We start from the raw sequence: 97,823 nt of genomic DNA, 5'->3' as shown, positions 1-97,823 counted from the left end.
CTCCCCGCCGACACCCGAGTCAACACCGGACACGGAGACCGAACACGCATCGGCGACGAAGCACCACACCTCGAGGAATGGATCGCCCGCGGCAGCTGAATTCCGACACTGCGGTAGTTCGCCTGCCGCATTCGAGGTGGTCGGAATGAGACAGTGGTGGGACGCCGGAGCGTGTGCTGCGGCGTCCCACCGACCCGAAGAGGACGTCTTGTGAGCCCCGCCGCACGCAGAACCCGCCTGTCCATCGCCGCGACCTCGGCAGCGATCGCAGCTCTTGTGCTGGTCGGTTGCAGCTCCACCGTCACTGGAACCCCCGAACCCAGCGCAGGCGGTACCACGTCGTCGTCCCAGTCCGGCGTCGATCTGAACGCTTTGCTGATCGACCCGTCGACGTTCCCGGCTCCGTACGACGCCCTGGTGTTGCCCGAGCAGGCAATCTCGCAGGCTGCTCCCGATCTCAGCGGAATACCGGCCGGAGCGGAGGTCAGCCCAGCTGGATGCAAGCCCGCCGATCAGGACTTCGGCCCCACCGGCACAGCCATGATCGTCGGCACCGACAACGACAGCCGGTCCACCATCTCCATCGAATTGACCGCAGTCGACGAGCCGCTCTCGGCGCGCAAGGAGCAGCTCGAACAATGCGGTGAGGTGACGGCCAGTAAGTCCGGCGCAACCTCGACGGTGACCTCCACGTTGACCCCCGCACCTCCGATCGATGCGGACGACACGTTGGCCGTCCGGCAGACGGTGGTCTCGGGAGCCGGCGGCGACGAAGTGACCCAGTCGATGTTGACGCTGATGGCACAGGTCGACGGAGTTCGAGTGTCCGCCACGTTCATGTCGTTCGGTTCCGAGACGCCCGACGCGATGACGCTGGACGAGCTGTTCACGTCGGCAGTGCAGAAGGTCGAACAAGGATGACGCGGCGCTAGCAGGAGGCCCCGACACGCATCGGTCGGCACGTGCTCGCGGGCCGCCGTTCGTCCACAGGACACGCGTTGTCCACAGGGCACTTCGAAACCCCAGGTCGTGCCGAGCCCGGTGAAGAATGTGCCCACCAGAATTCGGGTCATGTACTCACCGACGAATTCCCACGACGATTTCGACTCACGACATCGCGTACGCCTCGGCGACGCGAGCGAGCTGATGGCAGCGGTCCCGGCCATGCTCGGATTTCATCCACACCGTTCGATGGTCCTCATCGCGGTCAGGGACGGTGGTGCGAGTGTCGGCCCCACGATGCGTCACGACCTCGTGCTGGCCGGCGAGCACATAGACCGGCGCGCCGACAGCGGCACCAGGGCAACCCAGGAGATGCTCGACGTCATCGGCTACCTCGCCGGTTATTGCGCGTCGGAGAACATTCCCGCTGTGATGGCGGTGTTCGTCGACGATCGGCTCGACCGAACCGTCAGGAACCCGCTTCTGCTCGACGTCGAGGCGTTGGCGGGCGAGCTCGTCGCCACCCTGGGATCGTTCGGGGTGCAGCTCAGCGCTGCCCTTGCAGCGTCGGAGATCGCCGATTCCGCCACATGGTGGTCGGTGTGCGGACCGCAGCGGTACGGGCTGATGTCCGATCCGTCGGCGTCACCCCTGACGGTGGCTCGCGTGCTGGACGGCTACTCGGTTCGACGGTCCAGGCGCGAACTGGCCGACACCATCGCACCGGGCCCGGAGCGCACGGTGCGGGCGGTGGCCGCCGAGATCTCGCGACTCGGTCGTGAGAGCGCCCGGTCTCGTACCGACCAGTTGACGTCCGTGCTCTCGTACGTCGCGCGGGCCCCGTACGACTCTGTGCTGGACCCGGTCGACATCGCGCGGATCGCAGTCGCGATCCGCGTGGTTCAGGTTCGCGACGCGCTGCTCGCCTTGACCCTCGGCGACGACGCGGGGTTTGTCGAGGAGTTCTGGGCGATGATCTCCCGTGTTCTTCCGAAGCGAGAAAGGGCAATTGCTGCAACGCTTCTGGCATTCAGTGCGTATGTGCGCGGCGACGGACCGATGGCTCGTATCGCGATCGATGCTGCCCTGGAGGCGGACGAAAACTACAGCCTGGCGCGATTGCTGGACAGATCTCTCAGTGCTGGTGCCGGCCCCGAACTGGTCCGCGAAGTCGCTGAGAGTGGGTTCGGCTGTGCGCGTGCGTGCGGCGTTCGACTACCCGGCGATCCATTCGGTCGACGGTGACGGCACTGTCAGCGCATCAGTGTGCGGCGTGGGAACGATCGCCCAATTGCTGCAGGAACGCCCAGGCATCGGCCACGATCCGATCGAGATCGGTGAGCTCCGGCGACCACTTCAGCTCTTCCATTGCTCGTGCACTGGAGGCGATCAAGACGGCCGGATCGCCCGCGCGCCGGGCAGCGTGTTCCACGGCGATGGGCAGGCCGGTGACCTTCTCGCAGGACGAGATGACCTCGCGCACAGAGAAGCCGGTGCCGCTACCGAGGTTGTAGATGGTGTGCTCACCCGGTTGTGCCGCGTCGACCGCAAGAATATGCGCCTCGGCGAGGTCGGCGACATGGATGTAATCCCGGACGGCCGTGCCGTCGGGAGTGGGCCAGTCGGTGCCGAACACCGAGATCTTCTCGCGCTGCCCGAGCGCGACCTGCAATACGAGTGGAATCAGATGGGTCTCGACGACGCGATTCTCTCCGAATCCGTTGTACGCACCGGCGACGTTGAAGTAACGGAGGCTGGTGGCGGCGAGACCGTACGCCGACGCATAGGACGTGATCGCGTGATCGATCGCGAGTTTGGTGGCACCGTAGGGATTGGTCGGCCGGGTCGGGGCATCCTCGGTGATGGGCGTCTTCTCGGGTTCGCCGTACGTGGCGGCGGTGGACGAGAACACCAGTTTCGGGGTGCCCGATTCGCGGATGGCGTCGAGAAGGGCCAGCGTGGTGACCACGTTCCCGCTCCAGTACTTGTCGGGCGCGACCACCGACTCGCCGACGAGGGACTGGGCGGCGAAATGCAGCACGGCGGCGAACCCGCCGCCGGTCAACACGTCGGCAGCCACATCTTTGATGTCACCCTCGACGAACGTGGCACCTCCGGGCACGGCGTCCCGGTTTCCGGTGGACAGGTTGTCCACGACGACAACATCGTGACCACGCTCGACGAGCACGGCCGCACACACGCTGCCGACGTATCCCGCACCACCGGTAACCAGAAGCTTCACTGCTCGTTCTCCCTCACACGCGTCCGATGCCGTCGTCGATGCGAGGTCAGACCTTCTTCACCTGGACGGCATGCGCCATTTCGTCGGATATGTCGACACCGCTGTGCCCTGGCACCGTGATCGTGACCGATCCGGGCTTGACCTCGACTGTAACCCGAGCATCGGGCACCACGCCTGCCTCGCGAAGCTGAGCGATCACCTCGGGATCGGACTGCACGTGCTCGGCAAGACGTCGCACGACGACGGCGGTCGGCTGGCCGACCGGCACGTCGGTGAGCCGGATGAGAGCCTCGGGGGCAAGTGTCGACTGACCGAGACCGAGTTCTTCCAATCCGGGGATGGGGTTTCCGTACGGCGACGTTGTCGGGTTGTTCAGCACGGTGACCAGACGACGCTCGACTTCCTCGCTCATCACGTGCTCCCAACGGCACGCCTCGGCGTGTACGTCTTCCCAGCGCAGACCGATGATGTCGACCAGTAGCCGCTCGGCCAAGCGGTGCTTGCGCATGACGGCGACTGCCAGGCTGCGGCCCTTCTCGGTCAGCTCCAGGTGCCGGTCGCCGGCAACGGACAACAAGCCGTCGCGCTCCATCCGGGCAACGGTCTGGCTGACGGTCGGACCACTCTGCTCGAGCCGCTCGGCGATTCGCGCGCGGAGCGGAATCACTCCCTCTTCTTCCAAATCGTAGATCGTCCGGAGGTACATCTCCGTGGTGTCGACCAGATCCTTCACACTCAACCCCTTCGTCGGGTTCGATCCTACCGGCAGCGCCCCGAAATCGGCGCTGCACCCAGCCGCAACGGGCGCGGCGCACCACAACGGTGTCGGCAGTTTTCCATGGCTTCTCACAAGGGGACGCAGGGCACAACGCCGGAACCCGGCAACACCATCCCGTCCGGCAACGTAGTTTTGTCCGTATGTCTGACAAGGCGACACGCGCCGCCGCGTACATCCCCGACCGCCCCGAGGACATCGTCGTGTGGAGCGCGGACTACCTCGGCTACCGGTGGAGCGACGACCACCCGATGAACCCCACCCGACTCGATCTGACGATGGCCCTCGCCACCGACATCGGCGTGCTCGCGGGCGTCGAACTGGTCGAGCCCGCCGCCGCACCGGATTCCGAGCTGCTCCGGTTTCACACCAGCGCCTACATCGAGGCGGTCAAACAGGCACCGTCGCAGGGACCGGCTCTACGCGATCCCGACGACGTCGTCCACGGACTCGGTTCCGACGACAACCCGGTGTTCCCGCAGATGCACGAGGCGAGTGCCATGCTCGCCGGTGGGTCGTTGGCCGCCGCTCGCGAAATCGCGTCGGGTCGTGCTCGACGCGCGGTGAGCATCGGTGGCGGCATGCACCACGCCATGGCCGACTGGGCCTCGGGTTTCTGTGTCTACAACGACGCCGCGATCGCCATCTCGTGGTTGCTGGACAACGGGTTCGACCGAATCGCCTATATCGACGTCGATGCTCACCACGGGGACGGCGTCCAAGCGGCATTTCTCGGTGACCCGAGAGTGCTCACCGTCTCACTGCACCAACACCCAGCGACGCTGTGGCCGAACACCGGATGGTCCACCGAGGTGGGAACCGAACGCGGGGAGGGGACCTCGATCAACGTTCCGTTGCTGCCCGGCACCGCGGATCGGTTGTGGCTGCGCGCGTTCCACGCGATCGTGCCCGGCGCGATCGCGGCGTTCGGGCCCCAGATCATCGTCAGCCAATGCGGAGTCGACAGCCACCGCGAAGATCCCCTCGCAGACCTCGCCCTGACCGTCGACGGCCAGAACGCTGCATTCCTGGCCATGCGCGATCTGGCGGACGAACATTCCGAGGGTCGGTGGTTGGCCGTCGGCGGTGGAGGGTACGGCTTGGTGCGCGTTGTTCCGCGGTCCTGGACGTATCTGATCGCTGCCGCGCTCGGCCGAGAGATCGATCCTATGTCGGCGCTGCCGGACACCTGGCGCGAGCGAGTTCGCACCATGGCACCGAGTGTCGACCTGCCACAGACCATGGGTGACGGGGGAGACGTCGACTACCCGGCGTGGGACGGACCCGGTGGATCTCTCGCCGGAACCGAGGGCACCGACAGGGCTCTCGAACGCGTCGATTCGGCGATCATCGCTACCCGTCGAGCAGTGTTCCCACTGCTCGGACTCGATCCGGAGGACCCGCGTGACTGAACCGACCGACAGCTCCTCGGCCGCAGAGCCGGCCGCTGCGGCGTCGGAACCGACCGATAAGGACCTGGCGCGAGAGCGTGCGGAGACGTCGTTTCCGCGACATTGGGTTGCCGACGTCCTCACCTCCGACGGCGGCGTGGTTCACCTGCGTCCCATCGTCCCCTCCGATTCCGAGCGCATCGTCGCCTTCCACGGACGGCTGTCCGAGCGGACGAGGTACCTCCGATATTTCGGTCCGTACCCCACGATGCCTCAGCGTGACGTGCTCAACTTCACCACCGTCGATCACCACGATCGCGTTGCGTTCGTCGCAGTACTCGGCGACGACATCATCGCGGTCGGCCGGTACGAACGTCTGCCCGAGGGCGACGGCAACTCGGCCGAAGTGGCCTTCGTCGTTGCGGACGCGCACCAGGGACGCGGGCTCGGACCGATTCTGCTCGAGCATCTCGCGGGAGCGGCCGCCGAGAACGGCGTGAACATGTTCGTCGCCGAGGTGCTCGCCGAGAACCGGAACATGGTCACCGTCTTCCGCGAAGCGGGTTATCAGGTCAGCCGGTCCTTCGAGGGCGGAGTGCTGCGGCTCGAATTCGCGATCGATCCGAGTGAAGCGTTGCTCTCGGTGCGCAATTCGCGTGAGCGCGCCGCCGAGGCCCGCAGCGTGCGCAACGTGCTCAGCCCCCGATCGGTGGCCGTGATCGGAGCATCGACGGACAGCTCGAAGGTCGGCAACGCCGTTCTCGCGAATCTTCTGGCCGGCAATTTCACCGGTCCGGTCTATCCCGTCAACGCCGATCATCGTTCGGTCCGAGGAGTCCGCGCCTACGCCACGGTGCACGACATCCCCGACTCGGTCGATCTGGCGATCGCAGCGGTTCCCGCCGACGCCATCGACGCGGTACTCGACGACTGTCTCGACAAGGGCGTCAAAGCTTTGCTGGTGGTCTCGGGTGGGTTCGGTGAGACCGGACCGGCCGGGCAGGAGAGCGAGCGCAGGCTGGTGCTCGCGGCTCGTGCTCATGGAATGCGGTTGATCGGGCCCAACGCTCTCGGTGTCGCGAACACCGATCCCGAGTTCGGTCTGAACGCCACATTGGCCCCGCATCTGCCCACCCCGGGCAACGTCGGGTTCTTCTGTCAGTCCGGCGCGCTCGGCATCGCGATTCTGGACGAGGCCGCCAACCGCAGGCTCGGACTGTCGACGTTCGTCTCCGCGGGCAACCGAGCCGATGTATCCGGCAACGATCTACTGCAGTACTGGGACTCCGACCCGGCCACCGAGGTGATCCTGCTCTACCTGGAGAGCTTCGGTAACCCCAGGAAATTCACCAGGATCGCGCGCAGGGTCGCCCGCAGCAAGCCCATCATCGCGGTCAAGAGCGGACGCGGTGCCGTTCCGCCCGCACATGCCATCGGTGCCGACATCGACGACTCGATCGTGCGCGCACTCTTCGCGCAGGCCGGCGTCATCCAGGTCGACACCATCTCGGAATTGTTCGACTGCGCGGTGCTTTTCGGAAACCAGCCGCTGCCGGTCGGACCGAGGGTGGCCGTCGTGGGAAACTCGACGGCGTTGGGCGTACTGGCCGTCGACGCCGCCCGGGCCAAGGGTCTGCATGCGAGCAGCCCGATCGACGTCGGCCCGCAGGCCGGTCCCGAAGAGTTCGCCACGGCCGTGTCGTCGGCACTGGCAGCGTCGGACATCGACGCCGTGATCGTCGTTTTCGTGCCCCCGGTGGCGGTCGAGGTGGAGCCGTTCGCGACCGCATTGGGCAATGCCGTCCGAGGGTCCGACAAGCCCGTGCTGTCGACATTCCTTGCCACCGAAGGTATTCCCGACGTGCTGGCGGTCCGTGGACCGGGTGGGCATCCGGTTCGAGGCTCGGTGCCCTCGTACTCGAGCCCGGAGCGAGCGGTTGCGGCCCTGGCCGCGGCGTGGCGCTACTCGTCGTGGCGTGCGCGACCGGTGTCGAATCTGGTCCGGCCCAAGAGCATCGATTCCGAACGCGCCACCATGCTGGTCGAGGGATGGCGTTCGGCGAGCAGTCGTGGGCGCTGGCTGTCGGATTTCGAGACCGCTGAGCTGCTCGCCTGCTACGGCCTGGACGTCGTGGCGTTTCGCATCGTGACCGACGAGGACGAGGCCGTCGCCGCAGCAGACGAACTGGGGTACCCGGTAGCAGTCAAGGCGACGGGGGAGCGTTGGCGGCACCGGCCCGATCTCGGCGGAGTCCGCCTGGACATGGCCGACGCCTCGGCGGTGCGGGTGGCGTACCGAAACCTCGCTGCAGACTCGGGCGAGCCGTTACTGCACGTTCAACGCATGGCGGTCAAGGGCATCGGGTGCGTCGTGCGCGTGCAGGACGACCCGTCGTTCGGCTCGCTCATCTCGTTCGGTCTGGCCGGGGTGATCTCGGATCTGCTGGGCGACCGCGCGTATCGAGTACTTCCGCTGACCGAGGACGAAGCCGCACAGCTGATCGACGCGCCGAAGGCGGCTCCGCTGCTGTCCGGTTATCGACATGCGGTGCCCGTCGACAAGAAGGCTCTGATCGATCTGGTTCAGCGAATCTCCGCACTGGCAGAAGACATCTCGGATATCCGAGAGATCTCGTGTGAGCCGGTCCTGGCATCCGCCGACGGCGCGCAGATCACCGACGCGCGGGTGCGTATCGGTCCAGAGCCCACCAAAGCCGATCTGGGTCCGCGTCGACTGCGCTGAGCGGACGGGCCACGAAAAAGCGGCAGCCGAGTCGACGTCCCCGAGGGGGAGGAAACGTCGGCTCGGCTACCGCGTGAGGTGGCGCTAACAGGGATGGTCACCGCTGCTCCACCGGTCGGTGGTCGGGGTCAGCTGGCGTAGGAACGCAGCTTCTCGGCGCGGTCGCCCTGACGAAGCTTGACCATCACTTCGCGCTCGATCTGGCGGACGCGCTCACGGGAGAGACCGAAGAGCTTGCCGATCTGATCGAGGGTTCGGGGCTGCCCGTCGTCCAGACCGTAGCGAAGCCGAATGACCTGCTGCTCACGCTCGTCGAGGGTGCCGAGCACCACACGAACATCGCTGTGCAGCAAACCGGCGATGACGGCATTCTCGGCGGACGTCGCCTCGGAATCCTCGATGAAGTCGCCGAGAGGCGCTTCCTCGTCGCTGCCCACCGGCATGTCCAGGCTGACCGGGTCGCGACTGTGGTCGAGCAGATCCGCAATCTTCTCCACCGCGATACCCGATTCGCTCGACAGCTCCTCGTCCGTTGCCTCGCGGCCGAGCTGCTGGTGCAGCTCACGCTTGATCCTGGCCAGCTTGTTGACCTGCTCGACGAGGTGGACGGGCAGCCGGATCGTGCGGCTCTGATCGGCCATACCGCGGGTGATGGCCTGACGAATCCACCACGTCGCGTACGTCGAGAACTTGAAGCCCTTGGCGTAGTCGAACTTCTCCATCGCGCGAATCAGACCCAGATTGCCTTCCTGGATCAGGTCCAGCAGGGGCATACCGCGGCCGGTGTAGCGCTTGGCGAGAGACACGACCAGACGCAGGTTCGCCTCGAGCAGGTGGCTGCGTGCTGCGCTGCCGTCGCGAACGATGATGGCGAGGTTGCGCTTCTTGACTGCGCTCAGCCGCTTGGTGTTCTCGAGAACCTGCTTCGCGTACAGACCAGCCTCGATCCTCTTTGCGAGATCGACTTCTTCGGCAGCCGTCAGCAGTGCCGTCCGACCGATACCGTTGAGGTACACGCGAACGAGATCGGCTGCTGGGCTCTGGGCGTCCAGATCGGCATCGGTGGGCCGTGGACGAATCGTGGTGCTGGGGCTGGTCATGACTTGCCTCCTGGTCGGTGGTGTCTCACTGGGTTCAACGCTCGGGAGACTCCGATAAGTTCCCACGCCGATCCTGTGGACACCCGCGTGACCAGGGATTACGTCATGCTCGTCCTGAGAAGTTGCTGAGAAGTGAAGCCGCCGGGAACGGTCGCTCTCGTGGGGCGACGTCGGGGACTCATCGGGCCGGCAGAACCAAGCCGTGTCGGACCAGCCCCTGCATCATCGTCACTGCATGCACCGCCAGTTCCTCGGCGTCCTCGTCGTGCGCAGCAGCGAGCAACTCCACCAGTTCACCGACCGGCAGGCCATCGGGCCGAAGTCCGGCGAGCAGTGCAGCGCCCAGTTCGTCGATGTCGTGCTGCCACTGCGGCCCGTTGCCGCGATGGACCCGCACTGCCACCGGGTCCCAGCCCTCGTCGCCCGGAAGGTAGACGCGTTCGAGGGCGGTGTTCGGGTCGAGCATCAGCACCGAGTCGAGGATGTCGTGCTCCCGCAGCCAGTCCAGCCGCGCGAAGTACTCGATCGATTCGTTGCCCAGCGGGTCGGAGAAGCCGTGAGTGAGCTCCTCGGCGAGAAGATCGGTCGGCGTGTCGGTCCTGCGGAGATACACGAAGCCGAAACCGATTCCCTCCACGTCGGCGGCAGCGAAATGATCGAGCCAGGACTGTGCCACCGCGGCCGCGTCGGAATCGCGCGGGTCGAGTCCGCCGTCGCGCATCCAGGTACCGACGTAGAGCGCCGGATCGGCAACGTCACGCTCGACGACCCAGGCATCGACTCCGTGGGCCGGCAGCCACGACGCGACCCGCGCACGCCAGTCCTCGCCGCGGACGTGCACCCAGGACGCCAGAATGGCAGCCGTGCCACCCGGTTCCAGATGGTCCGGTGCCTGCCCGACCATCAGCGCGCTGGCACCGTCGAGGTCGAGACCGGAATCGCGGTACGTGTGCAGCACTTCGGCGCGGCCGACGACGAACGGTGGATTGGCCACGATGCGATCGAACCGACGCCCGGCAACCGGCTCGAACCACGAGCCGTGCAGCAATTCGACATCGAGGCCGTTCAGCGACATCGTCGCGGCCGCGAGTTCCATGGACCGTGGGCTGATGTCGGTTCCGGTCACCTGCGTGGCGTATCCGCACGCGTGAACGGCCTGGACACCGCAGCCGGTACCGACATCGAGGACGCTGGCGACCGGGGACGTGGGTGTTCCCCGCAGCAGGGACAGCGACGCCTGCCCGACCCCCAGTACGTGATCGGGTGCCGTCTCGGCGACGCGCATGCTGCCGTCCGGATCGGAGACGATCCACCGGGTGCCGTGGCCGGCATCGAGCGGTCGAATGTCGAGCAACGTGCGGACCGTCGACCCGGATCGGCTCAGGATGCCGGCAGCGACGGCGTCCGCGATGGTCAGCGGTGCGATGGCGTCGGCGACGTCGGGCTCGGGGCAGTCGTCGACGAGGAGGAAAAGTCGAACCAGCACTCCCAGTGGGCCCGATCCCTGGCTGGCGTTGCGGACCGGTACCGGCTCACTGCGCCCGAGTGCCGCGTGTGCGTCGGCACCGAGCAGTTCGAGCACGCCGTCGGCGTCGTACCCGATTCGCCCGAAAGCATCCCTGAGGTCGGAGCAGGCGGAGACGAGAAGGGACGTGGAGTCAGGTGCAGTCACGACGCAAGTGTCGCATCGGCTGTCTCGGTCGTGTCAGTCGTCGCCCGGTTCGATCACTCGGTGGTTACCCGATTCCAACTGCGGCGCGTCCACCGTTCGGTAGTCGTATCGGCTCATCTCGTCCTTCGTACGTGGCGGTCGATCGTTGGCGATCAACACCGCCATCCACGGTAGAGGGATGGACACTCCGACAATTGCCATGGAGATCCACGGATTCATCCACATTCCGTAGGCCAGGGCGGCCAACACCAACGCCGGGATGCGGAAAGACATGATGAACATGTACTTGCGTACACGCTTCTTGTGCTGCTCTTCGACCGACTGCTGTGCCTCGGTGATCAGGACAGGCCCATCCGGCGAGTCGCTGTACGCGCTGCCGTCGAACCCTGGGGTTCTCGTCATACCTCCACTGTGGCACTACCGCTCACAGAATGCATACGACGAGCTGTGGAACCGGTTACCCCTTGCCGAGGATTCACGGATTAATCTGTGTGCATGAGCACCCAGACGAAGGACCGTCCCGATATCGCACCGGACGAAACAACCGAGGACGACCGGCCGAAGTTCTTCCATTACGTCAAGAAGAACAAGATCGCCGAGAGTGCGGTGATGGGCACGCACGTCGTGGCCTTGTGCGGTGAGGTGTTTCCTGTCACCAAGTCCGCGAAGCCCGGATCTCCGGTCTGCCCCGACTGCAAGAAGATCTACGAGGGTCTGAAAAAGGGCGACTGACCCGTACCGTCGCCGCTGCTATTCGGCAGTCGGTGCCGGGCGATCCGGTCGACCTCGGTCGCCGGCGAGCTTGATCGGCCCCGTGGCCAGCCGTCGGGCCACCGCAGTCATCGGTCCCGACGGCTTCTCGTCGGTGGCTGCCTGTGCCGCGATCCACTCGCGCATCTGGTCCAGTCGAGTTGCCCGAGCGGGCCAGAACTCCTGGATCGTGGCGTTGAACTCGGCACCGAGAACGACGGCGAAACCGAGGAAGAACGTGAACAACAGAAACGCGATCGGCGTCGCGAGCGCGCCGTAGGTGTATCCGGTGCCCGTGACCCAGGTGAGGTACCGGCGCAGAACAGCGCTGGCGAGCATGAAGAACACGCCGGCCAACAGTGCTCCGCCGAGGAGCCGATGCCACGGCAGCGATCTGTGCAGGGCCAGCTTGTAGAGCGTCGTAAGGCCGATGATCAGCAGCAATCCGACGGCCGGGTAGTAGAAGAAGTCGATCAGCTCGCTGCCGACCTCGATCCAAGAATCCGGCAGCAACTGCTGCACGTACACCGGACCGAGGGCGACGAGCGGAAGCACGAATACCGCGACGACCAGGAATCCGACGTAGAGCAGCAGCGCGAAGAACCTCTGCCAGATGGGGTTTCGTGCGTCGGCCTGTCCGTGTGCTTCCACGATGGAGTCGACGAAGGTCGAGATCGCGGACGACCCGGCCCACAGCGACAGCAGGAAGCCGACGGACACGATCTCTCCGCTGCCCTGCGCGAGAACGTCCTTGACCGTCGGCGCGATGATCTGGTCGACGACACTGTTGCTGAACAGGGTGTTGCTGAACGTGATGATCTTGGATTCGATGATCTCGACGGTGTTGGGTCCGAACCATCCTCCGACGAATCCCAGACTGCCGAGCACACCGAGCAGAAGCGGCGGGAGCGACAGCGTCTGCCAGAACGCTGCGGTGGCGGCCTTGCTGAAGATCGAGTCGTCCCATGCTTTGCTCAGGGTGCGCAGAGTCACTTTCCACACCGCATGTATCGGCTTTCTCGCCGACAACCGTTCCGGTGTCGGAGTTGTGCCTGCAGACTCGCTCATGGTCCCTCCAGCATTCCTGACGAAAGCCGACTTCGCCTAACCACCGACGCGCCGTGTCGCATCCGACTCGCCCCAGCGATGCGGGATCGGTCGGTGTGGAGCGTTAGGCTCCTCGGCGGACACTGCAGGGCTACCGAGAGCGCGAGGAACTACATCGATGCCAGGAACCGGCGGCCAGTGAGCGCTGACATGTTCGATCCCACACCTTCTTCCGCAGAGCAGGCAGTTGCCCCCGCGAGCGGGGGAGCACCGCTGCGCGCGTGGCAGCGACGTGCGTTGACCAAGTATCTGGTTGCCTCGCCCAAGGACTTCCTGGCCGTTGCAACGCCCGGTGCAGGCAAGACCACCTTCGCTCTGCGAGTGGCTGCGGAGTTGCTGGCTCATCGGACCGTCGATCAGGTCACCGTCGTTGCGCCCACCGAGCACCTCAAGCACCAGTGGGCAGAATCGGCAGCCCGGGTCGGAATCGCCCTGGACTCCCGCTTCTCCAACTCCACCGGTCAGACGTCGAGCGACTATCACGGCGTGGTCGTGACGTACGCACAGATCGCCTCGCATCCGTTCAAGCACCGGGTGCGTACCGAAGCGCGCAAGACACTGGTGATCCTCGACGAGATTCACCACGGCGGCGATGCGAAGAGCTGGGGAGAAGGCATTCGCGAGGCTTTCGGCGACGCCACCCGACGTCTCGCATTGACCGGTACGCCGTTCCGTAGCGACGACAGTCCCATTCCGTTCGTCAACTACGAACCGGACCAGGACGGGTTGATGCGGTCCAAGGCGGACCACGCGTACGGGTACTCCGACGCGTTGGCCGACGGCGTCGTTCGACCGGTGGTGTTTCTCGCGTATTCCGGCGAGGCGCGTTGGCGAGACAGCGCGGGGGAGGAGTATACCGCCCGCCTCGGTGAGCCTCTCAGTGCCGAGCAGACGGCGAGAGCATGGCGCACAGCACTCGACCCGCAGGGCGACTGGATGCCCGCGGTGTTGTTGGCTGCCAACACCCGTCTGGCTCAGCTGCGTGCAGGCGGCATGCCCGACGCCGGTGGGCTCGTGATCGCCACCGATCAGACGGTGGCGCGGGCCTACGCGAAGCTCATCGAGGTGATCACGGGAGAGACGCCGGCCATCGTCCTCTCCGACGATCCCACGTCCTCGGCTCGGATCGCCGAGTTCGGCAAGAGTGACCAACGGTGGATGGTGGCTGTCCGCATGGTGTCCGAGGGCGTCGACGTTCCGCGTCTGGCCGTCGGCGTGTACGCGACCAGCGCGTCGACTCCGCTGTACTTCGCGCAGGCGATCGGTCGATTCGTGCGTTCGCGGCGTAAGGGGGAGACGGCGAGTGTCTTCCTGCCGTCGGTACCGGTGCTGTTGGATCTGGCATCTCAGCTCGAAGCGCAGCGCGACCACATTCTCGGCAAGCCGCACCGCGAGAAGGACGGATTCGACGACGAGCTCCTCGCCGATGCGAACAAGCAGAAGGACGAACTCGGCGAGGAGGAGAAGGCGTACACCTCCCTGGGCGCGGATGCCGAACTGGACCAGGTGATCTACGACGGTTCCTCGTTCGGCACCGCCACGTTCTCGGGCAGCGACGAGGAAGCGGACTATCTAGGCCTACCGGGTCTGCTCGACGCGACCCAGATGCGCGACCTGTTGCGTCAGCGTCAGCAGGAGCAGATCGACAAGCCTGCGGCCGGTCCGGCCGTTCCGGCTCCTCCCGTCGTCAACGACAGGGCCACCAGTGCGGGCCAGCTGGCCGGTCTCCGGCGTGAACTGAACAGTTTGGTTGCGGTGTACCACCACCGCACCGGTAAGCCGCACGGTGTGATTCACGGCGATCTGCGACGCATCTGCGGCGGACCGCCGACGGCTATGGCGTCGGCCGAGCAGTTGGGCGAGCGGATCGCTCAGTTGCGAAAAATGTAGAGCGCAGTTGCGAAAGATGTAGAGCGCAGTTGCGAAAGATGTAGAGCGCGCCCACGAAAAAACGGACGGTCCGAAGACCGTCCGTTTTTCGTGAGATTCGATCGTGGCGAACCTGTGTCCCCCGACGTCTCGGCGGATTACACCGTGGAGTCCGATTCGGTCATCACCGTTGCGTTCACTTCACGCAAACGGGCTTCGTGCTCGGCGGCGTGGTGACCGCAGAAGAGAAGTTCTCCACCGGTCGAGAGCACGACACGCGCGCGAGCCCCTGCACCGCACCGGTCGCACCGGTCCGCTGCTGTCAATTGTGGGCTGGTCAATGTTCCGGGCATGACTCCTCCGTACTGGCTTGCGGGTTGTCCCGTTCGCCTGGGGCCGGTCCGCCGCGTCGGTATGGCGCGGTTCGTTCACTCTGTCAGACGTATGGCGGTCACGCGTTGTTCCCGAGCGCGTTTCTTTGTGTTGTCACTAACACGAAACATGCCCCACGAGCAGGAACGTCCTCGACGCTGTTCGCTGAGAGCTGACTCGGGTGCACGCGAGTCGCGGCAGTAGGGTCGCCGATGTGGCTTCGACTTCCTCTTCGCTCTCCGGTGTCTCGAAGCTCGGTATTCCATCGCTGTTCGTCATCGGTGCCGTGTGCATGTACGTCGGTGCAGCGATCGGTGTCTTCCTTTTCGATACCGTCGATCCGGCCGCGGTCGCCTGGCTGCGTGGGTTCGGCGCGGCTCTGGTGCTGGTGCTGTGGCGGCGGCCGTGGCGGTCTCGAGCGGGAGTCGGCGGCAGTTGGACCGTGCGGCGAGTGAGCACGGCGGCCGCGTTCGGCGGCGCGACGATCGGCATGAACGCGATGTTCTACGAGGCGATCGCCAGGCTTCCGCTCGGCGCGGCGGTGGCCATCGAGTTTCTGGGGCCGATCGCCGTCGCTGCAGCCGGGTCGAGGAAGCCTGCGGATGTGTGTGCGCTGCTTCTGGTGATCGCCGGTGTCGGTGCCATCGCCTCTGCGCAGTTCGAGAGTGGCGAGGTAGGACTGGCGGGAATAGCGTTCGCGCTCGGCTCGGCAGCATTGTGGGCCGCGTACATCGTGCTGGGTAAGTCCGTTGCCGATGCCGGTCAAGGACTCGACGACATGGCGGCCGGATTCGGAATCGCGTCGGTGATTCTGGCGGTGCCGTTGTTCGGTCCGTTCGCAGTGGCGCATGTCGACGTGTTGGGAGACTGGCGAATCTGGGTTCTGGGGTTGGGGGTGGGTCTGCTGTCGAGTGTGGTTCCCTATGTTCTCGATCAGTACGTCCTGGTGCGGGTGGGTCGGGCTCGGTTCGCATTGCTGCTGGCACTTCTCCCGGCAACGGCCACCGTGGTCGGTGCCGTCGTGCTGACCCAGATTCCGACGATTCTCGAAGCGCTCGGGATCATTGCTGTCATCGCGGCAGTGGTGATCGGTGGGCTTCCGGCGCGCAGAGATCGCGGCGCGATGGACATTCCGCCTCCTTGACCCGCGCTTCACCCTGCAGAATGGAACGGTGACCAGTACGCCGGACGACCTAGTACACATCTGCACGGCAGGGGAGTGGCTGTCCATGCGCGGGCAGGCCTTGTACACCCCGGACTCGTACAACGACGTGGGTTTCGTTCACCTGTCGACACCGCAGCAAGTGCACCTTCCTGCGAACCGGTTGTTCTCGGGCCGTGAGGATTTGGTTCTGCTTCGCCTGGATCCGGCTCGTCTGAGTGCACCCGTCCGGTGGGAACCCGGCGTGCCGTCCGATCCGCGGTCCATGCTGTTCCCACATCTGTACGGACCGCTGCCGATCGCGGCCGTCACGGCGGTTCTCGACTACCGTCCCGGGCCGGACGGGACCTTCGGGACGCCACAGATCCAGTAGGCATGATTGCCGCCGACGACAACGACCGCCGATCTCGATGATCGGCGGTCGTTGTTCGCAGGGTCGGACGAATCAGTCCAGGTAGTCGCGCAGGACCTGCGAACGCGACGGGTGGCGCAGCTTCGACATGGTCTTGGACTCGATCTGGCGGATCCGCTCGCGGGTGACCCCGTAGACCTGACCGATCTCGTCGAGCGTGCGCGGCTGGCCGTCGGTGAGTCCGAAGCGCAGACGAACGACGCCTGCTTCGCGCTCGGACAGCGTCTCGAGAACCGACTGGAGCTGATCTTGGAGCAAGGTGAACGACACGGCGTCCACGGCGACGACCGCCTCGGAGTCCTCGATGAAGTCACCGAGCTGGCTGTCGCCTTCGTCACCGATGGTCTGGTCGAGCGAGATCGGCTCACGCGCGTACTGCTGGATCTCCAGCACCTTCTCCGGCGTGATGTCCATTTCCTTGGCGAGCTCTTCGGGAGTGGGTTCGCGACCCAGATCCTGGAGCAGCTCGCGCTGAATGCGGCCGAGCTTGTTGATGACCTCGACCATGTGCACCGGGATACGGATCGTGCGGGCCTGGTCGGCCATGGCCCGAGTGATGGCCTGACGGATCCACCAGGTGGCGTACGTCGAGAACTTGTACCCCTTGGTGTAGTCGAACTTCTCGACGGCGCGGATCAGACCGAGGTTGCCTTCCTGAATGAGGTCCAGGAAGGCCATTCCGCGACCGGTGTAGCGCTTGGCGAGCGACACCACGAGCCGAAGGTTCGCCTCGAGCAGGTGATTCTTGGCACGGTTGCCGTCACGGCAGATCCACGTCATGTCGCGACGCTGCGCAACGGGGAGCTTCTCGCCCTTTTCCGCGGACTCGCGCATCTTCTCCACCGCGAACAGGCCGGCCTCGATGCGCTTGGCCAGCTCGACCTCCTCCTCTGCGTTGAGGAGGGCAACCTTGCCGATCTGCTTGAGGTAGGCGCGGACGGAGTCTGCGGAGGCGGTGAGCTCGGCGTCCTTACGGGCCTGGCGAAGGGCCTCGGATTCCTCTTCGTCCCAGACGAAATCGCCCGACGCCTTGTCCTCGGCGGTCGGTTCGCTGGTTGCGTCCTCTTCGGTGTCGTCACCAGCGGCGACGACCTCGACGACATCGTTGGCGGCAGCCGCGAGGTCGCCCTCGGAGATGTCGATGTCCTCGATTCCGGGGGTGCTCTCGTCGGCGTCGTCTCCGGTCGCCGGAGTTGCTGTCTTCTTTGCTGCGGCCTTCTTCGCCGGTGCCCTCTTGGCCGCGGCGCGCTTGGCGGGTGCCTTCTTAGCCGGTGCCTTCGCGGCGGGTGCCTTGACAGCAGGTGCAGGTGTCGCAGACTCGGTTTCGGAATCTACGGTCTGACGGATATCGGTGGCTGCCACGTACGCCCTTTCGTGACGAAGTCGTGCGGCGTCACGCCAGAGTTGTTTCCGGCGGAGAGGTCTTCGGATTCGGCCGGCTGCGTACCGGCACACACCATTGTAACGACCTCTCAGGAGTTTGTTACCGACCCTCGCCCTACGCAGGTCGGAACGCCGCGTGTCAGTCGGCCGATCCTGCGGACGTGCCGGTCTCGGCGGACGGCACGGCGGTGTCCGCGGCAAGTGCGGCACCGACGATCCCGGCAGTGTTCAGCAGGGTTGCCGGAACGACCGGAGTGCGATTGGTCAAGTGCGGAATCCACTTCTCGCTCTTGCGGCTGATCCCACCACCGGCGATGAAAAGATCCGGCCACAGCAGAGCCTCGAACGTTTCGAGGACCTTCGAGACCTCCTTGGCCCATTCCTTGTAGGACAGCCCCTTGTTCTCCTTCACCGACGACGCCGCACGATGCTCGGCCTCCTTGCCGTCGATCTCCATGTGTCCGAATTCGGTGTTCGGCAGCAGAACTCCGTTGTGCAGCACGGCCGAACCGATTCCCGTGCCGAACGTCAGCAATACGACGACGCCGTCCTTGCCTTTGCCGCCGCCGTACTTGTCCTCTGCCACTCCGGCCGCATCCGCGTCGTTGAGCACGGTGATGTTCTCGGTGCCGATGGCCTTCGCGAACAACGCACGGGCGTCGGTGTCGATCCAGGCCTTGTCGATATTGGCTGCCGACCGAGCGACACCGTTGGTCACCACGGCAGGCAGTGTGACGCCCACCGGGCCGGTCCACTCGAAGTGCGCCACGATCTCCGCCACGGTTCGCGCGACGGCGTCGGGGGTGGACGGTTGGGGTGTCTCGATCTTGTAGCGGTCGCCGACGAGGTCCCCGGTGCTCAGGTCGACGATTCCGCCCTTGATGCCGCTGCCACCGACATCGACGCCGAATCCATGGCGCGCTGCCCCGGCGGTGGTGTTGTCCGAACCTGCCTGTGTCATGTGGATGCCGCTCCTGGCCCGATCGAATCCGTGTGTGGTGTGTTTCGCTCCGAACAATAGTGCCGTTTCGGTGTTCGCGGGACGGCGACGTCATCCCGACTCCTTGCGCCGGTCGTTGCAGTGGTGCTCGGCCGTCGGTATGTGTTGCGATGTACGCGTGCCGAAATCAGACGGATCGCAGAACGACACCGCCAGTACGCAATTGCCGGGCAAATCGGTGCCGACCGCAGGGTCGAGTACGGAATCGAACACGCGAGACGTGGACGTGCTGCACGAGGTCGCCGTTCGAGTCGCTACGCGAGCCGCCGAGCACGTACGCCTGCGGCGGCCCGAGGTCTTCGGCGGCGGTGCGGGCGTGAGCGAGAGCACGGGTGACAACGCGGTGCAGTCGAAGAGCACACCGACCGATCCGGTGACCGTCGTGGACACCGAAACCGAGCGCGTTCTGCGTGAGATGTTGGCAGAGTTGCGGCCGCAGGATGCCATTCTCGGGGAGGAGGAAGGTGCCGAGGACGATTCGGTCGACGGAGTGCGGTGGGTGCTGGATCCGATCGATGGAACCGTGAACTTCATGTACGGAATCCCGGCTTACGCGGTGTCGGTTGCCGTTCAGATCGACGGTGCCAGCGTTGCCGGGGCCGTTGTCGACGTCGCGCGCGAACTGGTCTACTCCGCCGCTCTGGGGCGCGGTGCCACGGTGCAGCGAGCCGACGGCACCCGGGAACGACTTGCGTGTTCGGCCGTCACCGACGTGTCGATGACGTTGCTTGCCACCGGATTCGGTTACGGCTCACGGCGCCGTGCAGTGCAGGGCGCGATCATTTCCGAATTACTGCCTCAGGTGCGCGACATCCGCCGGATCGGATCTGCCGCACTGGATCTGTGCATGGTTGCGTCCGGAGTGGTCGACGCTCATTTCGAGCACGGGCTCAGTCCGTGGGATTGGGCGGCCGGCGCGCTGATCGCGGCCGAGGCGGGCGCAGTGGTCAAGCTGCCCGCGGCGAACTCCACCAGCGCGCAGGGCGCGGCGACGGTAGCCATGGCCCCGGGGATCTCGGACGCCTTTCTCGCCGTACTGCGCAGCGCGGGCGCTCTCGATCCGATTCCCGGGTGACGCGTCGGCGCGACGTCAGCAGCGCGATTCGCGTGCGGCCGAGAGCAGATCGGGATCGAGGGGCTGGGGTTCGGCTCCGGGCGCTGCGCCCGCGAGTGTGCGCAGCACTTCCTCGGCGTCGTCATTGGGCTGAATTTCACTGAAGTAGGTACCCAGTGCCAGATCGACCGAGTCGTCGGTGCGGGAATCTTCGATGAGCTCGGCGCAGGGAGCGACCAGCCATACTGCGCTCGCCGCAGCGACGCCCGCGGCACCGAAGCGAATCTGGCCCTGGCACTGCATGTTCTGATCGACATAGACCGGATCGTTGCCGACCTGGACGTCCGGTGCACTTGCGAAGCCGTAGTCCACGAGTTGCGCGGCCACGAGGGCAGCCTGACCGCGCTCGCCGTTGGCGTTGAAGACACGCACTTTCGACGCGGACAGAGCTGCGGGTTCGACGTCGAGCAACGTTGCCGGGTCGACTTCGCCACCCAGCGGAACGGGCTGCGTTCCGTCGGTGGCGGCCGTGGTGGTCGGAGCATTGCATTCGGCGGTCGCCGACGTAGCCTCGGACGTGGTGAACACCCTGACCCATACGAGCACTCCGAGCAGCGCCAGCACCGTGAACACCGCGATGATGGGGAACGCCCGGCGACGGCGGAACGGACGACCTCGATCGTCGGCCGAGTGGCCTTCGGTGATCAGAGAAACCACAGTTGATCTTCGCCTTTCCGTCGGCAGTCGCCGAGAACTGTCACAGAGTCGGTCACACCGACGCGGTGCCTACTGTAGATGCCCGCGGTCTCCGAGTGCGGCACACTCGGCCGGACGCCCGTCGGATGTCATCCTCGATGCTTGATTCGGACCCGGAAACCGGCACGAGGATGAGTTCGGACGGCCGCGGAATGAACCCGAACACTCCGGTGTTGATGCGGCGTGCATGCAGGCAATGGACTCATCGGCGGTTCGGTTTCAACTTTGCGGCCGGCTTCGGCTATTGTCTGGCGGCCGCGGTGCTTCGAGAATCGGACGCCCGTGCACGATCGATCAGGTGAGCGAGGTCTCGATCGGGTTTCAACCGGCGAGTTCTGGGAACTACCCGGTGTAGTTTCGGGCACCGCGCGACGACGAACGATACGAACAGATACGAACATCGGTGGAAGCGAGCACACGCCCTCTTCACAGCCGACGGCCACAAGCCGACCACATCGGCAGCTTTCACCACACACACGCACGAAGATGAGGGGTACGAAGACAATGGCAACCGATTACGACGCACCGAGAAGAACAGAATCCGATGACGTGTCCGAGGATTCGCTCGAAGAGTTGAAGGCCCGACGCAACGAGGCCCAGTCCGCAGTGGTCGACGTCGACGAATCCGACACCGCGGAATCGTTCGAGCTTCCGGGTGCAGATCTGTCCGGCGAGGAGCTGTCGGTTCGAGTGGTCCCCAAGCAGGCGGACGAGTTCACCTGCTCCAGCTGCTTCCTGGTGCACCACCGCAGCCGACTGGCCAGCGATGCCAACGGCGTACTGATGTGTCGCGACTGCGCGGCCTGATCGATTTTGCACAGACCTGATCGACCGATTCGGGTCTGTGCCCGGCATTCGGCGATGGTCGGTCCGGGTAGGTGGTCAGCGCGCTTCGACGCCGTGCGCGGTCAACACTGCCAGCAACGCCTCGGGGCGTTTGGTGCTCACCAGCCAATACGGCGTCGGGTCGTCCGGGTCGTCGAGAACCACGATCACCATCTGTTTCACCCAAGTGCGGTGCTGTACGAAGGCCAGCGGATCCAGCTGCCTGCCCAGTGCCGCACTTTTTGCTGTCGCGGGCACAATCGCTGCCTTGGACGCGACGTCGAGTGGCAGATGCGCCTTCCCGACACGCAATTCCACGCCTGTCGAACCGGTACCAACGCTGTCGCCGACGACCTCGACACGCAGCCTGCTGAAGGCGAACAGCCCCCACGCGAGCAGAGGAAGCAACACGACGTAGGGAAGCCAAGCCCGGATACCCGGTGCGCCCATGTGTATCTCTGCCGCCAACAGCACCGCTACCGCAGCGCCGGCCGCCCACCACCAGATCGGCACCCAGAGCCGCTCGGAATACAGCACCGAGCCGGCGGGCGTGGTGGAGGGAGTGGAGTCGCCGGACTCCGAGTTCGCGTGTTCGGCCTGTCGATCTGCAGTCACCGGTCCCAGGGTAGTCGCCACACAGAGACACGAGCGGGCCAGCGTAGTCTCGTTCGACGTGAGCGACGAAGTCACCGATACCGGCAACGAACCGTCTGTCGACCGGCTCCTGCTGCCCGCTGTTCCTCTGTCCGAGGTTCGGGTACGTCGATTGGATCCTGACCTACCGGTACCGACGCGTGCGCACGACGGCGACGCTGGAGTCGACCTTCGGATCACCGCGGGGGTGACCATAGCGCCTGGTGAACGTGTATTGGTGGGGACCGGACTCGCGATCGCCCTGCCGCTGGGAACGGTCGGGTTGGTACATCCACGCTCGGGCCTGGCGGCGAAGTCCGGATTGTCGGTCGTCAACACCCCGGGCACCATCGACGCCGGCTACCGCGGCGAGATCAAGGTCTGTTTGATCAATCACGATCTGCACTCTCCGGTCGTGCTCGAGCGTGGCGATCGCGTCGCCCAGCTGATCGTGCAGCGCGTCGAGTTGGTGACGTTCGTCGAGGTCGACGAACTGGACGACACCGTTCGGGGGGCCGGAGGTCATGGTTCGACCGGCGGTCATGCGAGTCTGAAGCAGTGAGTTCGGCCACGATGTCAGCGGATGTCAGGAACCACGAACGCAACCGAGAAGAAGAGAGCTGAACATGTTCGGACGGCGTAAGAAGAACGACGCCGGCAGTGCCTCCGCATCTGGTGCGGAGCCATTCGTCGACGGAGTCGAAGACGACGAGGCCGCGGACTCGACCGCCGACGGACCGCACGATCTTTCGGATCTGGACGAGGATCGTGAGACCGTCGCGAAGACGCGACTCGACCTGGGCTCGGTGTTGATCCCGCTTCCGGACGGAGGTCAGCTGCAGGTGGAAATGTCGCAAGCAGGCAGTCCGCAGGCGGTCCACATCGTCACGCAGTTCGGCCGAATCACCATCGCTGCCTACGCGGCACCGAAATCGCCCGGTCAGTGGCGCGAGGTTGCGGCCGATCTGGCGACGTCGCTGCGCGACGACAAGGCCGAGACGACGGTCGAGACGGGCCCGTGGGGCCGCGAACTCCACGGCGTCACCGCCAACGCCGATCTGCGCTTCATCGGAATCGACGGCTATCGCTGGATGGTCCGCTGCGTGCTGGCCGGTCCGTCCGGGGCAGTGGGCGAAGGTCAACCTCTGGTCCAGCTCGCGCACACCATCCTGCGACAGACGGTGGTCGACAGAGGCACCGACCCACACCCGGTTCGTACACCGCTGCCGGTGGTGTTGCCGCAAGTGCTCGCCGAGCAACTTGCTGCCGCCGCAGCTCAACAGGCCGCAGCTCAGCAGGCTGCAGCCGCACCGCAGCAGCTGCAGGCTGCAGACAATGCCCCTGCCCCTGCTACGCCGCAAGAAGATACGTCAGGGCAGCCCACGACGGCCGAACGCGACCGCGCTCCGCGTCGCGGGGCGTCGGGATCGGCGATTCAACAGCTGGGCGGCTGAGGCCACCGAAGACCGAGGCCGTCCACGGCCTCACGTCCGAGGCATCCCGGATCACGCCCGATGCTGTCCAGCGTCACCGTGCGTAGGGCGCAGCCAGGGATCACCTGCGCCCACTGCCGGGCCACCTCGATCGGATGCACCGCGTCGTCCACCGCGCCCACGACGACGGCAGGGAACTCGATTCGAGCGAGTTCGTCCAGTTCGAGGCTTCGATGTCGTGCCGCCTCGTCCAGAGCGTCGGGAAGGTCGGGCCACTGCGCAGCCCACGATCGCCGCAACGTACGAGCGAGCCAGGGGGGACTCGACGACTCCATGGCGGCAGTGACGGTCTCGAGGCCGTGTTCGCGCAGTGATCCGGCGGTGTATTCAGCGCTCAGGGCAGCAGGGGAACCTGTCGGATCGCCCGTCCACGCCGGCAGCACGAGCGCCAGGGCGACGGTGTTCGACGGATTGTCGACGGCCCATCGCGCCGCGACCGCGGCGCCGAGGGAGATCCCTCCGACGAGGATCCGGCCGTGCCGCAGCGCTGCACGGTCCAGAGCCGCGAGATAGCTCTCGACCACGCCTGCCGGATTCGGCTCGACCGGGATGGTGGTCAATCCCACACTTTCGAATGCAGCCGAGAACGCGTCCTCGGCGAACCGGGCGTCCGATCCCGTGCCAGGTAGAACGATTGCGGTACGGGTGTCGAATCGGCTGTGCACGACACGATTGTGCACGCCTTCGCGCACGCGCGCGGCGGTGGTTGGTCAGTGCGACACTTCGGGTCTACAGTGGCGAAGTACCCGCCCTGACAAGGCAAACCCCCACGTCGCCGCAGTAGCTTCCAGGAGTGGAGCCTGCGGAACGACTCGTCCCGTTGGCTCATGGAGCCTGCGGAACGACCGATAACGCTGGAGCGCACAATGGCACCCGCTGCCGCAGGATACTTTCGCCGGTTGACGCGAAAGTTGACCGAGGACATCGATCAGCTCGACGCTGAGGAGATGGCCGAATCTTCCGAAGCGTCCGGTGCCCGACGCGCATGTGATTGCTCGCGCGGCGAGGAAGTCACGATGTTGGGTCGGTTGCGCAGCGTCGAAGCGTGTTCGAAGGCCGCCAATGCAAATATCGAGGCAGAGTTCTTCGACGGCACCGACGCGGTGACGCTCGTCTGGATCGGTCGCCGCAAGATCGCCGGAATCGAGCCGGGTAAGACCGTGCTCGTTCGTGGACGCGTCGGCGAGCGTGACGGACGCAAGATCGTCTACAACCCCTACTACGAACTGCGCGACGACAGCTGACCGTCGCAGGTATGGCACTCTCGTTGTCGTGACCAACAGTGACGATGCCGTGCCGCCCCCCACGACGCCGGAATCTGCGCCCGATGCGTCGACGTCGGAGAGTGTCGAGAAGGTGGCCCCTACCGTTCTCGAACAGCTCGGCGGTCTGAGCGGGCTCGTCTACTCCACATTGCCGGTCATCGTGTTCGTTCCGGCCAACAGCTATTTCGGTCTGGCCGTTGCCCTGTGGTCCGCGCTCGGCGTGGCCGCTGCGGTCCTGGTGTGGCGTCTGGTTCAGCGCAGTCCCATTCAGCCTGCGATTTCAGGGTTCTTCGGTGTCGGTATCTGCGCGTTCATCGCGTACCGCACGGGGGATGCCAAAGGCTATTTCCTGTTCGGCATCTACACCTCGCTGGTCTACGGCGGAGCGTTCGTGTTGTCGGTACTCGCGCGCTGGCCGCTGGTCGGCGTTGTCTGGGGTTACCTCAACGGCAAGGGAACGGCGTGGCGTCACAACCGATCGGCTGTGCGCTTCTACGACGTGGCGACAATCGCGTGGGCGGCAGTGTTCGCCGCCCGGTACGTGGTCCAGTCGCAGCTCTACGACTCGGATCAGACCGGTTGGCTGGCCGTTGCGCGAATCGGCATGGGGTGGCCACTCACCGGAGTAGCGCTACTGGTCACGCTCTGGGCTGTGCGTCGGGCCGATCACGCGCTGGAGGTCGCGTCGAGTGCGGATCGGACCGACGGCACGCTGCCGTCAGATCAGGCCGACCGCAGCACGTAGTTCGTTCTCTACTTCTTTCGCAGCGACGAACAGTAGTTCGTCGCCGCCCTCGAGCGGATCGTCGTGCTGCGGCACGATCACTCGGCCGCCGCGCAGAATCGTCACCAACGCTGCGTCCCTTGGTAATTGGAGCTTTCGGACCGGCTTTCCTGCGAGTGGAGTGTTCTCGGGCAGCGTGATCTCGACGAGGTTGGCCTGGCCTTTGCGGAACGTCATCAGATGGACGAGGTCTCCGACAGAGACCGCCTCTTCTACCAGCGACGCGAGCATGCGCGGCGTCGAGACGGCGACGTCGACACCCCACGCCGAGTCGAACAGCCACTCGTTGCGAGGATCGTTGACTCGGGCCACCACACGATCGACACCGAATTCGGTTTTGGCCAACAGACTGAGCACCAGATTGGCCTTGTCGTCGCCGGTGGCGGCGATCACCACGTCGTAGTTTTCGAGGTGAGCAGCTTCGAGCAGGCTGAGCTCGCATGCGTCGGCCAGCACCCATTCGGCTTCGGGCACCGCCGCCTGATCGACGTGGTCGAGTTTGCGTTCGAGGAGCATCACGTCGTGTTCGCTGCGGATCAGCTCACGTGCGATGGATCTGCCGACTGCACCGGCACCGGCGATGGCGACTTTCATGGCTTCCCGTTCGGGTCGATGGGGGAGGGGAACGTGCGCGCGTGCATCAATCGTCCGACGGCGGTGGGTTGCCGGCCAATGCGATGGCTTCGGCGACAGTGCCCGAGACCGCGGCGACGTACACCTCGTCACCGGCCTGGATCACAGTGCGTTTGTCCGGTAGCAACCCGACGCCGAATCGGATGACGAATGCCGCGCGAGAGCGAGTGGCGTCCTCGAGGACCGAGAGCTTCTTGCCGATCCAGGCGTCGTTGAAGTCGAGGAGGACGACGGCGACGCTGCCGGACGGATCACGCCATTTGGTGGTGGGGTCGTCGCGCAGCAGGTTGTGCAGAAATCGGTCCGTGGCCCAGGGCACCGTGGCCACGGTAGGGATGCCGAGACGTTCGTAGACGGCGGCGCGTTTGGCGTCGTAGATTCTCGCGACCACTTTGTCGACGCCGAACGTTTCGCGCGCGACGCGGGCCGAGATGATGTTCGAGTTGTCACCCGAGGAGACGGCGGCAAAGGCCTCGGCGTTCTCGATTCCTGCGCTCACCAACACATCTCGGTCGAAGCCCATGCCGACGACGCGCCGTCCGCCGAAGTCGGGATCGAGGCGAAGAAAGGCCGTCTCGTCGCGATCGATGATCGCTACCTCGTGGCCGATGCGTTCGAGCGCACCGGCCAGCGATGCACCGACGCGGCCACATCCCATCACAACTACGTACAACGCCCAGCTCCGTCCCGATCTCGATTGTCGACCCCTGCCGACCGACACTGCCACTACGGGCAGGCGTGCACCAACGTATCGGGGATTCGGCACCGGATCGACCGAGGGTGGGCTTTCGGCGCGGTTTCAGGCGCGTGGTTGAGACGTCCGCAGGCGGACGGCCTACGCTTCTGTCCGTGTCCAAGGTCTCGACTGCCGCCAAGCGGCTAGTGCTCGGTAAGCCGTTCCGCAGCGACAAGCTCGGTCATACGTTGCTTCCCAAGCGAATCGCGTTGCCGGTGTTCGCCTCGGACGCCATGTCGTCGGTGGCCTACGCCCCCGAGGAGATCTTCCTGGTGCTGTCGGTGGCGGGTATCTCGGCGCTCACGTTCACTCCGTGGATCGGTCTCGCCGTGTGCGTGGTGATGGCCGTGGTGGTGGCCAGTTACCGGCAGAACGTGCACGCCTATCCTTCCGGCGGCGGTGACTACGAGGTGGCGACCACCAATCTCGGGCCGGCCGCCGGTCTGACGGTCGGCAGTGCGCTGCTGGTCGACTACGTGCTGACCGTGGCGGTGTCGATCTCGGCGGCCGCGTCGAACATCGGGTCGGCAGTGCCCTTCGTTGCCCAACACAAAGTGCTCTTCGCCGTGGTGGCCATCGTCTTCATCACCTCGATCAACTTGCGGGGGATCCGGGAGTCCGGGGCTGCGTTCGCAATTCCCACGTATGCCTTCATGGGTGGCATGTTCCTGATGTTGGCGTACGGCCTGTTCCGGGTCTACGTGCTCGGCGACGACATTCATGCGGAATCGGCAACCTTCGATCTGAAGGCAGAAGATTCGCACCTGTACGGAATCGCCTTCGCGTTCCTCATCGCGCGCGCCTTCTCGTCCGGTTGTGCAGCGCTGACCGGGGTGGAGGCCATCAGCAACGGGGTGCCCGCATTCGAGAAGCCGAAGTCGCGTAATGCCGCGACCACACTGTTGCTGCTCGGTGCCATCGGCATCACGTTACTGATGGGCATCATCGTGCTCGCCCAGAAGATCGGCATCAAGTACGCCATGGATCCCGATATTCAGCTGATCGGCGCTCCGGAGGGGTACCAGCAGAAGACTCTGATCGCGCAGCTCGCGGAGGCGGTGTTCAGCGGGTTCCCCGTCGGATTCTTCTTCATCACGACCGTCACGGCCCTCATCCTGGTACTTGCGGCCAACACTGCGTTCAACGGCTTCCCGGTGCTCGGTTCGGTTCTGGCACAGGACCGGTACCTACCGAGACAGCTGCACACTCGTGGCGATCGTCTGGCCTTCAGCAACGGCATCCTTTTTCTGTCCGGAGCTGCGATCGTGTTCGTCGTCGTGTTCGGTGCCGAGGTCACCAAGCTCATTCAGCTCTACATCGTCGGGGTGTTCGTCTCCTTCACCCTCAGCCAGACCGGCATGATCCGACATTGGACCCGCTTGCTCCGATCCGAGACCGACGATGAGCAGCGGCGCAAGATGCAGCGCTCGCGCGTGGTCAACAGTGTCGGTCTTGCGATGACGGCAACGGTGCTCGTGATCGTGCTGATCACCAAGTTCGCTGCAGGCGCATGGATCGCGATCGTCGCCATGGTGGCGATCTTCATCCTGATGCGCATGATCAGGAAGCACTACGACACAGTGGCGCGCGAGCTCGAGAACGAAGAATGGGACGGAGTGCTGCCCAGCCGAACGCACTCGATCGTGTTGGTGTCGAAACTGCACATGCCGACACTGCGCGCGTTGGCGTACGCGCGGGCGACCCGGCCCGACACCCTCGAAGCGGTGACCGTCAACGTCGACGAGGCCGACACCCGAGCGCTGGTGCGCGAATGGGAAGCCAGCGACGTATCGGTGCCGCTCAAGGTCGTCGAGTCGCCCTATCGAGAGGTGACCAAACCGGTTCTGGACTACGTGAAGCGTGTCCGGCGCGACTCACCGCGTGATGTGGTCACCGTCTTCATCCCCGAATACGTGGTGGGTCACTGGTGGGAACAGGTCCTGCACAACCAGAGCGCGTTGCGACTGAAGTCCCGACTGCTGTTCCAACCGGGAGTGATGGTCACGAGCGTGCCCTGGCAGTTGCGTTCGTCCGAGAAGGCCAAGCGCGAGGTTCTCGGCAACGCGCCGGGCGCATCGCGTCGCGGCTACGAGCCCCCGGCGGGGAAGTGACCGACAGCTGGTTCGGCCTTCTGCTCGAGGTCGAACTCGGTGCGCCGGGACACGGTGGGTTCTGCGTGGCTCGCCACGAGGGCCGAGTCGTGTTCGTTCGTCACGGGCTGCCCGGTGAGCGCGTGGTAGCCAGGGTGACCGAGGACCGAGGCGGATCGTTCTGCCGCGCCGACGCCGTCGAGATCCTGTCCGCGTCCCCTGACCGAGTGGAGACGCGGTGTCCGATCGCCGGACCGGGTGGCTCGGGTTGCTGCGACTACTCCCACGCCACCGCCGATGCCGGACGCCGCCTGAAGTCCTTCGTCGTCGCCGAACAACTGCGGCGCGTCGCCGGAATCGAGCGCACGGTGCAGGTCGAGGAGCTGCCCGGGACCGGCGACGGCACCGGGTGGCGTACGCGAGTTCGCCTCGCCGTCGATTCCGGTGGGCGGCCCGGCTACCACCGCTACCGCAGTAGCTCGATCGTCAACGAATTGTCCTGTCCGCAAATGGATTCCACCGCATTCGACGGACTGTCGGATCAGCAGTGGCGGCCTGGGGCAGAGCTCCAGGTGGTGCTCGACGGGTCCGGTGTGCGGCACGTGGTGGAGATCGCTCCGCCACAGCTCTCGCCCACCGGACGCAGATCGCAGGGCCGCCGCGGGGCTTCGGCGCGTCGGGCAGCGTCGTCGCGGGTGCGGCCCGAGAAGGCTGTGATCGGGTCCGGTCGGGTGACCGAGTACGTCTCGGACCGAGCCTGGACTCTCGACGCCACCGGGTTCTGGCAAGCGCATCGTGGTGCGGCCCAGGTCTATTCCGGTGTGGTGTCGGAGTGGGCCGACGCCTCTCCGGGTGACGGCGCGTGGGATCTGTACGGAGGTGTCGGCGTTTTTGCGGCGGCCCTCGCCGCCGGCGTCGGATCGGACGGCCGTGTCACCAGCGTCGAATTCTCTCGGCGTGCAGCCGAGGACGGCCGCTCGGCACTACGCGACCTGACGCAGGTCTCGTTCGTGCCGGGACGCGTCGAGCGTTCGATGGATTCGTTGACGGAGCCGGTGTCGGTGGCGGTGCTCGATCCGCCTCGGGCCGGAGCCGGACGGGACGTGATCGACGCACTCGCCGTCAGAGCTCCGCGTTCGGTGGTGCACATCGGTTGCGATCCGGCGTCGTTCGCGCGAGACGTGAGCCTGTATCGAGCCGCTGGGTACGAGCTCGTCGACATGCGCGCTTTCGACGCGTTTCCTCTCACCAGTCACGTCGAGTGCATCGGCCGTTTCGCTCGAACGTAGGGTTGCCTTACCTGCAGCGGAGGCCTTGTCGTACCGTCTGTGCCTGTGACAATTCGCAATCGCATCGCACTCATTCTCATCGTGGTGGTCTCCATGACCACCGCCGTATCGTGCAGCACCGGGTCGACCGAGCCTGTCGAGCCGTCCGCCGAGACCGGATCGGCGTTTCCGGCCACGATCGACACCAAGTTCGGCGCGGTGACGATCGAGAGCGCACCGCAGCGCATCGTGGCGCTCGGCTGGGGCGACGCCGAAACCGCTCTGGCACTGGGAGTCTCACCCGTGGGCGCGAGCGACTGGCTGGCATTCGGCGGTGACGGCGTCGGGCCGTGGGCTGCCGGCCTCTACGACGCGCCACCACAGATCATCGGTACTCAGGAGCCGTCGTACGAGCAGGTGGCGGCACTGGAACCGGATCTGATCCTGGATACCAAGAGTTCGGGTGACCCCGATCGATATGCCACGTTGTCCGCCATCGCACCCACTGTCGGTGTGCCCGAGGGATCAGACAACTACCTGACCTCGTTGGAGCAGCAGGTCACCATGGTTGCGACCGCTCTCGGTCAGCGCGCGTACGGTGATGCTCTGCTCGCCGCAATCGCCGATCGTTTTCGGTCCGCTGCCGATGACCACCCCGAGTTCGCCGGCAAGACGGCCGTCGTCGGTGCCTACAGCGGGACCGGATACGGGGCGTACATCTCGTCCAACAGTCGCCTCGAATTCATGAAGAAACTCGGATTCGTCACCAGTCCGACCATCGACTCACTCACTCCGAGAGGTTTCTCGGTACCGATCTCGGGGGAAGAGCTCGATCGTCTCGACGCCGACCTGCTGGTCGTGTTTCCGATCGAGAAGTCACCGTCCGAGGTGACGGACGATCCGCTGTTCCGGAAAATTCCGGCAGTGGCGGACGGACGTTCCATCGTGTTCGCAGACCCGGTGGTCGCGAAGTCATATGCGACCAACTCGGTGCTCTCGATCGGCTACGCCCTCGACACCGTGGTCCCCGAGTTGACGCGCGCGCTGCGGTGACCGGTCAGGTGTGATGCGCTACTTCGGCGACCGGGGCGAACTGTTCGGTGGGTACCGACACGATGCGCTGGGCACCGCACCGGCACCCCTGGTATCCGACGAGGCCCTCGCTCGTGTGATGGGTGGAATGAGTGGTCCAGGTGTGTGATGTGTGTTGGCTCTGCATGTATCCATCGTGATGTAATGGTCTTGTGCACATCAACCCTTACGGCGAATATGCGGTGAAACTCGGTATCGACTTGCTCAATTCACCACCCACGTCGGCGGCCGAACTGGGAAATCGTTGCGTCGACGCAGGCCTCGTTCCCGATTGGACGGCAACCGATGCCGATCTGGTCGACACACTCGAGTTTCTGCGCGACTGGGCGCGTGTGGTGGACGCCACGACAGAGGGGGAGCGGGCCGCGGCGCTCAATGCCCTTCTGGCACAGGCGTCGGCGTATCCGCGGTTGACCAACCACGCCGACGACGGTTGGCACATGCACTACCGCGACCCCAACATCGAACTGGGCGGCGTGATCAGAGCTCTGGTGAGCGTCGGCACGGCGTTGCACCTGACCGGCCGCGGCATGTCGCGCCTCGACCGCTGCGCGGCTACGGATTGCACACTCGCCTTCGCCGACACCTCGAGAACCGGCAGGCAGCGCTATTGCGGAACCGTGTGCTCCAATCGCGACGCCGTGCGCAGACATCGAGCGCGGGCCGCGTCCTGAGCGGTGTGGATACCGACCTCCCGCCCTAGGACTTTCGGTTGTACAGCCGCATGGTGACAGGCCCGAACACGGCCAGCAGGACGGCACACAGCACCAGCGTCACACCGAGTCGGCCGGTGTCGACGTCACCCTGCATCAGGCCACGCAGCGAGGTGACCAGGAAGCTGACCGGATTGACATCCACGAAAGCACGGAGCCAACCGGGCATCGTGCTGGGATCGACGAAAATGTTGCTTGCGAAGGTCAACGGAAACAGGATGAACATCGACACACCCATCACTGCGGCCTCGGTGCGCACGATCATGGCGATCATCGTCCAGATCCAGGACAGGCAGAACGAGAACACCAGCAGCAGAGCGATCGAGGCCACGACCCCCAGCAGGCCACCCTGCGGCCTGAACCCGAGGATCAGGCCGAGGATCAGCACGATCACCGATGCCAGCGTGTAACGGACGACGTCCCCGAGCAGTGCACCCACCAACGGGGACGGACGCCAGATGGGCAGCGATCGGAATCGGTCGAATACGCCCTTCTCGATGTCCTTGTTCATGGTCACGCCGGTGTACATCGTGATCATCACCACGGTCTGAACCAGGATGCCGGGGAGCAGGAACTGAATGTATGCGTCGGTCGACCCCGCCAGTGCACCGCCGAACAGGTAGGTGAACAGCAGCGTGAACATGATGGGGAAGGCCGTCACGTCGAACAGTTGCTCGGGCACGTGCTTGATCTTGAGCAGCGCCCGCCAACCGAAGCTCAACGACGTGGACAGCGACGACGGTCGCGCCGGACGGGGCCCGGCGGCAGTCAGAACGTCGATGATGGTCGAGGCCTGCGGAGTCGACTGCTGGGTTTCGGCGGTCACGACGCCACCTCTCGGTCGGATTCGATTGCGGTGCCGGCTCGATGGGTCGTTCCTGCAGGCTCCACTCCCGCCCCGTGGGTCGTTCCTGCAGGCTCCACTCCCGCCCCGTGGGTCGTTCCTGCAGGCTCCACTCCCGCCTCGTGTCCGGTGAGAGCAAGGAACACCTCGTCCAAGCTCGGTTGGCCGAGTGTGAAGGACGCGATGGAAATTCCTGCCGTGGCGAGTGCAGGAAGGATCGGCGCGGCTTGCGCCGGGTTGTCCAGCCGCGCTGTGACGGTCGAGGGATCAGGATCCTCGGTCACGTTGCCACCGAGTAGGTCTCGCAGAAGTCGTGCGGCAGCGTTTCTCTGGGCCGCGTCGAGAACTCGCAGGTGTAGCGAGTTCGATCCCACCGAGGCCTTCAGCTCACCGGTCGTACCTTCGGCGATCACCCTGCCACGGTCGATGACCGCGACACGCCCGGCCAGCTGATCGGCTTCGTCGAGGTACTGAGTAGTCAGCAGCACCGTCGTGCCGCCCGCCACCAGTGCCCGGACTATCTCCCAGACGTGGTTGCGGCTGCGCGGATCGAGTCCGGTGGTGGGTTCGTCCAGGAAGATCAACTCGGGGGTGACGATGATGCTGGCCGCGATGTCGATGCGTCGGCGCATGCCACCGGAATAGGTCTTGACCTGTCGCGGCCCGGCGTCGGAGATGTCGAACGCGGTCAACAGCTGATCGGCTCGCGACCGGGCGGCGGGCCGTGAATACCCGAGCAGGCGCGCGAGCAGAATCAGATTCTCCGTTCCGGTCAGATCCTCGTCCAGTGAGGCGAATTGGCCTGTCAGAGAGACCTTCCGCCGGACGGCCTCGGGCTCGCTCGCCACGTCGTGCCCCAAGACCTGCGCACTGCCTCCGTCGATCGGGAGGAGCGTGGCCAGCATTCGGATGGTCGTGGTCTTGCCTGCACCGTTCGGCCCCAGCACGCCGTAGACCCCACCGGACGGGACGGACAGATCGACGCCGTCGACCGCGACGTTCGCCCCGAATCGCTTGACAAGACCGTGTGTTTCGATCGCCGCCATATCTCTCGACTCCTCCGGTGGGTCCATCGCCCGATTACCCACGATTGTCCGATTCTCCGTCAAGGATGAATCGCGGTCCACTTCGTCGCAAACGAATATTCGCAGCGGAACCATCCTGCAGCCGCTTTGTTCCGAATATGTACCGCGGCGGGAAAACGCGGAGGTTTCGATATGAGAGCACTATGACCACTAGTGTCGTGATCGATGAACTCGATCATGAACCCGTCTACTGGGACGATTTTCCGATGAGCGCGCCGTTTTCCGGCGCGTCCGGGTCGCCGGATGCCGGCCGTGACCGGACGACGTCCGACGCTGCCGATAGCTACGCCACAGAGGATGCGGTCTGCGCCGTTCCCAGCCCACAGTTGAAGAACTTGCGGGCCGAGGAAACGGATCGACTCCGTCGATTGATGGCGTCGGTTGCGCAGGGTGACCGGGCGGCGTTCGCCGAGCTGTACGACGCGACCTCGTCGCGGGTGTACGGAATGGTGTTGCGCGTACTTCGCGACCCCGGTTACAGCGAGGAGACCGCGCAGGAGGTCTTTCTTCAGATCTGGCGCGCGGCACCGAATTACGACCCGAACCAGGGAAGCCCGCTCGCATGGATCATGACGCTGGCTCACCGCAGGGCCGTCGATCGCGTCCGAAGCGAGCAGTCGGGCACCGACCGTGAGGCTGCGTACGGCGCTGTGAGTCACACGCCCGAGCACGACGAAGTGCTCGAAACAGTGACGCAGCGGCTCGAGTCGGAGGCCGTGGTTGCCTGTCTCGAAACTCTGACCGATACGCAGAGCGAGTCGGTACGAATGGCTTACTACAGCGGTTACACCTATCGCGAAGTTGCGGAGCGGCTCGGGGTCGCGGTTCCCACCATCAAATCGCGCATACGAGATGGATTGATCAAGTTGAAGACATGTCTGGGGGTGATCCCGCAATGAACGACTCGTCACGGCAGCGACTACTCGACGATGCGGAGGTCTACGCCCTCCACGCGACAACCGATTCCGAGCGACTCGACATCGAGGCCGAGCGGCTACGCGTCGACGACACCGCACGCGTCCAGTTCGATGTTCTCGTGGGTGAGATCCACGAGACGCTGGCCTTGGCGGCCGCAGCGGATGCGACGCCCGCACCCGACCGACTGCGTCGATCGGTGCTCGATCAGGTCGCCGTCAGCGAGCAGGAGCCGACGGTTCACCAGCTGCCACCGAACGTGACGCCGTTGCACCGGCATCGGCGGGAGCGCTCGAAAACCTGGCGGTACTCGATGGTCTCGGCCGCCGCTGCGGTGATCGTCGCCGTGGGCGGTGTCGTGGTCGTCACGCAAACGGTGGGCAACGACCCGCAGCCCTCGCAGGCCGAACAGATCGTGGCCGCTCCCGATGCGCGTGAGTCCACAGCGGAGTTCCCCGGAGGCGGTACGGCGACGGTCTCGTACTCGCTTTCTCGGAACGCGGTCGTGGTCAGTCTCGACGGAGTTCCCCAGCCGCCGCCGGGGCGCGCGTACCAGATGTGGTTCGTGGACGGTTCTCCTCGCTCGGCAGGTGTGGTGACCGAGGATCAACTCACCTCGGAGTCGGGCACGGTGGTCGACGGATTGGGAACGTCGACGAACTTCGCGTTCTCGCTCGAACCCGCCGGTGGCTCACCACAGCCCACCGAAGTGCTCACGATGCTGACACTCGGCGCCTGAGCGAAGCCCGAGCCTCGGACGGTTCGACCGTCGGCGTCAGATGCCGATGTCGAACCGCCCGAGCGTCTTGATCACCGCCGCCATCTGTCCGTACGCTCCTGTCGCGACATTTTCCAGCAGTGCCAGCTTGATCTCCGGTGCATCGTGCGTGAGCGCCTCGAAGTTCTCGACGGACACGACCACCAGGTCGACCGGAGTGTCGGCCACCATGTCGAGAAGGAACGGAACCGACATCAGCAGGGGCATCTCGCCGAAGCTCATGCCGGGCGACAGAGTGGTGATGCGGTGCCTGCCGCCGTCGGCGGACACCGCCGTCGACGACACTTCTCCGCGCAGCATCAGGAACAGGCCCGCCGCGGGGTCGCCGTGACGAACGATGACGTCTCCGCGCGCGTAGTGGCGCTTCTCCAGATAGGGCGTCACCGCGTCGAACTGTTCGGACGAGAGACCGGAGAGCAGCGGGTGCTGTGCAATCGCGACCACGGTCGGCTGTCGCGCACCTGCGCAGTGCCGATCCAGAAGCAGGTTCTCTGCCCACTGAACTGCCGAACCGAGGCTCGAGTACACCCGACCCGCCGGATCGGACGGGTCGAGACTCGATGCGGTGTGACCCATGATCGCTCTCGGGTCGACCAGAGCCATTACACAGCCGTGTTCGGCGAGATCCTGGCGGAGGTCCTCGAACATGGTGCGGGCGATCGCGCTGACCTCGTCGACGCCGCGCACATCGATGACGAGGGCATCCAGTTCCCGGTCCAGGTCGCCGATCTCACGAACAGCGGTCTCGGCACCGGAGAACAGCAGATCGCCGTGCAGCTCGTACACGCGGGCGCGTTCGCCCACAGCAGCCAAAGTGGCCTGTTCGACCTCGGAGCGCCGCTTGCGCGACGGTGCCTCGGTCACCACGTAGCGACGCCGGATCGAGGACTTCGCCGCACGAGTGACGTGCAGGAAGTGCAGTTCGAGTCGGTTCGAGAGTTCCCGGCAGGCGGCAACTCCCCGCACGCTGTTGCCGTGGGAATCGAGTCGCGGTGAATAGACGGCGATCCCCATCTGTCCGGGCAGTACCGCCAGGATCCCGCCCCCGACTCCGCTCTTCGCCGGCATACCCACCCGCGCCACCCAGTCGCCGGCGCCGTCGTACATCCCACACGTGGTCATGACCGACAGCACATGTTCGACGAGTGCCGGTGCGAGTGCACGTTCCCGTGTATGGGGATTGACCCCGTTGTTGGCCATGGTGGCCGCCATCATGGCGAGGTCGGCAGCGGTGACGTCTATCGAACACTGACGAAAGTAGAGATCGACGGCAGCATCGGGATCGTGATCGATGATGTCGAACGAGCGGAGCATGTATCCGATGGCGCGATTGCGATGACCGGTACGCGCTTCCGAGCGGTAGACGGCGTCGTTGAACGTGAGAGACCTTCCTGCATACCGAGAATACGAGGCACGAATACGTTCGAATCGATCCTGAGGGTTGCGCCCGGCGATCAGCGACGCCGACGTGATGGCACCCGCATTGATCATCGGGTTGCGTGGGCGCTCGGTCACCGGGTCGAGGCTGATCTCGTTGAAGGGTTCCCCGGACGGCTCGATGTCGATCTTGCTCGCGACGAAGTCGAGTCCGCGATCGGCCAGAGCCAAGGCGTAGGTGAACGGCTTGGAGATGGATTGGATCGTGAAGGGGAGTCTCGTGTCGCCGACCTCGTAGACGTAGCCGTCCGTGGTGGTCAGGGCGATACCGAATCCGTCGGGTGTGACGGCCGCGAGTTCTGGAATATAGTCCGCTATCTGTCCGGACGAATCGTCTCGGCAGAGATCGTGTACTCGGCCCAGGATGGCATCGACGACGTTGCTCATGGGCGACACTGTATGTGTGGTGTCCGTTTCGTCACCGTCGAGGTTAGGGGCGGCCGATCCGAGGCATCCCGACGATCGACGGTAGTGTCACCGTCACCACGCTGGGCGGAGCAGCGCGGGGACAGCAACTCCGTAGACTGAATTGTCCAGTGGTTTTTCCGGCCGGAGGGAGCGATCTCGTTGGGTGTCCTAGCGCGAATTCAGACGCCCGAGGACTTGCGCGACCTCGGTAGCGCGGAGCTGGCGGAGTTGGCTCGTGAGATCCGCGCGTTTCTCGTCGAGAAGGTATCGGCCACAGGGGGTCACCTCGGTCCCAATCTCGGCGTGGTGGAGCTGACGCTGGCAATCCACCGCATCTTCGATTCACCGCGTGACCCCGTCATCTTCGACACCGGCCACCAGGCCTATGTCCACAAGATGCTCACCGGGCGAACAGGATTGTTCGATACGCTCCGCAAGCAGGGCGGTCTGTCCGGCTACCCATCGCGAGTCGAGAGCGAACACGACTGGGTCGAGTCCTCCCATGCGTCGGCCTCCCTGTCCTACGCCGACGGTCTGGCGAAAGCCTTCGCGCTCAAGGGTGAGACCGATCGACACGTCGTTGCTGTCGTCGGCGACGGTGCGCTCACCGGCGGGATGTGCTGGGAGGCGCTCAACAACATTGCGGCCGGCCGTGACAGATCCCTGATCATCGTCGTCAACGACAACGGCCGCTCGTACGCCCCGACGATCGGCGGCCTGGCCGATCACCTGGCGGCCCTACGGCTGCAGCCCGAGTACGAGAAGATCCTCGACAACGGCCGTCGCATCGTTCGCAAGATTCCCGTCGTCGGTCCCACCGCTTACACGATGCTGCACGGTATGAAAGCGGGCGTGAAGGACGCGATCAGCCCGCAGGTGATGTTCACCGACCTCGGCATCAAGTATCTGGGTCCTGTCGACGGCCACGATCAGCATGCAATGGAATCGGCCCTGCGCCGAGCCAAGGCCTACGGCGGACCCGTCATCGTCCACGCGGTGACGCGCAAGGGCATGGGCTATGTCCATGCCGAGAACGATGTCGCCGATCAGATGCACGCCACCGGAGTCATCGATCCGGCGACCGGGTTGGCCCGATCGAAGTCGGCACCGGACTGGACCTCGGTCTTCTCGGCGGCCCTCATCGAGCAGGGCGAACACAACGAGGACGTCGTTGCGATCACCGCGGCGATGGCGGCGCCCACCGGGCTCGCCGCATTCGGAGTTCGGTTTCCGGACCGTCTGTTCGACGTGGGTATCGCCGAGCAACACGCCATGACGTCTGCTGCCGGTCTCGCGCTCGGCGGCATGCATCCGGTGGTCGCCATCTACTCGACCTTCCTCAATCGTGCGTTCGACCAGTTGCTGATGGACGTGGCCCTGCTCGGATTGCCGGTCACCGTGGTTCTGGATCGTGCCGGTGTGACCGGTGCCGATGGTGCCAGCCACAACGGCATGTGGGACATGTCTCTGCTCGGCATCATCCCGGGCATGAAAGTGGCGGCACCGCGAGATGCCGAGACACTCCGTGAGGAGTTGGCAGAGGCGATCTCTACGTCCGACGGGCCCACTGCACTGCGCTTCCCGAAGGGAGCCGTCACCGAGACCGTGTCGGCAGTGCGCCGACTGGACGGAATCGTCGACGTGCTGGCCGAGCCATCGGGTGCGACGGGTGACGTGTTGATCGTCGCGGTCGGCGTCTTCGGTTCACTCGCTCTCGACGCAGCGAAGAAACTCGGGCACGACGGTATCTCGGTCGCCGTCGTCGATCCCAGGTGGGTGCTCCCCATTCCTCAGTCGTTGCTGAAGCTGGCCGAGGACTACCGACTTGTCGTGACCATCGAGGACAGCGGTCTGCACGGTGGCATCGGCTCGGCCCTGTCGGCTGCACTGCGCGGTGCAGGCGTCGACACCCCGTGCCGTGATCTCGGTGTGCCGCAACGCTTCCTGGACCACGCATCGCGTGAGCAGCTGCACCACGAACTCGGTCTCACGTGCGAGGACGTGGTGCAGCGAGTCTCGGACTGGGTCAAAAGCCTCTGACGTCTTCTACGTTCCCGCGACCCATTCGTCCACTCGAACGCGGTCGATCAGATGTGCCAGTGCGAAGGGATCGTGCGAGAACATTCGTTCCACACTCTCCTTGTCGGCACCTTCGACGATCATGGTTGCGCCGCTGTGGTCGGCCAGCGGGCTTGACGACCGCAGGATCTTGCGGCGCTCGAGTTCGCGCAGCCACGCGCGATGGTCGGTCCGATGATCGTCACGGCCAGAGGACGTTTCGGGTGAGTACGCGTACTCGACGACGAACATCGGCATGTCAGATCACCATGTCCTCGAGCTCCATTCCCTTGGTCTCCCTGATCTTGTACTTGACGAAGAAGAACGACAGGATCGCGAAGAACGCGAAGAACGAATAGATGAATCCGAGTCCGATGGTGTCGGACAGCGGTGGAAATGCCAGGGTGATGGCGAAATTCGCGACCCAGTTGGCCGCAGTACTGATGCCGAGTGCGACGGCACGCATTCGGTTGGGGAACATCTCTCCGAGCATCACCCACATGATCGGCCCCCAGGTAGCGGCAAAGAAGACGACGAACAGGTTGGCACCGACCAGCGCGACGGGACCCCAGGGCGACGGCAACTCCAGTTGGTCGCCGCTACCCACGGCCTGGGTGAACGAGATGGCCGCCAACACCAGGCCGACGAACATTCCGATCGAGCCGATCATGAGCAGATTTCGACGCCCGAAGCGATCGACGAACAAGATGGCGACGAACGTCATCGAGACGTTGATGACAGAGGTGATGACCGACGTGACGAACGACTGGTTCTCACTGAATCCGACGGACTTCCACAGCGTCGTCGAGTAATAGAAGATGGCGTTGATTCCGACGAACTGTTGCAGGATCGCCATGGTGATGCCGACCCAGACAATGGGTTGCAATCCGAATTTGGGTCCACGAATATCGCCGAACGACGACGTGGACTCCCGGCGCAAGGTCAGTCGGATTTCTTTGACTCGCTCGTTCGGATTCACTTCTCCGGAGATCTCACCGAGAATGCGTGCAGCCTCCTCGTCGAGGTGTTTGCCGACGAGGTATCTGGGTGACTCGGGGATGAGTGTGGCGAGAAATCCGTACACGAGAGCGGGTGCCACGCCGACGAGGAACATCCAACGCCAGGCTTCGAGACCGAACCACAGATCGTTCGACGGCCCGCCGGCTGCATTCTGCAGCACCGCATCCGACAGCAGAGCAGCGAAGATGCCGATCGTGATCGCCAACTGTTGCAGCGATGCCAGTCCACCGCGGTAGCGAGCCGGTGCGATTTCCGAGATGTAGGCGGGTGCGATCACCGATGCGATGCCGATGCCCAGTCCGCCGAGTACTCGCCACAGCATGAGATCCGGGACGCTGAAGGCGAACCCGGAGCCCACGGACGAAATCGTGAACAGTGCGGAACCGAGCAGCATCACCTTCTTGCGGCCCCAGCTGTCCGCGAGGCGGCCGGCGAACCAGGCACCGACCGCGCACCCGAGAAGCGCGATTGCCACCGCGAAACCGGTGACGAACGACGACAGGGCGAAGTTTTCCTGGATCGAATCGACCGCGCCGTTGACAACGGACGAATCGAAGCCGAACAAGAAGCCGCCGACGGCAGCGGCAATGGTGACTCCGATAACTTTGGCGGTGTACCGATCTGTCGATTGCGTCATCGCGTGACCCAGCTTTCGAGGTGAACCAGCGGCCATGGTGGTCGTTCGCCATCATCGTCCTCGGCACCGCGACATGGGTGCGAAATGAACTCGATTTTCGGCACGTTGCCGTGAGCATCGTTCGATTGGGTGAATTGTCCGAAATTCCGCTGCTCGAACTCGACGTTGTGGACGGAAATTCGATGAAAGTCGTCCATGACGTCGAGTTCGGCACAGGAGACTCAGCGTGCCCTGGCGGCCAGCCATTGATCGAAGGTCTGTCGACCGTGGTCCGAATCGGTTGTGGTGACCAGCGTTCCGTCACGCATCGCACGCCCGTATGCGCCAGGAATCGGTACCTCGAGCACCAGGCCGCGGGCACCGCTAGCCCGTGCGTAGCGCCGTACCATTTCGGCCATCCGCTCTTCACGTGGTCCACCGAGGTCTGGGACTCGGCCGGCCGGAGGCTGCTCCGCCAGGTCGATCACTCGTTCGGCAACCTCGCGTGCGGCCACAGGTTGCGAGACCATCTTCGGGATGATGCTCACCGGACCGAACGACATCTGTGCGCGAATCTGGCCGGCGAACTCGTGGAACTGAGTGGCTCGAAGAATCGTCCACGGCACGGTTCCGGCGCGAACAATCCTTTCCTGCTCTATCTTTCCGGCGTAATACGCATGCGGGGCTCGGTCGATTCCCACGATGGACAGCGCGAGGTGATGACCGACACCGGCCTCGGTCTCGGCCGTCAGTAGGTTGCGGGTGACGGCGGCGAAGAACGCCGTCGATTCCTTCGCCGAGACGGTCTGCGTCGACGCGACATCCACTACTGCCTCGACTCCGGCCAGGGCGTCGGACAGTCCTGTCCCGGTGACGAGATCTACGCCCTCCGATCGCGACAGCACGACGACGTCGTGTCCACGTTCACGAGCCACCTCGACGACATGCGCTCCGACGGTTCCTGTTCCACCGGCTACGGCCAACTTCATTGCATATCCCCGATCGAATTCCAGCTCTTCTGCGTTGTTTTCAACTGCTCGGCGAACAGTCGAGCGCGCTGCAGATCGGCATCGTCCGGATGACCCTTTCGAATTCCACCGAAGGGAGAGAAGGGGAAAAAGGTGTCTTTGGCTCTGCACGAGAAGCCATCCGAAATCTCGAAGCCCTTGCTGTTCAACGGAACTGTGAGAGAGCGGGAGAATCGATTCAGCGGAGAATCGGCGAATCCGCTGGTTGCGAATACGAATGCCCTATGGCTGTTCACGTTCGGCAAGGACGCCACGAACGAGAGGAGTTGGTGGTGATGTTTGCCCATGTAGATACCCGATCCGAATCCGACCAGGTCGTACTCCGCGATGCGAGCGGGGTCTATCAGGTCCGGTGTCGTGACCTCCGCGTCGAGCACAGTGGCGATGGTCTCGGCGATCTTCCGGGTGTTTCGGTGCGGACCCGATGCGCACACGATCAAGCTCTTGGGTTTCGGCTTCATGATCTACTGACGACACAGCCCACGAAAATGTCTGCGTGTTCAATCCCAGTGCCTGAGCTTGTCCGGATTGAGCACGATCCATACATTCGCCACGACGCCGCCTGCGATACGGAATCCGACAACGGCGAATACGGTACCGTCGCGCCGAAAGACGATGCCGGACGCTCCGTTCACCGGTTCGATCGACCCGTCGAGTTCGGTGGACTTCGCGGTGATTCCGCGGATGAATCGCGCCACCCGGTCGGAGCCGAGAACCGGATTGCGTGCGGCGCTGATCTTTCCGCCGCCGTCGCTGACCAGTGAAACCTCGGGGGCGAGAACGGTGGTGAGCGCTGCGATAGAACCGCTACCCGACGCTGCGGCGAATGCGCGAACGAGTCGGTCGTGCTCTACCGGGTCGCTCTCGCCGGCATGCCGCGTCCGAACGTGTTTACGCGCGGCGGATGCGAGTTGACGGCAGGCGGCAGGGGAACGGTCCAGGGTGAGTGCGATCTGGTCGAACGGCAACGCGAACACGTCGTGCAGCACGAACGCGACCCGTTCGGCCGGACCGAGAGTGTCCATCACTATCAGCAGCGCCAGGCTCACCGAATCGTCCTGAGCGACTCGGTCGGCGGGGTCGGGAGTCGGCAGCGATGTGTCGCGGCCGGGAACGGGTTCCGGCAGCCATTGACCGACATAGTGCTCACGACGTGCGCGCGCAGATCCCAGCACATCGAGGCAGATGCGACTGACGACTCGGGTCATCCACGCCAGGGGGACGTCGATCGCGGCGCGCTCGTGTTCGCTGAGCCGGTACCACCGAACGAACGCTTCCTGGACCGCGTCCTCGGCCTCGCTGTACGAGCCCAACATGCGATATCCGACGCGAATCAGGTGGTCTCGGTCGCCGGCTGCATCATGTTCTGTCTGCGTGGTCATCGGGTTCGAAACTAGACGAACTCGACTGCGTCGGTGGCCCGTCGGAAGACAATGCACCTCGGCGAAGGGAGCCGAGCTTGTCTGCATCCGCAGAGCCCTCGGCGGCGGTGTAGACCACGAGCCTGGTGTCGGAACCGGGTGAGGTCAGCACATCGCAGTCGAGCGTGATGTCACCGAGCTCGGGGTGTGTGACGGTCTTGCGGTCGGCACAAAGCACAGCGACGGCGCCGGAAACCCACAGTGACTCGAAATAGTCGTTCGCGGATCGCATCTCGGCGATCAGATCGGCCAATCGTGCGTCATGCGGATAAATGCTCGACGCGAGACGGAGGTCGGCGACCAAGGCGGTCGCGAAGTGCTCGCCGCCACCGGAGGAGACGACCGGGTTGAACAACGATCGGGCTCGGTCGTCGACGCCGAACAGTGCCCGAATCAAGTTTCTGCAGTTCGGCGGCACTGTCTCCGGATCTCCGTGCAGCGCAACCCACATCGGATTCCAGGAATGCATCTGCCAATCCGCACCGAACACCGCGATCGGATACTCGGTCAACCGCGTGAGCATTCGCGCAATTCCAGGCGTGATCGGCGCGTCCAGCGCCCTGTCCGGCGGTGGCAGCAATCCGGCACATCGATGGAGATGGTCACGTTCGATCCGGTCGAGTTGCAGAGCGCGGGCGAGCGAATCGACGACCTGAGCGGAGGGGTGCGTCGCGCGGCCCTGCTCCAGACGGACCAGGTAGTCCACCGAAACCCCTGCAGCCGACGCGACCTCTTCACGGCGTAGACCGGCGGATCGCCGGGAGTCCGTCACGGGAATGCCGGCGTCGTGAGGTGACAATCGGTCTCTCCAGGTGCGGAGCAGAGTGCCCAGTTCCGATGGCGTGGTCGTCACCGGTTCAGTATGGCGGGTTGCGTCGAGTCGAGACTGGTACCGGCAGACCTATGGCCGACCGAGGTACTGCCGACGCCCGCAGGAAGATGACAGGGTCGATCGATGACACTCGACGGTACTGCTCACACCATCGTCATGACGGGTGCGAGTGGCGGAATCGGCCTGGCCGCGGCCACGTCGATTCTCCGACTCGACCCAGCTGTTCGACTGGTGACCATCGGCCGCACTCCCGGTCCTTTCCACGAGCGAGTGACGCATCGACGAGCCGACCTGGGTTCCGTCGCGCAGACGACGGCCGCACTCGACGCGATCGTGCGGGCCGCCGGAGCGAAGGAGCTGCCGCCGGTCGACGGGTTCGTCGGAAATGCGGGGGTCCAATCGGTGAGCGATCTGTACGAGACCGAGGACGGTTACGAGGCGACGTTCGCGATCAACGTGCTGGCGAACCTCCTCGCCGTGCGGAGTCTCGAGAACATTTTCGCCCGGCCGTCCCGGGTGGTGATCACCGTCAGCGATACGCATTTCGGCGATCTTCGCCACAATCTGGGTATGGTCCCCGGGCCTCGATGGATGCCCCCGGAGCGGCTGTCGCGAGCCGGCAGCTTCCCGAAGCCGACGTCGGTGCGAGCGGGTCGCACTGCGTATTCGACGAGCAAGCTGGCGGCGATCCATCTGGTCCACGCGCTGGCGCGCGATCTGCCTGCAGGCGTGGATGTCGTCTCGTTCAATCCTGGCCTGGTGCCGGGAACCGGCTTGGCGCGGGATGGCGGACGAGCGACGCGATTCGCCATGGCACGTGTGCTTCCACTGCTGACGGCGTAGCCGTTGGCGACGTCCATCGACGATGCCGGTCGATCGCTCTGCGACGTGGTGCTGGGGAAAATCGCAACTCGATCCGGCGACTACGTCGATCGTCGGCTGGTCGCACGATCCTCGGACGAGTCGTACGATCGGCCGCGCGAGGACGAGTTGCTGGCGTTTCTGGATGACTGTCGAGTCCGAGGTCATGGACGAGAATCAGAAGAAATCCGTCCATGACCTCGAACGCGGCGCAATGCTAGACGCTGGCCACGCCAGGGGCGAGGAAGCGCTGACCGGTTGCGGCCTCGGAGGCACCGCTGCGGTCCAGGTACGGGGTGATCCCGCCGTTCCAGAATCCGAATCCACCACCCAGGAGCAGGCAGAGATCGATGTCCTCGGCCGCTGCCACGACACCCTCGTCGAGCATGATGCGGATCTCGTCGGCGAATGCCCGACGGGTCCGGTCGAGAACCTCCTCGGCGGTCGACGGCGAATCACCCTGCGGCCACAGTGCGGCGACCTCGGGATCGACGACCTGGCCTTCGGGTCCGTAGGTCCACACACCCGGCTTCTTCGCCTCGACGAGAGCGCGGAACCCGGCGGAGTCCTTGAACCGCTCGGGGTACGCCTCGGCCAGCGTTTCGGCGGTGTGCAGTGCTACGGCCGGTCCTACGAGAGCCAGCAGGGTCAGCGGGCTCATCGGCATGCCGAGTTCGCCCACTGCGCCGTCTGCCACATCGAACGGGGTGCCCTCGTCGATCGCGCTGATGATCTCGTTGGACGCACGAGTGACGAGCCGGTTGAAGACGAAGCCGGGCAGATCTGCCGACAGCACAGCCGACTTCTTGAGAGTCTTGGCCGTCGCGAATGCCGTTGCGAGAGTGGCGTCGTCGGTCTTCTCACCCTTGACGACCTCGAGGAGGGGAAGCACTGCGACGGGGTTGAAGAAGTGGAAGCCCACTACCCGCTCGGGGTGCTTCAGATCTGCCGCCATCTTGGTGATCGACAGCGAGGACGTGTTGGTCGCGAGAATGGTTTCGGCAGAGACGAATTCCTCGACCTCGGCGAACACCTTCTTCTTGACGTCGAGGTTCTCGAACACGGCCTCGATGACGAAGTCGGTGTTCGCGAATGCGGACTTGTCGATCGATCCGGAGACCAACGCCTTCAAGCGATTAGCGGCGTCGGGGGACAGGCGCTTCTTGCCGAGCAGCTTGTCGATTTCACCGTGGACGTAGCCGACACCCTTGTCGATACGTTCCTGATCGATGTCGGTGAGGATCACCGGCACCTTCAGCTGGCGCACGAACAGCAACGCCAGCTGGCTGGCCATCAAGCCGGCACCGACGATGCCGACGCCGGAGATCTTGCGTGCCAACGACTTGTCGGGTGCACCGGCGGGACGCTTCGCGCGCTTCTGCACCAGGTCGAAGGCGTACAGCCCGGCGCGGAGCTCGTCCTTGACCAGCAACGTGGACAGGGCCTCGTCCTCGGCCGCGAAGGCCTTGTCGAGCGAGGCCGAGTCGGTGATGTCGGTGCTCTTGGCGAGCTCGAGCAGCTCGACAGCGGCGACCGGGCCGGGGGCGAAGTTGTTGGTCTTGCCCGCCACGATTCCCTTGGCGCGGGCGATGGCGTCGTCCCAGGCCTGTCCGCGGTCGATCTCGGGACGGGCGGGGGTTATCTCGCCCTTGATGACCTGAGCGGCCCACGCCAGGGACTGCTCGAGGAAATCGGCTCCGCCGAAGAGGGCGTCGGCGATGCCGAGATCGAGTGCCTGCTGCGGCTTGAGGACGCGGTTCTGGTTCAGTGCGTTCTCGATGACGACGGTGACGGCGTTCGAGGCACCGATGATGTTGGGCAGCAACTGAGTTCCGCCCCATCCCGGTACCAGGCCGAGGAAGGCCTCGGGCAGGCCGAGGGCAGCGGCATTCTCCGCGACCGTCCGGTAGTGCGAGTGCAGTCCCACTTCGAGGCCACCGCCGAGCGCGGCACCGTTGATGAAGGCGAACGTCGGGATAGTCGACTCGCGCAGGCGGCGGAAGACCTTGTGGCCGAGCTGCCCGATCTGGAGCGCCTCGTCCTTGGTCTTGATGTTCGGCACACCGTTGAGGTCGGCGCCGACGGCGAAGATGAACGGCTTGCCGGTGACGGCGATGGCCACCGGGTTCGCCGCGAATGCCTCGTCCAGTGCAGCGTCGAACTTGGCCAGTCCGCCGGGACCGAAGGTCGACGGCTTGGTGTGATCGAAGCCGTTGTCGAGTGTCACGAGGGCGATGGAGCCGTCGAGCCCCGGTACGGAGATGATCTTGGTGAACGCGTTCGTGACGACCTCGTCTTCGAACGCAGTGGTGATGTCACTCATTTGGCTGCTCCCGAGTAGTCAGCGTGGTTGGGGTTCTCCCAGATGACGGTGCCGCCCATGCCGAGACCGATGCACATGGTCGTCAGGCCGTAGCGGACGTCGGGCTGCTGGGCGAACTGGCGGCTCAGTTGCGTCATCAGGCGAACGCCGGAGGAAGCGAGGGGGTGGCCGCACGCGATGGCACCGCCCCACTGGTTGACGCGGGGATCGTCGTCGGCGATGCCGTAGTGCTCGAGGAATGCAAGGACCTGGATGGCGAAGGCCTCGTTGATCTCGAACAGGCCGATGTCCTCGATGCTCAATCCGGTTCGGCCGAGCAGCTTTTCGGTCGCGGGGACCGGTCCGATGCCCATGACGGCCGGGTCGACGCCTGCGAAGCTGAAGCCGACCATCCGCATACCGATGTTCAGACCGAGCTCGTGGGCTGTGTCCTCGCCGGCGAGGATCGCGGCGGTGGCACCGTCGTTGAGTCCCGCAGCGTTGCCGGCGGTGACCCGGCCTGCAGGCCGGAACGGCGTCTTGAGCTTGGCGAGGTCTTCGACGGTGGTGCCGGGGCGAGGCGGCTCGTCCTCGGTGGCCAGGCCCCAGCCTGCGGCGGACTTGGTGGCGACGGGTACGAGGGTGTCGGCGATGAAGCCGGCCTTCTTCGCGGCGTCGTACTTGTTCTGGCTGGCGACGGCGTACGCGTCGGTCCGGTCCTTGGTGATGCTCGGGAACCGGTCGTGCAGGTTCTCGGCGGTGTTGCCCATCACCAGGGCGCTGGGATCGACCAGCTTGTCGGCGAGGAAGCGCGGGTTGGGGTCCACGCCCTCACCCATCGGGTGGCGGCCCATGTGCTCGACGCCACCGGCGATGACGACGTCGTACTGACCGAATCCGATGCCCGATCCCGTGGTGGTCACCGAGGTCATCGCACCCGCGCACATGCGGTCGATGGCGAAGCCGGGGACGCTGCGGGGGAGTCCGGCCAAGAGAGCGGACGTGCGGCCGATGGTCAGGCCCTGGTCACCGGTCTGCGTGGTCGCGGCGATGGCGACTTCGTCGATGCGCTCGGGAGGGAGGTTGGGGTTCTTGCGAAGAAGCTCGCGGATTGCCTTGACGACGAGGTCGTCTGCGCGAGTGTCGGCGTACATGCCCTTGGGGCCTGCTTTGCCGAACGGGGTACGGATGCCGTCGACGAAGACAACATTCCTCTGTGAGCTGGTGGACGCGGGTACAGACACGCTTTTCGATCCTCCCGACAGATGCGGACGACTCGCCCGGGTGCCCGGGCGCGTCCCTACTGTAGCCGGTATTACCCGTCGGTAACTTGAGAAGGGTGCAGTGCCTTCGTCAGTACCGGCACAACCAGCGTGCGCTGCCAGGGTCGGGCACCTCCCTCGACCAGTCGCGCATCGATCAGCTCGGCCGGGTCGGCGGCGGGGTCGGCCGGTGTCCGCCAATCCCACACCAGTCGACGCAACAGATCGGGCATCAGCAGATTCTCGACCGGAACCGACACCGATTCGCTGAGCTCGGTCATCGCCGCTCGGACGTCGGCGAGTCGGGCAGCGGCATCGGGATCGCGTCGAGCCCACCGATTGACCGGGGGTGGGCCGTCGAAAGAGGCTGCCATCGAGGGCAATTCGGACGTCGGGAGCGCACGTGCACGAGTCAGGGCCGAGGCCCACAACCGAGATGACCTGCGCTGACGGGGACCGCCGAAGACCGGCAGTTGCTCGAGCTCGCGCGAGGACTTCGGGTCGGCTGTTGCCGCGGCGACGATTGCGGAGTCGGGCAGCACCCGGCTCGGTGCCACATCTCGTTTGGCCGCCAATTCGTCTCGCGTGGTCCACAGTTCGCGGACCGCCGCGAGAGTGCGCGGAGACTTGATCGCATGGATCCCCGACGTCCGACGCCATCTGTCGGTCTTGGGTTTGGGCGGCCCGAGCGAGAGGATGTGAGCGAATTCCTGTGCCGCCCAGTCGGTCTTGCCCCGCTGTTCGAGTTCTGCGGCCATCGCGTCGCGAAGTTCGAGCAGGACTTCGACGTCGAGTGCGGCGTAGTTGAGCCAGGTGTCCGGTAGGGGGCGGGTGGACCAATCGGCGGCGCCGTGGCCCTTCTGCAGGGCCAGTCCGAGGGTGCGTTCGACGATGGCTCCGAGACCGACGCGTTCGAATCCGGCGAGACGGCCGGCGAGTTCGGTGTCGTAGAGCGTGGCGGGGACCAGGCCGAGTTCGGCGAGTCCCGGGAGGTCCTGATCCGCGGAGTGCAGCACCCATTCGAGTGGGTTGATCACCGCGGCGAGCGGAGCGAGGTCGCCGGTGACCGGGATCGGGTCGAGGAGAACGGTGCCTGCTCCGCGCCGACGGAACTGCAGCAGGTAGGCACGCTGGGAGTAGCGAAAACCCGAGGCACGCTCGGCATCGACGGCGAGTGGGCCGTGACCTGCGGCGAGAAGAGCGGCAGCCGCGCGCACGGCGTCCGGTGTGTCGACCACGTCGGGTACGCCGTCAGCCGGAGCCAGTAGCGGAACGGCGACAGGCTCGTTCGCCTCGTCGTCCGGCGTGGTCTCGGGAGAACTCTCGGCTGACATGAGATGTGACTCTAGGCCCTGCGGGTGGAAGGACCGCCCACTATGTCCGGCTCGAACTGCGCTGGCCGAGGGTGGTGATGCCCGCGGGCGGCAGTCCTGCCGCGTAGGCGAGGACCTCGCAGAAGGCCTCGACGTGCGTCGACAGGTCCTCCGATGTAGCGGTCCAGGATGCGCGAAGTTCGAGCTGGTGGGCTTTCGGTGGTCCGGCGATGTCGCCGTAGCGCACCGAGCTGGTCGAGGTCACGGTGCCGCCGAGTGCGTTGAGCGGTTCGGATCGTGACTCCAGCGCGTCGACGAGCCAACTCCACCCGACCTCGGGCAGCAGGGGATCGTCGGCGAGGGATTCATCGACATCCGCTTGAATGTAGGCGACCAGCCGAAGCGTCCCGTTCCAGGCTTCTGCACCGTCGGGGTCGTACAGCAGGATCAGACGGCCGAAAGCGTCGCCGTCGCTCTGTTCGTCGACCTGCTCGGAATCGGGGTGCTTGACCTCGGCTCCGATGGCGTAGCTGTACGGCGCGAGTCGTTGCGGCGGCCGGATCGGACCGATTTCGATTGCCGGGTGTACCTGAGCCCGATGCATCGCGTCGATGGCGGCGCGGAAAGGCGCAGGTTCGGCGGTGGATTCGGGTTCGGTCACGTGATCGGACGTTAGACGCGTCACGTTGTCCGGCGGCGGAGGCGCGCCGAGCCGTGATGGAACCGAAGTCGGTGTGTCGCCCTTGGTGGCAGAAGCATTCCTGACGCGTGGCAGCATGGAACTCGATGAACGCCGAAGCACACACCACAGCCCCCGCCCGTCGAGAACTCCCGGACGCGCCGTTCTTGACCGCGATCGCCGGTGAAACGCCCTCGCGTCGGCCGGTGTGGTTCATGCGTCAGGCCGGCAGGTCGCTCCCCGAATACCGAGAGATCCGAGCCGGCATCGGCATGCTGGATTCGTGCTTCCGGCCGGATCTGGTGGCCGAGATCACCCTGCAACCTGTCCGTCGGCACGATGTGGACGCGGCAATCCTGTTCTCGGACATCGTGGTTCCGCTCAAGGCTGCCGGTATCGATCTCGACATCGTTGCCGGTACCGGTCCGGTCGTGGCTCATCCGGTGCGTTCGGCGGCCGATGTCGCGGCGCTGCCCACGTTGACCGCCGATCAGGTCGAGCCGGTGGCCGATGCGGTACGCATCCTCACTCGCGAGCTCGCGAACACGCCGCTCATCGGGTTCGCCGGAGCTCCGTTCACCCTTGCGTCCTACCTGGTCGAGGGTGGTCCGAGTCGCAATCACGAGAAGACCAAAGCGCTGATGCGCTCCGATCCGGCGACCTGGCATGCCCTGCTCGACGCGCTGGCGACCACGACGATCACGTTCCTGCAGGCTCAGTTGGCCGCCGGAGTGGACGCGGTACAGGTGTTCGATTCCTGGGCGGGTGCGCTGTCGCTGGCCGACTACCGCGAGTACGTGCTGCCGCACTCGACGCGAGTGTTCGACGCCGTGTCCTCGGCCGGCGTTCCCAAGATTCATTTCGGAGTCGGTACCGGTGAGTTGCTCGGCGCGATGGCTGAGGCCGGTGCCGACGTGGTCGGTGTCGACTGGCGGATTCCACTCGACGACGCCGTGCACCGAGTCGGCGAAGGAAAAGTACTGCAGGGAAATCTGGATCCCGCCGTGCTGTTCGCGGGCTGGGACGCGGTCGAGGCCGAGGTTCGCCGTATTGCGGCAGAGGCCGATCGTGCGGTGGCGGCCGGAGCGCGAGGACATGTGTTCAACCTCGGCCACGGAGTCCTGCCCGACACCGATCCCGAGATTCTGACGCGCGTGGTCTCGCTGGTGCATTCGTTGTGACGGTGCGGCGTTACGCCGTTGTCGGCGGCGGAATCTCCGGCCTCGTCGCGGCGTATCGCCTAAGGCAGGCCTGCGGACCCGCTGCAGAGATCACTCTGGTCGAGGAATCCACTCGCCTCGGCGGCACTCTGCGCACCGCCGAGGTCGGCACAGAGTCGCTCGACGTCGGTGCAGAGGCGTTCATCGGTCGTCGTCCGGAAGTGCCGGCACTGCTCGCCGAGCTCGGCCTGTCGAATCAGCTGGTGCATCCGTCGTCGGCGCGCCCGCTCGTCTATTCGGGCGGCCGCACGCATGCGCTCCCGCTCGGCACCTTGATGGGCATCCCATCCTCTGCCGATTCCGTGCGGAATCTGGTGGATCCGGACGAAGCACACCTCATCGAGACCGAGACCATACGACCGTTCGCGTGGACCGTGGGCTCGGACGTCAGTGTGGCCGATCTCGTGGGCAGCCGGTTCGGCTCTCAGGTCGTGAGCCGTTCGGTCGACCCGTTGCTCGGCGGCGTGTATTCCGGCTCGGCGAGCTCGATCGGTGTCCGCGCTGCGCTGCCGACGCTGGCAACGGCGTTGGACGCCGGAGCGGCGAGCTTGACCGAAGCAGTGCTGGCAGCGCTTCCCACGCCGTCACCGGGGCCGGTGTTCGGTGGGCTGCGCGACGGTTACGCGGTGCTGCTCGACGCTCTGATCGCCGCAACCGATGCCCGAACGGTCGTCGGCACAGGGGTGGGTGAGGTGCGTCGTGATTCCGCAGGCTGGTTCGTCGGTGGCGTCGGACTCGTCGACGGAGTTGTGCTCGCGGTCCCTGCGCCCATCCTCGGTCGGCTCCTCGCCGCCGTGGCACCCGCGGCGTCGCAGGCCGCGCGGGACATAGAACTCGCGTCCTCGGTCGTCGTCGCGCTCGCTTTTCCCAAGGCGACGGAGCTGCCGCAGAATTCGGGAATTTTGGTGGCCACGGACGCGGGCTTGGACGTCAAGGCATTCACCCTGTCGAGCCGCAAGTGGCCGCACCTCGGAGAGCGGGACGCGGTATTGCTGCGGGCCTCACTCGGACGATTCGGCGACACCACGGCGTCGGACCGATCCGATGCGGAGTCGATCGAGACGGCTCTGAGGGACCTGCGGACGGCCGCGGACATCGATAGCCCACCACTGGCTGCGACAGTGCAGCGCTGGCCGGGTGGGTTGCCGCAATACGCGCCCGGCCACCTCGATCGCGTCGCCGCCGTGGAGTCCGGTGTTGCCGACCTCCCCGGCCTCGAGGTCACCGGAGCCTGGCAGCGCGGTGTCGGAGTACCCGCGTGTATTGCGTCCGCCACCACCGCTGCCGCCCGGCTGATCGAAGTGGCACGATAGGGGCCATGGCACGCCTCGATTACTCAGCGCTCAACTCGACTCTTCGTTACTTGATGTTCTCGGTCTACAAGGTCACGCCCGGTGTTCTTGGCGATGATCGGGCCGCAGCAGCCAAGGAAGCGAAAGTCTTCTTCGAAGGCCGTGAAGACAAGGGCGTCGCGGTGCGCGGGGTCTACGACATCGCGGGCATGCGCGCCGACGCCGATTTCATGGTCTGGACGCACGCCGAGCGCATCGAGGACCTCCAGGCCACCTATTCCGATTTCCGGCGCACCACTGCGCTGGGCAAGGCAAGCACGCCGGTCTGGAGCAACACGGCTCTGCATCGTCCGGCCGAGTTCAACAAGAGCCACGTCCCGGCCTTCATCGCGGGAGAGGATCCGGGCGCGTACATCTGCGTCTACCCGTTCGTCCGGTCCATCGACTGGTATCTGCTGCCCGACGACGAGCGCCGCACGATGCTCGCCGATCACGGCAAGGCCGCCCGCGACTACAAGGACGTGCGGGCGAACACCGTGCCGTCGTTCGCGCTCGGCGACTACGAGTGGATTCTGGCGTTCGAGGCTCCCGAGTTGGACCGCATCGTCGATCTGATGCGCGACCTGCGTGCCACCGAGGCGAGGCGACACGTGCGCGAGGAAACTCCGTTCTTCACCGGCCCTCGGGTCGAGGTGGACGCGCTCGTCGAATCACTGCCGTGACGAGTACGGGCACAACGACGATCGAGGCCGTTCTGTTCGACTTCTCGGGCACGCTGTTCAGGCTCGAGGAGCATCCGACGTGGTTCGACGGCATCCATGACGCAGACGGCACCCCGGTCGACGGTGCCGGAGCTGCCGAGCTGATGCGGCGCATGACCGCGCCGGTAGGGGAGACGGTCGAGTTCGACGACGCGACGCGGCATGCCTGGCGGAACCGAGATCTCGACCCGGCGCTGCACCGACAGGCGTATCTGCACGTGCTCGCGCAGTCCGGTGTCACCGATCCGCGGCAGGCCGAGTCGGTGTACGGACGCGTGATCGACGCAGACTCCTGGACGCCGTATCCGGACACCGAGGCCGTACTGAAAAGGCTTGCGCACGAGTCGGTTCGAGTCGGTGTGCTGAGCAACATCGCCTTCGATATTCGTCCTGCGTTCGTCGATCGCGGTCTCGACCGGTACGTCGACGAATTCGTGCTCTCGTTCGAGGTGGGTCACGTCAAACCGCAACCGGAGATATTCCGCCACGCCGTCGCCGCCTTGGGCGTCGATCCGTCGCGGACGCTGATGGTGGGCGACAGCGCCGAGGCCGACGGTGCCGCGCGGGCCATCGGGTGCAACTTTGCGCTCGTCGATCCGGTGCCGACGGTCGAGCGGCCCGATGCACTGCTGGCAGCGTTGAGCGCGTTCGGAATTCGATGAGCAGGGTGGTTCGATGACCGGAGCGGCCGGCGTCCAGCACATGGGCCACTGGGGCATGTTTCGTGCCGAGTCGGACGGACGTGATGTCACTGCAATCCATCCGCAGGCGACGGACAGCAATCCCTCCCCGGTACTGGGCAACCTCGTCGGGTCGGTGACCCATCGATCGCGCGTTACCTCACCTGCGGTACGCAGAGGCTGGCTCGAGCGCGGCCCAGGGCCGACCGACGACCGTGGCAGCGACGAGTTCGTCGAGGTCTCGTGGGACGAGTTGACCGACCTGCTGTCCAACGAATTGCGCAGAGTAGTCGACACATTCGGCAACAACGCCATCTACGGCGGATCGTACGGGTGGGCGAGTGCCGGACGATTCCATCACGCACAGAGTCAGGTGCACCGCTTTCTCAACTGCATCGGCGGCTACACCCGGTCGGTGCACAGCTACTCCCTCGGCGCGACCGGCGTCATCATGCCGCACGTGCTCGGTGCGCATTGGAAGATGTTCTCGCGCTCCACGTCCTGGAACGTGATCGCCGCGCACACCGAACTGCTCGTGGCCTTCGGCGGCGTTCCGGTGAAGAACACCGGTATCAATCACGGCGGTACGTCGGACCATCCTACGGTCGATTCGCTCGACGCGTTGCGTGCTCGCGGCGGACAGATCGTCTCGGTCAGTCCGCTGCGCAACGACATGAACGGCGACGCTCGATGGATCGCGCCGCGACCCGGAACCGACGTGGCGATGATGTTGGCACTTGCGTATGTGCTGGCCAACGAAAAGCTGCACGACACAGCATTTCTCGACAGATACTGCGAGGGTTATCCGGAATTCGAGCGGTACCTGCTCGGCATCACGGATGGCACACCGAAGACCCCGCAGTGGGCGTCGGAGATATGCGGCCTCGAGGCCACGATGATCGCGGATCTCGCTCGGGAGATGGCGTCGAAACGCACGATGGTGACGGTCACCTGGTCGCTGCAGCGGACGCGACACGGCGAGCAGGCACCCTGGATGGGCGTCACATTGGCGGCGATGCTCGGTGGGATCGGCGTTCCGGGTGCAGGTTTCGGGCACGGGTACGGGTCGATGAACGAGCCCGGCCTGGCCCCCGTGCCGTATCCGTTGCCGACCCTGCCGCAGGGAATCAATCCCGTGCCCGACCTGATCCCGGTCGCCGCGGTCTCGGACATGCTGCTGAATCCCGGCGGTGAATTCGACTACGACGGTCGGCGATTGACCTATCCGAATATCAAAATCGTCTACTGGGCCGGCGGCAATCCTTTCCACCACCACCAGGATCTGGGGAAGCTGCGTCGCGCTCTCGGCAGGCCCGACACGGTCGTCGTGCACGATCCGTACTGGACACCGATGGCCAAGCATGCCGACATCGTCGTCCCGTCGACCACTTCGTTGGAACGAGCGGATCTGAGCTGCACACGCAACGATCCGTTGCTCGTCGCCATGGAACCGGCCGCCGCCCGGTACGGGGACGCTCGCGACGACTACGACACGTTCGCCGAACTGGCCACGAAACTCGGTGTGGCGGAGCAGTTCACCGAGGGTCGAACCTCGGCGCAGTGGCTCGAGCATCTGTACGGGCAGTGGCGCGGATATCTGCGCGCGGATGGCGTCGAGACTCCGGAGTTCGATGCCTTCCGGCGGGAGGGTTCGTTCCGCATGCAGACCGAGGACGATCTGACGTTCTTCGAGGACTTCCGGAGTGATCCGGTGGGCAACGCGCTGCGCACCCCGAGCGGGAAGATCGAAATCTTCTCGGCGACGGTGGCGGGTTTCGAGTACGACGACTGCCAGGGGCATCCGATGTGGTTCGAGCCGCAGGAATGGCTCGGCGGGCCACGGGCCCAGCAGTTTCCGTTGCATCTGATCGCCAATCAGCCGCGCACCCGGCTGCACAGTCAGCTCGATCACGGTGCGGTGAGCCGACACTCGAAGATTCAGGGCCGAGAGCCGATACGAATGCACCCGTCCGCGGCCGCGGCCAGGGGGGTGTCGGACGGCGATGTCGTGCGGGTGTTCAACGACCGTGGCTCGTGCCTGGCCGGTGTCGTTGTCGACGACGCGATGCTGGAGTCGGTCGTTCAGTTGTCGACCGGGGCCTGGTACGACCCGCTCGATCCGGCGGATCCCGATTCGATGTGCAAGCACGGCAGCGTGAATGTGCTCACCGCAGACGACGGTGCGTCCTCGTTGTCGCGTGGATGCACCGGCCAGCACGTGTTGGTGGAGATCGAACGCTACGACGAGCCGTTGCCGCCGATCACCGCGTTCGATCCACCGGTTCGGTCAGGGGTCAGAACACGACCCGAGAGATGATCTCGGCGACGAGCGCAGGCTTGTCCTCACCTTCGATCTCCAACGTGCCCGTCGTCACGATCTGCAACGCGCCGCCGGACGCATCCTCGACGGAAGTCAGGGTGCTCTGCAGTCGGACGTGGGCACCGACCTTCACCGGGTTGATGAAGCGAACCTTGTTGGAGCCGTAATTGATTCCGAGTTTGGTGTTCTCGATGGTGTAGATCTGCCAGTTGAGCATCGACACCAATGACAGGCTCAGGAATCCGTGTGCGATCGGCGCGCCGAACGGGCTTTCCTTCTTCGCCCGCTCGACGTCCACGTGAATCCACTGATGATCGCCGGTGGCGTCGGCGAAAGTGTTGACCCGTTCCTGGGTGATCTGCAGCCAATCGCTGGTGCCGAGGTCTTCGCCGACGGCTGCTTTGATCTGCTCTGGTGAGGTGAAAGTGCGCATGCTCACAGTATGGACGATTCAGTGCCGATCAGGATGCAGGCTTGAGCGTCAACGAGATCGAGTTGATGCAGTATCGCTGGTCGGTCGGCGTGGGGTAGCCCTCGCCTTCGAAGACGTGGCCGAGGTGGCTGTGGCAATTGCGGCAGATCACCTCGACGCGGCGCATTCCGAGTGTGGTGTCCTCTTTGAGGATGACGGCGTCGCTGTCGGCCGGGTCGAAGAACGACGGCCAGCCGCAGTGCGATTCGAACTTCTCGGTGCTGCGGAACAGTTCGGAACCGCAGGCGCGGCATTCGTAGATGCCCTCGGTGGTGGTATCGGTGTATTCGCCGACTCCCGGGCGCTCGGTGCCTGCCTGACGCAGCACCGCGTACTCCTCGGGGGTCAGCTTCTCGCGCCACTGTGCGTCGGTGAGCTGGACGGCAGGAGCGGAGTTGTTGTCGGTTGCTGAACTCATGCTTCCACGCTAATACGATTTGTCGGGCTATGCCGTTTTCGCTGGTGGCGCGCTCGGCAGCAGGTAGCTCGGTTCGATTCCGTCGTCCAGTCGTCCTTCGCTTCGAGCGGCGAAATAGCGTCCGACGAGAACACCGAAGATGACGACGATCAGCAGCGCCCACCCGAACGTGGTTCGGAGGTAATCGAGGGCACGGCCCGTTTCGATCCAGCGCCCGGACAGCCATCGGTCGTAGTTCATGAACCCGTAGATCGCAAGCCAGGCGGGCCAGTTGCGGAGTAGCGAGTTCTTCAGCACCACAGTCATGAGCAGCGGGAACAGCATCATGGAGTAATACATCTGGCCCAGCGATCCCAGTAGCCAGTGTGCGGTCAGGATCAATCCCGAGGTGGTCGCGAAGAAGAACAGTCGATCCTCGCGGCAGTATCGGTACAGCAGCCACAGCGAGATCAGAACCATGATTCCCAAGACCGCGCGGATGCCGAGGGTGAGGAGCTCGGGAACACCGTAGTAGCGGCCGTTACCCACGACGGCGCTGTTGAAGTAGTCGCGAGTCTGCAACAGGTACGGCAGCGTCCGGTCGATGAAGTTCATCGGGTCCACCGACAACGGCCAGGCGATGGCCATCATCACGACGGGGATCGCGATGGAGGTGATGAAGACCTTCCACTGACGCGTCATCAGCGGAAGCAGCAGCAGCGGCGCGAGCATCGGCTTGACTGCCAGCGTCAGACCCATCGCGACGCCCGCCGACAGGTCCTTGCGCTGGAGCAGAAATCCGAGGAACGCTACTTCGCCGAGGAGGACGAAGCCGTTGAAGTTGGTGAACACCAACGTGTTCGTCACCGTCTCGCTGACGAATGCGGCGAGGAGCAGCGCGGGAGCGGCGACCGAATCGAGCCGAAATCCGAAGATGCGCAGGAGGATGTACAACGCGAGAAGAATTGCGATCGTGCTGGCGATGATGAACAGCCAGCGGGACCGCTCGGGATCGATGACGGCGATGGGGGAGAGCAGCATCGTCGCACTCGGTTGATACAGGTAGTGCGGGTCGACGGAGTCGAAGTTCGCGGTGTACACCGGCTGGCGGTTGAGGAATGCCAGGGCCGCGCTGTAGACGGGGTTGAAATCGTTGGTGATGTCACCGTTGACCGCCTTGATCACCACGCGGTGGATGACGGTCATGATGGCGATGGGCCACAGGGCGTACTTGATTACCTCGGCGGTTGTCCGCCCCGAACGCGGCTCCAGAAAGCTAAGTGACACCCGCGAACGGTACCCGAGACCCTGCTACACAGGAGAAAGGACACCCCGGGTGCCGGAATCAGGCGGGACAGACGGTGCCGTCGGTCGGAAGGGCGGTATCGCGTGCGTAATTCACCGCGGCGCTCTGCAGACACTGTGATCCGCCGAGACTCGGGTGGCCGCTGCCCTGCCACCCTGCCGACGACACCGCAGTACCCGTTGCTCCGACCAACCCGGTGACCGAGGACAGGCCGCCGTTGCCGACGATCGGGTCGCCCGCGTTGGACAGCACCAGAACCGGAACGTCCAGAGAGGTGGGCAGCGGGATCGACGGAGCCGTCGGCCACGAGGAGCACAGCAATGCGGTCAGTGCGGCGTCGGTGCCGTAGACCGGATAGCGGTCGGTCCACTGCGAAGACAGGTCACGGACGCCCTGCGGAGACGGCCACTGTTGTCCGTCCGTGCAGCGGGAAACGAACTGACCGTCGGTGCCATAGGCATTTCGACCACGTTCGGCGAGGGCTGCGAGCGCTGTGGTGTCGGAGCCTGCGGCCGAGGACAGAGTGGCGGACAGCGAGGTGGCCCTCGACGACGCATCACCTGCGGTCGATGCGAGAGCAAAGGTGATGCCGTCGAGAATCTCGTGGGTGGACAGCGGCGCGAACTCGCCACCGGCGGCGCGTCCGAGTAGCTGATTCACCGCTGCCGTCGGGTCGCTGCCCAGTGAACAGTTCAGCGCTACGCACCGCTGGGAGAACGCTGCGAAGGCGGCTTCCTTGCCCTGCGTCCGCTGCTCGGCGAGTGTGATCTGGTCGACGCCCACGCCGGTGGGGGAATCGAGGATCAGGCGTGAGATGTTGTCCGGAAACTTCGCCGCGTAGGCCAACGCGGTGAGCGCACCGTTACCCGATCCGATCACTCCGATCTGTTCCACGCCCCACAGCTGGCGCAGACGGTCGAGATCGTCCGCGGCATAGGTGGTTCCGAAGGCGAGTTCCTGAGGCTGCAAGGTGTCGGTGCACTCGATGGTGGCGTCCCGACCGGCGTCGACGGCTCGGTCCACGGCATCGGCGTCGGATCTGGTGAATTGCCCCAGGGCATCGACAGCGGATTTGGTAGGAGACTGGAGGGTGTCATCGATGCAGTCCACGGCGGTGGATCGGCCGATTCCGCGTCGGTCCACCGCCACTATCGGGTGAGCTTCCAGCAGTGTCGAGAGCGGACCGGCAGCCATGGTGGCCAACGTGGCGATCGACGACCGATCGGAGCCGGAGGTGAACACCAGCGGGCCCGCATCGGCCGGCGTCCGATCTAGTCGGGCACGCAGTGCACCGACGGCGAAGGTGCCGAACATCTGCCCGCTGGCGTCGACGTCGGCCTCGTATTCTGCGCATTCGAGGGTCAGACCGGGAGTGGTGGAGGTGAGCCCGAACGTTCCGAGTGTTGCTCCGGTGCAGTCGGCCCAGTCCAGATCGGTCGTCGGAACGGCGAGTGCAACAGGTTCGGGTGGCGCGTCCGCAGATGACTCGGCGGGCTGACCGGGGGATCGTTGCTCCACCGCGACGTCGGGCCGGATCGACGGTCCGGCGCCACAGGCCGCGCATGTCGTGGCGAGGACGAGGGCGGCGGCGAGCAACGTACGTTTCTGCGTCACCGTGCGAGGCTATCGACTTTTCGATCGATGCCGGACCGCGCGGTGCTCACGGTTGACGCACCCAGCGCGTGAGCAGCGTCCCGTCAGAGTCACCGAGAACGTGCGCCCGGTGCATCGGCGCTTCCGATGCACCGGCGGAGTGGGCTATGCGGCCTGCTGTTCCAGCAACCAGCATCGGTGAGATCGTCAGACACAGGTCGTCCGCTGCCCCGTCGGCGACGAGTTGCCCGAACAGTCCCGGTCCGCCCTCGCACAGGATACGAAGGAATCCGAGGTCGGTCAGCGTCGCAACGATGTCGCCGGTCGACACCGATTCGCCGGTCACCGTGATCACCGTCGCTCCGGCCGACCGAAGCGCGGCCACCTGGGAGCCGTCCGCCGCCGCCGAGGTCACCACTACCGGCAGCACGTCGGTGTCGGTGAGCAAGCGAGAATTCGCATCGATCGAACCGGAGGCCGTGACCACGACGATCGTCGGAACCGGTGCCAGTCCGCTCGCCACCCGCCGTGCCTTGGCTTCGGTGGAGAGCGAGACGCCGCCGTAGTTCTCGGCACGCACGGTTCCGGCACCGACCAGGACGGCGTCGCACAATTCGCGAAGAATGCCGAACAGCCGGGCGTCCGCAGGGGTGCCGAGGCCGGCGGACGCGCCGTCCGCGCTGACCGATCCGTCGAGACTGGCGACGAAGTTCGTTCGAATCCACGGTCGGTCGAGATCGTTCGGGTAGGTATGCAGGGCTCGGACGGCGTCGTCGGAGAGTTCGGACCCGACGGCTGGCCGCGCCAAGTGCGCCTGCTCTGATGTGAAGTAGGTCCCAATATCGAGAAGCTGCATGAGACAGATCAGACCACGTCGTTACGCTCGACAAATGCCCGCACGCCTTGTCGACCGAAATCCCGTGGTCCCCTCCGATCAGCTGATCGCGCAGATGGTCCCGCCGGCGATGTTCGACGACGTCAGTTTCTCCTCCTACATTCCCGACCCCAAGGAGCCGACGCAGGCTGCTGCGGTCGCGAAGGCAGAGGAATTCGCGAACAAGGTGCAGAAGATCCGGGGCAAGGGCAAGCGCGGACTCTTCGGCAAGAAGACGCCTGCCATCGGAGCCGGCCTGTACCTCGACGGCGGATTCGGTGTCGGCAAGACTCACTTGCTCGCGTCGATCTATCACAGCGTTCCCGAGCCCAAGGCCTTCGGCACGTTCGTCGAACTCACGCACGTGGTCGGCGCACTCGGCTTCAACAAGGCACTCGAAGAACTCTCGGGGCACAGTGTGCTGTGTATCGACGAGTTCGAGCTCGACGATCCCGGCGACACGATGTTGGTCTCTCGGTTGCTCTCCGAGCTCTCCCAGCGCGGAGTGTCCATCGTCGCCACGTCGAACACCCTGCCCGGGCAGCTCGGTGAAGGCCGCTTCGCGGCCGAGGACTTCATGCGGGAAATCAAGAAACTCGGCTCGATCTTCGAGTCCATCAGGGTCGACGGCCCCGACTACCGCCACCGCGATCTGCCCCCGGCTCCCGAGCCCACATCCGAAGCCGAGCTGATCGACCGCGCCGACAGCGTCGAGGGCGCAACCCTGGACGACTTCGACGAACTGCTGGCACACCTGAGCACGCTGCATCCTTCGCGCTACGGCAAGTTGCTCGACGGTGTTCCTGCGGTGTTCCTCAAGAACGTGCACCCGGCTTCCGATCAGGCCATCGCACTGCGTCTGGTCGTCCTCGCCGACCGTCTCTACGACGCGGGGATCCCGGTGACGGCCTCGGGCGGCAAGCTCGACGAGATCTTCACCGAGGAGATGCTGGCAGGCGGCTACCGCAAGAAGTACCTGCGCGCGACCTCGCGTCTGCTCGCGCTGTCCCGCTTCGCAGCGGTCGGCTGAATCGGCGTTACAGCCGGACCTGCATGACGTAGTCGTCGTGTGTCTGCACCCCGACGACGAATGTCTTGGTGCCCACGATCTCGAAGCCGTGCTTGGAGTAGAACCGCTGCGCCCGCGCGTTCTGGTTGTTGACGCCCAACCATGCTCCGCGGCAACCGGATTCGCGCGCGTAGCTCAGCGCGGACGAGATCAGTCGTCCCGCCACCCCGTTGCCGTGCTCGGTCGGCCGCACGTAGAGCTTGCTGATCTCCAAGGTCGGTTCGGCGGACAACACTGCTCGGATGCCCGGATCCGCGGGTAGCCCGGCGACGAGCATGGCGTACCCCAGTATCCCGGCCTCGGTCGGCTCGTCGATCAGAACTGTTCTGGCCTCGTCGGCGATGTAGGCCTCGAAATTCTCGACCGACAAGACAGTCGAGATGAAATGTTCGATGTCCTCAGGACGGGTTCCCGGCGGGCAGGCGAGCGGGAAGGTCAGTGCTGCCACGTCGGCAATGCCCGCGGCGTCGGCGGATCGCGCCACCCGCACACTCACAGCAGATCCACTGCGTTCTTCGCCTCCCGCAACGACAGGCCGGTTCGATCGCGCAGCAGTTTGATGGCAGAGATCGCCTTGCCCTCCGACTTCAGCGACTGCAACCGCGGGATGAGATCGTCCCAGGGTGTCGGACCGGACTGAGCCGCGTCGACGATGGTGGACGAGGACGGGAAGGGTTCCCCGCGTTGAACGCTTTCGATCGCATTCTTCGCTTCGAGGAGACCGGCGCCTGTCCGTTCCCGAAAGATCTTGATGGCCTGGATCTTCTTGTTCGCCGCCAACAACTGGTGAATGTCGGCACGGGCGTTGCCGTCGAGGCCGATCAGCCTGATGCTGCGCGATGTCTCCGAGTTCGAGCCGGGCTTCTTTCGGGCCAACAACCATGCTGCAAGAACCGCGGCATCGACGAGGACCAGAGCAACGATGAACCATCCCCAGGTCGGCATGCCTTAGTAGACCACTTCAGAGTGACGGGTCGAAGAGCGGGACGACTACCGAAGACTCGGCGAACAACGAGACGGCACCGGCGAGCGTCTTCATCGCTGCGTCGTACTTGATCGGAGCGAGGTCATGGCCCGCACCCTCGATGTCGACGAGCAGTGTGGCGGCAGGGACGAGAGCAAGCGCAGCGCTCAGTTCGGCAGTGGTGCCGAACGGGTCCTTCGTGCCGTGCAGCACGACCGTCGGAGTCCGGAGCTCGGGAAGATGTTGTGTACGAGCCTTTTCCGGCTTGCCCGGTGGATGCAGGGGATAGGACGTCAGGACGAGACCGTCGGCCAGGCCGGGGCGTTCGGCAGCGAGCATCGAGCCCTGCCGACCGCCGTAGGAATGTCCGCCGAAGGCAATGAAGCCCGCTGTCTCCGACCGAAGGCGGTCGATCGCCGCGGCGATGCCCAGCCGATCCTCGGCCGACCGAGACGGGTGCGGCGGACCCTTGGGTTTGCGGACTCGAAACGGGAGGTCGAACCGCAACACGGTGAAGCCGGCCGCTGCCCATACTGCCGCGATGCGCTGCAACAGAAGTGACTGGCAGTTGCCGCCCGCCCCGTGCGTGAGCGCGAGGCCGCCGCGCGACGGTATCGAGGGTGTGTGCAGAAAGGCGACGCCCCCGCCGAGATCGATGTCGGCGGGGGCGTCGGGACCATCGAGTTCAGGCATCGTTCGAGGACGTTACCGTTTCCTGGGTGTCGGCGTGATCTGTGGCCGCATCGTCATCGGAGCCGTCGGAGTCCTGGTCATCGGCGTCCACCATCTCGCCGTTGTCGTCGACCATGTCGGCGAAGGCGGTTCCGGCGACGGTGCCGTTGGTTCCCGGTAGCGCAACGGTCGGCCTGGCTCCGGGGCGATAGCGGTCATCGAGCCCCTCGACGGATTTCTTGGCCTCCTCCATGGTGGCGTCGTCGACTGTGGGTTCGCTCTGAGCATCGTCCGACACGTAAGTGTCCTTCCGTCGAAGTGTGTGCGTCATCTCCACTGTGCACTTCTATGGCGTGAATCACCACAATTGATTCGTGAAGCACAAAAAAGACCCCCTCGAAAGGGGGTCTGATCTGTCTGACTCTGGTGCGCGATACTGGGATTGAACCAGTGACCTCTTCCGTGTCAGGGAAGCGCTCTCCCGCTGAGCTAATCGCGCATGTCCTCGCATCGATCTCGCAATCGATGCACTAGCGAGGTGGAGACGGGAATCGAACCCGTGTGCACGGCTTTGCAGGCCGTTGCCTCACCACTCGGCCACTCCACCATGGGTCGAGACCCTCGAGCGGATGACGGGATTCGAACCCGCGACCCTCACCTTGGCAAGGTGATGCGCTACCACTGCGCCACATCCGCATACCCCGGAGGCGTTCACTGCTGGGCAGTTGCTGTCTCCGTGGTGCGGGGAAAACATTAACCCAACGGGAGTGAAACTCACAAATCTCGTGGTCAGCCGCGGAATTCGACCGATCGGCGCATGTGAAAGATGTGAAAGCAGAGGCGGAACGAGTCCAGTGGAGGCAGACCCACGTCGAATTCGGTGATCGGGCAGGCGATTCGGTTCGCCGCGGCACCTCGTGTTAATGTTTTGCCTCGTTCGGTCCCGTGGCTCAGTGGGAGAGCGTCCGCTTCACACGCGGAAGGTCGCTGGTTCGATCCCAGCCGGGACCACAGAATGCAAAGCCCGCACCGTTATCGGTGCGGGCTTTCTTTGCGTCCGAGGCCGGTAACCTGAGCCGGTGAGCACCGAAGAGACGAAGCCCGATGCCGTTGCCGACCAGGGTCCGATGGACACAGCGAAGGTCAAGCACCGGCGTTTCCGGGCGCGTATCGCCGAGAACAAGTCCCTCGATCTCGCGTACCGCATCACGGTCGGTGTCGTCGGAACGGTCGTCTTGATCCTGGGCGTACTGGCCATTCCCTACCCGGGGCCCGGCTGGTTGATCGTGTTCGCGGGACTGGGCATTCTTGCGTCGGAATTCGCGTGGGCCAAGAGCGCACTGCGGTTCGTCCGTAAGAGATACGACGCCTTCATGGCCTGGTTCTCGAAGCAGTCGATGTTCGTCAAGGGTCTTGGCGTGCTGTTCACCACCGTCGTGGTGCTCGCGACGCTCTGGCTGCTCGGCACGTTTGCGCTGGTCGGGGGTTGGATCGGGCTCGACTGGACGTGGCTGGAGAGTCCGATCTGAGGGACGCGCCGCGCTGAGGGCCGACGAGGGGCTCGTTGCCGATAGGCTGTCGGAGGCCTTCCTGGCCAGAAGAACCGATCGAGGAGTACATCGCTGTGAGCATGCCCGTTGTCGCCGCTGTTTCGCCCGCCCGCATCACGGTGCAGGCAGGAACGACGGCAGGTACGGCGCTCCGCGACACCGGCCTTCCCAACAAGGGGCCCGACGCCATCGTCGTCGTCCGTGATCCCGACGGCAAGCTCCGCGACCTGTCGTGGGCACCGGAGGCCGACGTCGAGGTCGAGCCGGTTCCGGCGAACACCGAGGACGGACGAAGCGTCATCAGACATTCGGCTGCACACGTGTTGGCGCAGGCCGTGCAAGAGCTCTTTCCCGACGCCAAGCTGGGTATCGGACCGTTCATCAAGGACGGCTTCTACTACGACTTCGACGTACAGCAGCCGTTCACTCCCGAGGATCTGACTGCTCTCGAGAAGAAGATGAAGCAGATCGTCAAAGCCGGACAGCGGTTTTCGCGTCGGGTGTACGAATCGGTGGAGCAGGCTCGCGAGGAGTTGGCGAACGAGCCGTACAAGCTCGAGCTGATCGACGACAAGTCCGGCATCGACGACCCGGAGGTCATGGAGGTCGGTGGGGGAGAGCTGACCGCCTACGACAACCTCAACCCGCGCACCGGCGAGCGCATCTGGGGCGATCTGTGCCGGGGCCCGCACATTCCCACCACGAAGTACGTTCCTGCGTTCAAGCTCACCCGCAGTTCGGCTGCCTACTGGCGCGGCAACCAGGACAACGCCGATCTGCAGCGTATTTACGGGACCGCGTGGGAGTCCACCGAAGCACTCGATGCGCATCTCGAACTGCTGGCCGAGGCCGAGCGCCGCGACCACCGCAAGCTCGGGTCCGAGCTCGACCTGTTCAGCTTTCCCGACGAGCTGGGCTCCGGCCTTCCGGTGTTCCATCCCAAGGGAGGTGTGATCCGCAACGAGCTCGAGAACTACTCCCGCCAGCGGCACATCGAAGAGGGCTACGAGTTCGTCAACACCCCGCACATCACCAAGGGCCATCTCTACGAGGTCTCCGGTCACCTCGACTGGTACCGCGACGGAATGTTTCCCGCAATGCATCTGGATGCCGAACTCGACGAGAACGGCGACGTCCGCAAGCCCGGCCAGGACTACTACCTCAAGCCGATGAACTGCCCGATGCACAACTTGATCTTCCGGTCCCGCGGCCGCTCGTACCGCGAGCTGCCGCTGCGCCTATTCGAGTTCGGGTCGGTCTACCGCTACGAGAAGTCCGGCGTCATCCACGGTCTGACCCGCGTTCGCGGAATGACCCAGGACGACGCGCACATCTTCTGCACCCGCGAGCAGATGCGCGGCGAACTCACCAGCACACTGGAATTCGTCCTCGGCCTGCTCAAGGACTACGGCCTCGACGATTTCTACCTCGAGTTGTCGACTCGTAACCCGGAGAAGTCCGTGGGTAGCGACGAGGTCTGGGAAGAAGCGACCAACACCCTCGCCGAGGTGGCGGCGGCATCGGGCCTCGATCTGGTGCCCGATCCGGGTGGTGCCGCGTTCTACGGACCGAAGATCTCGGTGCAGGCCAAGGATGCGCTCGGGCGCACCTGGCAGATGTCGACCATTCAGCTCGATTTCAACCTCCCCGAACGCTTCGAGCTCGAATACACCGCCTCGGGCGGCACCAAGGAACGCCCGGTGATGATTCACCGTGCACTGTTCGGTTCCATCGAGCGTTTCTTCGGCGTACTCACCGAGCACTACGCCGGTGCGTTTCCGGCATGGCTCGCACCGGTTCAGGTCGTCGGCATCCCGGTTGCCGAGGTGCACCAGGACCACCTGTTCGCGGTGGTGAAAGAGCTGAAGAAGCGTGGCGTGCGCGCCGAAGTGGACGCCAGTGACGATCGGATGCAGAAGAAGATCTTCAATCAGACCGCCCAGAAGATCCCCTTCATGCTTCTCGCCGGCGAGCGCGACGTCGAGGCCGGTGCCGTGAGCTTCCGATTCCGTGACGGCACACAGGTCAACGGGGTTCCCGTTGCGCAGGCCATCACCCTGATCACGGACTGGATCTCTCAGCGCAACAACGCGTCACCGACCGCCGACCTCGTGCAGCCCAGTACCGCAGGAGTGAGTTGACATGCCCGAACAGGACGAGTCGATCGTCGCCACCGGTGCCGGTGAGCCCGATCGGCTGCAACGACTGTGGACCCCACACCGGATGTCGTACATAGCCGAGGCCCCGCAGGCCTCGGCCAAGTCGAGTGAGCCGTTCTCCGACATCCCCAAGCTGAGCGACGAGGACGGTCTGGTCGTCGCGCGCGGCGAATCGGTCTACGCGGTACTCAACCTGTATCCGTACAACCCCGGCCACACGATGATCGTCCCGTACCGCCGCGTCGCGGCACTCGAAGATCTCACGCCCGCCGAGAGCGCCGAGCTGATGGCGTTCACCCAACAGATGATTCGCGTCATCAAGTCGGTGTCCCGTCCACACGGTTTCAACGTCGGCCTCAACCTCGGGGCTGCAGCAGGCGGATCGTTGGCCGAGCACCTACACCAGCACATCGTGCCGCGGTGGGGCGGCGATGCGAACTTCATCACCGTCATCGGTGGCGCGAAGGTGATGCCGCAGTTGCTCCGCGACACGCGGTCCCTGCTGGCGTCGGCCTGGAACGAATGAACAACAGTCGAGAGGAGCACGCGCCGTGCTGAGCATTTTCGGCCGTGCGCCGGTGTCGAAGGTGACCGCCCCGCTCGGGCGCGCACTGAACAGCACCGGACTGACCCCCGACTCGGTGACGATCATCGGCACCGTCGTCACTGTGACGGCAGCAGTGACGATGTTCCCCGCCGGCTACCTGTGGTGGGGTTCGATCGTCATCACCCTGTTCGTACTCTTCGACATGCTCGACGGTGCCATGGCACGGGCCAGAGGCGGCGGTACCAAGTACGGCGCCGTCCTGGATGCGACGTGCGATCGAGTGGCCGACGGCGCGATCTTCGGCGGTCTTGCCTGGTGGGCGGTGTATTCCGAACAGGACAAGCTGCTGCTGGTGGCCACCTTGATCTGCTTGGTCACCTCACAGGTGATCTCGTACGCCAAGGCGCGCGCCGAGGCCAGCGGACTCTCGGCCGACGGCGGTTGGATCGAACGCCCCGATCGCCTCGTCATCGTTCTCGTCGGAGCCGGTTTCACCGGCATCGGCCGACACTTCGACATTCCGTGGCTGGACAGTCTGATCTATCCGGCGATGTGGATCCTTGCTGCTCTGAGCATCGTGACGGTGTTCCAACGCGTGCTCGCGGTCCGTGGATCGGAAGGGGCGCGCGACATCATCGTGCCTCCGACGGCACCGGCCGCCGACGATGGCGACGTGGCCGCGTCGTGAACGTCTCCGAAAGAGCCAGCGACCTCGGATACGCAGCCGGCTGGCGACTGGTCCGATCGCTGCCGGAGGGCGTGGCGAGAGGTCTCTTCGATCGCGGCGCGGATTTCGCATCCACCCGAAACGGTGGACCGGACCAATTGCGCCGCAATCTCGCTCGTGTCCTCGGGACCAGCCCCGGCGAGGTGCCCGACGAGCTCATTCGCGACAGCGTCCGGTCGTACGCCCGCTACTGGCGCGAGGCATTCCGGTTGCCGTCGATGGATCTGGTGGCACAGGCCGCCGTCATCGACCGGTGCGTGAACGGCCAGGAGCATCTCGAGGCCGCGCTCGCGGCAGGCAAGGGTGTCGTACTGGCGCTGCCGCATAGCGGCAACTGGGACATGGCCGGAATGTGGCTGGTGCGCAAGCACGGTGGTCTCTCGACGGTGGCCGAGCGATTGAAGCCCGAATCGCTGTACCAACGATTCGTCGCTTATCGGGAAAGCCTGGGCTTCGAGATCTTCCCGCTCAGCGGCGGTGAGCAGCCGCCTTTGCACGCGCTGAGCGAGAGACTTCGCGAGAACAAGGTGGTCTGTCTGCTCGGCGAACGAGACCTCGCCAAGCACGGCGTGCCGGTGACGTTCTTCGGTGAGCCGACCCGGATGCCCGCCGGTGCCGCGAAGCTTGCGATCGACACGGGGGCCACGCTGCTGCCGGTCCACGGCTATTTCGACGGTGACGGATGGGGCTTCGACATCTTTCCGGCAGTGGACGTCTCGCACGGAATCGACGCCGCCACACAGACATTGGCAGACCATTTCGCCGCAGGCATCCGGGCTCACCCGGCGGACTGGCACATGCTTCAACCCCTGTGGATGAGCGACTGGTCGGCCGAGCGACGCGCCCGAATCGAGGGCACGTGAAGATTGGCATGGTCTGCCCGTATTCGTTCGACGTTCCAGGCGGAGTGCAGGCTCACGTTCAGCAGTTGGCCGAGGTGTTCATCGAACGCGGACACCGAGTCAGTGTCCTGGCCCCGGCATCGGAGGACGTGGAGCTACCCGATTTCGTGGTGTCGGCGGGCGAGGCTCTCGCCATTCCCTACAACGGATCCGTTGCGCGCCTGCGATTCGGCCCGGTGACCTACTCTCGAATCCGTAAATGGATCTCGGACAACGATTTCGACGTGCTCCATATTCACGAACCGAACGCTCCGAGCCTGTCGATGCTGGCACTCAAGGCCGCCGACGGTCCGATCGTGGCGACCTTCCACACGTCCACCACGAAGTCCTTGGTGCTCAGCACCTTTCAAGGTGTCCTGCGTCCGTACCACGAGAAGATCAGCGGCCGGATCGCCGTCTCCGAGCTCGCCCGACGCTGGCAGGTCGAGTCCCTCGGCTCCGACGCCGTCGAGATCCCCAACGGCGTCGACGTGCCTGCCTTCGCGGATGCCGCTGTGCTGGAGGGCTATCCGCGTCCCGGCCGCACGGTGCTCTTTCTCGGACGATTCGACGAACCACGCAAGGGGATGGCCGTCCTGCTCGGCGCTCTGCCCGCCCTCGTCGAATCCCATCCCGACATCGAGATACTCATCGTAGGCCGCGGCGACGAGGACAAGCTCCGCAAGGAAGCCGGTGCGTTGGCATCGCACCTGACCTTCCTGGGGCAGGTGGACGACGCGACCAAGGCGTCCGCAATGCGCAGCGCCGACGTCTACTGCGCACCCAATCTCGGCGGTGAGAGCTTCGGCATCGTCCTCGTCGAAGCCATGGCGGCCGGAACGCCGGTCGTGGCGAGCGAACTCGACGCGTTCCGTCGGGTGCTGCGGGACGGTACCTGCGGACTGCTGGTGCCGATCGAGGATTCCGATGCGCTCGCCGCAGCCGTCACCTCGATCCTGGACGACGACGCCGTTCGAGAGCGCCTGGTCGACGCCGCCTCGGTAGCCGTGTCCACCTACGATTGGCCCGTCGTTGCCGAGCAGATCCTGCGCGTCTACGAAACCGTCACCCTCGGTGGTCAGAAAGTTCGAGCGTCGACCTGATGACCCTGTCTGCTCTCACCATCCTGGTCCTGGGTCTGATCGCCGTACTGATTCTCGTCGTGGGCCTCTGGGCCTACGGCACGGCGAACCGACTCGATCGCCTCCACGTGCGTACCGATCTCGCCTGGCAGGCCCTCGATGCTGCACTTGCTCGGCGTGCCGTCGTCGCGCGAGCGGTGTCCGCTGCCACCCGCGACGCGGTGCCGTCGAGCCGAGAACTCGCCGCGCTGGCCGATCGAGCCGAACGGGCCGACCGATCGCAGCGCGAGGAGGCCGAGAACGCGGTGTCCATGGCGCTCGCGGTCGTCGAACCGAACGTGCTGCCCCCGCAACTGGTGGCCGAACTGGCCGACGCAGAGGCTCGGGTGCTGATCGCCCGCAGATTCCACAACGACGCCGTTCGCGACACCCTCGCACTGCGCGTCAGACGGCCGGTCCGGTGGTTGCATCTCGGCGGAACCGCCGCCCTACCGTCGTACTTCGAGATCGCGGAGCGCTCTGCTGCTGCGACGTTCGGCAGCGAGAATCGGGCGACTCCGCGAACCTCCGCGCGGGTCGTGCTGCTCGACGAGCGTGGCCGGGTACTGCTGTTGCGAGGCCACGACCCCACGGTGCCCGACACCTTCTTCTGGTTCACCATCGGTGGGGCAGTGGAGAAGGGTGAGTCGCTGCGTGAGGCGGCAGTGCGAGAAGTGCACGAGGAGACCGGCCTGAGCGTCGACGCGGCCGATCTGCGTGGCCCGTTGTGGCGCCGGGTCGCCACGTTCCCGTTCAACGGAACACTGATTCGGTCCGAGGAGCTGTTCTTCGCCCACCGAACACAGGAGTTCGAGCCGCAGAGTGCCGGCTTCACCGACTTCGAGCGACGGACCGTGACCGGGCACCAGTGGTGCACCGAATCCGACATCCGCGCGCTCAGCGCAGTCGGTGAGAACGTCTATCCGCAGGATCTGGCGGAATTGCTCGACGAGGTCAACGTGGCTCTGGCTCGGCGCGGCGATCCGGACGTGCGCGCTATCCGCTAGCAATCTGGACCTTTTCGAGCAGTCCAGCAATCGTCAAGTGGTTATGGGAATAGCGCGGGCAAAGGCCTACAGTTTTGGGCGCGACATCGCGCCGCGCGCGATCGCACCTATCAGCCCGCAGCGCCGCAACGGCGTCGAAGAACACAGGAGTTCGCTTGACTACCCCACACGCCTCTAACACGGCCGCCGCATCGGTCGACGGTGGATCCGGCGAGAACGGAGTCGGCACCGCACGCGTCAAGCGGGGCATGGCCGAGATGCTCAAGGGCGGCGTGATCATGGACGTGGTGACCGCCGATCAGGCCAAGATCGCCGAGGATGCCGGTGCCGTGGCCGTCATGGCTCTCGAGCGAGTCCCCGCCGACATTCGCGCGCAGGGCGGGGTGTCGCGCATGAGCGATCCCGACATGATCGACAGCATCATCTCCTCGGTCAGCATCCCGGTGATGGCGAAGGCCCGCATCGGACACTTCGTCGAAGCGCAGATTCTGCAGAGTCTCGGCGTCGACTACATCGACGAGTCCGAAGTGCTCACCCCGGCCGATTACGCCAATCACATCGACAAGTGGAACTTCACCGTTCCCTTCGTCTGTGGTGCCACCAACCTGGGCGAGGCCCTGCGTCGAATCACCGAGGGCGCAGCCATGATTCGCTCCAAGGGCGAGGCCGGAACCGGCGATGTCTCCAACGCGACGACGCACATGCGCAAGATTCGTGACGAGATCCGCCGACTCACCTCGCTTCCCGAGGACGAGCTGTACGTGGCGGCGAAGGAACTGCAGGCACCGTACGACCTCGTCGTCGAGATCGCTCGGGCCGGCAAGCTGCCGGTCACATTGTTCACGGCCGGTGGAATCGCGACTCCAGCCGACGCCGCGATGATGATGCAGCTCGGTGCCGAGGGCGTGTTCGTCGGATCGGGAATCTTCAAGTCCGGCAACCCGAAGGAGCGCGCCGAGGCAATCGTCAAGGCCACTACCTTCTTCGACGACCCCGACGTCCTTGCGAAGGTCTCTCGTGGCCTCGGTGAGGCCATGGTCGGCATCAATGTGGACGACCTTCCCGTCGGACACCGGCTCGCCGAGCGCGGTTGGTGACGGTAGCCCGCTAACGTCGTTCGAGTGCCGGGCGGTCCGGATGGTCCCATCGGACAACGAAATCGGGCCGCTCGGCCGAACCACTGGAGTAGTCCAGCCCGTCGTAGTACTCGAGCAGTGCCGTGCAGGTCCAGTGGTCGGCCGGGTCGGTTCTCCGACGTAGCGCCCCCTCGGACAAGCGCAGCTGTACCGATACGTCGACGTCGAGACCCCGCCCGAGCAGCATCGGTCCGGCAATCAGGACGATCTGATTCGGCGGGGCCTCGATGCTGTGGGCACGAGCCGATCGGTCGGTGGTCTCATCCCACAGTCGGGGCAAGAAGTGACCTCGGCCACCGGGCCGTAGTGGCGCGATCACTTCCCGCGCCACGGCGTCGTAGTCGAACCACAGTGTGCGATAGCTCAATTCGTCGGTACGGGAGTACTCGAATCGAATCGATGCTGGTCGGACGTAGTCGTGCAGGTCGACGACGGCAGCCGGACGGCCCCGAGAGCGGGCGTGTTCGGCTGTGCGCGTGGCGAAGTCGACCGGCAGCGCAGCATCAGCGCCGTCGATCACGACGATCGATCGGGCCCCGTCCGGGCACGAATCGACGATCGACTCCACGAGAAGATCGGGAAATATCGGCACCGGTTGACCCACACCGACCATCTTGCCTGGTCCGTCCATTGTTAGCCTGAGCCGTTGTCACAGAAAGGTGGACACCAGCCATGGCCAGCATCGAGGACATTCTCGAATTGGAACGGATCGAGAACGACATCTATCGGGGACGGACTTTCCCGAGTCGGCTGCCCCGTACGTTCGGCGGTCAGGTGGCGGGCCAGGCGCTCGTCGCGGCGGTGCGCACAGTGGCCCCCGAGTTTCGTGTGCACTCGTTGCACGGTTACTTCCTGCGGCCGGGCAACCCGAACGAGCCAGCTGTGTTCATGGTCGATCGAATCCGTGACGGGCGGTCGTTCTGCACGCGACGAGTCACCGGAATTCAACACGGCAAAGCGATATTCACGATGTCCGCGTCGTTCCACACCGACGACGACGGAATCTCTCATCAGGACACGATGCCCGACGTCGTCGGTCCGGAGAGTCTGCCCGATCCCACCACCCTCGCCGAGTACGACAACTCGTACTACAAGGAATGGTCCGAGTGGGACATCCGTCTCATTCCCGACGACCAGACCGTCAAGCATCCCAGTTTCGCTGCGCAGCAACGTGTGTGGTTTCGCTACCGCGATACGCTGCCCGACGATCAGGTCTTCCACGTGTGTGCACTGGCCTACATGAGCGACATGACGCTGCTGGGTTCGGCCAAGGTGCCGCACCCGGACGCCGTCACGCAGACGGCGTCCCTCGATCATGCGCTGTGGTTTCTTCGGCCGTTCCGAGCGGACGAATGGTTGCTCTACGACCAGACGTCACCGTCGGCCGATTTCGGGCGAGCTCTGACTCAGGGCCGAATCTTCGACACCTCCGGTCGCATGGTCGCCGCAGTCGTGCAGGAAGGCCTGATGCGCTTCGAGCGGGACACCACGAAACCTCACGTCGATCCCTTCGGGCTGAAGTGACCGCTCCGACCATCGGTGTGCTGGCCCTGCAGGGAGACGTTCGCGAGCATCTGGCAGCACTCGAATCGAGCGGTGCGCGCGGTGTGACAGTGCGGCGTCCGGCCGAACTGGCAGAGATCGACGGGCTGATCATCCCCGGTGGGGAATCGACGACCATGAGCAACCTGCTCGGCGTGTTCGACCTTCTCGAACCGTTGCGTGCGCGGTTGGCCGAAGGGCTGCCCGCCTACGGATCGTGCGCGGGCATGATCCTGCTGGCGTCCGAGATACTCGACACCAGACCCGACGCCCGGCATCTCGACTCCCTCGATATCACCGTGCGACGCAACGCTTTCGGCCGTCAGGTGGATTCCTTCGAGACAGACCTCGACGTCACCGACGTCGAGGGTGGGCCGGTGCGAGCTGTCTTCATCCGTGCGCCCTGGGTGGAGCGGGTGGGCGAGCACGTCGAAGTGCTCGCCACCGTTCCGCACGGACCGGCTGCAGGGCGGGTGGTGGCCGTTCGGCAGAACTCGGTGCTGGCGACGAGCTTTCATCCCGAGGTCACCGGGGACGACCGGGTCCACCGACTCTTCGTCGACATGGTGCGCCGCCGCTAGAACCCATCCGAGCCGGTCGGTGCCGAGCGGGGTACCGGGCGAGTAAAGTCGACAACACTGATTTCGAGCAGGAAGGGGCTCTATCGCATGAGCGGCCACTCAAAATGGGCCACCACCAAGCACAAGAAGGCGGTGATCGACGCCCGACGCGGCAAGTCTTTCGCCAAACTCATCAAGAACATCGAGGTGGCGGCTCGCACGGGTGGTGGTGACCCCACGGGTAATCCGACTCTCTTCGACGCCATTCAGAAGGCGAAGAAGACCTCGGTTCCGATCGACAACATCGAGCGGGCCCGCAAGCGTGGTGCAGGCGAAGAGACCGGTGGAGCCGACTGGCAGACCATCATGTACGAGGGCTACGGTCCCAACGGCGTCGCCATTCTCATCGAGTGCCTCACCGACAACCGCAACCGCGCCGCAGGCGAGGTGCGTGTGGCGATGACCCGCAACGGTGGGAACATGGCCGACCCGGGTTCGGTGTCGTACCTGTTCTCGCGCAAGGGTGTGGTGACCCTCGAGAAGAACGGTCAGAACGAGGACGACGTGCTGATGGCCGTGCTCGAAGCCGGTGCCGAGGAAGTCAACGACAACGGTGACACCTTCGAAATCGTCAGCGAGCCGACCGACCTGATCGCGGTGCGCACCGCGCTGCAGGAAGCCGGCATCGACTACGACTCGGCCGAGGCGAGCTTCCAGGCCTCGGTCAACGTCCCGGTCGACGCAGACGGTGCACGCAAGGTGTTCAAGCTCATCGACGCGCTCGAGGACAGCGACGATGTCCAGAACGTGTGGTCCAACGTCGACCTGTCCGACGAGGTCATGGCCGAGCTCGACGACGAGGACTGACGCCCCTCGCATCCGACGCAGTGAGTGACCGGGTGTCGTATCCCTGATCCGTGGGTGCGCTCCGCTACGCTATCGAACAACAGTTCGTAAGCGGAAGGTGTGGTGGCGTGCGGGTTATGGGTGTCGACCCCGGTCTCACCAGGTGTGGGCTCAGTTTGATCGAGGGTGGCGTTGGCCGAACGGTGGTTGCGCTCGACGTCGATGTGGTGCGCACGCCTGCGGACATGGATCTCGCGCAGCGTCTGCTGCGTATCTCCGAGGCCGCCGAGTACTGGCTCGATACTCACAAGCCCTCGGTGGTGGCCATCGAGCGAGTGTTCGCACAACACAACGTGCGCACCGCCATGGGTACCGCCCAGGCCGGTGGGGTCATCGCGCTGGCGGCGGCCAGGCGCGGCGTCGACGTTTGTTTTCACACTCCCAGCGAGGTGAAGGCCGCAGTCACGGGGAACGGTTCGGCCGACAAGGCCCAGGTCACCGCCATGGTGATGCGCATTCTCGGTCTGCAGACGGCCCCGACGCCCGCCGACGCCGCGGACGCACTCGCGCTGGGAATCTGTCACTGCTGGCGAGCGCCGATGATCGCTCGGATGGCCAAGGCCGAAGCCATGGCTGCCGAGCAGAAACGTAAGTACGACGCGCGTCTGGCCGACGAACGAAAGGCTCGCGCCGTCGTGGCACGCAGAATCGAGAAGATGGCCAAGAAGGAGGCGGGCGCACGATGATCGCGTCGATCAGGGGTTCGGTGGTCGACATCGCGCTCGATCACGCGGTGCTCGAGGCGGCGGGCGTCGGGTACCGCGTGAACGCCACTCCGGCGACGCTGGCCACCCTGCATCGGGGGAGCGAGGCGACTCTCCTGACGACCATGATCGTGCGCGAGGATTCGCAGACGCTGTACGGGTTTCCCGACAAGGAGTCGCGTGAGCTGTTCGAGTTGCTCCTCACCGTGACCGGCGTCGGACCGCGCATCGCCATGGCAACTCTTGCCGTGCACGAGCCCGACGCACTGCGAACTGCGTTGGCCGACAGTGACATCGGAGCACTGACCAGGGTTCCCGGTATCGGTAAGCGCGGCGCGGAAAGAATGGTCGTCGAGCTGCGAGACAAGGTCGACGCAGTGGTCGGACGCGCCGGAAGCGCGGCCGTGCCGGGATCCGGAGTCGGCAACTCGATGCGAGACCAGATCGTCGAGGCGCTGATCGGTCTCGGATTCCCCGTGAAGCAGGCCGAGGAAGCCACCGACGCGGTACTCGCTCAGCAGCCCGATGCCACGACGTCGACCGCGTTGAGGTCGGCGCTGGCGTACCTCGGAAAGTCCAGGTAGTTCCAGGTGACCGAGGACGACCAGTTCGCCGAATCCCAGGTCGGTGCGGACGCGATGTCCGACGACTTGGACGTCGAGACGAGTCTGCGTCCGAAGAACCTCACCGATTTCATCGGTCAACCCCGCGTTCGCGAGCAGCTCCAACTGGTGTTGTCGGGTGCCAAGATGCGCGGCGGCACCCCCGACCACATTTTGATGTCCGGGCCGCCGGGGCTCGGTAAGACCAGCATGGCGATGATCATCGCCGCCGAACTCGGAACCTCGCTGCGGCTCACGTCCGGTCCGGCGCTCGAGCGGGCAGGCGATCTGGCGGCGATGCTCAGCAACCTGGTCGAGGGGGATGTGCTCTTCATCGACGAGATCCATCGCATCGCTCGTCCGGCCGAGGAGATGCTGTATCTGGCGATGGAGGACTTCCGTGTCGACGTCATCGTCGGTAAGGGGCCTGGTGCAACGTCGATTCCACTCGAGGTCGCACCGTTCACCCTCGTCGGGGCCACCACCAGGTCGGGCGCGCTCACCGGCCCACTGCGAGATCGGTTCGGATTCGTGGCGCACATGGATTTCTACGAGCCCAGCGAACTCGAACGCATTCTGATGCGATCGGCGGGGATTCTGGGTGTGCCGATCGACCGGGACGGTTGCGCCGAGATCGCCGGGCGCTCACGCGGCACACCGCGTATCGCCAACCGATTGCTGCGGCGTGTGCGCGACTACGCCGACGTTCGCGGCGACGGCACAGTCACCCAGGAGACGGCCAAGGCCGCGCTGGTGGTCTACGACGTCGACAAATTGGGGCTCGACCGACTCGATCGAGCTGTGCTCAGCGCGCTCATCCGAAGTTTCGGCGGCGGCCCGGTGGGCGTATCGACGCTGGCGGTCGCCGTCGGCGAGGAACCGTCCACCGTCGAGGAGGTGTGTGAGCCGTTCCTGGTTCGTGCCGGCATGATCGCCCGCACACCACGAGGCCGCGTCGCGACCGCTGCCGCATGGCAGCACCTCGGCCTGACCCCGCCGCCGGACCTCGCCGTGGGCGGAATTTCTGTCCGATCCTCGGAGGTTCAGCAGGGTTTATTCGAGTGAATCGGGCACAACAAGACACGAACGGACCGAACCGGTTCCAGGTGATGGCACACTGGGTAGCTGCGAGGCCCGCACCGGCGGCGCTCTCGCACGAGACAATGACGATTTTCGACCCGAGCTTCGAGGACTGACCTTCCGATGGATTTGCTGTTTCCGCTGCTGATCGTGGCCCTTCTGGTACCGCTCTTTCTCAATGCGCGTCGACAGAAGAAGGTGCTGGCCAAGACAACGGAGATGCAGGACTCGCTGAAGATCGGCGACGAGGTCGTGACCACGGCCGGGCTCTACGCCAGGGTGGTCCTGGTCGAGGACGACACGATCGATCTCGAGATCGCCGACGGCGTCATCACCACCTGGTCGCGTGCAGTCGTACGTGAGGTACTGCCCGACGATTCCGAGTTCGACGACACCGACGTCGATGTCACCACCGACTCGGACATCGCGGCCCTCGGCTCGAACGACACCACGGGACCGTCGCTCAGCAAGGCAGACGTGAGCCGACCGGACGAGACCGTCGAGCAGACGTCGAAGAGGCTCGAAAAAGAGTGAACACGCGTTGATTCGAACCGCTGTCGGAGGCAGAATCCGGCAGCGGTTTCGTCTGCGGTGACCGATTTGGTGCACAATCGCACCGCTCACCGCTGACACATCGGGCCGGTAGGCCCCGCAGGAACCGACACTTTCCACCGCCCAGAGGAGAATCACACACCGTGGCACCTTCCAGCGGACCGGTGCAGCCCGCCCGCTATCTCGCCGTTTTCGCGGTGCTGATGGCAGCGGTGTATGCCCTGGTCTTCTTCACCGGAGACAAAGACCCCTCGCCCAAGTTGGGAATCGACCTGCAGGGCGGCACGCGCGTGACACTCACCGCGAGGACCCCCGATGGAAATGCTCCGACGCAGGACAGCTTGAAGCAGGCGCAGCAGATCATCGAGACCCGCGTCAACGGTCTCGGTGTCTCCGGTTCCGAAGTGGTCATCGACGGCGACAACCTCGTCATCACGGTGCCCGGCGATGACAGCTCCCAGGCGCGCACTCTCGGGCAGACCGCGCGGCTGTTCATCCGACCGGTGGTGGGCTCGGTTGCCCCGTCGGCCGGTCAGGGCACGGGGGCGCAGCAGACGCCGGTCGATCCGGCCGCGCCGACCGATCCTGCGGCACCTGCCGATCCCGCAGCGTCCGTTGACCCCGCGGCGCCGGCCGCGCCTCAGAGCCGGGTGTTCCCGGCTCAGGATCCGTCTGCGGTCGATCCGACGCCCACCCCCGATGCACCTGCCACGGATGCACCTGCCACGGATGCGCCGGCCGAAGACCCCGCCACCGATGCGTCGCTGTCGGACGCAGATCGTGCTGCCCAGGAGATCGCCGACGCCAAGACGCTCCGGCAGAGCGAGGATCCGCAGATTCAGCAGCTCGCTATGCAGTCTCTCGACTGCAACGCGGCCGACCCACTGGCCGGAAACGACGACCCTGCGCTGCCCCTGGTTGCGTGCTCGACCGACGGAACGGCCGTCTACTTGCTGGGTCCGACGATCATCGACGGGCAGCAGATCGCCGACGCGACGTCCGGTTTCGACAGTCAGCAGGCCCAGTTTCAGGTGAGCCTGACGTTCGACTCGGAGGGCTCGAACACCTGGGCTCAGTTCACGGCGGCCAACCTGCAGAAGCAGGCCGCATTCGTGCTGGACTCGAAGGTGATCAGTGCGCCGGTCATCCAGGGTGCCACCCCTGCCGGTAGCGCCACCTCGATCACCGGAAACTTCAACGCCCAGAGTTCCTCGGAGTTGGCCAACACCCTCAAGTACGGTTCGCTGCCCCTGTCGTTCGTGTCTTCGGAAGCCGAAACCGTGTCGGCAACACTGGGCTTGGCCTCTCTGGAAGCCGGACTGCTCGCCGGAGCAATCGGACTGGCGCTGGTGTTGGTCTACTGCTTGCTCTACTACCGTGCCCTCGGTCTTCTCACGGCGCTGTCGTTGGCACTGGCCGGTCTCGTCGTCTACGGCATCATCGTTCTGCTGGGCCGATGGATCAGCTTCACGCTCGACCTCGCCGGCATCGCCGGACTCATCATCGGTATCGGTATGACCGCCGACTCGTTCGTCGTGTTCTTCGAGCGCATCAAGGACGAGATTCGTGAGGGGCGTAGCTTCCGTTCGGCAGTACCGCGCGGTTGGGCACGCGCTCGCAAGACAATTCTGTCGGGTAACGCGGTCAGTTTCATCGCCGCGGCGGTGCTCTACGTACTCGCGGTGGGGCAGGTCCGTGGGTTCGCCTTCACCCTCGGCCTGACCACGATCCTGGACATCATCGTCGTGGTGCTGGTGACGTGGCCACTGGTGTACTTGGCCTCGAAGTCGAAGTTCTGGTCCAAGCCGTTCGTCAACGGTCTCGGCGCCGTCCAACAGATCGCGACCGAACGCAAGCGCGCAGCCAACAAGGCGCTTGCCGTCAAGACCGGCACTGCGCCGTCGAAGGAGGCATGACATGTCGGATACGACCACGTCGACCCCATCACCCCTCGACGACTCGAGTGTCGACCAGGCTACGCAGCCCAGGCACAGCTTCCTGTCCAGGCTCTACACCGGTACCGGGGCCTTCGACATCGTCGGTCGTCGCCGGTTCTACTACATCCTCACCGGCGTCATCGTGCTGGTATGCCTGCTGAGCTTCCTCGTGCGCGGCTTCACGCTCGGTATCGATTTCGAGGGCGGCACTCGGATTGCACTGCCGGCCGCCGACAACATCACCACCGAGCAGGTCGAGACGGTGTACGACGACTCGCTCGGCATGCCGCCGGTGTCGGTCCAGACCGTCGGTTCGGGCGCGGCAGCAACGGTGCAGATTCGCTCCGAAGCACTCGATCCCAGTGAAGTGGACACCCTCCGCCAGGCGTTGTTCGAGGCCTTCCAGCCGCAGGACAACTCCGGCACTTCGACCCCGAACGCCATCAGCGTCTCGGACGTCAGCGAGACGTGGGGCAGCCAGATCACCCAGAAAGCGCTGATCGCGCTCGCGGTATTCCTGGTGATCGTCAGCATCTACATCTCCGTCCGGTACGAGCGAGACATGGCCTTGGCGGCACTTGCCGCACTGGGGTTCGACCTGGTGGTGACCGCAGGCGTGTACTCGCTCGTCGGATTCGAGGTGACCCCGGCGACGGTGATCGGCTTGCTGACGATCCTCGGTTTCTCGCTGTACGACTCGGTGGTGGTGTTCGACAAGGTCGAGGAGAACACCCGAGGCATCCTCAACCTGCACCGCAAGACGTACGCAGAGCAAGCCAACCTGGCCGTCAATCAGACCCTGATGCGCTCGATCAACACCACCGTCATCGGTGTTCTTCCGGTGATCGCGCTGATGATCATCGCGGTCTGGCTGCTCGGAGTGGGCACACTCAAGGACCTTGCGCTGGTGCAGCTCGTCGGCATGATCGTCGGTGCCTACTCGTCCATCTTCTTCGCCACCCCGTTGTTGGTATCGCTCAAGGAGAAGTGGGGGCCCGTGGCCGCTCACACGCGCAAGGTCCATTCCAAGCGGGCCGAAGCAGCCGCCCGCGCCGCCGGTCTGGCCCCCGAACCCGTTGCGGTCGGTGTGTCCACCACCAAGGCATCCGCTCCACAGGCAGGTAATCGGCCCACCGGGAAGCGGAACAAGAAGCGACGGTAGATGCCCATCCTCGACTGGGACGGAGAGTGCACGTGAAACGCAGGTGTATCGCGGCACTGGTGGCGGCAAGTGTCGGCGCGGTGTCCATCACCGCGTGCTCGTCGCCCGAGGACAAGGTGCCCTCGATCGGCTACTCGTTCGACAACGTGGTCGACACGTACAACGCACGGACCGTCGATGGCGCGGCGTCGGGAGCAAGGCAGGCCTTCACCCGGGTGCAGGTGGGCTTCAGCTACCTCGGTCCCGAGGGAGATGCGCTGTCGGACAACGACATCGGAACCGTCACGGTCGTTCCCGGCGATACGCTGAGCCTGCAGTACTCCATCGCCCCGGCCGCGACGTACTCGGACGGCGCGCCGATGGCGTGTGACGACCTGGTGTTGGCGTGGGCCGCGAACAGTGGCAGATTCGCCACCGACCGCCCCATGTTCGACGCGGCGTCGACGGCCGGATACTCCGACATCCAGCGCATCGACTGCGTTCCCGGTGCCAAGGAGGCCACGGTGGTGTTCGCCCCGGGGCGCAGCTACCTGAACTGGCGCGCGCTGTTCGGTGCCACCGACCTGCTTCCCGCTCACGTCGCCGCCCGCGCTGCCGGGGTGCCGAACGTCGTCGATCCGATTCTTGCCGAGGACGAGGGCGTGGTGGGCCGCATCGCGGAGTTCTGGAACACCGGGTGGACCCTGACGCCGGGCTCGATCGACACCTCGCTGCTGCCCTCGGCCGGGCCGTACCGCATCGATTCCTACACCGCCGAGGACGGTTTGGTGCTCGTTGCGAACGACGCCTGGTGGGGAATTCCTCCCGAGACCGAGCAGGTCGTCGTATGGCCCAAGGGGACCGACGTGGCGGCGAAGGTCGCCGACGGCTCGCTGGACGTGATCGACCACGGTGCCGGTGCCGTCGATCTGGGCGCGACCGAGGGATTCGCGACCAGCGAGGAGCCGTCCCGAGGCGTCGAGCAGTTGACCTTCTCGACGCAGGGCGCAATGGCCGACGCCGGCGCGCGTCGAGCCGTGGCCGCGTGCATCCCGAGAACGGATCTGTTCGACACTCTCGGCCATCCCGGGTCGGATGCTTCGTCGGCCGGTCTCGGCTCGGGTGTTGTGGATTCTCGTCTCGTTCAGCCCGACACCCTGGTGTATCCGTCGGTGGCTGCGGCCGTGGGCGATCGATATCAGAGGTCGGATCTGGATCAAGCGGGTAAAGAACTCGCTGCCGCGGGGGAGAGCGCTCTGACCGTGCGCGTCGGCTACCTGGGTCCGGACGCGCGTCGAGCCCAGGTGGTGAGCCGAATGGCCGCTGATTGCGCTGCCGCGGGCATCACCGTCGAGGATGCGGGTTCGCCGGAGTTCACGCCGTCCGCGCTGCGCGCCGGCGCGGTCGACGCCGTGCTCGGAAACAGTGGCTCTCTGCCCGGGCCATCGGGTTCGGCCGCGGGAGTCGTTGCTCGATATTCGCTGCGGACGGGGATCGGACTGAACGTCGGCGGCTACAGCAACGGCAGGATCGATTCCATCGTCGATCAGCTGGCGGTGACCGACGATCCCGAGCGCGTGCTGGCGCTGTCGACCGAGGGCGAGAACATCCTGTGGAACGACATGCCGTCCCTGCCCCTGTACAACGAGCCGCGTACCACCGTCGTCAGTGACGGTATGCAGGATGTGATGCCCAACCCGACGGCAGCAGGTGTCGGGTGGAACATGGATCGGTGGGTTCTTCTTCGATGAACGACATGGTTGAACGGGCAGGCGCGGCCGCTGCCGTGACTCGGCTGACGCGGTGGGTCGACGATTTTCCCGTGTCCGGGGTGCGTTTCGGCGATCTGACGCCGGTGTTCGCCGACGGCAAGGCGCTGCGCAGCGTCGTGTCGGAATTGGCGGAGGGTTTCGAGAACGTCGATCTGGTGGCGGGGATCGACGCCCGTGGATTCCTGCTCGGCGCCGGAGTGGCTCTCGAGCTGGGGTGCGGGGTACTTGCGGTTCGCAAGGCGGGAAAGCTGCCGCCACCGGTGCATTCGCGGTCGTACGATCTCGAGTACGGGACCGCCGAGCTGCAGATCCCGACGGCGATCGACGTGGCCGGACGGCGGGTGCTGGTGATCGACGATGTGTTGGCGACGGGCGGGACCGTCGAGGCGACCGCTCGGTTGTTGGCCGATCAGGGTGCGGAGATTGTCGGGGCCGCTGTCGTTCTCGAGATCGCGGCCTTGGGAGGGCGCGACAGGTGTAGCGGTTACCCGCTTGCCTGCCTCGTTCGAGTATGAGGACTAAAGTCTGTTCGTAGTGCGTTGTCCGGATGCGTCCGGCGACGACGTCGACCGTGTGGCAGGAGGTGATGAGAATGACCCGTTACATCGATCAGCCCTTGCCCGATGGGCCTGCCGTCCCCGAACAGCCGAACGTTGCCGATAGGGCCGGAGTCGACGTCGCATCGACGGACGAGGTCACGTCCGGTGATACCCGCCCGGCCGTCGAGCCTGCAGTGACTCCGGCATCGGCGGTGAACGACGCGCAGGCTCCGTCCGGCACGCGCAATTCGGCACCGGTGCCGACGTCGGCGTCGAGACGGGTGCGAGCGCGTCTGGCGCGCCGTATCACCGCCGGCCGTAGTGCCGCCGTCAAGCCCGTCCTCGAGCCACTGGTCAGCCTGCACCGCGAGCTCTATCCCAAGGCCGATCTGGCGCTGTTGCAGCGGGCGTACGACGTCGCGGACGAACTGCATGCAACTCAGATGCGCAAGTCCGGCGATCCGTACATCACCCATCCGCTCGCCGTGGCCAATATCCTCGCCGAGCTGGGGATGGACACCACGACCCTGGTTGCGGCCCTGCTGCACGACACGGTGGAGGACACCGGATATTCGCTCGCCAAGTTGACCGAGGAATTCGGCGACGAGGTCTCGCACCTCGTGGACGGAGTGACCAAGCTCGACAAGGTCGTACTCGGCACTGCTGCCGAGGGCGAGACCATTCGCAAGATGATCATCGCGATGGCGAGAGATCCTCGCGTGTTGGTCATCAAGGTCGCCGATCGTCTGCACAATATGCGCACGATGCGCTTCCTGCCACCCGAGAAGCAGGCCCGCAAGGCCAAAGAGACTCTGGAAGTCATTGCGCCGCTTGCGCATCGACTCGGAATGGCCACGGTCAAGTGGGAGCTCGAAGATCTGGCGTTCGCCATCCTTCACCCCAAGAAGTACGACGAGATCGTGCGCCTCGTCGCCGACCGTGCACCGTCACGCGACACGTATCTCGAGAAGGTACGGGCCGAGATCAATGCGACCCTGGCCGCGTCGAGAATCAGCGCCGTGGTCGAAGGGCGACCCAAGCACTACTGGTCGATCTACCAGAAGATGATCGTCAAGGGTCGCGATTTCGACGACATCCACGACCTCGTGGGCGTCCGCATTCTGTGCGACGAGATCCGCGACTGCTATGCCGCTGTAGGCGTCGTGCACTCGTTGTGGCAGCCGATGGCAGGCCGCTTCAAGGACTACATCGCTCAGCCGCGCTACGGGGTGTACCAGTCTCTGCACACGACGGTGATCGGGCCCGAGGGCAAACCCCTCGAGGTGCAGATCCGAACACGAGACATGCACCGGACGGCAGAGTTCGGTATCGCTGCGCACTGGCGGTACAAGGAGACCAAGGGCAAACACTCCCAGGACAACGCCGAGGTCGACGACATGGCGTGGATGCGCCAGCTGCTCGACTGGCAGCGGGAAGCAGCCGATCCGGGCGAGTTCCTCGAGTCGCTACGGTACGACCTCGCGGTCAAGGAGATATTCGTCTTCACGCCCAAGGGCGACGTCGTCACCTTGCCTGCCGGATCGTGCCCGGTCGACTTCGCGTACGCGGTGCATACGGAGGTCGGTCATCGCTGTATCGGTGCCCGGGTCAACGGCCGACTGGTCGCACTCGAGCGCACGCTCGACAACGGTGAAGTGGTGGAGGTGTTCACCTCCAAAGCCGCCACTGCCGGTCCCAGCCGCGACTGGCAGGGGTTCGTGACGTCGCCACGAGCGAAGACCAAGATTCGCCAGTGGTTCGCCAAGGAACGCCGCGAGGAGGCGCTGGAGGCAGGCAAGGACGCCATCGCCAAGGAGGTTCGCCGAGGCGGACTGCCGTTGCAGCGGTTGATGAATGCCGAGTCGATGTCGGCGATCGCGCACGAACTCCGTTATGTCGACGTCTCCGCGCTGTACACCGCCGTCGGCGAAAATCACGTGTCCGCTCGGCACGTGGTGCAAAGGCTGGTCGCCCATCTCGGTGGTGTGGGCGATGTCGAGGAGGAACTCGCCGAGCGGTCGACGCCGTCGACGATCCCGACGCGGCCCCGCCAGGTCGGCGACGCAGGCGTGTTGGTCACCGGTGCCGACGGTGTCGTGGCCAAGCTCGCGAAGTGCTGCACTCCGGTGCCCGGAGACGAAATCCTCGGATTCGTCACCCGTGGAGGATCGGTGAGCGTGCACCGCACCGATTGCACCAACGCGCGCTCCCTCGAAGAGCAGTCCGAGCGCTTCATCGAGGTTCAGTGGGCACCGTCGGCATCTTCGGTGTTCCTGGTCGCTATCCAGATCGAGGCTCTCGACCGCCACCGGCTGCTCTCGGACGTCACCAAAGCGTTGGCCGACGAGAAGGTCAACATCCTGTCGGCGTCCGTTGCGACATCGGGAGACCGGGTTGCGATCAGCAAGTTCACCTTCGAGATGGGTGATCCGAAGCATCTCGGTCACGTGTTGAACGTGGTCCGCAACGTCGAGGGAGTCTACGACGTGTACCGGCTGACATCGGCCGCCTGAGCGGTCCCGACAACGACGAGAGGGTGAGCAGAGAATCTCTGCTCACCCTCTCGTCGTTCGAATCGAGCTACACCGTTGCCGATTCCACGATCACCGGATTCGCAGGCGCACCGTCCTCGGAGCCTCCGGTCACCCCGCCCGCTGCGATCGCGTCGAGGGTGGCCAGTCCGCTCTCGGAGATGGTGCCGAACACCGTGTACTGCGGCGGCAGCACCGAGTCGGCGTACACCAGGAAGAACTGGCTGCCGTTTGTGTCCGGGCCTGCATTGGCCATGGCGAGCGTCCCACGCGGGTAGACGACCGGGTTCTGGGCCTGCGTCGGATCGTCGGCGTACGCGGTGGTGGGGTATTCGTTGGCGAAGCTGTACCCCGGTCCGCCCCGTCCTGATCCGGACGGGTCACCGCACTGCAGTACTTCGAGACCCGGTGACGTGGTCAACCGGTGGCAAGGAGAGCCGTCGAAGTAGCCCTGCTGCGCCAGACCGACGACGCTGTTGACCGTGCACGGTGCCTGAGTTCGGTCGAGGACGATGTCTATCGGCCCCTGATTGGTGGTCAGTGCGACGTTCACGGTGCCGTACACGTCGACATTTTCGGTGGGAGGCGGGTTCACTTCCTTCGCGGCCGGCGACTCCGCCGGATAGGCACAGGACACCGTGTCGGTCGTCGGCTGCGGCACGGCCGGTAGTGCACCGAAACGAGAGAGGTCCAGTGCCGGCCGCGGCGTGGGGGCCGCACTCGTGGTCGTCGACGTCGATGCCGAGGTCGTGGTGGTAGGTGCAGCGGCCGGGTCGGCCGAACCGGAACACCCTGCCAGTACCAGCGCGGTGGCCGAGACCACGATGGTCAGAGCGGCGATGCGGTTCACAGGTCGCTCAACATGGTCGTGATGTCGACCGGTTCGGCCGGCGCTCCGTCGGATGCGCCGCCCTGCACTCCCTTGGCCGCGATGGCGTCGAGCGTGGCGAGTCCGGTCTCGTCGATGGTGCCGAACGCGGTGTAGGCGGGCGGCAGTTCGGAATCGCCGTAGACGAGGAAGAACTGGCTGCCGTTTGTTCCCGGGCCTGCGTTGGCCATGGCCAACGTTCCTCGCGGATACGCGATCGGGGTCTGCGCGGCCGGGTCGCCCTCGGCGAACGTGTCGGTGGGGAATTCGTCGGCGAACTGGTACCCCGGTCCGCCGCTTCCGGTGCCCGAGGGATCGCCGCACTGCAGCACCTGAAGACCGGCGCCGGTGGTCAGTCGATGGCAGGTGGTGCCGTCGAAATACCCCTGATTGGCGAGCGAGACGAAACTGTTCACCGTGCACGGAGACTCGGGGTTGTTCAGGGTCAAGCCGATATTGCCCTGGGTCGTGGTCATGCTGTAGCTCAGCGGTTCGTCGCTGGTGGGGACGTTGTCGGTGCGCGGGGGAGTGTTCTCCTTGGCCGCAGGCGCTGACGCAGCGGGATAGGAGCAGTTCACCGTCTCCGGCAGGGGCTCGGAACGTCCCGCCGCGATGAGGGAGTCGGCGGGTGCCGACGTCGTCGATTCCTGAGCGGTACTCGCATCGTCGTCACCGCGGGTCACCACGTACACGACCGAGACGACGGCCACGACTGCGACGACACCGAGAATGGAACCTGCAATCGTCAATTGCTTACGACGCCGTGCGCGCTCCGCGCGGCGTACGAGTTGGCGTTCGAGCTTTCGTTTGGCAGCCTCGCGCCGTTGCTCGTTGCTGGGCAATTCGTGTTCCTCCCGCTTGTCCGAAAATCGACCTCGCCCGCTCGATACACGGACCGATCGTGTGGTAACAGGCCGAAAATCGACCAACGCGAGTGTGCCATCACTGCCTGAGAGCATGCTGGGGGGACCCGATGGGATCGGCCCCACTAAGCTTGTTCGGTACTTCGGCCTCAGCCTTTAGGAGCGATTGGTTTGCTCGTCACCGGATTTCCCGCAGGCATGTTTCAGACGAATTGTTACATCCTGGCCCAGGACGACGCGTCCGAGTGCGTCGTCGTCGATCCCGGCCAGGACGCCGCGGATCCGCTGATCGATTTTCTGACGCGATCCTCGCTCACTCCCACCGCAGTGCTGCTCACGCACGGCCACCTCGACCACACGTGGTCGGTCGAGCCGATCTGCGCAAAGTACGGCATCGCGGCGTACATCGCACCCGAGGATCGGTACATGCTGTCGGATCCGATCAAGGGAACGGGTCCGGCGTTGGCTGCCGTGCTGGGGGACATCGAGTTCCGCGAACCGGCCGAGGTGATCGAACTGGCCGACGGCGAGCAACTGGATCTCGCCGGGATCGAGTTCACGGTGGTGCACACGCCCGGGCACACCCAGGGTTCGGTGGTGTTTCTCGCTCGGGCCGACGGGCCGGACGGTGCGGTTCCGCTGGCCCTGACCGGAGACACCCTCTTCGCGGGGTCGATCGGCAGGACGGATCTGCCGGGCGGCAACCACGACCAACTGCTGCGGTCCATCGCGTCCCGGTTGCTGCCGCTCGGTGACGACACCGTGGTACTGCCCGGACACGGCGGCCAGAGTTCGATCGGCCAGGAACGCGGGTCCAACCCGTTCCTCGTTGGACTCGGAGACCCCGAGCAAGGGAAGCTGTGAGCGTGAGCAAGCCGACCGCATTTTCTGCCCCCAAGGGTGTCCCCGATTACTTCCCCCCGAACTCGGCCGAGTTCGTCGCCGTTCGGGAAGGGCTGCTGAACGCTGCCCGCAACGCCGGCTACGGGCACATCGAATTGCCGATCTTCGAGGACACCGGACTGTTCGCCCGCGGGGTCGGGGAGTCGACCGATGTGGTGAGCAAGGAGATGTACACCTTCGCCGACCGCGGAGATCGGTCGGTGACGCTGCGTCCCGAGGGCACCGCCGGCGTCATGCGCGCGGTGATCGAGCACGGTTTGGATCGCGGTGCCCTGCCGGTCAAGTTGGCCTATGCCGGGCCGTTCTTCCGGTACGAGCGCCCGCAGGCCGGACGGTACCGGCAGCTGCAACAGGTCGGAGTCGAAGCGATCGGCATCGATGATCCGGCCCTGGACGCCGAGGTCATCGCCGTGGCCGACGCCGGGTTCCGGGCCTTGGGGCTCACCGGATTCCGGCTCGAGATCACCTCGCTCGGCGACGACACGTGCCGCCCGCAATACCGAGAGCTGTTGCAGCAGTTCCTCTTTGCGCTTCCACTGGACGAGGAAACCCGTCGACGCGCCGAGATCAACCCGTTGCGCGTGCTCGACGACAAGCGGCCGGAGGTGCGCGAGATGACCGCGGACGCACCGTTGATGCTCGATCACCTCTCCGATTCCGCCAAGGAACACTTCGACGAGGTGCTTTCGTACCTGGACGTGATGAACGTTCCGTACCTGGTGAACCCGCGGATGGTGCGCGGCCTGGACTACTACACCAAGACGACGTTCGAATTCGTTCACGACGGTCTCGGGGCGCAGTCCGGTATCGGCGGCGGCGGCCGTTACGACGGGCTGATGGAACAGCTCGGCGGACAGGCGCTGTCGGGTATCGGCTTCGGTCTCGGCGTCGACCGCACGGTGCTGGCACTCGCCGCCGAGGGCAAGACCGCGGGCGCGACATCTCGGTGCCAGGTGTTCGGTGTTCCGATGGGTGCCGGTGCCAAACTGGCGATCGTCGACATCGCGGCCCAGTTGCGTGAACGAGGTATTGCCGTCGACATGGCCTACGGAAATCGCGGCATCAAGGGTGCGATGAAGGCTGCCGACCGATCCGGTGCCCGGTACGCGTTGGTACTCGGGGATCAGGAATTGGCGGCGGAAACGGTTCTGGTGAAGGACCTTTCGAACGGCGAGCAGGACACCGTCGCCCTGGCCGACGTGGTCGATGCCCTCGGGTCGCGCCTTGCCGGGTGATTCTCGACCCGGTGACTCTCGACCCGGTGACTCTCGACCCGGTACCGGCCCGGTAGCCCTCGATCTGGTTTCTGCAGAGTTCCTTGCCCCGCGCTTGCGCAAGATCGCGTTCGGTTCGGTGGTGATCGGAATCGCGGTGGCCGCCGCGCTGGCTTTCGTTGCGCCGGTGTGGTTGGCAGTCCTGATCGGGGTGGTGGTCGGTGGTCCGGCAGCGGTGTCGGGCTGGCTGGGTTTGCGCCGACGGGTGTGGCTCGACGGGCCGCTGTTGTGCTCACGAGGGTTGCGCACACGCCGACTGAGGATGCCGGAGGTGGTGACGGCCGAGCTGACGATTCGGACGGCCGGAATCGACCAGATCTCGTTGCGGCTCTACGACGGGCGTACGCCCGTCGTGGTTCCGCTGGCGCTCTACACGAAGGGTGGCGGCCGCGAACTACCGATTCTCGCGTTGCGAACCCTCGCCGATTCGCTGTGGACCACCGAGCTGGTTCCTGCCGCGGCGATCGCGTCGGTGTTGGTGGATCAGCTGCGCGCCGAGGCCCGCGACGCCGGACTGGACGAGCGGCCGCTCTATCGCGCTGTCGACCTCGTCCGCAGCAAGGGGCGAACTCCCCAGGCCACTCTGACCGACCGTGAGGTCGCGCAGTTGCTCGATTGAGCCGGAATCAGGTCACCAGGAAGGCGTCGAGCACGACGGCCTCGGCCGACCTGGATCCGGACGTGACGACGAGTGCGCGGTTGAGATAGGTGAACTTCGGGACCGCCGTCGACACCCGAAGAGTGCCGCGGAAGTAGTACGTCGCGGGGTCGACCTCGCGCTCGGGATCGTTCAGAGCGTCGATGACCTCGGCCGGACCGAACTGAACTCCGCGGTAGCCGAGCGAAAGGTAACCGCCCGTTGCCAATTCGAGGACGAGGTCGCTGCTGAACTCGGTGCATCCGTCGGGCCGCGTCACGCTGACGACGGTCGACCCTGCCGCGAGGGTCCCCTCGATGTCGGGGCCTGGTGCTGCGCCGCCGAGCACGGTGGTGACGACCCGTTCGCCCTGGGGCACCGAGCCGATGTCGATTGCCGGTCCCAGGGTGATTCCGAGACGCAGGATGGGTTCGAGGGTCGGTGTGTTCGGGGCGGTCACGTCGGTGCACTCCTAGGATCGACTGGGGGCCTACGCTATCGCCTCCAGGCACCCGCTCCCGAGCGGGGATCGTCGGAGCGCGGGCCGGCCTTGACACGGCATAGAACAAATGTTCGACTGTGTGCATGCGATGGGCGGGTCAGACTCTCGACGCCGCGGACGACGGGGCGCTGCCGGGGCTGGAGCGATCGGGTTTGGTCCGCAGCGTGCAGACGCCCGAGTTCGAGGGCATCACCTTTCACGAGGTGCTGTGCAAGAGCGCCTTGAACGAAGTGCCGAGCGAATCGCAGGTGCCGTTCTCGTGGACCGTCAATCCGATGCGTGGGTGCTCACACGCATGCAGATACTGCTTTGCCAGGCCGACGCACGAATATCTGGACCTGGACTCCGGCAACGACTTCGACTCGCAGATCGTCGTCAAGACCAACGTGGCCGCCGTTCTCCGCAAGGAACTGTCTCGCCGATCGTGGAAGCGCGAGCCGGTGGCACTCGGCACGAACACCGACCCCTATCAACGTGCGGAGGGTCGGTACCGATTGATGCCCGGCATCATTCGGGCACTGACCGAATCGGGCACTTCGTTCTCGATTCTGACCAAGGGCTCACTGCTGCGGCGCGATCTACCCCTGTTGACGCTTGCCGCGCAGCAGGTCGACGTGCATGTGAGCATCAGCCTCGCCATTCACGACGCCGACCTGCAGAAGCAGCTCGAGCCCGGAACCCCAAGTCCGCGAGCGCGATTGGACCTCATTCGTGCGGTCCGCGACGCCGGACTCGACTGCGGAGTTCTGGTGGCACCGGTGATCCCCTTCCTGACCGACGGTGCCAAGCAACTCGACGGTCTGATCGGCGCACTGGCCGACGCGGGAGCCACGACTGTGACGGCGCTGCCGATGCACCTACGGTCGAGCACCAAGGACTGGTACATGAGCTGGCTGGTGAGAGAACACCCTGCGTTGGTACGCAGATACCGTCAGCTCTACGGGCACGGTGCGTACGTGACTCCGGAATACAAGCACTGGTTGAAAGCGAGAATCGATCCGCTGCTCGACACCTACGGATTCGCCGCCGAGCAGACTCGCGCGTTGCCCGCGAACGAGCCTGCCGACTCCCGAGGGTTGGTGGCCTCGGGGCCGGCACTCACGTTGTTCTGATCGTGCCGGTTCAGGGATTGTCGAGGTCGCGAGCCGAGAAAGTGTCGCAGGCCGCCACCTGTCCGGTCTCGTAGCCCGCGGAGAACCAGGCCTGCCGCTGCGCGGACGAGCCATGCGTCCAGCCCTCGGGGTTGACGCGACCGGTCGACGCCTGCTGAATCCGGTCGTCGCCCACCGACGACGCTGCCGACAGGGCATCGTCGATGTCGGTGCTCGTCAACGGTTCGAGAAACGGCACCCCAGTTTTCGGGTCGACAGTCTCGGCTGCGTAGTGCGCCCAGATTCCCGCGTAGCAGTCGGCTTGCAACTCCACTTTGACGCCGCCGGACTCGGGTCCCTGCGGATCGGCCTGCGCGCGGCCGATGTCGCCCAGCTGGTTCTGCAGGTGGTGGCCGAATTCGTGCGCTACCACGTACTCCTGCGCGAGTGGGCCGCCGCTGGAGCCGAATTGGTCCACGAGGACCTGAAAGAAGCTCGTGTCGAAATAGGCCGTCGAATCGGCCGGGCAGTAGAACGGTCCGACGGCGCTGGTGGCGTTGCCGCAGCCGGTATTCGTTGCGCCGGAGAACAACCGGACTTCGGGCTGGACGTATGCGACACCGGTCTGCGACTGCAATTGGGACTCCCAGACGGTGTCCAGACTTCCTACCGTGAAGTCGACTCGGCAGTCGACGTTACTGTTCGCCTCTGCCACGTCACAGTCGAGCGTTCCCGACGTTCCGGAGTCGTTCTGCCCCGCAGAGCTGTCGCCACCGCTGATCTGGTTCAGGATGGCTCCCGGGTCGCCGCCGAACAGCAGAGCAAGGACGATGATGACCAGGCCACCCGCGCCGCCGCCGATGGCCAACTTGCCGCGTCCGCCGCCCCCTCCGCTGCCACCGACGGAGACTCGGCCTGGTGTCGTTTGCGAGCCTTCTCTGAAGGTCATGCCCGAATTCCTCTCCGCCGAGCTCCCGCCTGTGGCGGGAACACACATCGCTGCTGTCGGCCATAGCTTCGCATGCTGCGGTGCGATCTCGTTTCCTTCTAGGGTCATGTGCTCCGTAGGATCGGTGAGCGAAGAACACGATCAGCGGATTTTTCTCGAAAGGACACCCGTGCTGCGCACCCACCTCGCCGGCTCATTACGCCCCGAGCACGTCGACCGAACCGTGACGCTGACGGGATGGGTGGCCCGTCGACGCGATCACGGCGGCGTCATCTTCATCGATCTGCGCGACGCGTCCGGCGTGTCCCAGGTCGTCTTCCGCGAGGGAGCAGCACTCGAGCAGGCGCATCGCTTGCGCGCCGAGTACGTCGTGAAGGTGACCGGCAAAGTCGAAGGTCGTCCCGAGGGCAACGCGAACTACGAGATCCCGACGGGCGCGATCGAGGTCGAGGCCTCGGAGATCGAGGTCTTGTCCGAGGCTGCGCCGCTGCCGTTCCAGCTCGACGATCAGCCGGGCGAGGAAGCGCGGCTCAAGTACCGCTACCTCGATCTGCGTCGCGAGGGCCCCGGCCACGCCATTCGGCTGCGTTCGCACGTCAACGCTGCCGCCCGCTCGGTGCTCGCACACCATGAGTTCGTCGAGGTCGAGACCCCGACATTGACGCGTTCCACCCCCGAGGGAGCCCGCGACTTCCTCGTTCCCGCACGTCTGCAGCCGGGCAGCTTCTACGCTCTGCCGCAGAGCCCGCAGCTGTTCAAGCAGTTGCTGATGGTCGGCGGCATCGAGCGGTACTACCAGATTGCCCGGTGCTACCGAGACGAGGATTTCCGCGCCGACCGTCAGCCGGAGTTCACCCAGCTCGACGTCGAGATGAGCTTCGTCACGCAGGACGACGTCATCCTGCTGGCCGAGGAGATTCTGGCGTCGCTGTGGAAGCTCGTCGGTCACTACTTCACGGAGCCGATTCCCCGCATCACGTACGCCGAGGCAATGCGTCGCTACGGTTCGGACAAGCCCGATCTCCGCTTCGACATCGAACTCGTCGAATGCACGGACTTCTTCTCCGACACCACGTTCCGTGTGTTCCAAGCCCCGTACGTCGGTGCGGTCGTCATGCCCGGTGGGGCAACGCAGCCGCGTAAGCAGCTCGATCGGTGGCAGGAATTCGCCAAGCAGCGAGGACACAAGGGCCTCGCCTACGTTCTCGTCGGCGAGGACGGCACGTTGGGTGGCCCGGTTGCCAAGAACCTGACCGATGCCGAGCGCGACGGCCTCGCCGCGCACGTCGGTGCGAACAACGGCGACGCGATCTTCTTCTCCGCAGGCCCGATCAAGGCATCGCGCGGACTGCTCGGAGCCGTGCGCGGCGAGATCGCCCGCAAGCTCGACCTGATCGACCCCAAGGCCTGGGCCTTCGTATGGGTCGTCGACGCACCGCTGTTCGAGCCAACGTCCGACGCCACCGCCAGCGGCGACGTTGCCGTCGGGTCCGGTGCATGGACGGCAGTGCACCACGCGTTCACCTCGCCGAAGCCGGAGTCGATGGACACGTTCGACACCGATCCCGGATCTGCTCTTGCCTACGCCTACGACATCGTCTGCAACGGCAACGAGATCGGCGGCGGAAGTATTCGTATCCACCGCAAGGACATTCAGGAACGTGTGTTCGCGATCATGGGTATCGGCAAAGAAGAAGCCCAGGAGAAGTTCGGCTTCCTTCTCGATGCGTTCAGTTACGGCGCGCCGCCGCACGGCGGAATCGCGTTCGGTTGGGATCGCATCACCGCGTTGCTCGCCGGTGTCGATTCGATCCGTGAGGTCATCGCATTCCCCAAGTCCGGTGGCGGCATCGACCCGCTGACCGACGCGCCCGCGCCGATCACTCCGCAGCAGCGCAAGGAATCGGGCGTCGATTTCAAACCGGAGAAGAAGGACGCGTCTGCAGCTTCGGCCGAGCCCGTGGTCGACGCGTAACAGTCGACCTCCGAACACGAATGTCCCCGTAACGCCGAGCGTTACGGGGACATTCGTGTATGTCGAGCTATGACGTCAGCGTGCGGGGGACAATGGCCCACCGGTGAGCACACGGTAGGCGTAGTTCAGCGCAATCACCGAAACGGGGACGGTCACCAGCAGCCCTAGCCCGCACGGTATGGCCCCGACGATATTGATCGCAGCCAGAGCGAGGATCAGCAGGATCACGGGGCCGAAGTTCTTGACCACCAGATCGACGCTCGACTTGATGGCGTCGAACGCGGCCAGGTTCCGGTCCAGCGCGAACGTCAGAGTGAAGGCTGTCAGCACGCCGAGCACGATCTGCAGAAGCGTTCCCAGGAAGGGGATGAATCCGAGCACCACGGTGACCACGGTCCAGATCACGGCCAGGACGGCGAGCTGAGGCACATTGGTCAGTTGGAAGAACCGGCCGAACGTCGGCTTCTGCGGGCCGACGGTCTCGTCCAACGCTCCGCGTACGAAAGCCGCGTTGACGAAGTACCCCACGAAGGTAGCGACGGCGGTCAGGAGTATCGACAGTACGGAGAACGTACCGACGTCCAGGGTCTCACCTCGATTGCCGGCGTCCATTGCAGCAGCGAAGGTCGACGCGAACGTAATCACGAAGGCGACCACGCCCACCGCCAGCACGATGGCGGTCAGTCCGAGCCACGGACCCACATTGGCCTTGAACTTGTCGAAGCCGTAGCTCAGCGCCGCACCGACATCGAGGCGTCCGGGATTGGGGGCCGTCGGTGCCTGCCCGTAGCCCTGGTTTCCGTAGTTCCCGTAGTTTCCGGGCGGTGGTGGGTAGGCACCGGGCGGCGGTGGATAGCCGCCGGGTGCGCCACCCTGCGGTGGGTAGTTCCCGGGCGGCGGTGGGTAGCCACCGGGAGGCGGGTAGCCGCCCTGTGGGCCCTGCGGTGGGTAGTTGCCCTGGGGCGGGTAGTTGCCCTGGGGTGGGTAGTTGCCCGGTGGAGGGAAGCCGCCGGGAGCTCCGCCGGG

95 protein-coding genes, 4 tRNA genes and 1 pseudogene are annotated in these 97,823 nt (G+C 65.1%); 55 read left to right on the top strand and 45 right to left on the bottom strand.

Annotation, left to right across the window (positions count from 1 at the left end):
• The 3 genes and pseudogenes from CH275_RS30150 to CH275_RS22235 all read left to right on the top strand — a co-directional run.
• Positions 1-99 (top strand): annotated as a pseudogene (locus tag CH275_RS30150) (MBL fold metallo-hydrolase); the annotation flags it as partial.
• Between the two features lie 111 nt (positions 100-210).
• Positions 211-921: a DUF5642 family protein gene (locus CH275_RS22240; protein ID WP_143546857.1), complete on the top strand. Its 711-nt coding sequence runs from the start codon at positions 211-213 to the stop codon at positions 919-921.
• Between the two features lie 150 nt (positions 922-1,071).
• Positions 1,072-2,187 (top strand): DUF4192 domain-containing protein, encoded by a 1,116-nt coding sequence (locus CH275_RS22235; RefSeq protein ID WP_143546856.1) that lies wholly within the window; start codon positions 1,072-1,074, stop codon positions 2,185-2,187.
• A 16-nt stretch (positions 2,188-2,203) separates the two neighbouring features.
• On the opposite strand, the gene galE is transcribed toward CH275_RS22235, so the two are convergent.
• Together galE and CH275_RS22225 are read right to left on the bottom strand one after the other, a co-directional pair.
• Positions 2,204-3,184: a UDP-glucose 4-epimerase GalE gene (gene galE / locus CH275_RS22230; protein ID WP_094680412.1), complete on the bottom strand. Its 981-nt coding sequence runs from the start codon at positions 3,182-3,184 to the stop codon at positions 2,204-2,206.
• Between the two features lie 46 nt (positions 3,185-3,230).
• Positions 3,231-3,917, bottom strand: coding sequence for a metal-dependent transcriptional regulator (locus CH275_RS22225; RefSeq protein ID WP_094680411.1), 687 nt, complete (start codon positions 3,915-3,917; stop codon positions 3,231-3,233).
• Between the two features lie 185 nt (positions 3,918-4,102).
• On the opposite strand from CH275_RS22225, the gene CH275_RS22220 reads away from it, so the two are divergent.
• Both CH275_RS22220 and CH275_RS22215 read left to right on the top strand, forming a co-directional pair.
• Complete coding sequence (locus CH275_RS22220; protein WP_094680410.1) at positions 4,103-5,371, top strand: acetoin utilization protein AcuC; 1,269 nt, start codon at positions 4,103-4,105, stop codon at positions 5,369-5,371.
• Positions 5,364-8,093, top strand: a complete 2,730-nt coding sequence (locus tag CH275_RS22215) for a bifunctional acetate--CoA ligase family protein/GNAT family N-acetyltransferase (RefSeq protein WP_373453735.1) — start codon at positions 5,364-5,366, stop codon at positions 8,091-8,093. Before CH275_RS22220 ends, CH275_RS22215 begins: the two co-directional genes overlap by 8 nt.
• 128 nt (positions 8,094-8,221) lie before the next feature.
• Here the strand turns inward: CH275_RS22215 and CH275_RS22210 are convergent, their stop codons facing one another.
• The 3 genes from CH275_RS22210 to CH275_RS22200 all read right to left on the bottom strand — a co-directional run bounded on the left by CH275_RS22210 (position 8,222) and on the right by CH275_RS22200 (position 11,267).
• Complete coding sequence (locus CH275_RS22210) at positions 8,222-9,193, bottom strand: sigma-70 family RNA polymerase sigma factor (RefSeq protein ID WP_032377730.1); 972 nt, start codon at positions 9,191-9,193, stop codon at positions 8,222-8,224.
• Between the two features lie 178 nt (positions 9,194-9,371).
• On the bottom strand, positions 9,372-10,865 hold the full coding sequence (locus CH275_RS22205; RefSeq protein WP_094680409.1) for a N5-glutamine methyltransferase family protein: 1,494 nt from the start codon (positions 10,863-10,865) through the stop codon (positions 9,372-9,374).
• A 33-nt stretch (positions 10,866-10,898) separates the two neighbouring features.
• Positions 10,899-11,267, bottom strand: a complete 369-nt coding sequence (locus CH275_RS22200; RefSeq protein ID WP_094680408.1) for a DUF3099 domain-containing protein — start codon at positions 11,265-11,267, stop codon at positions 10,899-10,901.
• A 93-nt stretch (positions 11,268-11,360) separates the two neighbouring features.
• Between CH275_RS22200 and CH275_RS22195 the strand changes: the two genes are divergently transcribed.
• On the top strand, positions 11,361-11,597 hold the full coding sequence (locus CH275_RS22195; RefSeq protein WP_094680407.1) for a DUF3039 domain-containing protein: 237 nt from the start codon (positions 11,361-11,363) through the stop codon (positions 11,595-11,597).
• A gap of 18 nt (positions 11,598-11,615) precedes the next feature.
• Here the strand turns inward: CH275_RS22195 and CH275_RS22190 are convergent, their stop codons facing one another.
• Entirely contained in the window at positions 11,616-12,683 is a 1,068-nt protein-coding gene (locus CH275_RS22190) for a YihY/virulence factor BrkB family protein (protein ID WP_256991167.1), read from the bottom strand.
• A 189-nt stretch (positions 12,684-12,872) separates the two neighbouring features.
• Here CH275_RS22190 and CH275_RS22185 point away from each other — a divergent pair, with 189 nt between their 5' ends.
• Positions 12,873-14,612 carry a DEAD/DEAH box helicase gene (locus CH275_RS22185; RefSeq protein ID WP_094680406.1) on the top strand — a complete coding sequence of 580 codons (1,740 nt, stop codon included), beginning with the start codon at positions 12,873-12,875 and terminating at the stop codon, positions 14,610-14,612.
• 137 nt (positions 14,613-14,749) lie between these two features.
• On the opposite strand, the gene CH275_RS22180 is transcribed toward CH275_RS22185, so the two are convergent.
• Positions 14,750-14,944 carry a DUF7455 domain-containing protein gene (locus CH275_RS22180; protein ID WP_032377734.1) on the bottom strand — a complete coding sequence of 65 codons (195 nt, stop codon included), beginning with the start codon at positions 14,942-14,944 and terminating at the stop codon, positions 14,750-14,752.
• A gap of 233 nt (positions 14,945-15,177) precedes the next feature.
• Between CH275_RS22180 and CH275_RS22175 the strand changes: the two genes are divergently transcribed.
• Together CH275_RS22175 and CH275_RS22170 are read left to right on the top strand one after the other, a co-directional pair.
• Positions 15,178-16,107, top strand: coding sequence for an EamA family transporter (locus CH275_RS22175; protein WP_094680429.1), 930 nt, complete (start codon positions 15,178-15,180; stop codon positions 16,105-16,107).
• Between the two features lie 28 nt (positions 16,108-16,135).
• Complete coding sequence (locus CH275_RS22170) at positions 16,136-16,498, top strand: DUF952 domain-containing protein (protein ID WP_094680405.1); 363 nt, start codon at positions 16,136-16,138, stop codon at positions 16,496-16,498.
• A 72-nt stretch (positions 16,499-16,570) separates the two neighbouring features.
• On the opposite strand, the gene CH275_RS22165 is transcribed toward CH275_RS22170, so the two are convergent.
• Both CH275_RS22165 and ppgK read right to left on the bottom strand, forming a co-directional pair.
• Complete coding sequence (locus tag CH275_RS22165; protein ID WP_094680404.1) at positions 16,571-17,899, bottom strand: RNA polymerase sigma factor; 1,329 nt, start codon at positions 17,897-17,899, stop codon at positions 16,571-16,573.
• Between the two features lie 160 nt (positions 17,900-18,059).
• Positions 18,060-18,881 (bottom strand): polyphosphate--glucose phosphotransferase, encoded by an 822-nt coding sequence (ppgK, locus tag CH275_RS22160; RefSeq protein ID WP_094680403.1) that lies wholly within the window; start codon positions 18,879-18,881, stop codon positions 18,060-18,062.
• A 259-nt stretch (positions 18,882-19,140) separates the two neighbouring features.
• On the opposite strand from ppgK, the gene CH275_RS22155 reads away from it, so the two are divergent.
• Entirely contained in the window at positions 19,141-19,995 is an 855-nt protein-coding gene (locus CH275_RS22155; protein ID WP_256991171.1) for an inositol monophosphatase family protein, read from the top strand.
• A 15-nt stretch (positions 19,996-20,010) separates the two neighbouring features.
• Here the strand turns inward: CH275_RS22155 and cei are convergent, their stop codons facing one another.
• The gene (gene cei, locus CH275_RS22150) at positions 20,011-20,691 is read right to left on the bottom strand and encodes an envelope integrity protein Cei (protein ID WP_094680402.1); all 681 of its coding nucleotides are present in this window, start codon (positions 20,689-20,691) and stop codon (positions 20,011-20,013) included.
• Positions 20,692-21,234: 543 nt separating this feature from the next.
• On the opposite strand from cei, the gene CH275_RS22145 reads away from it, so the two are divergent.
• The gene (locus CH275_RS22145) at positions 21,235-21,537 is read left to right on the top strand and encodes a DUF4193 domain-containing protein (protein WP_027496891.1); all 303 of its coding nucleotides are present in this window, start codon (positions 21,235-21,237) and stop codon (positions 21,535-21,537) included.
• 75 nt (positions 21,538-21,612) lie between these two features.
• Here CH275_RS22145 and CH275_RS22140 read toward each other — a convergent pair whose 3' ends face one another.
• Positions 21,613-22,092, bottom strand: coding sequence for a DUF3093 domain-containing protein (locus CH275_RS22140; RefSeq protein WP_094680427.1), 480 nt, complete (start codon positions 22,090-22,092; stop codon positions 21,613-21,615).
• A 190-nt stretch (positions 22,093-22,282) separates the two neighbouring features.
• On the opposite strand from CH275_RS22140, the gene dut reads away from it, so the two are divergent.
• Both dut and CH275_RS22130 read left to right on the top strand, forming a co-directional pair.
• Positions 22,283-22,750, top strand: a complete 468-nt coding sequence (gene dut / locus CH275_RS22135) for a dUTP diphosphatase (RefSeq protein ID WP_094680426.1) — start codon at positions 22,283-22,285, stop codon at positions 22,748-22,750.
• A gap of 64 nt (positions 22,751-22,814) precedes the next feature.
• Positions 22,815-23,642: a DUF3710 domain-containing protein gene (locus tag CH275_RS22130; RefSeq protein ID WP_094680401.1), complete on the top strand. Its 828-nt coding sequence runs from the start codon at positions 22,815-22,817 to the stop codon at positions 23,640-23,642.
• On the opposite strand, the gene CH275_RS22125 is transcribed toward CH275_RS22130, so the two are convergent.
• On the bottom strand, positions 23,624-24,346 hold the full coding sequence (locus tag CH275_RS22125; protein ID WP_256991166.1) for a lysophospholipase: 723 nt from the start codon (positions 24,344-24,346) through the stop codon (positions 23,624-23,626). The two genes, CH275_RS22130 and CH275_RS22125, sit on opposite strands and share 19 nt — an antisense overlap.
• 201 nt (positions 24,347-24,547) lie before the next feature.
• On the opposite strand from CH275_RS22125, the gene CH275_RS22120 reads away from it, so the two are divergent.
• Both CH275_RS22120 and CH275_RS22115 read left to right on the top strand, forming a co-directional pair.
• On the top strand, positions 24,548-24,925 hold the full coding sequence (locus tag CH275_RS22120) for an OB-fold nucleic acid binding domain-containing protein (protein WP_094680400.1): 378 nt from the start codon (positions 24,548-24,550) through the stop codon (positions 24,923-24,925).
• A 112-nt stretch (positions 24,926-25,037) separates the two neighbouring features.
• Positions 25,038-25,691, top strand: a complete 654-nt coding sequence (locus CH275_RS22115) for a DUF3159 domain-containing protein (RefSeq protein ID WP_256991170.1) — start codon at positions 25,038-25,040, stop codon at positions 25,689-25,691.
• Here CH275_RS22115 and CH275_RS22110 read toward each other — a convergent pair.
• Together CH275_RS22110 and CH275_RS22105 are read right to left on the bottom strand one after the other, a co-directional pair.
• Positions 25,665-26,324 (bottom strand): potassium channel family protein, encoded by a 660-nt coding sequence (locus CH275_RS22110; RefSeq protein ID WP_032377739.1) that lies wholly within the window; start codon positions 26,322-26,324, stop codon positions 25,665-25,667. The genes CH275_RS22115 and CH275_RS22110 overlap by 27 nt on opposite strands.
• Before the next feature lie 46 nt (positions 26,325-26,370).
• Positions 26,371-27,036 (bottom strand): potassium channel family protein, encoded by a 666-nt coding sequence (locus tag CH275_RS22105; RefSeq protein WP_179276287.1) that lies wholly within the window; start codon positions 27,034-27,036, stop codon positions 26,371-26,373.
• Positions 27,037-27,212: 176 nt separating this feature from the next.
• Between CH275_RS22105 and CH275_RS22100 the strand changes: the two genes are divergently transcribed.
• From CH275_RS22100 to CH275_RS22085, 4 genes are all read left to right on the top strand, one after another.
• Complete coding sequence (locus CH275_RS22100; protein ID WP_094680423.1) at positions 27,213-29,210, top strand: APC family permease; 1,998 nt, start codon at positions 27,213-27,215, stop codon at positions 29,208-29,210.
• Complete coding sequence (locus CH275_RS22095; RefSeq protein WP_094680398.1) at positions 29,207-30,478, top strand: class I SAM-dependent RNA methyltransferase; 1,272 nt, start codon at positions 29,207-29,209, stop codon at positions 30,476-30,478. The genes CH275_RS22100 and CH275_RS22095 overlap by 4 nt, the downstream gene beginning before the upstream one ends.
• Before the next feature lie 45 nt (positions 30,479-30,523).
• Positions 30,524-31,510, top strand: coding sequence for an iron-siderophore ABC transporter substrate-binding protein (locus tag CH275_RS22090; protein WP_256991165.1), 987 nt, complete (start codon positions 30,524-30,526; stop codon positions 31,508-31,510).
• A gap of 191 nt (positions 31,511-31,701) precedes the next feature.
• Positions 31,702-32,223, top strand: coding sequence for a CGNR zinc finger domain-containing protein (locus tag CH275_RS22085; protein WP_179276286.1), 522 nt, complete (start codon positions 31,702-31,704; stop codon positions 32,221-32,223).
• Between the two features lie 25 nt (positions 32,224-32,248).
• Here the strand turns inward: CH275_RS22085 and CH275_RS22080 are convergent, their stop codons facing one another.
• On the bottom strand, positions 32,249-33,088 hold the full coding sequence (locus tag CH275_RS22080; RefSeq protein WP_094680397.1) for an ABC transporter permease: 840 nt from the start codon (positions 33,086-33,088) through the stop codon (positions 32,249-32,251).
• Positions 33,085-34,152, bottom strand: a complete 1,068-nt coding sequence (locus tag CH275_RS22075; protein ID WP_094680396.1) for an ATP-binding cassette domain-containing protein — start codon at positions 34,150-34,152, stop codon at positions 33,085-33,087. The genes CH275_RS22080 and CH275_RS22075 overlap by 4 nt, the downstream gene beginning before the upstream one ends.
• A 182-nt stretch (positions 34,153-34,334) precedes the next feature.
• Here CH275_RS22075 and CH275_RS22070 point away from each other — a divergent pair, with 182 nt between their 5' ends.
• Both CH275_RS22070 and CH275_RS22065 read left to right on the top strand, forming a co-directional pair.
• Entirely contained in the window at positions 34,335-35,090 is a 756-nt protein-coding gene (locus CH275_RS22070) for a sigma-70 family RNA polymerase sigma factor (RefSeq protein WP_094680395.1), read from the top strand.
• Positions 35,087-35,845: an anti-sigma factor gene (locus CH275_RS22065; protein WP_094680394.1), complete on the top strand. Its 759-nt coding sequence runs from the start codon at positions 35,087-35,089 to the stop codon at positions 35,843-35,845. The genes CH275_RS22070 and CH275_RS22065 overlap by 4 nt, the downstream gene beginning before the upstream one ends.
• A 36-nt stretch (positions 35,846-35,881) precedes the next feature.
• On the opposite strand, the gene glsA is transcribed toward CH275_RS22065, so the two are convergent.
• Entirely contained in the window at positions 35,882-37,708 is a 1,827-nt protein-coding gene (gene glsA, locus CH275_RS22060; RefSeq protein ID WP_094680393.1) for a glutaminase A, read from the bottom strand.
• A 180-nt stretch (positions 37,709-37,888) separates the two neighbouring features.
• Between glsA and dxs the strand changes: the two genes are divergently transcribed.
• Positions 37,889-39,769 (top strand): 1-deoxy-D-xylulose-5-phosphate synthase, encoded by a 1,881-nt coding sequence (gene dxs / locus CH275_RS22055; RefSeq protein ID WP_094680392.1) that lies wholly within the window; start codon positions 37,889-37,891, stop codon positions 39,767-39,769.
• Positions 39,770-39,775: 6 nt separating this feature from the next.
• Here dxs and CH275_RS22050 read toward each other — a convergent pair whose 3' ends face one another.
• The 6 genes from CH275_RS22050 to CH275_RS22020 form a co-directional block, all read right to left on the bottom strand.
• Entirely contained in the window at positions 39,776-40,045 is a 270-nt protein-coding gene (locus CH275_RS22050; protein ID WP_094680391.1) for a YciI family protein, read from the bottom strand.
• Position 40,046: 1 nt separating this feature from the next.
• Positions 40,047-41,444, bottom strand: coding sequence for a sugar porter family MFS transporter (locus CH275_RS22045; protein ID WP_094680390.1), 1,398 nt, complete (start codon positions 41,442-41,444; stop codon positions 40,047-40,049).
• A 221-nt stretch (positions 41,445-41,665) separates the two neighbouring features.
• Positions 41,666-42,412 (bottom strand): SDR family oxidoreductase, encoded by a 747-nt coding sequence (locus tag CH275_RS22035; protein ID WP_094680388.1) that lies wholly within the window; start codon positions 42,410-42,412, stop codon positions 41,666-41,668.
• Complete coding sequence (locus tag CH275_RS22030) at positions 42,409-42,912, bottom strand: flavodoxin family protein (RefSeq protein WP_094680387.1); 504 nt, start codon at positions 42,910-42,912, stop codon at positions 42,409-42,411. Before CH275_RS22030 ends, CH275_RS22035 begins: the two co-directional genes overlap by 4 nt.
• A 39-nt stretch (positions 42,913-42,951) precedes the next feature.
• Positions 42,952-43,833 (bottom strand): RNA polymerase sigma factor SigJ, encoded by an 882-nt coding sequence (gene sigJ / locus CH275_RS22025; RefSeq protein ID WP_094680386.1) that lies wholly within the window; start codon positions 43,831-43,833, stop codon positions 42,952-42,954.
• A complete protein-coding gene (locus tag CH275_RS22020) occupies positions 43,811-44,725 on the bottom strand; it encodes a helix-turn-helix transcriptional regulator (protein WP_094680385.1) in 915 nt (304 codons plus the stop codon). The genes sigJ and CH275_RS22020 overlap by 23 nt, the downstream gene beginning before the upstream one ends.
• Before the next feature lie 102 nt (positions 44,726-44,827).
• Here CH275_RS22020 and CH275_RS22015 point away from each other — a divergent pair, with 102 nt between their 5' ends.
• On the top strand, positions 44,828-45,547 hold the full coding sequence (locus tag CH275_RS22015) for an SDR family NAD(P)-dependent oxidoreductase (RefSeq protein ID WP_256991164.1): 720 nt from the start codon (positions 44,828-44,830) through the stop codon (positions 45,545-45,547).
• Between the two features lie 235 nt (positions 45,548-45,782).
• Here the strand turns inward: CH275_RS22015 and CH275_RS22010 are convergent, their stop codons facing one another.
• The 4 genes from CH275_RS22010 to CH275_RS21995 form a co-directional block, all read right to left on the bottom strand.
• A complete protein-coding gene (locus CH275_RS22010; RefSeq protein ID WP_094680384.1) occupies positions 45,783-47,888 on the bottom strand; it encodes a 3-hydroxyacyl-CoA dehydrogenase NAD-binding domain-containing protein in 2,106 nt (701 codons plus the stop codon).
• Entirely contained in the window at positions 47,885-49,111 is a 1,227-nt protein-coding gene (locus CH275_RS22005; RefSeq protein WP_037189455.1) for a thiolase family protein, read from the bottom strand. The genes CH275_RS22010 and CH275_RS22005 overlap by 4 nt, the downstream gene beginning before the upstream one ends.
• Positions 49,112-49,182: 71 nt before the next feature.
• Entirely contained in the window at positions 49,183-50,463 is a 1,281-nt protein-coding gene (locus tag CH275_RS22000; protein WP_094680383.1) for an HRDC domain-containing protein, read from the bottom strand.
• 40 nt (positions 50,464-50,503) lie between these two features.
• Positions 50,504-51,103 (bottom strand): DUF3000 domain-containing protein, encoded by a 600-nt coding sequence (locus CH275_RS21995; RefSeq protein ID WP_032377756.1) that lies wholly within the window; start codon positions 51,101-51,103, stop codon positions 50,504-50,506.
• Positions 51,104-51,228: 125 nt separating this feature from the next.
• On the opposite strand from CH275_RS21995, the gene hemE reads away from it, so the two are divergent.
• Genes hemE through CH275_RS21970 form a run of 5 tightly spaced genes read left to right on the top strand, consistent with a single transcriptional unit; the run spans position 51,229 to position 57,391 of the window.
• Positions 51,229-52,302 (top strand): uroporphyrinogen decarboxylase, encoded by a 1,074-nt coding sequence (gene hemE / locus CH275_RS21990; RefSeq protein WP_094680420.1) that lies wholly within the window; start codon positions 51,229-51,231, stop codon positions 52,300-52,302.
• A complete protein-coding gene (locus CH275_RS21985) occupies positions 52,299-53,654 on the top strand; it encodes a protoporphyrinogen oxidase (protein ID WP_094680382.1) in 1,356 nt (451 codons plus the stop codon). Before hemE ends, CH275_RS21985 begins: the two co-directional genes overlap by 4 nt.
• 5 nt (positions 53,655-53,659) lie before the next feature.
• A complete protein-coding gene (hemQ, locus tag CH275_RS21980; protein WP_032377758.1) occupies positions 53,660-54,355 on the top strand; it encodes a hydrogen peroxide-dependent heme synthase in 696 nt (231 codons plus the stop codon).
• Positions 54,352-55,056, top strand: a complete 705-nt coding sequence (locus CH275_RS21975; protein ID WP_179276285.1) for an HAD family hydrolase — start codon at positions 54,352-54,354, stop codon at positions 55,054-55,056. The genes hemQ and CH275_RS21975 overlap by 4 nt, the downstream gene beginning before the upstream one ends.
• Before the next feature lie 13 nt (positions 55,057-55,069).
• Complete coding sequence (locus CH275_RS21970; RefSeq protein ID WP_179276284.1) at positions 55,070-57,391, top strand: molybdopterin-dependent oxidoreductase; 2,322 nt, start codon at positions 55,070-55,072, stop codon at positions 57,389-57,391.
• On the opposite strand, the gene CH275_RS21965 is transcribed toward CH275_RS21970, so the two are convergent.
• The 5 genes from CH275_RS21965 to CH275_RS21945 are packed head-to-tail and all read right to left on the bottom strand — an operon-like array spanning position 57,369 to position 62,018.
• Positions 57,369-57,827 carry a MaoC family dehydratase gene (locus CH275_RS21965; protein WP_179276283.1) on the bottom strand — a complete coding sequence of 153 codons (459 nt, stop codon included), beginning with the start codon at positions 57,825-57,827 and terminating at the stop codon, positions 57,369-57,371. The genes CH275_RS21970 and CH275_RS21965 overlap by 23 nt on opposite strands.
• Before the next feature lie 28 nt (positions 57,828-57,855).
• Positions 57,856-58,284: a peptide-methionine (R)-S-oxide reductase MsrB gene (msrB, locus tag CH275_RS21960; protein WP_094680381.1), complete on the bottom strand. Its 429-nt coding sequence runs from the start codon at positions 58,282-58,284 to the stop codon at positions 57,856-57,858.
• A gap of 27 nt (positions 58,285-58,311) precedes the next feature.
• On the bottom strand, positions 58,312-59,550 hold the full coding sequence (locus CH275_RS21955) for a glycosyltransferase family 87 protein (protein WP_094680380.1): 1,239 nt from the start codon (positions 59,548-59,550) through the stop codon (positions 58,312-58,314).
• 58 nt (positions 59,551-59,608) lie between these two features.
• The gene (locus CH275_RS21950; RefSeq protein WP_094680379.1) at positions 59,609-61,183 is read right to left on the bottom strand and encodes an alpha/beta hydrolase; all 1,575 of its coding nucleotides are present in this window, start codon (positions 61,181-61,183) and stop codon (positions 59,609-59,611) included.
• Between the two features lie 46 nt (positions 61,184-61,229).
• Complete coding sequence (locus CH275_RS21945; RefSeq protein WP_094680378.1) at positions 61,230-62,018, bottom strand: pyrimidine reductase family protein; 789 nt, start codon at positions 62,016-62,018, stop codon at positions 61,230-61,232.
• Between the two features lie 34 nt (positions 62,019-62,052).
• On the opposite strand from CH275_RS21945, the gene zapE reads away from it, so the two are divergent.
• Positions 62,053-63,066 carry a cell division protein ZapE gene (gene zapE, locus CH275_RS21940; RefSeq protein WP_094680377.1) on the top strand — a complete coding sequence of 338 codons (1,014 nt, stop codon included), beginning with the start codon at positions 62,053-62,055 and terminating at the stop codon, positions 63,064-63,066.
• Between the two features lie 7 nt (positions 63,067-63,073).
• Here zapE and CH275_RS21935 read toward each other — a convergent pair whose 3' ends face one another.
• The 7 genes from CH275_RS21935 to CH275_RS21905 all read right to left on the bottom strand — a co-directional run bounded on the left by CH275_RS21935 (position 63,074) and on the right by CH275_RS21905 (position 65,437).
• A complete protein-coding gene (locus CH275_RS21935; RefSeq protein WP_094680376.1) occupies positions 63,074-63,601 on the bottom strand; it encodes a GNAT family N-acetyltransferase in 528 nt (175 codons plus the stop codon).
• Positions 63,598-64,050 carry a ribosomal protein L7/L12 gene (locus CH275_RS21930; protein WP_094680375.1) on the bottom strand — a complete coding sequence of 151 codons (453 nt, stop codon included), beginning with the start codon at positions 64,048-64,050 and terminating at the stop codon, positions 63,598-63,600. The genes CH275_RS21935 and CH275_RS21930 overlap by 4 nt, the downstream gene beginning before the upstream one ends.
• 16 nt (positions 64,051-64,066) lie before the next feature.
• A complete protein-coding gene (locus CH275_RS21925) occupies positions 64,067-64,762 on the bottom strand; it encodes an alpha/beta hydrolase family protein (RefSeq protein WP_094680374.1) in 696 nt (231 codons plus the stop codon).
• Positions 64,755-65,039 (bottom strand): hypothetical protein, encoded by a 285-nt coding sequence (locus CH275_RS21920; RefSeq protein WP_256991163.1) that lies wholly within the window; start codon positions 65,037-65,039, stop codon positions 64,755-64,757. The genes CH275_RS21925 and CH275_RS21920 overlap by 8 nt, the downstream gene beginning before the upstream one ends.
• Positions 65,040-65,165: 126 nt before the next feature.
• Positions 65,166-65,240 (bottom strand) — tRNA-Val (locus CH275_RS21915).
• Between the two features lie 37 nt (positions 65,241-65,277).
• Positions 65,278-65,348: transfer RNA gene (locus tag CH275_RS21910), tRNA-Cys, on the bottom strand.
• Between the two features lie 17 nt (positions 65,349-65,365).
• A tRNA-Gly gene (locus CH275_RS21905) sits at positions 65,366-65,437 on the bottom strand.
• A 243-nt stretch (positions 65,438-65,680) separates the two neighbouring features.
• Here CH275_RS21905 and CH275_RS21900 point away from each other — a divergent pair.
• The 9 genes from CH275_RS21900 to pdxS all read left to right on the top strand — a co-directional run bounded on the left by CH275_RS21900 (position 65,681) and on the right by pdxS (position 73,830).
• Positions 65,681-65,752, top strand: a tRNA-Val gene (locus CH275_RS21900).
• Positions 65,753-65,868: 116 nt separating this feature from the next.
• A complete protein-coding gene (locus tag CH275_RS21895; protein WP_094680417.1) occupies positions 65,869-66,270 on the top strand; it encodes a TIGR02611 family protein in 402 nt (133 codons plus the stop codon).
• A gap of 101 nt (positions 66,271-66,371) precedes the next feature.
• Positions 66,372-68,432 (top strand): threonine--tRNA ligase, encoded by a 2,061-nt coding sequence (gene thrS / locus CH275_RS21890; protein WP_094680373.1) that lies wholly within the window; start codon positions 66,372-66,374, stop codon positions 68,430-68,432.
• A gap of 1 nt (position 68,433) precedes the next feature.
• Positions 68,434-68,976: an HIT family protein gene (locus CH275_RS21885; protein WP_094680372.1), complete on the top strand. Its 543-nt coding sequence runs from the start codon at positions 68,434-68,436 to the stop codon at positions 68,974-68,976.
• Positions 68,977-69,001: 25 nt separating this feature from the next.
• Positions 69,002-69,685 (top strand): phosphatidylinositol phosphate synthase, encoded by a 684-nt coding sequence (pgsA, locus tag CH275_RS21880; protein WP_094680371.1) that lies wholly within the window; start codon positions 69,002-69,004, stop codon positions 69,683-69,685.
• Positions 69,682-70,587: a phosphatidylinositol mannoside acyltransferase gene (locus CH275_RS21875; protein ID WP_094680370.1), complete on the top strand. Its 906-nt coding sequence runs from the start codon at positions 69,682-69,684 to the stop codon at positions 70,585-70,587. Before pgsA ends, CH275_RS21875 begins: the two co-directional genes overlap by 4 nt.
• The gene (locus CH275_RS21870) at positions 70,584-71,708 is read left to right on the top strand and encodes a glycosyltransferase family 4 protein (RefSeq protein ID WP_094680369.1); all 1,125 of its coding nucleotides are present in this window, start codon (positions 70,584-70,586) and stop codon (positions 71,706-71,708) included. The genes CH275_RS21875 and CH275_RS21870 overlap by 4 nt, the downstream gene beginning before the upstream one ends.
• Positions 71,708-72,733 carry an NUDIX hydrolase gene (locus CH275_RS21865; RefSeq protein WP_094680368.1) on the top strand — a complete coding sequence of 342 codons (1,026 nt, stop codon included), beginning with the start codon at positions 71,708-71,710 and terminating at the stop codon, positions 72,731-72,733. The genes CH275_RS21870 and CH275_RS21865 overlap by 1 nt, the downstream gene beginning before the upstream one ends.
• A gap of 155 nt (positions 72,734-72,888) precedes the next feature.
• A complete protein-coding gene (pdxS, locus tag CH275_RS21860; protein ID WP_094680367.1) occupies positions 72,889-73,830 on the top strand; it encodes a pyridoxal 5'-phosphate synthase lyase subunit PdxS in 942 nt (313 codons plus the stop codon).
• A gap of 10 nt (positions 73,831-73,840) precedes the next feature.
• Here the strand turns inward: pdxS and CH275_RS21855 are convergent, their stop codons facing one another.
• Positions 73,841-74,500 (bottom strand): hypothetical protein, encoded by a 660-nt coding sequence (locus tag CH275_RS21855; protein WP_256991162.1) that lies wholly within the window; start codon positions 74,498-74,500, stop codon positions 73,841-73,843.
• A 41-nt stretch (positions 74,501-74,541) separates the two neighbouring features.
• Between CH275_RS21855 and CH275_RS21850 the strand changes: the two genes are divergently transcribed.
• The 12 genes from CH275_RS21850 (at position 74,542) to CH275_RS21795 (ending at position 87,717) form a co-directional block, all read left to right on the top strand.
• Positions 74,542-75,393: an acyl-CoA thioesterase gene (locus CH275_RS21850; protein ID WP_094680366.1), complete on the top strand. Its 852-nt coding sequence runs from the start codon at positions 74,542-74,544 to the stop codon at positions 75,391-75,393.
• The gene (gene pdxT / locus CH275_RS21845) at positions 75,390-75,992 is read left to right on the top strand and encodes a pyridoxal 5'-phosphate synthase glutaminase subunit PdxT (protein WP_094680365.1); all 603 of its coding nucleotides are present in this window, start codon (positions 75,390-75,392) and stop codon (positions 75,990-75,992) included. The genes CH275_RS21850 and pdxT overlap by 4 nt, the downstream gene beginning before the upstream one ends.
• Before the next feature lie 87 nt (positions 75,993-76,079).
• Positions 76,080-76,838: a YebC/PmpR family DNA-binding transcriptional regulator gene (locus CH275_RS21840; RefSeq protein WP_094680364.1), complete on the top strand. Its 759-nt coding sequence runs from the start codon at positions 76,080-76,082 to the stop codon at positions 76,836-76,838.
• A 107-nt stretch (positions 76,839-76,945) separates the two neighbouring features.
• Positions 76,946-77,563, top strand: a complete 618-nt coding sequence (ruvC, locus tag CH275_RS21835; RefSeq protein WP_094680363.1) for a crossover junction endodeoxyribonuclease RuvC — start codon at positions 76,946-76,948, stop codon at positions 77,561-77,563.
• Positions 77,560-78,165: a Holliday junction branch migration protein RuvA gene (gene ruvA / locus CH275_RS21830; protein WP_094680362.1), complete on the top strand. Its 606-nt coding sequence runs from the start codon at positions 77,560-77,562 to the stop codon at positions 78,163-78,165. Before ruvC ends, ruvA begins: the two co-directional genes overlap by 4 nt.
• 54 nt (positions 78,166-78,219) lie before the next feature.
• On the top strand, positions 78,220-79,248 hold the full coding sequence (gene ruvB, locus CH275_RS21825) for a Holliday junction branch migration DNA helicase RuvB (RefSeq protein WP_179276289.1): 1,029 nt from the start codon (positions 78,220-78,222) through the stop codon (positions 79,246-79,248).
• Positions 79,249-79,386: 138 nt separating this feature from the next.
• Positions 79,387-79,797, top strand: a complete 411-nt coding sequence (gene yajC / locus CH275_RS21820; RefSeq protein ID WP_094680360.1) for a preprotein translocase subunit YajC — start codon at positions 79,387-79,389, stop codon at positions 79,795-79,797.
• Between the two features lie 161 nt (positions 79,798-79,958).
• On the top strand, positions 79,959-81,731 hold the full coding sequence (secD, locus tag CH275_RS21815) for a protein translocase subunit SecD (protein ID WP_094680359.1): 1,773 nt from the start codon (positions 79,959-79,961) through the stop codon (positions 81,729-81,731).
• A gap of 1 nt (position 81,732) precedes the next feature.
• Positions 81,733-82,914, top strand: a complete 1,182-nt coding sequence (secF, locus tag CH275_RS21810; RefSeq protein ID WP_094680358.1) for a protein translocase subunit SecF — start codon at positions 81,733-81,735, stop codon at positions 82,912-82,914.
• 26 nt (positions 82,915-82,940) lie between these two features.
• On the top strand, positions 82,941-84,644 hold the full coding sequence (locus CH275_RS21805) for an ABC transporter substrate-binding protein (protein ID WP_094680357.1): 1,704 nt from the start codon (positions 82,941-82,943) through the stop codon (positions 84,642-84,644).
• Positions 84,645-84,649: 5 nt separating this feature from the next.
• Positions 84,650-85,180, top strand: coding sequence for an adenine phosphoribosyltransferase (locus CH275_RS21800; RefSeq protein ID WP_179276288.1), 531 nt, complete (start codon positions 84,650-84,652; stop codon positions 85,178-85,180).
• 77 nt (positions 85,181-85,257) lie between these two features.
• Positions 85,258-87,717: a RelA/SpoT family protein gene (locus tag CH275_RS21795; RefSeq protein WP_094680415.1), complete on the top strand. Its 2,460-nt coding sequence runs from the start codon at positions 85,258-85,260 to the stop codon at positions 87,715-87,717.
• Between the two features lie 67 nt (positions 87,718-87,784).
• Here CH275_RS21795 and CH275_RS21790 read toward each other — a convergent pair whose 3' ends face one another.
• Together CH275_RS21790 and CH275_RS21785 are read right to left on the bottom strand one after the other, a co-directional pair.
• Positions 87,785-88,585 carry a peptidylprolyl isomerase gene (locus CH275_RS21790; protein WP_094680355.1) on the bottom strand — a complete coding sequence of 267 codons (801 nt, stop codon included), beginning with the start codon at positions 88,583-88,585 and terminating at the stop codon, positions 87,785-87,787.
• Positions 88,582-89,445 carry a peptidylprolyl isomerase gene (locus CH275_RS21785; RefSeq protein WP_094680354.1) on the bottom strand — a complete coding sequence of 288 codons (864 nt, stop codon included), beginning with the start codon at positions 89,443-89,445 and terminating at the stop codon, positions 88,582-88,584. Before CH275_RS21785 ends, CH275_RS21790 begins: the two co-directional genes overlap by 4 nt.
• A 192-nt stretch (positions 89,446-89,637) precedes the next feature.
• Here CH275_RS21785 and CH275_RS21780 point away from each other — a divergent pair, with 192 nt between their 5' ends.
• The 3 genes from CH275_RS21780 to CH275_RS21770 are packed head-to-tail and all read left to right on the top strand — an operon-like array spanning position 89,638 to position 92,262.
• Positions 89,638-90,330: an MBL fold metallo-hydrolase gene (locus CH275_RS21780; protein ID WP_094680353.1), complete on the top strand. Its 693-nt coding sequence runs from the start codon at positions 89,638-89,640 to the stop codon at positions 90,328-90,330.
• Positions 90,331-90,332: 2 nt separating this feature from the next.
• Positions 90,333-91,604 carry a histidine--tRNA ligase gene (gene hisS / locus CH275_RS21775; RefSeq protein WP_094680352.1) on the top strand — a complete coding sequence of 424 codons (1,272 nt, stop codon included), beginning with the start codon at positions 90,333-90,335 and terminating at the stop codon, positions 91,602-91,604.
• Positions 91,576-92,262: a hypothetical protein gene (locus tag CH275_RS21770; RefSeq protein ID WP_179276282.1), complete on the top strand. Its 687-nt coding sequence runs from the start codon at positions 91,576-91,578 to the stop codon at positions 92,260-92,262. Before hisS ends, CH275_RS21770 begins: the two co-directional genes overlap by 29 nt.
• Before the next feature lie 7 nt (positions 92,263-92,269).
• On the opposite strand, the gene CH275_RS21765 is transcribed toward CH275_RS21770, so the two are convergent.
• Complete coding sequence (locus CH275_RS21765; RefSeq protein ID WP_094680351.1) at positions 92,270-92,740, bottom strand: DUF3237 domain-containing protein; 471 nt, start codon at positions 92,738-92,740, stop codon at positions 92,270-92,272.
• A gap of 125 nt (positions 92,741-92,865) precedes the next feature.
• Between CH275_RS21765 and CH275_RS21760 the strand changes: the two genes are divergently transcribed.
• Positions 92,866-93,894 carry an Rv2578c family radical SAM protein gene (locus CH275_RS21760; protein WP_094680350.1) on the top strand — a complete coding sequence of 343 codons (1,029 nt, stop codon included), beginning with the start codon at positions 92,866-92,868 and terminating at the stop codon, positions 93,892-93,894.
• Between the two features lie 10 nt (positions 93,895-93,904).
• On the opposite strand, the gene ypfJ is transcribed toward CH275_RS21760, so the two are convergent.
• Positions 93,905-94,822: a KPN_02809 family neutral zinc metallopeptidase gene (gene ypfJ / locus CH275_RS21755; protein WP_094680349.1), complete on the bottom strand. Its 918-nt coding sequence runs from the start codon at positions 94,820-94,822 to the stop codon at positions 93,905-93,907.
• A 169-nt stretch (positions 94,823-94,991) separates the two neighbouring features.
• Between ypfJ and aspS the strand changes: the two genes are divergently transcribed.
• Positions 94,992-96,797: an aspartate--tRNA ligase gene (gene aspS, locus CH275_RS21750; RefSeq protein ID WP_094680348.1), complete on the top strand. Its 1,806-nt coding sequence runs from the start codon at positions 94,992-94,994 to the stop codon at positions 96,795-96,797.
• Positions 96,798-96,872: 75 nt separating this feature from the next.
• Here aspS and CH275_RS21745 read toward each other — a convergent pair.
• Positions 96,873-97,823: hypothetical protein (locus CH275_RS21745; RefSeq protein WP_143546855.1), on the bottom strand; the 951-nt coding region annotated here is incomplete at its 5' end.

Origin of the sequence: Rhodococcus sp. 06-235-1A, assembly GCF_002258785.1 — a bacterium.
GTDB lineage: Bacteria > Actinomycetota > Actinomycetes > Mycobacteriales > Mycobacteriaceae > Rhodococcoides.
This window is presented reverse-complemented; position numbering and strand designations above follow the sequence as displayed.

Bases quoted from the DNA above. Each gene is read 5' to 3' on its own strand.
- CH275_RS22235 (WP_143546856.1), top strand. From the start codon at position 1,072: ATGTACTCACCGACGAATTCCCACGACGATTTCGACTCACGACATCGC.
- CH275_RS22220 (WP_094680410.1), top strand. From the start codon at position 4,103: ATGTCTGACAAGGCGACACGCGCCGCCGCGTACATCCCCGACCGCCCC.
- CH275_RS22210 (WP_032377730.1), bottom strand. From the start codon at position 9,193: ATGACCAGCCCCAGCACCACGATTCGTCCACGGCCCACCGATGCCGAT.
- CH275_RS22200 (WP_094680408.1), bottom strand. From the start codon at position 11,267: ATGACGAGAACCCCAGGGTTCGACGGCAGCGCGTACAGCGACTCGCCG.
- CH275_RS22195 (WP_094680407.1), top strand. From the start codon at position 11,361: ATGAGCACCCAGACGAAGGACCGTCCCGATATCGCACCGGACGAAACA.
- CH275_RS22190 (WP_256991167.1), bottom strand. From the start codon at position 12,683: ATGAGCGAGTCTGCAGGCACAACTCCGACACCGGAACGGTTGTCGGCG.
- CH275_RS22185 (WP_094680406.1), top strand. From the start codon at position 12,873: ATGTTCGATCCCACACCTTCTTCCGCAGAGCAGGCAGTTGCCCCCGCG.
- CH275_RS22180 (WP_032377734.1), bottom strand. From the start codon at position 14,944: ATGCCCGGAACATTGACCAGCCCACAATTGACAGCAGCGGACCGGTGC.
- ppgK (WP_094680403.1), bottom strand. From the start codon at position 18,881: ATGACACAGGCAGGTTCGGACAACACCACCGCCGGGGCAGCGCGCCAT.
- CH275_RS22145 (WP_027496891.1), top strand. From the start codon at position 21,235: ATGGCAACCGATTACGACGCACCGAGAAGAACAGAATCCGATGACGTG.
- CH275_RS22130 (WP_094680401.1), top strand. From the start codon at position 22,815: ATGTTCGGACGGCGTAAGAAGAACGACGCCGGCAGTGCCTCCGCATCT.
- CH275_RS22120 (WP_094680400.1), top strand. From the start codon at position 24,548: ATGGCACCCGCTGCCGCAGGATACTTTCGCCGGTTGACGCGAAAGTTG.
- CH275_RS22110 (WP_032377739.1), bottom strand. From the start codon at position 26,324: ATGAAAGTCGCCATCGCCGGTGCCGGTGCAGTCGGCAGATCCATCGCA.
- CH275_RS22075 (WP_094680396.1), bottom strand. From the start codon at position 34,152: ATGGCGGCGATCGAAACACACGGTCTTGTCAAGCGATTCGGGGCGAAC.
- CH275_RS22070 (WP_094680395.1), top strand. From the start codon at position 34,335: ATGACCACTAGTGTCGTGATCGATGAACTCGATCATGAACCCGTCTAC.
- CH275_RS22065 (WP_094680394.1), top strand. From the start codon at position 35,087: ATGAACGACTCGTCACGGCAGCGACTACTCGACGATGCGGAGGTCTAC.
- glsA (WP_094680393.1), bottom strand. From the start codon at position 37,708: ATGAGCAACGTCGTCGATGCCATCCTGGGCCGAGTACACGATCTCTGC.
- CH275_RS22050 (WP_094680391.1), bottom strand. From the start codon at position 40,045: ATGCCGATGTTCGTCGTCGAGTACGCGTACTCACCCGAAACGTCCTCT.
- CH275_RS22045 (WP_094680390.1), bottom strand. From the start codon at position 41,444: ATGACGCAATCGACAGATCGGTACACCGCCAAAGTTATCGGAGTCACC.
- CH275_RS22035 (WP_094680388.1), bottom strand. From the start codon at position 42,412: ATGAAGTTGGCCGTAGCCGGTGGAACAGGAACCGTCGGAGCGCATGTC.
- CH275_RS22030 (WP_094680387.1), bottom strand. From the start codon at position 42,912: ATGAAGCCGAAACCCAAGAGCTTGATCGTGTGCGCATCGGGTCCGCAC.
- sigJ (WP_094680386.1), bottom strand. From the start codon at position 43,833: ATGACCACGCAGACAGAACATGATGCAGCCGGCGACCGAGACCACCTG.
- CH275_RS22015 (WP_256991164.1), top strand. From the start codon at position 44,828: ATGACACTCGACGGTACTGCTCACACCATCGTCATGACGGGTGCGAGT.
- CH275_RS22010 (WP_094680384.1), bottom strand. From the start codon at position 47,888: ATGAGTGACATCACCACTGCGTTCGAAGACGAGGTCGTCACGAACGCG.
- CH275_RS22000 (WP_094680383.1), bottom strand. From the start codon at position 50,463: ATGTCAGCCGAGAGTTCTCCCGAGACCACGCCGGACGACGAGGCGAAC.
- hemE (WP_094680420.1), top strand. From the start codon at position 51,229: ATGAACGCCGAAGCACACACCACAGCCCCCGCCCGTCGAGAACTCCCG.
- hemQ (WP_032377758.1), top strand. From the start codon at position 53,660: ATGGCACGCCTCGATTACTCAGCGCTCAACTCGACTCTTCGTTACTTG.
- CH275_RS21970 (WP_179276284.1), top strand. From the start codon at position 55,070: ATGACCGGAGCGGCCGGCGTCCAGCACATGGGCCACTGGGGCATGTTT.
- CH275_RS21965 (WP_179276283.1), bottom strand. From the start codon at position 57,827: ATGCGCACTTTCACCTCACCAGAGCAGATCAAAGCAGCCGTCGGCGAA.
- msrB (WP_094680381.1), bottom strand. From the start codon at position 58,284: ATGAGTTCAGCAACCGACAACAACTCCGCTCCTGCCGTCCAGCTCACC.
- CH275_RS21945 (WP_094680378.1), bottom strand. From the start codon at position 62,018: ATGCAGCTTCTCGATATTGGGACCTACTTCACATCAGAGCAGGCGCAC.
- zapE (WP_094680377.1), top strand. From the start codon at position 62,053: ATGCCCGCACGCCTTGTCGACCGAAATCCCGTGGTCCCCTCCGATCAG.
- CH275_RS21930 (WP_094680375.1), bottom strand. From the start codon at position 64,050: ATGCCGACCTGGGGATGGTTCATCGTTGCTCTGGTCCTCGTCGATGCC.
- CH275_RS21925 (WP_094680374.1), bottom strand. From the start codon at position 64,762: ATGCCTGAACTCGATGGTCCCGACGCCCCCGCCGACATCGATCTCGGC.
- CH275_RS21895 (WP_094680417.1), top strand. From the start codon at position 65,869: ATGGACACAGCGAAGGTCAAGCACCGGCGTTTCCGGGCGCGTATCGCC.
- thrS (WP_094680373.1), top strand. From the start codon at position 66,372: ATGCCCGTTGTCGCCGCTGTTTCGCCCGCCCGCATCACGGTGCAGGCA.
- CH275_RS21885 (WP_094680372.1), top strand. From the start codon at position 68,434: ATGCCCGAACAGGACGAGTCGATCGTCGCCACCGGTGCCGGTGAGCCC.
- CH275_RS21865 (WP_094680368.1), top strand. From the start codon at position 71,708: ATGACCCTGTCTGCTCTCACCATCCTGGTCCTGGGTCTGATCGCCGTA.
- CH275_RS21855 (WP_256991162.1), bottom strand. From the start codon at position 74,500: ATGGACGGACCAGGCAAGATGGTCGGTGTGGGTCAACCGGTGCCGATA.
- CH275_RS21850 (WP_094680366.1), top strand. From the start codon at position 74,542: ATGGCCAGCATCGAGGACATTCTCGAATTGGAACGGATCGAGAACGAC.
- CH275_RS21840 (WP_094680364.1), top strand. From the start codon at position 76,080: ATGAGCGGCCACTCAAAATGGGCCACCACCAAGCACAAGAAGGCGGTG.
- ruvA (WP_094680362.1), top strand. From the start codon at position 77,560: ATGATCGCGTCGATCAGGGGTTCGGTGGTCGACATCGCGCTCGATCAC.
- ruvB (WP_179276289.1), top strand. From the start codon at position 78,220: ATGTCCGACGACTTGGACGTCGAGACGAGTCTGCGTCCGAAGAACCTC.
- yajC (WP_094680360.1), top strand. From the start codon at position 79,387: ATGGATTTGCTGTTTCCGCTGCTGATCGTGGCCCTTCTGGTACCGCTC.
- secF (WP_094680358.1), top strand. From the start codon at position 81,733: ATGTCGGATACGACCACGTCGACCCCATCACCCCTCGACGACTCGAGT.
- CH275_RS21800 (WP_179276288.1), top strand. From the start codon at position 84,650: ATGGTTGAACGGGCAGGCGCGGCCGCTGCCGTGACTCGGCTGACGCGG.
- CH275_RS21795 (WP_094680415.1), top strand. From the start codon at position 85,258: ATGACCCGTTACATCGATCAGCCCTTGCCCGATGGGCCTGCCGTCCCC.
- CH275_RS21770 (WP_179276282.1), top strand. From the start codon at position 91,576: ATGCCCTCGGGTCGCGCCTTGCCGGGTGATTCTCGACCCGGTGACTCT.
- CH275_RS21760 (WP_094680350.1), top strand. From the start codon at position 92,866: ATGCGATGGGCGGGTCAGACTCTCGACGCCGCGGACGACGGGGCGCTG.
- ypfJ (WP_094680349.1), bottom strand. From the start codon at position 94,822: ATGACCTTCAGAGAAGGCTCGCAAACGACACCAGGCCGAGTCTCCGTC.